This window comes from Frankia sp. CpI1-P, from assembly GCF_001421075.1.
In the GTDB taxonomy this organism is placed as follows: domain Bacteria; phylum Actinomycetota; class Actinomycetes; order Frankiales; family Frankiaceae; genus Frankia; species Frankia torreyi.
The window spans coordinates 1-93,339 of the sequence record NZ_LJJX01000031.1; the positions used below are offsets into that span (position 1 = coordinate 1).

At 73.4% G+C, this 93,339-nt stretch carries 65 protein-coding genes and 55 pseudogenes; 54 read left to right on the forward strand and 66 right to left on the reverse strand.

Annotated elements, in window-relative coordinates; translation table 11 throughout:
- Window positions 1-432 precede the first annotated feature (432 nt).
- The 3 genes and pseudogenes from FF86_RS19615 to FF86_RS19620 form a co-directional block, all read right to left on the reverse strand.
- Complete coding sequence (locus FF86_RS19615) at window positions 433-1,545, reverse strand: 1-acyl-sn-glycerol-3-phosphate acyltransferase (protein ID WP_044886313.1); 1,113 nt, start codon at window positions 1,543-1,545, stop codon at window positions 433-435.
- A 17-nt stretch (window positions 1,546-1,562) separates the two neighbouring features.
- Window positions 1,563-1,783: pseudogene (locus FF86_RS52740) on the reverse strand (patatin-like phospholipase family protein); the annotation flags it as partial.
- 10 nt (window positions 1,784-1,793) lie between these two features.
- Window positions 1,794-2,399 (reverse strand): patatin-like phospholipase family protein (locus FF86_RS19620; protein WP_242419121.1); only part of this gene is annotated, 606 nt, incomplete at its 3' end.
- 428 nt (window positions 2,400-2,827) lie between these two features.
- Here FF86_RS19620 and FF86_RS19625 point away from each other — a divergent pair.
- The 4 genes and pseudogenes from FF86_RS19625 to FF86_RS52760 all read left to right on the forward strand — a co-directional run.
- Window positions 2,828-3,391, forward strand: a complete 564-nt coding sequence (locus FF86_RS19625) for a hypothetical protein (protein WP_055408278.1) — start codon at window positions 2,828-2,830, stop codon at window positions 3,389-3,391.
- A 114-nt stretch (window positions 3,392-3,505) separates the two neighbouring features.
- Window positions 3,506-3,744: LLM class flavin-dependent oxidoreductase (locus tag FF86_RS52750; RefSeq protein WP_242419122.1), on the forward strand; the 239-nt coding region annotated here is incomplete at its 3' end.
- A 1-nt stretch (window position 3,745) separates the two neighbouring features.
- Window positions 3,746-4,041 (forward strand): annotated as a pseudogene (locus FF86_RS52755) (LLM class flavin-dependent oxidoreductase); the annotation flags it as partial.
- A gap of 1 nt (window position 4,042) precedes the next feature.
- A pseudogene (locus FF86_RS52760) lies at window positions 4,043-4,579 on the forward strand (alkanal monooxygenase); the annotation flags it as partial.
- A 269-nt stretch (window positions 4,580-4,848) separates the two neighbouring features.
- Here FF86_RS52760 and FF86_RS19635 read toward each other — a convergent pair.
- From FF86_RS19635 to FF86_RS19640, 3 genes and pseudogenes are all read right to left on the reverse strand, one after another.
- On the reverse strand, window positions 4,849-5,415 hold a 567-nt coding region (locus FF86_RS19635), incomplete at its 5' end, for an SDR family oxidoreductase (RefSeq protein ID WP_242419099.1).
- Between the two features lies 1 nt (window position 5,416).
- Window positions 5,417-5,634 (reverse strand): annotated as a pseudogene (locus FF86_RS52765) (SDR family NAD(P)-dependent oxidoreductase); the annotation flags it as partial.
- Between the two features lie 230 nt (window positions 5,635-5,864).
- A partial coding sequence (locus tag FF86_RS19640) for a RecQ family ATP-dependent DNA helicase (RefSeq protein ID WP_396229954.1) occupies window positions 5,865-7,641 on the reverse strand: 1,777 nt, incomplete at its 5' end.
- A gap of 424 nt (window positions 7,642-8,065) precedes the next feature.
- Between FF86_RS19640 and FF86_RS52770 the strand changes: the two are divergent.
- Window positions 8,066-8,587: pseudogene (locus FF86_RS52770) on the forward strand (hypothetical protein); the annotation flags it as partial.
- A gap of 581 nt (window positions 8,588-9,168) precedes the next feature.
- Here FF86_RS52770 and FF86_RS19650 read toward each other — a convergent pair.
- On the reverse strand, window positions 9,169-10,732 hold a 1,564-nt coding region (locus FF86_RS19650), incomplete at its 5' end, for a class I adenylate-forming enzyme family protein (protein ID WP_242419100.1).
- A 1-nt stretch (window position 10,733) separates the two neighbouring features.
- Window positions 10,734-10,959: pseudogene (locus FF86_RS52775) on the reverse strand (acyl-CoA synthetase); the annotation flags it as partial.
- Window positions 10,960-11,212: 253 nt separating this feature from the next.
- On the opposite strand from FF86_RS52775, the gene FF86_RS19655 reads away from it, so the two are divergent.
- Both FF86_RS19655 and FF86_RS52780 read left to right on the forward strand, forming a co-directional pair.
- The coding region (locus FF86_RS19655) for an FAD-binding protein (RefSeq protein ID WP_242419101.1) at window positions 11,213-12,211 on the forward strand (999 nt) is incomplete at its 3' end.
- A gap of 1 nt (window position 12,212) precedes the next feature.
- A pseudogene (locus FF86_RS52780) lies at window positions 12,213-12,595 on the forward strand (D-arabinono-1,4-lactone oxidase); the annotation flags it as partial.
- Between the two features lie 50 nt (window positions 12,596-12,645).
- Here FF86_RS52780 and FF86_RS19660 read toward each other — a convergent pair.
- Entirely contained in the window at window positions 12,646-12,849 is a 204-nt protein-coding gene (locus tag FF86_RS19660) for a hypothetical protein (RefSeq protein WP_128423336.1), read from the reverse strand.
- A 72-nt stretch (window positions 12,850-12,921) separates the two neighbouring features.
- Here FF86_RS19660 and FF86_RS19665 point away from each other — a divergent pair, with 72 nt between their 5' ends.
- A complete protein-coding gene (locus FF86_RS19665; RefSeq protein WP_055868090.1) occupies window positions 12,922-13,596 on the forward strand; it encodes a hypothetical protein in 675 nt (224 codons plus the stop codon).
- On the opposite strand, the gene FF86_RS19670 is transcribed toward FF86_RS19665, so the two are convergent.
- On the reverse strand, window positions 13,540-14,547 hold the full coding sequence (locus FF86_RS19670; RefSeq protein WP_242419102.1) for a LysR family transcriptional regulator: 1,008 nt from the start codon (window positions 14,545-14,547) through the stop codon (window positions 13,540-13,542). The genes FF86_RS19665 and FF86_RS19670 overlap by 57 nt on opposite strands.
- Window positions 14,548-14,623: 76 nt before the next feature.
- Here FF86_RS19670 and FF86_RS19675 point away from each other — a divergent pair, with 76 nt between their 5' ends.
- Complete coding sequence (locus FF86_RS19675) at window positions 14,624-14,845, forward strand: hypothetical protein (RefSeq protein ID WP_055868095.1); 222 nt, start codon at window positions 14,624-14,626, stop codon at window positions 14,843-14,845.
- Here FF86_RS19675 and FF86_RS19680 read toward each other — a convergent pair.
- The 10 genes and pseudogenes from FF86_RS19680 to FF86_RS19705 form a co-directional block, all read right to left on the reverse strand.
- The gene (locus FF86_RS19680; RefSeq protein WP_044886306.1) at window positions 14,812-15,615 is read right to left on the reverse strand and encodes an ABC transporter ATP-binding protein; all 804 of its coding nucleotides are present in this window, start codon (window positions 15,613-15,615) and stop codon (window positions 14,812-14,814) included. The two genes, FF86_RS19675 and FF86_RS19680, sit on opposite strands and share 34 nt — an antisense overlap.
- Window positions 15,615-16,460, reverse strand: an 846-nt coding sequence (locus FF86_RS19685; protein WP_242419103.1) for an ABC transporter ATP-binding protein, incomplete at its 5' end; no start/stop codon positions are given. The genes FF86_RS19680 and FF86_RS19685, both read right to left, overlap by 1 nt.
- A 68-nt stretch (window positions 16,461-16,528) precedes the next feature.
- Window positions 16,529-17,944 carry a branched-chain amino acid ABC transporter permease gene (locus tag FF86_RS19690; protein WP_044886333.1) on the reverse strand — a complete coding sequence of 472 codons (1,416 nt, stop codon included), beginning with the start codon at window positions 17,942-17,944 and terminating at the stop codon, window positions 16,529-16,531.
- A gap of 122 nt (window positions 17,945-18,066) precedes the next feature.
- A pseudogene (locus FF86_RS52785) lies at window positions 18,067-18,218 on the reverse strand (branched-chain amino acid ABC transporter permease); the annotation flags it as partial.
- A gap of 1 nt (window position 18,219) precedes the next feature.
- A pseudogene (locus FF86_RS19695) lies at window positions 18,220-18,999 on the reverse strand (branched-chain amino acid ABC transporter permease); the annotation flags it as partial.
- Between the two features lie 187 nt (window positions 19,000-19,186).
- Window positions 19,187-19,479 (reverse strand): ABC transporter substrate-binding protein (locus FF86_RS52790; RefSeq protein ID WP_242419104.1); only part of this gene is annotated, 293 nt, incomplete at its 5' end.
- A gap of 1 nt (window position 19,480) precedes the next feature.
- Window positions 19,481-20,032: pseudogene (locus tag FF86_RS52795) on the reverse strand (branched-chain amino acid ABC transporter substrate-binding protein); the annotation flags it as partial.
- Window position 20,033: 1 nt separating this feature from the next.
- Window positions 20,034-20,362: pseudogene (locus FF86_RS52800) on the reverse strand (ABC transporter substrate-binding protein); the annotation flags it as partial.
- 391 nt (window positions 20,363-20,753) lie between these two features.
- A partial coding sequence (locus FF86_RS52805; protein WP_242419105.1) for a CoA transferase occupies window positions 20,754-21,137 on the reverse strand: 384 nt, incomplete at its 5' end.
- 1 nt (window position 21,138) lies between these two features.
- Window positions 21,139-22,148, reverse strand: a pseudogene (locus FF86_RS19705) (CoA transferase); the annotation flags it as partial.
- Window positions 22,149-22,442: 294 nt separating this feature from the next.
- Here FF86_RS19705 and FF86_RS19710 point away from each other — a divergent pair.
- Entirely contained in the window at window positions 22,443-22,952 is a 510-nt protein-coding gene (locus FF86_RS19710; protein ID WP_044886332.1) for a DnaJ domain-containing protein, read from the forward strand.
- A gap of 107 nt (window positions 22,953-23,059) precedes the next feature.
- Here the strand turns inward: FF86_RS19710 and FF86_RS19715 are convergent, their stop codons facing one another.
- Entirely contained in the window at window positions 23,060-24,091 is a 1,032-nt protein-coding gene (locus tag FF86_RS19715; protein ID WP_044886302.1) for an asparaginase, read from the reverse strand.
- A 132-nt stretch (window positions 24,092-24,223) separates the two neighbouring features.
- Between FF86_RS19715 and FF86_RS32225 the strand changes: the two genes are divergently transcribed.
- Window positions 24,224-24,448: a zinc ribbon domain-containing protein gene (locus tag FF86_RS32225; protein WP_082122017.1), complete on the forward strand. Its 225-nt coding sequence runs from the start codon at window positions 24,224-24,226 to the stop codon at window positions 24,446-24,448.
- Window positions 24,449-24,475: 27 nt separating this feature from the next.
- Here the strand turns inward: FF86_RS32225 and FF86_RS19720 are convergent, their stop codons facing one another.
- Window positions 24,476-24,718 carry a hypothetical protein gene (locus tag FF86_RS19720; RefSeq protein WP_044886301.1) on the reverse strand — a complete coding sequence of 81 codons (243 nt, stop codon included), beginning with the start codon at window positions 24,716-24,718 and terminating at the stop codon, window positions 24,476-24,478.
- Between the two features lie 60 nt (window positions 24,719-24,778).
- Here FF86_RS19720 and FF86_RS19725 point away from each other — a divergent pair, with 60 nt between their 5' ends.
- The gene (locus tag FF86_RS19725) at window positions 24,779-25,237 is read left to right on the forward strand and encodes a hypothetical protein (protein WP_044886300.1); all 459 of its coding nucleotides are present in this window, start codon (window positions 24,779-24,781) and stop codon (window positions 25,235-25,237) included.
- 613 nt (window positions 25,238-25,850) lie between these two features.
- Here the strand turns inward: FF86_RS19725 and FF86_RS19730 are convergent.
- Window positions 25,851-26,273, reverse strand: coding sequence for a DUF2795 domain-containing protein (locus FF86_RS19730; protein WP_044886298.1), 423 nt, complete (start codon window positions 26,271-26,273; stop codon window positions 25,851-25,853).
- Between the two features lie 377 nt (window positions 26,274-26,650).
- On the opposite strand from FF86_RS19730, the pseudogene FF86_RS67165 reads away from it, so the two are divergent.
- A pseudogene (locus tag FF86_RS67165) lies at window positions 26,651-27,387 on the forward strand (Rieske (2Fe-2S) protein); the annotation flags it as partial.
- 518 nt (window positions 27,388-27,905) lie between these two features.
- Here the strand turns inward: FF86_RS67165 and FF86_RS52815 are convergent.
- The 4 genes and pseudogenes from FF86_RS52815 to FF86_RS52830 all read right to left on the reverse strand — a co-directional run.
- Window positions 27,906-28,113 (reverse strand): annotated as a pseudogene (locus FF86_RS52815) (metallophosphoesterase); the annotation flags it as partial.
- A 1-nt stretch (window position 28,114) separates the two neighbouring features.
- Window positions 28,115-28,407: pseudogene (locus tag FF86_RS52820) on the reverse strand (metallophosphoesterase); the annotation flags it as partial.
- 1 nt (window position 28,408) lies between these two features.
- Window positions 28,409-28,697: pseudogene (locus tag FF86_RS52825) on the reverse strand (metallophosphoesterase); the annotation flags it as partial.
- Complete coding sequence (locus FF86_RS52830; protein WP_242419106.1) at window positions 28,694-29,347, reverse strand: BON domain-containing protein; 654 nt, start codon at window positions 29,345-29,347, stop codon at window positions 28,694-28,696. The pseudogene FF86_RS52825 and the gene FF86_RS52830, both read right to left, overlap by 4 nt.
- A gap of 747 nt (window positions 29,348-30,094) precedes the next feature.
- Between FF86_RS52830 and FF86_RS19750 the strand changes: the two genes are divergently transcribed.
- The 9 genes and pseudogenes from FF86_RS19750 (at window position 30,095) to FF86_RS19775 (ending at window position 37,202) form a co-directional block, all read left to right on the forward strand.
- Window positions 30,095-30,616, forward strand: a complete 522-nt coding sequence (locus FF86_RS19750) for a MarR family winged helix-turn-helix transcriptional regulator (protein ID WP_396229955.1) — start codon at window positions 30,095-30,097, stop codon at window positions 30,614-30,616.
- Window positions 30,617-31,106: 490 nt separating this feature from the next.
- A pseudogene (locus FF86_RS52845) lies at window positions 31,107-31,553 on the forward strand (CapA family protein); the annotation flags it as partial.
- Between the two features lies 1 nt (window position 31,554).
- Window positions 31,555-32,222, forward strand: a pseudogene (locus FF86_RS52850) (CapA family protein); the annotation flags it as partial.
- A 114-nt stretch (window positions 32,223-32,336) separates the two neighbouring features.
- Complete coding sequence (locus tag FF86_RS19760; RefSeq protein ID WP_044886293.1) at window positions 32,337-32,858, forward strand: DoxX family protein; 522 nt, start codon at window positions 32,337-32,339, stop codon at window positions 32,856-32,858.
- Window positions 32,859-32,928: 70 nt separating this feature from the next.
- Window positions 32,929-33,864, forward strand: a complete 936-nt coding sequence (locus FF86_RS19765) for an alpha/beta fold hydrolase (RefSeq protein WP_173667310.1) — start codon at window positions 32,929-32,931, stop codon at window positions 33,862-33,864.
- 38 nt (window positions 33,865-33,902) lie between these two features.
- On the forward strand, window positions 33,903-34,542 hold a 640-nt coding region (locus tag FF86_RS52855; RefSeq protein ID WP_255355847.1), incomplete at its 3' end, for an NTP transferase domain-containing protein.
- A gap of 20 nt (window positions 34,543-34,562) precedes the next feature.
- On the forward strand, window positions 34,563-34,780 hold a 218-nt coding region (locus tag FF86_RS52860; protein ID WP_242419107.1), incomplete at its 3' end, for a GNAT family N-acetyltransferase.
- 1 nt (window position 34,781) lies between these two features.
- Window positions 34,782-34,853 (forward strand): annotated as a pseudogene (locus FF86_RS62810) (GNAT family N-acetyltransferase); the annotation flags it as partial.
- A 306-nt stretch (window positions 34,854-35,159) separates the two neighbouring features.
- Window positions 35,160-37,202 (forward strand): substrate-binding domain-containing protein, encoded by a 2,043-nt coding sequence (locus tag FF86_RS19775; RefSeq protein ID WP_052681208.1) that lies wholly within the window; start codon window positions 35,160-35,162, stop codon window positions 37,200-37,202.
- 48 nt (window positions 37,203-37,250) lie between these two features.
- Here FF86_RS19775 and FF86_RS52865 read toward each other — a convergent pair.
- Together FF86_RS52865 and FF86_RS52870 are read right to left on the reverse strand one after the other, a co-directional pair.
- A partial coding sequence (locus FF86_RS52865; RefSeq protein ID WP_242419126.1) for a DUF6158 family protein occupies window positions 37,251-37,384 on the reverse strand: 134 nt, incomplete at its 5' end.
- Between the two features lies 1 nt (window position 37,385).
- A pseudogene (locus FF86_RS52870) lies at window positions 37,386-37,499 on the reverse strand (DUF6158 family protein); the annotation flags it as partial.
- 1,414 nt (window positions 37,500-38,913) lie between these two features.
- Here FF86_RS52870 and FF86_RS67170 point away from each other — a divergent pair.
- The 5 genes and pseudogenes from FF86_RS67170 to FF86_RS52885 all read left to right on the forward strand — a co-directional run.
- Window positions 38,914-39,360: an ATP-binding protein gene (locus tag FF86_RS67170; protein WP_396229958.1), complete on the forward strand. Its 447-nt coding sequence runs from the start codon at window positions 38,914-38,916 to the stop codon at window positions 39,358-39,360.
- Entirely contained in the window at window positions 39,357-40,163 is an 807-nt protein-coding gene (locus FF86_RS19790; RefSeq protein ID WP_044886291.1) for a response regulator, read from the forward strand. Before FF86_RS67170 ends, FF86_RS19790 begins: the two co-directional genes overlap by 4 nt.
- A 1,337-nt stretch (window positions 40,164-41,500) precedes the next feature.
- A partial coding sequence (locus FF86_RS52875) for an Hsp70 family protein (protein ID WP_242419108.1) occupies window positions 41,501-42,260 on the forward strand: 760 nt, incomplete at its 3' end.
- A gap of 1 nt (window position 42,261) precedes the next feature.
- A pseudogene (locus tag FF86_RS52880) lies at window positions 42,262-42,596 on the forward strand (Hsp70 family protein); the annotation flags it as partial.
- Window position 42,597: 1 nt separating this feature from the next.
- Window positions 42,598-43,831 (forward strand): annotated as a pseudogene (locus FF86_RS52885) (WD40 repeat domain-containing protein); the annotation flags it as partial.
- A 107-nt stretch (window positions 43,832-43,938) separates the two neighbouring features.
- Here FF86_RS52885 and FF86_RS52890 read toward each other — a convergent pair.
- Together FF86_RS52890 and FF86_RS19805 are read right to left on the reverse strand one after the other, a co-directional pair.
- A partial coding sequence (locus FF86_RS52890; RefSeq protein ID WP_242419127.1) for a dienelactone hydrolase family protein occupies window positions 43,939-44,045 on the reverse strand: 107 nt, incomplete at its 5' end.
- A gap of 1 nt (window position 44,046) precedes the next feature.
- Window positions 44,047-44,751, reverse strand: a pseudogene (locus FF86_RS19805) (dienelactone hydrolase family protein); the annotation flags it as partial.
- 2,521 nt (window positions 44,752-47,272) lie between these two features.
- Between FF86_RS19805 and FF86_RS19820 the strand changes: the two are divergent.
- The 5 genes and pseudogenes from FF86_RS19820 to FF86_RS52905 form a co-directional block, all read left to right on the forward strand.
- A pseudogene (locus FF86_RS19820) lies at window positions 47,273-47,962 on the forward strand (response regulator transcription factor); the annotation flags it as partial.
- 838 nt (window positions 47,963-48,800) lie between these two features.
- A pseudogene (locus FF86_RS19825) lies at window positions 48,801-50,168 on the forward strand (sensor histidine kinase); the annotation flags it as partial.
- 87 nt (window positions 50,169-50,255) lie between these two features.
- On the forward strand, window positions 50,256-51,739 hold a 1,484-nt coding region (locus FF86_RS52895; RefSeq protein ID WP_242419109.1), incomplete at its 3' end, for a glycosyltransferase family 39 protein.
- Window position 51,740: 1 nt separating this feature from the next.
- A pseudogene (locus FF86_RS67175) lies at window positions 51,741-52,452 on the forward strand (glycosyl transferase); the annotation flags it as partial.
- Window position 52,453: 1 nt separating this feature from the next.
- Window positions 52,454-52,700: pseudogene (locus FF86_RS52905) on the forward strand (glycosyl transferase); the annotation flags it as partial.
- A gap of 400 nt (window positions 52,701-53,100) precedes the next feature.
- Here FF86_RS52905 and FF86_RS32240 read toward each other — a convergent pair.
- Window positions 53,101-53,323: pseudogene (locus FF86_RS32240) on the reverse strand (DUF433 domain-containing protein); the annotation flags it as partial.
- 133 nt (window positions 53,324-53,456) lie between these two features.
- Between FF86_RS32240 and FF86_RS52910 the strand changes: the two are divergent.
- Both FF86_RS52910 and FF86_RS52915 read left to right on the forward strand, forming a co-directional pair.
- A partial coding sequence (locus FF86_RS52910) for a dolichyl-phosphate beta-glucosyltransferase (protein ID WP_242419110.1) occupies window positions 53,457-54,188 on the forward strand: 732 nt, incomplete at its 3' end.
- 1 nt (window position 54,189) lies between these two features.
- A pseudogene (locus tag FF86_RS52915) lies at window positions 54,190-54,860 on the forward strand (GtrA family protein); the annotation flags it as partial.
- A 77-nt stretch (window positions 54,861-54,937) separates the two neighbouring features.
- Here FF86_RS52915 and FF86_RS19840 read toward each other — a convergent pair.
- The 4 genes and pseudogenes from FF86_RS19840 to FF86_RS52930 form a co-directional block, all read right to left on the reverse strand.
- Window positions 54,938-57,473, reverse strand: a 2,536-nt coding sequence (locus FF86_RS19840) for a pyruvate carboxylase (RefSeq protein WP_242419111.1), incomplete at its 5' end; no start/stop codon positions are given.
- A 1-nt stretch (window position 57,474) separates the two neighbouring features.
- Window positions 57,475-57,728 (reverse strand): annotated as a pseudogene (locus FF86_RS52920) (carbamoyl phosphate synthase); the annotation flags it as partial.
- 1 nt (window position 57,729) lies between these two features.
- Window positions 57,730-58,290: pseudogene (locus FF86_RS52925) on the reverse strand (biotin carboxylase N-terminal domain-containing protein); the annotation flags it as partial.
- Window position 58,291: 1 nt separating this feature from the next.
- A pseudogene (locus FF86_RS52930) lies at window positions 58,292-58,426 on the reverse strand (biotin carboxylase N-terminal domain-containing protein); the annotation flags it as partial.
- 119 nt (window positions 58,427-58,545) lie between these two features.
- On the opposite strand from FF86_RS52930, the gene FF86_RS19845 reads away from it, so the two are divergent.
- Window positions 58,546-59,787: a saccharopine dehydrogenase NADP-binding domain-containing protein gene (locus tag FF86_RS19845; protein ID WP_052681207.1), complete on the forward strand. Its 1,242-nt coding sequence runs from the start codon at window positions 58,546-58,548 to the stop codon at window positions 59,785-59,787.
- Window positions 59,788-59,800: 13 nt separating this feature from the next.
- Here the strand turns inward: FF86_RS19845 and FF86_RS52935 are convergent.
- The 3 pseudogenes from FF86_RS52935 to FF86_RS52945 all read right to left on the reverse strand — a co-directional run.
- Window positions 59,801-60,252, reverse strand: a pseudogene (locus FF86_RS52935) (glutamine synthetase); the annotation flags it as partial.
- 1 nt (window position 60,253) lies between these two features.
- Window positions 60,254-60,789: pseudogene (locus FF86_RS52940) on the reverse strand (glutamine synthetase); the annotation flags it as partial.
- Between the two features lies 1 nt (window position 60,790).
- A pseudogene (locus tag FF86_RS52945) lies at window positions 60,791-61,279 on the reverse strand (glutamine synthetase); the annotation flags it as partial.
- A 433-nt stretch (window positions 61,280-61,712) separates the two neighbouring features.
- Between FF86_RS52945 and FF86_RS19855 the strand changes: the two are divergent.
- Together FF86_RS19855 and FF86_RS19860 are read left to right on the forward strand one after the other, a co-directional pair.
- A complete protein-coding gene (locus FF86_RS19855; RefSeq protein ID WP_082122014.1) occupies window positions 61,713-62,930 on the forward strand; it encodes an amidohydrolase family protein in 1,218 nt (405 codons plus the stop codon).
- Window positions 62,931-63,356: 426 nt separating this feature from the next.
- Window positions 63,357-63,968 carry a DinB family protein gene (locus FF86_RS19860; protein ID WP_396229956.1) on the forward strand — a complete coding sequence of 204 codons (612 nt, stop codon included), beginning with the start codon at window positions 63,357-63,359 and terminating at the stop codon, window positions 63,966-63,968.
- 51 nt (window positions 63,969-64,019) lie between these two features.
- On the opposite strand, the gene FF86_RS19865 is transcribed toward FF86_RS19860, so the two are convergent.
- Window positions 64,020-64,514: a VOC family protein gene (locus tag FF86_RS19865; RefSeq protein WP_082122022.1), complete on the reverse strand. Its 495-nt coding sequence runs from the start codon at window positions 64,512-64,514 to the stop codon at window positions 64,020-64,022.
- A gap of 98 nt (window positions 64,515-64,612) precedes the next feature.
- Here FF86_RS19865 and FF86_RS19870 point away from each other — a divergent pair, with 98 nt between their 5' ends.
- Window positions 64,613-65,695, forward strand: coding sequence for a YafY family protein (locus FF86_RS19870; protein WP_044886283.1), 1,083 nt, complete (start codon window positions 64,613-64,615; stop codon window positions 65,693-65,695).
- Here the strand turns inward: FF86_RS19870 and FF86_RS19875 are convergent.
- From FF86_RS19875 to FF86_RS52955, 3 genes and pseudogenes are all read right to left on the reverse strand, one after another.
- Window positions 65,664-67,274: a cell wall metabolism sensor histidine kinase WalK gene (locus tag FF86_RS19875; RefSeq protein ID WP_044886282.1), complete on the reverse strand. Its 1,611-nt coding sequence runs from the start codon at window positions 67,272-67,274 to the stop codon at window positions 65,664-65,666. The two genes, FF86_RS19870 and FF86_RS19875, sit on opposite strands and share 32 nt — an antisense overlap.
- Window positions 67,271-67,532, reverse strand: a 262-nt coding sequence (locus FF86_RS52950; protein WP_242419113.1) for a winged helix-turn-helix domain-containing protein, incomplete at its 5' end; no start/stop codon positions are given. The genes FF86_RS19875 and FF86_RS52950, both read right to left, overlap by 4 nt.
- A 1-nt stretch (window position 67,533) precedes the next feature.
- Window positions 67,534-67,993 (reverse strand): annotated as a pseudogene (locus tag FF86_RS52955) (response regulator); the annotation flags it as partial.
- A 276-nt stretch (window positions 67,994-68,269) separates the two neighbouring features.
- On the opposite strand from FF86_RS52955, the gene FF86_RS19885 reads away from it, so the two are divergent.
- The 3 genes and pseudogenes from FF86_RS19885 to FF86_RS19890 all read left to right on the forward strand — a co-directional run.
- The coding region (locus FF86_RS19885; RefSeq protein ID WP_242419114.1) for an acyl-ACP desaturase at window positions 68,270-69,086 on the forward strand (817 nt) is incomplete at its 3' end.
- Window position 69,087: 1 nt separating this feature from the next.
- A pseudogene (locus tag FF86_RS52960) lies at window positions 69,088-69,208 on the forward strand (acyl-ACP desaturase); the annotation flags it as partial.
- Window positions 69,209-69,329: 121 nt separating this feature from the next.
- Window positions 69,330-69,845, forward strand: coding sequence for a hypothetical protein (locus FF86_RS19890; RefSeq protein WP_044886279.1), 516 nt, complete (start codon window positions 69,330-69,332; stop codon window positions 69,843-69,845).
- A gap of 37 nt (window positions 69,846-69,882) precedes the next feature.
- Here the strand turns inward: FF86_RS19890 and FF86_RS52965 are convergent.
- From FF86_RS52965 to FF86_RS19900, 3 genes and pseudogenes are all read right to left on the reverse strand, one after another.
- Window positions 69,883-70,061, reverse strand: a pseudogene (locus tag FF86_RS52965) (dTMP kinase); the annotation flags it as partial.
- A 1-nt stretch (window position 70,062) separates the two neighbouring features.
- A pseudogene (locus FF86_RS19895) lies at window positions 70,063-70,527 on the reverse strand (dTMP kinase); the annotation flags it as partial.
- Window positions 70,524-70,967, reverse strand: a complete 444-nt coding sequence (locus tag FF86_RS19900) for a hypothetical protein (RefSeq protein WP_044886277.1) — start codon at window positions 70,965-70,967, stop codon at window positions 70,524-70,526. The gene FF86_RS19900 and the pseudogene FF86_RS19895, both read right to left, overlap by 4 nt.
- A gap of 878 nt (window positions 70,968-71,845) precedes the next feature.
- Here FF86_RS19900 and FF86_RS67180 point away from each other — a divergent pair.
- From FF86_RS67180 to FF86_RS19935, 9 genes and pseudogenes are all read left to right on the forward strand, one after another.
- On the forward strand, window positions 71,846-71,930 hold an 85-nt coding region (locus FF86_RS67180; RefSeq protein WP_396229959.1), incomplete at its 3' end, for a histidine kinase.
- Between the two features lies 1 nt (window position 71,931).
- A pseudogene (locus FF86_RS67185) lies at window positions 71,932-72,826 on the forward strand (sensor histidine kinase); the annotation flags it as partial.
- Window positions 72,823-73,464, forward strand: coding sequence for a response regulator transcription factor (locus FF86_RS19910; RefSeq protein ID WP_044886275.1), 642 nt, complete (start codon window positions 72,823-72,825; stop codon window positions 73,462-73,464). The pseudogene FF86_RS67185 and the gene FF86_RS19910, both read left to right, overlap by 4 nt.
- 144 nt (window positions 73,465-73,608) lie before the next feature.
- Window positions 73,609-74,542, forward strand: a 934-nt coding sequence (locus FF86_RS19915; RefSeq protein WP_242419115.1) for an ABC transporter ATP-binding protein, incomplete at its 3' end; no start/stop codon positions are given.
- Window positions 74,543-74,735: 193 nt separating this feature from the next.
- A complete protein-coding gene (locus FF86_RS19920) occupies window positions 74,736-75,557 on the forward strand; it encodes an ABC transporter permease (protein WP_044886274.1) in 822 nt (273 codons plus the stop codon).
- 232 nt (window positions 75,558-75,789) lie between these two features.
- Window positions 75,790-76,089, forward strand: a pseudogene (locus FF86_RS52975) (molecular chaperone DnaJ); the annotation flags it as partial.
- A 495-nt stretch (window positions 76,090-76,584) separates the two neighbouring features.
- Complete coding sequence (locus FF86_RS52980; RefSeq protein WP_242419128.1) at window positions 76,585-76,788, forward strand: CD225/dispanin family protein; 204 nt, start codon at window positions 76,585-76,587, stop codon at window positions 76,786-76,788.
- A gap of 125 nt (window positions 76,789-76,913) precedes the next feature.
- Window positions 76,914-77,573, forward strand: coding sequence for a molybdopterin-dependent oxidoreductase (locus FF86_RS19930; RefSeq protein ID WP_173667312.1), 660 nt, complete (start codon window positions 76,914-76,916; stop codon window positions 77,571-77,573).
- Window positions 77,560-78,267, forward strand: a complete 708-nt coding sequence (locus tag FF86_RS19935) for a cytochrome b/b6 domain-containing protein (RefSeq protein WP_044886271.1) — start codon at window positions 77,560-77,562, stop codon at window positions 78,265-78,267. Before FF86_RS19930 ends, FF86_RS19935 begins: the two co-directional genes overlap by 14 nt.
- A 30-nt stretch (window positions 78,268-78,297) precedes the next feature.
- Here FF86_RS19935 and FF86_RS19940 read toward each other — a convergent pair whose 3' ends face one another.
- The 3 genes and pseudogenes from FF86_RS19940 to FF86_RS62820 all read right to left on the reverse strand — a co-directional run.
- Entirely contained in the window at window positions 78,298-78,780 is a 483-nt protein-coding gene (locus tag FF86_RS19940; protein ID WP_044886270.1) for a CD225/dispanin family protein, read from the reverse strand.
- A 12-nt stretch (window positions 78,781-78,792) separates the two neighbouring features.
- On the reverse strand, window positions 78,793-78,974 hold a 182-nt coding region (locus FF86_RS52985), incomplete at its 5' end, for a CD225/dispanin family protein (protein WP_242419116.1).
- Between the two features lies 1 nt (window position 78,975).
- A pseudogene (locus tag FF86_RS62820) lies at window positions 78,976-79,071 on the reverse strand (CD225/dispanin family protein); the annotation flags it as partial.
- Window positions 79,072-80,081: 1,010 nt separating this feature from the next.
- Between FF86_RS62820 and FF86_RS19950 the strand changes: the two are divergent.
- Window positions 80,082-81,422, forward strand: coding sequence for a glycoside hydrolase family 26 protein (locus FF86_RS19950; RefSeq protein WP_044886268.1), 1,341 nt, complete (start codon window positions 80,082-80,084; stop codon window positions 81,420-81,422).
- 16 nt (window positions 81,423-81,438) lie between these two features.
- Here FF86_RS19950 and FF86_RS19955 read toward each other — a convergent pair whose 3' ends face one another.
- From FF86_RS19955 to FF86_RS67195, 3 genes and pseudogenes are all read right to left on the reverse strand, one after another.
- The gene (locus FF86_RS19955) at window positions 81,439-81,918 is read right to left on the reverse strand and encodes an NUDIX hydrolase (protein WP_044886267.1); all 480 of its coding nucleotides are present in this window, start codon (window positions 81,916-81,918) and stop codon (window positions 81,439-81,441) included.
- A gap of 85 nt (window positions 81,919-82,003) precedes the next feature.
- Window positions 82,004-82,240 (reverse strand): annotated as a pseudogene (locus FF86_RS67190) (hypothetical protein); the annotation flags it as partial.
- A gap of 1 nt (window position 82,241) precedes the next feature.
- Window positions 82,242-82,621 (reverse strand): annotated as a pseudogene (locus FF86_RS67195) (TetR/AcrR family transcriptional regulator); the annotation flags it as partial.
- A gap of 89 nt (window positions 82,622-82,710) precedes the next feature.
- Here FF86_RS67195 and FF86_RS19965 point away from each other — a divergent pair.
- Both FF86_RS19965 and FF86_RS52995 read left to right on the forward strand, forming a co-directional pair.
- The coding region (locus tag FF86_RS19965) for an NADP-dependent oxidoreductase (RefSeq protein WP_396229957.1) at window positions 82,711-83,425 on the forward strand (715 nt) is incomplete at its 3' end.
- Window position 83,426: 1 nt separating this feature from the next.
- Window positions 83,427-83,721, forward strand: a pseudogene (locus FF86_RS52995) (zinc-binding dehydrogenase); the annotation flags it as partial.
- A gap of 82 nt (window positions 83,722-83,803) precedes the next feature.
- Here the strand turns inward: FF86_RS52995 and FF86_RS53000 are convergent.
- The 13 genes and pseudogenes from FF86_RS53000 to FF86_RS62835 all read right to left on the reverse strand — a co-directional run.
- Window positions 83,804-84,160 (reverse strand): annotated as a pseudogene (locus tag FF86_RS53000) (TIGR03085 family protein); the annotation flags it as partial.
- A 1-nt stretch (window position 84,161) separates the two neighbouring features.
- Window positions 84,162-84,463, reverse strand: a pseudogene (locus FF86_RS53005) (maleylpyruvate isomerase family mycothiol-dependent enzyme); the annotation flags it as partial.
- A 239-nt stretch (window positions 84,464-84,702) separates the two neighbouring features.
- The coding region (locus tag FF86_RS19975) for a response regulator (protein ID WP_242419117.1) at window positions 84,703-85,083 on the reverse strand (381 nt) is incomplete at its 5' end.
- A gap of 1 nt (window position 85,084) precedes the next feature.
- Window positions 85,085-85,143, reverse strand: a pseudogene (locus FF86_RS62825) (response regulator); the annotation flags it as partial.
- Window positions 85,140-85,531 (reverse strand): ATP-binding protein (locus tag FF86_RS53010; RefSeq protein WP_242419118.1); only part of this gene is annotated, 392 nt, incomplete at its 5' end. The gene FF86_RS53010 and the pseudogene FF86_RS62825, both read right to left, overlap by 4 nt.
- A 1-nt stretch (window position 85,532) precedes the next feature.
- A pseudogene (locus FF86_RS64245) lies at window positions 85,533-85,652 on the reverse strand (hypothetical protein); the annotation flags it as partial.
- 91 nt (window positions 85,653-85,743) lie between these two features.
- Window positions 85,744-86,797, reverse strand: a pseudogene (locus FF86_RS53020) (CHASE3 domain-containing protein); the annotation flags it as partial.
- Between the two features lie 90 nt (window positions 86,798-86,887).
- Window positions 86,888-87,233 (reverse strand): SpoIIE family protein phosphatase (locus tag FF86_RS53025; RefSeq protein ID WP_242419119.1); only part of this gene is annotated, 346 nt, incomplete at its 5' end.
- A 1-nt stretch (window position 87,234) separates the two neighbouring features.
- A pseudogene (locus FF86_RS19985) lies at window positions 87,235-88,126 on the reverse strand (PP2C family protein-serine/threonine phosphatase); the annotation flags it as partial.
- A 191-nt stretch (window positions 88,127-88,317) separates the two neighbouring features.
- Window positions 88,318-89,022 (reverse strand): hemerythrin domain-containing protein (locus FF86_RS19990; protein WP_242419120.1); only part of this gene is annotated, 705 nt, incomplete at its 5' end.
- A 1-nt stretch (window position 89,023) separates the two neighbouring features.
- Window positions 89,024-89,100, reverse strand: a pseudogene (locus tag FF86_RS62830) (hypothetical protein); the annotation flags it as partial.
- A gap of 656 nt (window positions 89,101-89,756) precedes the next feature.
- Window positions 89,757-91,303, reverse strand: a pseudogene (locus FF86_RS20000) (DUF4139 domain-containing protein); the annotation flags it as partial.
- 1 nt (window position 91,304) lies between these two features.
- Window positions 91,305-91,379: pseudogene (locus FF86_RS62835) on the reverse strand (hypothetical protein); the annotation flags it as partial.
- Window positions 91,380-91,769: 390 nt separating this feature from the next.
- Between FF86_RS62835 and corA the strand changes: the two are divergent.
- Window positions 91,770-93,005, forward strand: a complete 1,236-nt coding sequence (gene corA / locus FF86_RS20005; RefSeq protein ID WP_082122012.1) for a magnesium/cobalt transporter CorA — start codon at window positions 91,770-91,772, stop codon at window positions 93,003-93,005.
- Window positions 93,006-93,099: 94 nt separating this feature from the next.
- Here the strand turns inward: corA and FF86_RS20010 are convergent.
- A pseudogene (locus tag FF86_RS20010) lies at window positions 93,100-93,339 on the reverse strand (transposase); the annotation flags it as partial.

Consider the following 93,339-nt stretch of genomic DNA (forward strand, 5'->3'; position numbering starts at 1 on the left):
AGCCGGTCCCGTAGCCAGCCGGCGAGATCGGTGGCGCCGTGGCGGACGGCGAACCCACGGTCCTGGGCTTCCACGAACAGCAGGCCCCGCGCCGCGGCGACCCGGCCGGTCAGCCGGCACATCCCCTCGATCAGTCCTGCCAGTTCCCCGTCCGACAGCTGCCAGGCCTGCGCGNCCAGCAGCCCGTCGAGGTGGCGGGAGATCGTCGCGAGGCGGGCNGGCGGGTCAGGGCCGTCCCCGAGGTCGTCGTCGAAAACCATGGGTCGACGGTAGAACAACACACCCCGGATGTCGAACACATGTTCGTACGCTGTGAGCGGAGACGACACGGGAACCAACCCGCACTCCGCGAGCCCGGGCAGCGCCCGTCGGACTCGGATTCCGACCTCGCCCTCCTGCCCAGGGACGACCGAGCCCCCTGGAAGGGGCCATCTACACCACGGGGTTGACCGGGCCTGTCGGCGACGGCGGGTCGCCCTCCGATGGCTGACTCGCGTCGGCAACGGCGGCAACGGCAACGGCGCCGGCGCCGCCCCCGTCGACGCCGTTGCCGACGGCGCGCTGAGCGCCGATCCAGGCATTCACCACTGCCCAGTGCATCGTCAGCCACTGCCGCCGGGCCCGTTCGGGACCCGGGATCTCCGCTGCCGGCACCCACCACCAGCGCACCATCAGCGGCGCCACGAACGGCAACGCCCGCCAGACCTCGCCGGGCGCGCTGAACTCGTCCAGACCGGCATGCGCGACGATCATCGTGGCGGCGATCCGGCCGGTGGCGAGCGCCGCGAGCACCCCGGCCGGCCGCGGCGGCAGGACGGCGTCGAGGTCCTCGGCGACCGCCGCCCGGTCCCACTGGCCGCGCGCCCGCAACCGGGCGATCAGCCGACGCCGGCGCGACGGCGTGAAGTTCGCACCCTCCGGAAAGATCACGAGTGCCTCGCCGGCGCCCAGGCCGCGTGCGAGCTCGCCGATCCGGGCGGCGGCGTGGTCGTCCGACCCGTCGTTGCGCAGGAAGCAGGCGCCGAGCCGGCCGAGCAGGATGTCGATCGCCGGATCGAGCTGGAGCCGGTTGATCAGCACCACCCGCGGGATCCGGTGGTAGCGGTTGAGCAGCAGGTGGATGAGCACGAACGAGTCCCCCGGCCCGGCGTGCCGGCTCAGCACGAGGACGGGCCCCGAGCCGGCGTCGACCGTCCCCGCGGGCGGCTCGGTGACCTCCAGACGCAGCCCGACGAGCCGCCGGGCGGACGCGACCAGCACGGCGAGCGTGCGGCGCAGCAGCCACAGGTGGGCGGCCTCCCAGCGCCCGCCGAGGGCCGGCCGGGCCAGCCACAGCCCGAACATGGCGACGATCAGCACCGCCTCGGCGGTCAGGTAGATCGCGACGAGCAGGGCTGCGCGCGGCACCCGCAGCCGGCGGTCGACCGGCGCGCCCAGCAGGCCGAGCGCGGCGACGGCCACCCCGATCAGGGCCAGCGCCGCCGCCAGCGGCACGAACAACGGGTCGACCAGGAAGCGGCGGATCGCCCACGGTGGAACACCCACGGCGTCAACCCTCCACGTCAGGACACGTCCAGCGGCCGGGTGCGGCCGCCAGCGGTGAGGTCGAGGTAGGCCGCGGTGGCCTGCCGGGCCTGTTGGATGCGCCGGTTCAGGCCCGAGGTGGAGCGGTAGCGCAGCGGCACCAGCGGAGCTCCGCGCTCCCCGACCGGCAGCACGTGGACGGCGACACCGCTGGGCAGCCGGGCCATCGCCTCGGTGAAGCCGCGCCGGCGGGCGATCTNGAAGGCGANCAGACCGGCCTCCCACGGCCAGCGCGGCGGCCGCAGCGGCCGTTCGATCCGGCCGACGTGCAGGACGAAGACGGTGTGGGCCCCGAGCTCCACCGCCCGCCCGACCGGGTTGCTGTCGACGATCCCGCCGTCGATGAAGTGCTCCTCGCCGATGCGCACCGGCGGCAGCAGCGCCGGGACCGCACAGGAGGCCAGCACCGCCTCGACGAGCGGTCCGCGGTCGAACCAGTGCGCGGCGGCCCGTTCGATGCTCGCCGCGACGCACTGGAACCGCACCGGCAGGTCCTCGATCGGCTCGGCCGGCAGGTGCGTGCGCAGCAGCGCGCGCAGCGGGGCGTTGGAGTGCAGGTGGCCGTGTTGGACGACGGTGGCCAGCCGCCGGGCCGGGCCCCCCGCGAACACGTCGGAGATGCCGAGCTGCGACCACAGGTCGGTCAGCCGGTCGATCGTCGCGGGCGCGGGTTCGGCCGCCACCGCGGCCCCGTTGATCGCACCGACGGAGGTGCCGACCACCAGGTCGGGCAGGATGCCGGCGTCGAACAGGGCGGCGAGCATGCCGACCTCGCTCGCGCCGAGAATGCCGCCCCCGCCGAGGACGAAGGCCACCCCCGCCCCGCCGACCGCATCCGCCCCGCCGACCGCATCCGCCTGCACGCCCACCGCCCGCCCGGGCCGGAGCTCCGGCCGCTCATCCCGACCCGCCGATTTCGCGTCCACCCACACCCCATCCGCCGAACCGCCCGTATCCGCCGAACCCCTCGTATCCGCCGAACCCCTCGTGTCCACCGAACCGTCAGTCCTGCGGCGACCGCTCGCGGTCCGTGGCGGCGATCGATCACCTCCTTCCCCGATCCGGGCCGGCCGACCCGTCCGGATCCGGATCGCCGGCCCCCCCTGGCACCCCGAGCGCGCGGCCGGCATCCCCTTCGCCTCGGGCGCGGCCGGCATCCCCTTCTTCTCGGGCGCGGCCGGCATAGCCACGCCACCGGTGCCCGTCCGTCGGGGAACGACCCCGGGCAGGGAGAATGAGCGGCATGCTTTCGGACGACGACGTGGATGAGATCGTCTTCAGCGCGGCGGGCAGCGGCGATCACCGTGGCGCGGCGGGCACCCTGGAGACGCTGGCCGAGCAGCCCGACACCCACAGCGAGACGATCACCCGGGCCTCCCTGCTGGTCGACGCGGGCAGCCAGTACGGGCTCGCCCACGACTGGAGCGAGGCGATCCGCTGCTACCGTGCCGCCGTGGCCGACGGCAGCGCCTGCCCCGTCGATCCCCGTGTCTGGCTGCACGACGGGCTGCTACGCGACGGGCAGGCCGAGGAGGCCGCCGCGCTGCGGGCGGAGCTCAAGGCGGCGAAGTCGGCCGATCCGGGCGTGTACGAGGCGGTGGCCGAGAGCCTGGAGGCGGTCAGCCTGCTCGACGACGCCCACACCTGGTTCACGATGGGCTACCACCGCTGCGAGCGGGCCCCGGTGCCGGACTTCCTGCTCGACCTCCTGCTCGTCGGGCGCCGCCGGGTGCGCGTGGCGCTCGGCCATCCCAGCGACGCCCTCGACGAGGTCGCCGAGGACTACATGGAGACCGTGGGCGGCTGAGGCGTGACCGCGGCCGGCAGAGACGTGACCGGAACCGGCTCCGACGTGGCGGGAACCGGCTCCGACGTGGCGGGTGGGGAAGACAGCGGCCCCGCCACGTCGTTGCACCACGTCGTGAAACCGACCCGAAGCGTCCCCCTGTCCGTGCTGGACCTCGTGCCGGTCGGCACCGGAACGACCCCCACCGATGCGGTCCGCGGGTCGCTCGACCTCGCCCGGCACGCCGAACGACTCGGATTCACCCGATACTGGTTGGCGGAGCACCATGGCATGCCCGGCATCGCCAGTTCGGCGACGTCGATCCTCATCGGCCAGGTCGCCGCGGCCACCAGCACGATCCGGGTGGGTTCCGGNGGCGTGATGCTGCCCAACCACGCTCCGCTGGCCGTTGCCGAGCAGTTCGGCACGCTCGGTGCCCTGTTCCCCGGCCGGATCGACCTGGGCATCGGCCGGGCCCCCGGCACGGATCCCGCCACCGCCCGGGCGCTGCGGCGCACCGCCGGGCTGCTCGCCGTCGACGACTTTCCCGAGCAGCTTGCCGAGCTGACCACCTTCCTCGCCGGCGGCGACTTCGCCGCCGACCATCCGATGCGCGGCGTGCACGCGTTCCCGCAGTCCCCGGCGCCGCCCATCTGGCTGTTGGGGTCCAGNGGCTACAGCGCCCAGGTGGCCGGGATGCTGGGCCTGCCGTTCGCCTTCGCGCACCATTTCAGTTCGGCGAACACGGTGCCGGCGCTCGATCTGTACCGCCGGTCGTTCCGCCCCTCGCCCGGCCGGGAGCATCCGTACGCGATCGTGGCCACCGCCGTGGTCTGCGCCGAGGACGATGAGCGCGCCGAATGGCTCGCGGCGCCCGTCCGGCTGGCGATGCTGCGGATACGCGGCGGCCGTCCCGGCGTCTTCCCCTCCCCCGAGGAGGCCGCCGCGCACTCCTGGACCCCGCAGGAGCGGGCCGCGGCCGAGAACGCGACGGCGTCGCACATCGTCGGCTCCCCCTCGACCGTCCGCGCCGGGATCGACGCCCTGCTCGACGTGACCGGCGCCGACGAAATCATGATCACCACGAACGTCCACCGGCTGGCCGACCGGATCCGCTCCTACGAGCTGGTCGCCGAGCTCGGCGGGCTGACCCCGGCCGACCCGGTCGCTCCGGCATTCGCCCCGGTGGGAGCGTCCCGCTCACAGTGACCGGGCCGCTCGCACCTGACCGGGCCGCTCGCACCTGACCGGGCGCGCCCACGCATGGCTGGGCCCGCCGGCGGTGCTCGGCGGCAGCCGGCCCGGCGGCAGCCGGCCCGGCGCCGGTCGCCCCCCGACCGGGCCACTGCGGGGTCGCCCGATCGGGGGATGGTTCCGTCGGCCGCCGGAGGGCCGCGCCGCGCCGCGGACCCTCACGGCGGTGGGCGGCCGGGGTGGTCCGATCGGATCGCACGGAACGGCCGGCGGGGGTGGCCCGATCAGGCCGCGCGACGCTTCACGGGCGCCGCGCCCGGCAGCGCGGCCAGCGACCCGGACCGCAGCACCCGCTCGGTGATCCGCGCGACCAGGCCGCGGGGCAGCAGCCGGGAGGCGTTGGACGTCAGGTAGTTCAACCGGCCGTCGATGACGTACGCCTGGCCCCGGTCGAGGGCACGGAAGGCCGCCGCCACCACCTCGTCGGTGGTCCGCAACCGGCCGCCGGCGGACATCCGCGAGCCGACGACCTCGAAGAAGTTGGTGTCGGTCGGCCCCGGGCACAGCGCGAGCACGCGCACCCCGCGGGAGCGGCACTCGGCCCACAGGCCGATGGAGAGCGACAGGACGAAGGCCTTGGAGGCCCCGTAGACCGCCATGTAGGGGACGGCCTGGAAGCCCGAGGTCGACGACACGTTGATGATGGTGCCGGAACCCCGGGCCACCATGGCCGGCAGGAACAGGTGCGCGACCCGCTCCACCGCCACGACGTTCAGCATCACCTCTCGGTGGTCCCGGTCCGCGGACAGCTCGTGGTACGGCCCACGGGTCCCAAAGCCGGCGTTGTTGACNAGGATGTCGATCTCCAGGCCGATCTCGGCGACCGCCTTGGCAAGCTGGTCGGGGCCGCTCTCCTCGGCGAGGTCGATGGGGACGGCGTGCACCTCGACCCCGTAGCGGGTGCCCAGCCGCTCCGCGACCTCCCGCAGCCTGGGCTCCGCCGGCGCCACCAGGACGAGTCTGGCACCCCGGGCCGCATACGCCTCCGCGAAGGCCGCGCCGATGCCTGANGATGCCCCTGTGACCAGGGCGGTGCTCATCTGAAGATCCGCTCGCGCGGTCATGGTCCTCCCTGCTTGGCCGGGCGCGTCACCGTGCTTGGATCCAGCGCACGGCACGCGACGATGTCAGGAAACGACATCATCGGACATCTCGGGATGGACCGGGCAAATGCTGTAACGACGGTCGTACCTGTAGGTGCGGGCCCTTCGGTGGGGGGATGCCCTGCGGCGCAGGTCTTTCACGTCCGGTCGAGCAGGTGACGTTCCCGGACCGCCCCCACCGACAGGGTGCGGTAGCCGACGTCGTCGAACAGCACAGTGATGCGATCGCCATCCTCCTTGACGACCTGTCCCCGGCCCCACGAGACGTGGCGCACCGCGGCGCCGGCCGGGAACGGCGCCTCGCCGTCAGCGGGTTCGACCCGCCGCTGGGCCGGCAGGCCGGCCAGGCAGTTGTCGCAGCGCCCGCACGGGCCGCCGGTCGTCTCACCGAAGTAGGCCAGCAGGAACGCCCGTCGGCAGTCCCGGGTCTCGGCATAGCCGCGCATCATCTCGACACGGGAACGGTCGACCTCGACCCGCGCCTCGGCCACCCCGAGCGCGCGCCGCGCCGCCTCCTGCGGATCCGGGGCGTCGGCCCGCGCGGCGATGCGCCCGTCGTCGCCCACTGCCACCACATCCGCGCTGGCCAGCAGGTCCACCAGCCGGGTCAGCGCGGTGTCCCGCAGCCCCGCCGCCTTGGCCAGCTCCCGCGCCGTCACCGGTGCGTCGGCGTGCCCCAGCAGCACCGCGACGCGTCGTAAGGCAGTCTCGTCGACCCGGCCGGACGCGAAGAAGCGCCGCAGCCCGAGATCCTCCGGCCGGTAGAACAGGCAGGCCACCGCGGGCTCACCGTCCCGCCCCGCACGGCCGATCTCCTGGTAGTAGGAGTCGAGGGAGTCGGCCACCTCGGCGTGGATGACGGTGCGGACGTTGGGTTTGTCGATGCCCATGCCGAACGCGGTCGTGGCGACCACCACGTCGCACCGATCAGCCATGAAGTCCGCCTCGACCTCGCGTCGGCGCGCGGCCTTCAGCCCGGCATGGTACGGATACACCGTCAGCCCGAGGCCGGCGAGCTCGTCGGCCAGCTCCTCGGTGGCCCGCCGGGTGGCCGCGTAGACCAGCGCCGGCTTGGCCTCCCCCGCGATGCGTTCGATCAGGCTCGCCCGCTTGGCCTCCTCGTCGGTGAACGACACCACAGACAGGAAGATCTCGGGCCGGTCGAACCCCCGCACGACCTCGACCGGGTCGCGCAGCCGTAGCCGCTCGCGGATCTCCCGGCGCACCGGCGGGGCCGCAGTGGCCGTCAGCGCCACGACCGTCGGATGCCCGAGGTCCTCGATGACCTGCCCGAGCTGGCCGTAGTCGGGCCGGAAGTCGTGCCCCCAGGACGCGATGCAATGGGCCTCGTCCACGACGAACAGGGACGGTCGCGCCTCGCGCAGCGCCGCCCGGACGTCGTCGCGGGCCAACTGCTCCGGCGCCAGAAAGAGGAACTCGGTGCGCCCCTGCCGGACCGCGTCGAAGGCGGCCTGCCGGGCCGCCCGCCCGGCGTCCGAGTTCGCCGCGGCCGCCGCCGGGTCGTCGTCGCCCAGCAGGCCCGCCAGCCGCTCGGTCAGTCCGCGCACCTGGTCGCGTTGCAACGCGATCAACGGCGAGACCACGATGGTCGGGCCGGCCAGCACCAGCGCCGGGATCTGGTAGACCGCCGACTTGCCCCCGCCGGTCGGTAGCACGCACAGCGTGTCCCGGCCCTCGACGACGGCCCGCATGGCGTCGAGCTGACCGTCCCGCAGCTCCGCGAAACCGAACCCCTCCTGGGCGACCAGCCGGATCAGGTCGCCCAGCTCGTCGTCAACCCTGGCACCCGGCCTGGCACCCGGCCCGGCCACCGCGGGCTCCTGCGACCCTCCCGCTTCCAGCGGCCTTCCCGCTTCCAGCGACATGCCCGGTTCTGGCGGCAGGCTCGGCTGGNGGGTCGCCGCCGGCTCGCGGGAAGCATCCGGCTGCGGGGCGGTGGCCGGCGACCGGCGCCGGCCCGACTCGGAGGGCGTCCGCGCCCGTGCCTCGGTGGCACCGGCGGCGGGCGCAGAGCGGCGCCGCCCCCGGATCCAGGCAGTCAGCAGTCTGGTTGTCTGATCACGACGGCTCATGGTGCCGCTGGGCGTACCCACTCACCACGGGCCCCCACCCTCGAACGACCACGAAGGGGACAACCTTCGCCGACCTACCACCACCATTCCGACACCGACCGACAAACGCCCGCCCCAGCGAACCGCCGCTCGCCCACACAGGTCTGCCGTACCGGCCGACTCACGGAGCACATTCGACTCCGAAAAGTATTTGACCGACTACAGTTTTGCTCCTACCGGATGATCGCCGCGGGAGGAATGTATCAATGCGTAGCCGGAGGTTCCGACATCTGACGGTTCCCCTTATCGCCCTGCTCGCCGCGACCGCCATCGCGCTCCCCCTCCTCGGCCGCGGCGGGGGCAACGCCGTCGACGGGGACGGCGCCGCCTCGGCCAGCCCGGTGGTCGGCGACAGGAAGGCAGGCGACCCGGCCGGGCGGCTTGGACGGGCCGAGCCGACGCGCCGGCCGCTGACCGCCGCGGCCAGGGCCGTCCCGGCCACCCCGGCGGGCAAGCTGCGCTTCGGGTTGGGGCCCGGGCTCGACAGCGCCCACACCTCCCCGCTCGCGCCTGACCTGGACTTCCTCAGCACCTGGTACAACGGGCCGAACGATCTGAGCTTCCTGCGCAAGTGGAAGGCCGATCTGATCCCCGAGGTCTACCGTTCGGGTCACGGCATCCACCTCATCGTCTGGCTCGACGGCACCGGCGAGGTCGGCACCGTCCAGACGGCGCACGGCCCGGCGTGCGGACGCGAGTACCCGCTGTCGAGCGGCTTCCTCGACGACNCGCGCGAGCTCGCCTCGATCTTCTCCGGTCCCGCGGACGGTCCCGCGCTCTACGTCACGCTGTTCACCGAGTTCCAGACGTACCCGTGCCACCCGAACGCGTGGGCCACCACGCCGGACACCACCAACTACTACCTCACGCTGCAGGACCAGTACCTGGCGGCGTTGGACATCTTCCATTCCGGCGCGCCGAACGCGCGGGTGTCACTCGGCTGGGGCGGTTGGCAGAGCCGCTGGGACGATCCGGTCGCCGGCGGCGGCCGATCGCTGATCACCCATTTCGCGGACGTGCTGCGCGCCTCGGACTTCGAGAGCTTCCAGGCGATGGGCACCGACTCGAACGCCGCGGACGTGCGGGACATGACGCGGGCGCTCGGCCAGTACGGCCCGGTCATGCTGGCCCACTTCAAGTCCGAGTCGCAGGCGACGTGGGAGGCGGACATGCACGCGTTGCTGGCCGGGGACGCGGTGCGCCAGCTCAGCCAGGACGGCCTGTTCGCGTTCAGTTTCATGGACGCGGCCAACATCGCCTCGCCGACGGCGCTAAGCCTGGCCCGGGGCGCGATCCAGAGCCACGGGGTTCACTCGACACTCTGAGCGCGCCGAGGCCCGTCGGCGGGCGTGCCGTCGGCGGGCGTGCCGTCGGCGGGCGTGCCGTCGGCGGGCGTGGTGCGCTGGGACGGCGAGGAGGCGGCGGTCAGCGACCGCAGGGCCCGGCGGTCGGTCTTGAGCACGCTGGTGAGCGGCAGCGACTCGATGATGTGCACCTCACGGGGGTAGCGCAGGGGTCCGAGCCGGGCCCGGCCCCAGCGCACCAGTTCCTCCGGGGAGACCGTGCCGCCGGCGACGAGCTGCACATAGGCGATCACCTCCTCGCCGTGGCGGTGGTCGGCCCGGCCGACGACCCCGCACGCGGCGACGTCGGGATGACCGAGCAGGCCGTCCTCGACGTCACGCGGGTAGACGTTGACCCCGCCCCGGATGATCAGGTCCTTGATCCGATCGACGACGTACAGGTAGCCGTCGACGTCGCAGCGCCCCACGTCACCGGTATGCAGCCAGCCGCCACGCAGCGCCTCGGCGGTGGCCTGCGGCGCCTGCCAGTACCCCGTCATCACCATCGGGCCCCGCAGGCAGATCTCCCCGTCCTGCCCGGTGCCGGCCGCCGAGCCGTCGGGCAGCTCGACGCGCACCTCGACCCCGAACGCGGGAAGACCGACGCTGCCCAGCCGCGCCGCGCCCGGCGGCGTGATGGTGACGCCGCCCGCGCTCTCCGTGCAGCCGTACCCCTCGACCAGCTCGACGCCGGGCAGGCGCCGCTGCCACTCGAGCGCGATCTCCCTCGGCAGCGGCGCGCCGCCACTGGTGACGCGGCGCAGCGACGACGTGTCGGCCAGGTGCAACGGCTCCGCGAGCAGCTGACCGATCATGGACGGCACCAGCGCGCTGACCGCGACCCGGTGTTCGGCCACCAGGTCCAGCCACCCGCGGGGGTCGAACCAGCGCATCAGGACCGCGGGGCCAGGCTTGCGCGCATGCAGCGTCATCACGCTGATCGTCAGGCCGTAGATGTGCGACAGCGGCAGCGGCAGCAGGCCGGCGAGCTCCTCGTCCAGGTTCCCCGACGAGGCCGCGAAGCCCCCGGCGGACAGCGCGTCGTGGGACAGCACGACCCCCCGCGCCCGCCCGGTGGTGCCGCCGGTGTAGAGCAGCGCGGCCATGGCATCCGGATCGGCCGGTTCGAGGGGACCTTCGTCGCCCGCCGCGAGGTCGGCGAAGCGCAGTACCGGCGGCCCCGCCCCGGCCGCCCCGGCCAGGTCGGACCGGCCGGCCAGATCAGCACCAGCACCAGCACCAGCACCAGCACCAGCACCAGGCGAATCGTCCGCCACGATCAGTGCCCGCACCTGCGGGCAGCCGCTCGCCACCGCGCGGACCTTGGTCAGGAACTCGGGGGTCGTGACGACGAACCGGGCGCCGCTGTCGACCAGCACGTGACGCAGCTCGGCCTCGTCGAGCAGGAACAGCGTCGGCGTCACGACCCCGCCGGCCCGCCACACCCCGTGGTAGGCGACGGCGACCTCCGGACAGTTGGCCATGTGGACGACCACCCGGTCACCGGCGACCAGCCCCGCGCCGCGCAGGNCGGCGCTGAACCGGCAGGATCGGACGAAGCGGGCCGCGCCGGACTCGACCCGACCCTCGAAGATCAGTTCCTCGGTGCCGCCGGTGCGTTCCACGGCGAGCTCCGCGAGCCTGCCCAGGCTGAACCCGGTCGGTCGGTAGCCGGCTGCGCTCACCATCTCCCACGTCGCCTTCCGCCGGCGCGTCGGCGAGCCGGCGACTCCGGCCCGCTCGCGCATGTGAAGCATCTCACCTCACCGGATGATCGGCGGCCTGCTCGCCACACCTCGGCCGCGGCGCGGGGAACACGTCGGGAACACGGATGGCGGACCAACGGCGCGCCGTACACCGCTGGTTACGGGGGCGCGGCGTGGTCCCTCGCGGGCCGTCGGACGGACCCGCCGGGCAGGAAGCCGGCTCGGCGGTCCACGATGGGGACCGGCCGCGCCGGTGGGTCGCCCACTCGCGTCGCCGGTCGTCGGCCCCCGGACGGAGGTGCACATGGGCTCGCCCCTCGGTGAACCCGCGGCGTGGCGGAACTGGGCGGGCAACGAGACCGCCCGGGCGGTCCGGCTCGCTCGACCCCGCACCGCCGAGGAGGCGTCGGCGGTGGTGACCGCTGCCGTGCGGGACGGCCGGCGGGTCCGGGCCACCGGCACCGGCCACGCGATGAACGCGATCGGCCGGCCGGACGACGGCGGCGTGCAGATCGCCCTGGACCGCTGCGCCGATCTGGTCGCGCTCGACGGTGGCAGCGGGCTGGTGACGGTGCGCGGCGGGATGACCCTGCGCCGGCTGAATCGGCTGCTCGCCGAGGCCGGGCTGGCCCTGACCAACCAGGGCCATGGCGAGCAGGCGACGATCGCCGGGGCGATCGCCACGGGAACCCACGGCACGGGCGCCCGCTACGGCGGGCTGTCCACGCAGGTACGGGCGCTGGAGGTGGTGCTCGCCGACGGCAAGGTGGTCACCTGCTCGCGGGGGGAGCGCCCCGAGCTGTTCGCGGCCGCCCGCCTCGGCCTCGGCGCCGTCGGCGTCGTGACCTCGGTGACGCTGCAGGCCGTGCCGTTGTTCGCCCTGCACGTGCGGGAGAGCCGGCTGCCACTGGCCGAGGTGCTCGACAGCTACGGCGCGCTCGTCGAGCAGGCCGACCACGTCCGCTTCGCCTGGTTCCCGCACACCTCGACCGCGCTGGTCCGCTGGGATGACCGTCGCCCGGTCGACGACGAGCTGGCCCCGCCGCCCCGGCGACACGACCGGCTGACCGGCGGCCCGGTGTCCGGCGGCGTCTTCGAAGCCCTGATGGTCGCCGCCCGGCGGCTGCCAGCCGCGGACCGCCCCGCCGCCCAGCTCGCCGCCCGCGTCGGCGCTCTGCCAGCGGGCGGTCGGCCGTCACTCGACCTCTCCTACCGGGTGTTCGCCTCGGGCCATCCGGCGATCGTGGGTCACCCGGCGATCCGGTACAAGGAGATCGAGTACGCCGTCCCCCGCGCCGAGCTCNCCGCCGCCATGGGCGAGCTCGCCGCCGCCGTGACCCGATCCGGGGTGCGCACCGCCTTCCCCGTCGAGGTCCGCTGCGCGGCCGCGGACGAGATCCCACTGTCCCCCGCCTTCGGCCGCGACACCGCCTACATCGCTGTGCGCACCGACCGTCGCGGCCCGCACGAGAACTACTTCGGCCGCGCCGAACAGATCATGCTGGCGGCCGGCGGGCGGCCTCACTGGGGCACCCTGCACACGCTGGCCGCGGCGCAGCTACGCGAGCGCTACCCCCGCTTCGACGACTTCCTGGCCGTCCGCGACGCGGTCGACCCGGCCGGCCTGTTCGCCAACGCCCACCTCGACCGCGTCCTCGGCCCGCCCCCAGTACCTGCGGTTTCGTGAACCGTTCCGGTACTCGGGCCGAGGTATGACTGGTAGTGTGGCATCCCCGCTCATGACGTCGGCGTCAGCCGAATCGCCACCACGGGTTCTCCTGCCATTTCTTCTGGCTGATCGTCGTCGGCGTCGGTTCCCCGTGTACCCGGAGGCCAGACATTCCCATCAGCGAAGCCGAACTCGACGCACACATCTTTGACGGGGTCAGACTCGCGCCACTCGGCCAGCACGAGCCGAAGAAACTCCTCGACCGCGAACACACGCACCTTTTCCTCGCGGAACTCGAGCGACGCTATCCGAACTACCAGCACAACCCGACGCTGACCTCCGCGTTGCTCGCCGCGTCGATCACGGCGATCAATCTGCATGCGCGGATCACGCGGGCGGTCGTCACGAACGAGCTGTCCCAGGCCGAGGCGGTGCTCGGAATGGTGAACACGGACCACCCCCGACCCGCCCCGGCGACCCAGGTCGAGCGTCTGATCGACTGGCTGGAGGCTCACCGGGGTGACTCCACCTGGCAGGGCGAACCCGAACAGAACCAGCTTGGCGGGATCAGTGATTACCAGGCCTGGCTCACCGGCCCGCCCCCTCTTGCGAATCCGCCCGGCCCGGATACCCGACTGATCTGCTGGGAGGTCGTTCTCCTCGCCGCCGCAAGCGTCGGTATCTACTCCGTCGCGCAACTACGCACCGCCTACGCGGGCAACAAACTCGCCGGCACCTTCGCCCTGTTCAGCTCCCACGGCCGGACCGACATCCAGAACGACGGCCGGTCGGACTTCGCCGTGGCGAACCAGATCCAGGCGGGTGACGCGATCATGATTAAGTCCACCGCCGCGGATTTCGACCACGTCGTGGTCGCGGCCAGGCCGGACCAGGCCAATCTGCGCAACATCGAGGTTCTCTCGCTGTGGAACCGCGGCACCGGCGGCGTTCTCGGGAAGACCCTACTGGACAACCTGATCATCGATGAGGTCCAGGCGATCCGACACGCCCGCCTGTAGACCGACCGGATCAGCACCGCGCCGCCGTCCCTGGGGGAAGGCATGGTAGAGGTCGGGGGATCGGGCGGCGGCGACGATGGCGGCGAGGGTGGCGGACAGGTGCGGGGCCTGCTGGGAGCCGCGGCGCACCGCGGCGAAGATGGGCCGGATCGGCGGGACGCCGGCGATCGGTCGCAGGGCCACCTGCGGGGTGCTGGCCAGCTTCGCCAGTCGGGGGATGAGGCCGACCCCGCAACCCGCGGCGATCAGGTCGAGGACCGCGGTGTAGTCGTCGCAGCGGTGGCGCACCCGGGGAACGAATCCGGCCGCGGCGCACGCCGCGTGGGTGACCTCGTGGCAGGGGGTGCCGGCACGGCTGGAGATGAAGTCCTCCCCGCCGAGCACCTCCAGCGGCACGGCCGCGGCGGCGGCGTAGGGGTGCCCGGCGGGCAGTGCGACGTCGAGCGGGTCGTCGAGCAGCGGGATCGGTAGCAGCCGCTCGTCGAGGGGCTGGGCACCCGGGTGGGTGATGCTGACCGCGAGATCCAGGTCGCCGGCCAGCAGCAGATCGAAGCACGCGGGCTCGGCGACGTCGGACACCGACATCCGCAGCCGCGGCCGGCTCTCCCGCAACGCCGCCAGCGCCGGCACGACGATGCCGGAGATCGCCGTGGTGAAGGCCGCCACGGCCACCGACCCGACCCGCCCCTCGTTGAAGGCGGCGAGGTCCGCCTCAGCCCGCTCGAGCTGGGCGAACAGGACGTCGGCATGGCCCAGCAGCACCCGGGCGGCGGGGGTGAGCCGGACCCGGCGGCCGGCCGGGTCGAGCAGCCGCACGCCGGTCTCCTTCGCCAGGGCGGCGAGCTGCTGGCTGACCGCGGACGGCGTCAGGTGCAGCGCCGCAGCCGTGGCCACGACCGTCCCCCGGCTGTCGAGCTCCCGCAGGATGCGCAGGCGGCGCACATCGATCATGCAGAAAATCTTAGCTGTTGTGTGCAGAAAAATTAGATGGACTGCAAAGGCGTCTACCCCGATCCTCGGGATCATGATGCACGCGATCGTGACGGGCGGAGCCCTGCTGCTGGTCCTCGCCGGCTGGCTGTGGGGACCCGACACCCGCGACGGCCTGGACTGGGCCCGCCGCAACGACGGGATCAGCCCAGGAATCGGCTTCGGACCGGGCAGCGGCCTCGGCCCCCGAGGAGGGAACGATCGAGGGGACGCCGAGCGGGCGGCTCAGGCGGAGTCGGCGCGGATCACGGCGCCGTGAGCCGGGCCCGCCGCCGCGCCGCCCCGGGTCGGCGCGGGCCCCTCCGCACCCTCCGGCCCGCCGGCGACGTCCTCGCCGAGGTACGCCTGACGGACCCGGTCGTCGGCAAGCAGGGCTGCGGCCGCATCCGCGAGGACGACCCGGCCGGTCTCCAGCACGTACCCCCGCCCGGCGATCCGCAGCGCCGAGGCCGCGTTCTGCTCGACGAGCAGCACCGCGACCCCCTCCCGGTTGATCTCGGCGATCACCTCGAAGATGGTCTGGACGATCATCGGCGCCAACCCCATCGACGGCTCGTCGAGCAGGATCAGCCGCGGCCGGCTCATCAGCGCCCGGCCGATCGCGAGCATCTGCTGCTCGCCGCCCGACAGCGTGCCGCCCGCCTGGCCGATCCGCTCGGCCAGGCGCGGGAACAGCGCCACGACCCGGTCGAGGTCCGCCCGCGCATGCCGACGATCATGATAGGCGCCCATCAGCAGGTTCTCGCGGACGCTCATGCTGGGGAAGACCCGCCGGCCCTCGGGCACGTGGCTGACGCCGGCGCCGACGAGGCCGTGTGCCGGGATGGACGACAGCGGCCGGCCGTCGAGGCGCACCTCGCCGGCCCGGGGCCGCAGCAGGCCGGAGATGGTTCGCAGGGTCGTCGTCTTACCGGCGCCGTTGGCGCCGAGCAGGGTGACGATTTCGCCCTCGGCGACCTGGAGGCTGACCCCGCGCAGGGCGGTCACCGCGCCGTAGGCGACCTCGACGTCGCTCAGTGTCAACAGCATCAGCGCGCGTCCTTCCGCCCGGCGGCGCCAGGCCCGGCGGTGACGTCGGCATCGCCATCGGTGGCCTCGGCGTCGGTGACGCCGAGGTACGCCTCGATGACCGCCGGATCACGCTGGACCTCCCCCGGCGTGCCGTGGGCGATCACCCGGCCGAAGTTGAGCACGACCACCGAGGTGGCCACGGACATCACCAACCGCATGTCGTGCTCGATGAGCAGCACGGACACGCCGGTGCCGGCGATGCGGGTGATGAGCGCGGCGAGGTCGCGCTTCTCCGCCGGGTTGGTGCCGGCGGCCGGCTCGTCGAGCAGCAGCAGGCTGGGCCCGGTGCCCAGGGCCCGGGCGATCTCCAGCCGGCGCTGCTCGCCGTACGGCAGCGAGGCGGCCAGCTCGTGCGTGCGGTGGGACAGCCCGACCAGGTCGAGCAGGCTCAGCGCGTGGCGCACCCCGTCGCGCTCGGCGCGCCGGGCGTGCGGCAGGCCCAGGATCGCGCCGACCGGCCCGTACCGCTGGCGCACCTCGGTGCCGATCTGCACGTTCTCCAGGGCCGACAGGGCGGGGAACAGCCGGATGTTCTGGAAGGTGCGGGCCACCCCGAGCCGGGTGATCGCGTGCGGACGGCGGCCGACGAGCTCGGTCGGGCCGTCCGGACGCGGCCAGAAGGTCACCGAGCCCTCCTGCGGCCGGTACGCCCCGGTCAGGCAGTTGAACAGCGATGTCTTGCCGGCCCCGTTCGGGCCGATCACCGCGAGGATCTCCCCGCGGCGCTGGCGCAGCGACACCCCGTCGAGGCTGGTCACCCCGCCGAAGCGCAGCGCCAGGTCGCGGGCCTCGACGACCAGGTCNCCGGATGCGGTCTCGTCGACGTGCGGACGGCGGGCGCCGGGCACCCCGCGGTGGGCACCGGCCCGGCTCACCGCTGCCCTCCCGTCGGCGCGGCACCGAGGGAGTCGGCGGCGCCGATGCCCTCCTCCGCAAGCTCGATCTCGCGCCGGCGGCGGCGCGACGGCACGAGACCCTGCGGACGGAAGATCATCATGATCACGATGACGGCCCCGAAGTAGATGTAACGGTCCGCGGGCGGCACCTTGTCCCGCAGGTAAAAGGCGAGTCCCTGCAGGACCACGGCGCCGACGACGACGCCGAGTCGGGAGCCCATCCCGCCGAAGATGACCACCGCTACGACGAAGAACGACGCCTGGAGGCTGAAGCTCTGGGGATTGAAGAACTGCTTGGAGGCGAACAGCACGCCGGCGAAGCCCGACACCGACGCACCGATCGCGAAGGCGAGCAGCTTCATGCGCAGCGTCGCCACGCCGGTCGCCTCGGCGGCGATCTCGTCCTCCCGGATGGCGGCCCAGGACCGGCCGATCCGGGACCGTTCGAGCCGACCGAAGGCGATCATCACCCCGATGACGATGACGAGCAGCAGGTAGTAGTACGGCAGCGGGTCGATGCCCCACTTGTAGTCGATGCCGAGCAGGTCGACCGACAGGTGCGGCACGCCGAAGGCGCCGCGGGCGCCGTTGGTGATGTTGTCGGCGTTGTTGGCCACCAGGTGGATGATCTCGCCGAAGCCGAGGGTGACGATCGCCAGGTAGTCCCCGCGCAGCCGCAGCGTCGGTGCGCCGAGGATGACCCCGGCGAGCGCGGCGAGGACCAGCGCGATCGGGAAGACGAAGAACGGGTTGAGCACGAACGGCGCGTGCCACGGCATCGCGGTCTGCGAGGTGAAGTAGGCCGTCGCGTAGGCGCCGATGGCGAAGAACGCGATGTAGCCGAGGTCGAGCAGGCCGGCGTAGCCGACGACGACGTTGAGGCCGAGGGCGAGCAGCGCGTAGATGCCGATGTCGTTGACCATCGACTGCTGGGCGGCCGTCGAGACGACCAGGGGCGCGACGATCGCAACGGCGAGCAGCGCCAGGTTCAGCACGATCGGACCGCCGCGGCGACCGTAGGCCGCGCCGATCGGCGCGCGCACCGGGGCGCTCACCCGCTCCAGGGCGCCGCGCAGCTGCGCGCCGAGCACCAGCAGTACCCACAGCGCGACGGCGAGTCCCAGGTAGAGCACGATCCGGACGTCGACGATCGAGTCCTTCGCCGCCTGCAGCGGCTTGTCGGAGTTGCCGGTCGGGCCGGTGACGATCGCGGCGAGCACGCCGACCAGCAGCAGCGCGCCGAGCTGGCGCAGTCGGGCCGGGGCGAACAGCTCCGCCGGGTGCCACGCGGGCCGTGCCGGCCCGCCGCCGGGACCGCCGAGGCTGGTGGAGGCGGTGGGCTCGGCGGAGCCGGTGGGGTCGGATCGACTCCCGGCGATGCGCAGCGGCATGGTGGCGGCACCACTGCCGGGACCGGTCGGCCCGGTCGGCCCGGTCGGCCCGGTCGGCCCGGTCGGCCCGGTCGGCCCGGCCGGCTCAGTCGGGCCGGGTGGGCCGGCGGCGGGAGGCGCGCTCATGCCGCCCGCCCCAGCCGCTCGCCGAGCAGGCCGGACGGTCTGATCATCAAGATCGCCACCAGGACGAGGAAGGCGATGACGTCCTTGTAGGACGCCTGGAACAGGTAGCCACCATAACTCTCGACCAGGCCGAGCAGCAGGCCGCCGANCATCGCGCCGCGCACGTTGCCGATGCCGCCGAGGACCGCCGCGGTGAACGCCTTCACCCCAGGAACGAACCCCATGCTGTACGAGGCGTTGAACGTCATCGCGTACAGGAAGCCGCCGGCACCGGCGAGTAGGCCGCCGACGACGAACGTGATGATGATGATCCGCTCGACGTTCACCCCCATCAGGACGGCGGTGTCGGCGTCCTGAGCCACGGCCCGGATGCCCTGGCCGAGGCGGGTGCCGGCGACGAGGCGGTCCAGGCCGATGAGCATCGCGACCGCGACGGCGAAGATGACCAGCGACTGGGTGGAGACGTCGGCGCCGAAGACCGTGAAGACCGTGCCGTTGTGGAACAGGTCGGGCAGGTCGACGTTCTGCCGGCCGAACTCCTTGCCGGCCAGGTTGACAGCGAACAGCGACGCCCCGATCGCGCTGATCAGGTAGGCCAGCCGGGGCGCGGAGCGGCGCCGCAGCGGCCGGTAGGCCACGCGCTCGAGGGTGAACGCGGCGAGCCCCCCGCAGATCGCGCCGGCGCCGAGGCCGATGGCCACCAGCCCCACGGACGCGAGCCCCCCGGGCACCGAGCCGTCGTCGGGCAGCAGGGCTCGGGCGGCGAACAGGCCGCCGAAGGATCCCAGCATGAACACCTCGCTGTGCGCGAAGTTGATGAGCTGGAGAACCCCGTACACGAGCGTGTACCCGAGTGCTATGACCGCGTACAGCGAGCCGACCATCAGACCGTCGATGGTCAACTGCCAGAACTGGTCGAGGAAACCCATACGTGTGCCTCGTTCGTCGCGTGGCTCGTTCGCCTGGCCGAAGTTTCGTTCGGGTGGCAGATGTGCGTTCCGGTGACGGACGTTCATTCTGGTACTAGAAAGTCCGTTTTGCCAGGCGGATGTTTCGCCCGACGCAGCGCGGGCGGCGGCCGNAGGTGTACGCACCCGGNCACCTCCCGCACCGGTGTCAGGACTTGATCAGGTCCGCGGTGTTCCCGAGAACGGTGATCGCGCCGTTCTTGACCTGGTAGACGAACACGTTGGAACCCTTGACCTCGCCGGTGGACTCGAAGGCGACGGTCTTCGTGATGCCCTGGAAGTTCACGCTACCGAAGGCGCTCGCGACCGACTCCCGGCTGGCGTCCTTGCCGAGCTTCTTGAACACGTCCGCAAGCGCGAGCGTGGCGTCGTACGCCTCACCGGAGTAGGTCCCGGGCTTGGCGCCCTTGTTGACCTTCTTGAAGGAGGCGACGAACGCGGNGGCCTTCGGGTCGGTGTTCGCGTCGCCGCAGGGGCAGGTGAGGTAGGTGCCCTCGGCCGCGGCGGCGCCGGCCTGCGCGACGTACTGCGGGTCGAGCGAGCCGTCCCCACTGGCGATCTTGCCGGTGAAGCCCTTGTCCTTGAGCGCCTTGGACAGCAGGGCGAGCTCGGCGTAGTAGCCCGAGTAGTACAGGACGTCCGGCGCCGCGGCGATGATCTTCGTGGCCTCGGAGGTGTAGTCCTTGGTCGGGTTGATGCCGTCATGGGTGACGGCGACGCCCTTGGCCTTGAGCTCGGGCTCCAGGGCGCCGGACAGGCCGGTGCCGTACTCGCTCTTGTCGTCCAGCGAATAGACCTTCTTCGCCTGCAGGACGGAGGCCACGTAATCGGCGGCGGCCTTACCCTGCACCGTGTCCGGCGCGATGACCCGGTAGAAGGTCTTGAAGCCCAGCGTCGTCAGCGCCGGGTTCGTCGCGGACGGGCTGACCGACAGCAGGCCGGCCTGGGTGTAGGCGGGCTCGCTGGCCTTGGTGGCGCCGGAGAACATCGGGCCNACGACCGCGACAACCTTGGAGTCGTCGATCAGTTTCTGCGCGGCCGTCGGACCCTGGTCCGGGGAACCGCCGTCGTCGGACTCGACGAGCTTGAGCTGGAACGGCGAGCTCGTGTCGGCGTTCACCTCCGCGATCGCGGTCCGTACGCCGTAAAGGGCGTTCAGCCCGAGCTGCTGATTGTCGCCCGAGAGAACGCCCTGGAAGCCGATGGTGATCGTTTTCTTCCCGTCTCCGGAAGAACCACCGCCACTGTCGCTCCCACAGGCCGCGGCGGTCAACGTCACGGCCGCGGCGAGGGCTATCGCTCCCAGGAGCGGGCGCCTACGCATGCATTTCCTCCTCCGGTCCGCCGATCGCAAGCCCGATGCCACGACCGACCCAGCTACGAGCTCCCCCCGGCGCCACCGACGTCGAGCCGGCGCGCCACCGCCTAGAGGATGACGCGCCCCCTCGCGCCACCCCCGACCGCCCCCCGGAAATCGTCCCCGGACCGGCGGGATGATCCGGCCGACCCGCACGCACTCTCCGCCGAGATGGCGGAAACGTAGTCCCCGGGCAGATCGACCGAAAGTACTCATATCAGGTTGTTACCTGGATGACACAAAAGTGGTGTTCAGGCGCGCCCGCTGTTTACAATCCCCGAGGGTCGTCCTCGCGCCGCAACGTTGCCCTCGCCGCCCCGAAACCGCTCCCGCCGCCCCGAAACCGCTCCCGCCGTGGTCAGCGCGGCGCCGACCACACCGCCTGGCTGGTGCCGAGGGAGGCCGGCGGCGAGAGCCAGCGCGGTGCCACTCCGGCGACGGTCGCCGCCGGCCGGATGTACGAAAGTTCACCGAACTCGCTGCTCAGGCAGGAGCGGTAGGCGTCGACGTCGTCCGCCGTCGGGTCGGGGTGGGCAAGGGTGTCGTGATGGCCGAGATCCTGCAACCACCGCCCGGTCCGGGCCAGGGAGACCCGCACATGCCAGCTCCCGCCCTCGCTCACCCGCCGGGCGAGCGCGTCGAGCACCCCGAACGCGGCGAGGTAACCGGTGCCGTGATCGAGCGCCTGCGCCGGCAGCGGCACCGGGCTCGACGTGCCGGCTGCCTCGGCCGTGGCGAGGACNATCCCCGAGGCGGTCTGGACCAGGCTGTCGAAGCCGCGCAGCCCGCTCCACGGCCCCTGCCGTCCGTAGGCGCTGATGCTGGCGTAGACGATCCCCGGTCGCATCCGGGCGACGGCGTCCGGGCCGAACCCGAGCCGGTCCAGCGCGCTCGGCCGGTAGGCCTGCAGGACCACGTCCGCGGACGCGATCAGTTCCCGCAGCCGGCGGGCGTCGGCGGCGACCCGCAGGTTGAGGAACGCGTTGCGTTTACCGAACCCCGTGTCGACCAGCAGGCTGTGCACCTCCGGCAGGTGGGCCGCGCCGACCCGCAGCACGTCCGCGCCGTAGGCGGCGAGCGTGCGCCCGGCGATGGGGCCGGCGATGACGCGGGTCAGGTCCAGCACCCGCAGGCCGGCGGCCGGCGTCTCCGTCGGTGCGAACCGCGCCGGGGGGGCGTCGCCGAGCCGGCTCACCTCGATCAGCGGCAGTTCGGCGACCGCCCTGGCCTGCCGGTGCTCGGCCCACTCCGGCTCCGCGCGTGCCATGCTCGCGCACAGCCCCATGGCCTGCAGCTCCAGCTCCAGCGACGCGGCCTCGACGCGCCGGATCACCCGCTCGACGGCGGCGCGGTCGTTCGGCGCTCCGAGCAGATCCAGCACCCCGTTGCGGTGGTGCGGGAAGTTGCAGTGAAGCTGGATCCAGCGACCGTCGGCCGTGCGGTAGTAGCCCGAGATCGGGTCCCACGGGCCGGGCGGCGCCTTCCCGTCGATGCGCAGGTGGCGCTCGCTGCGGAAGGCGGCACCGGCGTGGCGGGTATCGAGGGTGATGTCCGGGGGGCCGCCGCCGGTGCGGGCGGCCAGCAGCCGCCCGGCCCCGATCGCCGCGGCCGCCACCGAGGCGGTCGCGACCGTCGTCACCCGGTAGAGGCTGGGCAGGACGTCGGCCGGGCCGGTGACCGTCAGCCGGTCCCCGATGCCGGGCTCCCCCACGAGTGACGCGACCTCATCGACGATCTTCGCGACCTGCGCCATGTCCCCATCCCGTTTCACCCGTGCGCACGCTCCGCGCCGGCCCCGGCGGCGCGCCACCGGCTGGAGCCGGGGGCGTGACCTGCCCCGCACGTAGGGGGCTGGTCGCAAGCGCGAAACGATCACTAAAATCGCAGAGTGCGTAGAATGTTACTTTGAGCATCGGTCGGGTTGATGGTCTCGGGCTCGCCTTCGGGCGGTTCGGCGCTCATTCTGGTCACGTGCCCGTACTTTCGCCATGACGCGGTGCCGCCGGACCACCCGATCGGGTGGTCGAGGACGGCCGGGGAGGCGCCCGTGGGTGCGAAGCCCTCGCTGTACGAGGTCCTGGGGTTGGCGCCGGGCGCCACCGCGGACCAGATCCGCCACGCCTACCGGGTCGCCGCGCGGCGCACCCATCCGGATGCCGGCGGCTCGTCGCCGGCCTTCGCCCGGGTCAACGTGGCCTACCGGATCCTCAGCGACCCCGGCCTGCGCCGCCGCTACGACCTGCGGCTCGCCGACAGCGCCGGCTCCCGACAGCCACCACCGGGAGCCGATCCGCCCGCGCCGCGGCCCGGCACCGACCCGGTGGTGCCGCGGCCCGGCGCCGACCCGGTGGTGCGGCGGCGCTATCTGATCCTGATGTCGATCGCGCTTGCCCTGTTCATCGCGGGTGGCACCGTGGTCCGGATGTACTCCCTCCCGGCCGCCATGGTCATGATGGTGATCGCGGCGATCATCCCGCCGGTGGCCGTCACCGTCGCGGGCCGGCCCCGCCTGCCCCCCGAGCCGACTCAGCACCACCGGCCGGGGCGGCGAGGCTAGGGACACCGCGCCGCTGCCGTCGGCGCCGCAGCGGGCGGGTGGTCGGGAGCCGCGCGCGGTCGGCGGCCCGGCCCCCCAGAGTTGGTCAGCCGGGCAGGCGGACCCGTTCAGCCGGGCAGGCGGACCCGTAGAGAGCCGACGGGACGCCCGCCGCCAAGCACCGTCGGCGCCCCAAGCACGGCGAGCTGCGCCATGTCCAGCTCGAGATGTCCCGGGGTGTCCATCCCGGGCAGCGCACCCAGGCGGTTCAGCGCGGCCAGCGCGACCGGGATGCCCGCCCGCCCACCCCCGTCCGCGATCTTGATGGCCACGGTGTGCCCGTCGAGCGTCGCGACCAGGGTGACGCCCTCGGCGCCGTTCTTCGCCAGCACGCCCGGCGCCGCGCGCATCAGGTCGGTGTCGGGACGCCCGCCCCCGCCTACCAGCTCGGGATGGGCGCGCATGGCGTCGACGACGCGCCGCTCCGGGCTGCCCGGCGCCGCCTGCACCATCGCCCGCAGCCCGCGGGCGAGCCCGGTGAGCGAGAACGCGAACAGCGGCGCGCCACAGCCGTCCACCGCCGTGCCGGCGATCTCCTCGCCGGCCAGGTCCTCGACCGTCCGGCGGATGACCTGCTGCAACGGATGGTCCGGCTCGGTGTAGTTCGCCACCGGCCAGCCGGCGGCCACGCAGCAGGCGATCATTCCGGCGTGCTTGCCCGAACAGTTCATCAGGACCGGTTCGGCGCGCCCGCCGGCGCGCAGGTGGGCCTCGGCCGCAGCGGTGCCCAGCGGCAGGTCGGCGGGGCAGCGCAGGGCGTCCGCGGAGAAGCCGGCGACGGAGAGGATTTCCAGCACGCGGGCCAGGTGGGCCGGCTCGCCACTGTGTGAGCTCGCGACCACGGCCAGCAGGTCGCTCGGGATGTCTCGGCTCAGGAAGACCCCATCGAGACCGGCCCGCAGCATCGCGGCGGCCTGGAAGGGCTTGGCGGCCGAACGGGGGAACACCGGCCTTTCGGGCGCGCCCACCCGCAGCGCGACGGCACCATCGCGGCCGAGACCCACGACGGTGCCGTGATGCAGGCTCTCGACGAACGGCGCGCCGCTGCGCAACCCCCGGACGACCTCGGCGACCACCTGCGGACCTTCCGGTGGCTCCATGGCTGTCAGGGTACGACGGCGGTCCCGCCGGGGCGGCCGCCATGCCACATCCCCCACATCCGGCGAAAACGGCCACTCCTGGTGCCGGTCGAACCGCTACCCGGACGTGACCGGGCCGCATACCCTGATGATGTGCCTGCCTACGACTACCGCTGCCGGGTGTGCGACGCCTCCTTCGAGGTCCGTCGGAGCATCACCGAATCCACCCCGACCGACGGGGTGACCTGCCCGTCCGGGCACGCCGAGACCTCGCGGGTCTTCTCCGCGGTGGCCGTCAGCCGCGGCGCGGCCGCCCCGGCCATGGCGGCGCCGACGGGCGGCGGCGCAGCGTGCTGCGGTGGGGGTTGCTGCGGCTGACGCCGCCCCGCCTCACCGCTGGCGGACTCACCGCTGGCGGCCTGCCCCACGGCTTTTCCCCGGCCCGCGGGCCGCTCGGCTGCGGGGACCGACGTCCACCTGGCGGTCGCGCTGGCCACCTGACGCCGCCGCCCGGTCCTCGACCAGGCGTCGGCGAAGCAGCCGCAGCGTCTCGTCCCGTTCGGTCTGGTTCAGGCCGGCGACGAGGGTCTGCAACAGGCCGCCCGATCCGGGTTGTCGGTCACGGTTACCGAGCCCACGCGTACCCATGAACTCACTCCTACCCACGGGTGTGGAACGTCACGCGGCACCTCCCGGAACCCGCGTGCGGTGACGGGCCGCGCGCCGGCCCGCTGCCTGGCCGGACCGGTGCCGGTCACCGCCCCCGTGTCCGGGGCGGTGGATCAGCCCGACGCCCCCGGACGATCGGCCCGCCCGCCCGAGGCAGCGGCCCGCTCCGAACGATCGGCCGGCCACCGCCGGGTCGCCCGCACCACGCTCGCCGCGCCGAATCCCCCGGCCGTCCGCGCCGCCAGCTTCTCCTTCGTCGCGCGACCCGTCTTCGTCGCCTGGCCTGCTGAAGTCGCCTGGCCTGCTGAAGTCGCCTGGCCTGCTGAAGTCGGCCTCGTTGCCGACGCCGCCCCCGCTGCCCGCGTCGACTGCCCGGCCCGCTGCGGGCGCGCCGGCCTGCGGGCCGAGCGGACGGACGAGCCGAGCGAGCGGCGCGACGAGCGTAGGAACGTCAGCGCGACCGAACCCGCGTCGCCCAGCGAGGCCCGTGCCGCCTGACTGTAGGTGTGCACGACACGCCGGTCGAAGGTGGGCGGCCCGAAGATCATGATCCAGGCGACACCGAGCGCCCACAGGCCGGCCAGGGCCCCGAAGGCCAGCACCCCGAAAGCACCCAACAGTGCGAAGAACACCAGGAACGCGACGCTCGCGGCCAGCCCCCAGCCGATCAGGCGGCCAAGGCTGATCGGCTCCGCCGGTCCCCGCCGAGCAGCGGGCGGCCTGGCCGAAGCGGATGCCGCCGCCCGGACCGACGCCGGGCGCGCCGCCCGCGCGGAGGGGGACCTCAGGTCCCGGCTCGAGGCCGAACCAGCCACCGCGGCCGGTCCGGTGCCCCCGGAAGCCGGGGTTGCGGAGCCGCGGGCGGTAACTGTGCGTGGCCGTTGATCCAGCACGGTGCGTCCCATGGCTGCTCTGTGCCCCGGTGGTGCCGGCATCATGCAATCGTCCTCATGACGACCGCCACATTTCCCTGCCACTCAACGGTTTCCCACCGGAGGGCCGCGGTGTCGGTGCCGTCGGACAGCGCCCGCCCGCACCTCTCCCGCGGACCGGATCACAGCCCCGCACCCGCACCCGCCCCGCGGTCCGACCTTCGGCCGAACGCGGTCCGTCAGCGCCGCAGCGGCTGGGCGTCGGTCCCCTGGCGCAGCACCCGCCACAGCTCGCCGACGGAGGTGAACTGGATGCTGGGCGGCGCCGCGGCGACCTCCTCGATCACCCGGTCCGGGGCGTTCTGGTGGCGGAGATGATCCATGATCTCCTCCCGCTCGGCGGGAAAGACCGCCCGGCCGAGCCAGCGGGCAAGCTCGGACCGCTCCTCGACGTCGGCCAGCGTCATGCCGGCCGCCGCCCCGGTCCGGGACTGGGCGGGGTCCGGGAACTGCGCGTCGCCGGGCAACTCGTCCGTCGGTTCGACGGAACGCCACTCCTCCGCCCGGGTGTCCCGGCCGCTGCGCACGAACCCGGAGACCTCGTGCGCCATGGCGTCGTCCCGCCACGGGCCGTGCTTGGAGCTTCCCCGATCCACTGCCATGTCTCGTTCCTTCCCTCCGTCGCCACCGCGGACGGCGACGGGTGGTCGAGAAACCGACGGCCCGCGGCGGACTGCGCGCGTGGATGGGCGGTCACCCCGTTCGTCCCGCCGGATCCGCGTCGCGCAGAGGATGTACACGCTGGGGCACGAAACAAACCCTCCGCCGAGCGGCGCGGTTCGCCGGCAAGCCCGGATGGGAACACCCAGAGGCATGAGGCGGACACCGCACGATGTCCTCGTCGGACCGGCCGAGCGCCTGGAGCGGGCCGAAGCCCTCGATCCGGTGGCAACGAAGGTCCGCGACCGCGTCCGGCACAGCCTGGGGCCCGGTGCGGCGCGCGACCTCNTCAACGGGGTGCCGCTCGGGCATCCGCTGNACCCCGCCCTGGCCCAGCTTCCGCTGGGGACCTGGCTGTCCGCGGGGATCGTGGACCTGCTTGGCGGGCGCGACGAACGGTCCGAACGGGCGGTGCGGGTACTGATCGGCTCGGGCCTGCTCGCCGCCGGGGCGGCCGCGGCCGCGGGCCTCGCCGACTACTCCGAGCTGCGCCAACGTCAACTGCGCGTCGGCGTGGCCCATGCCGGCGCCAACAGCCTGGCCGCCGGCTGCTACCTCGCGTCGTTGCTGGCCCGCTGGGGCGGGCACAACGGGCTGGGCCGACGGCTGGGACTGGCCGGGCTCGCCGTCGCGGGGATGTCGGCCTATCTGGGAGGTCATCTCGCCTACCGGCAGGCGTCGGGGGTCAACCACGCCGAGGAGGTCGCTCACCTGCTGCCGCCCGGCTGGCACCGGGTCGCCCGGCTGGACGAGCTCGCCCCGGGCCGCCCGGAGGTCCGGCTGCTCGGCGAGGTGCCGCTGCTGCTGCTCCGGCAGGGGGATCACGTCGACGTCCTCGCGGACCGGTGCAGCCACCTGGCGGGGCCGCTGCACGAGGGGAGGGTCGTGATCGACGACGGCGTCACCTGCGTGCGCTGCCCCTGGCACGGCAGCACGTTCCGGCTGGCCGACGGGGCGGTCGCACACGGCCCTGCGACCGCCGGGCAGCCCCGGCTGGAGGTGGCGGTCTCCCATGGCGACGTCGAGGTGCGGCTGTCCGACGCCGGAGTCTCGTGACCTCCACTGTGGGCCCCGAGACCTCCGCCGCGAGCGCTGGACGCTCCGGGCGCGTCGGGCGAGTGCACCGCCTGCCCCATATGGACGATCCGGGGGCACCACGGGCGGGCCATTCGTTCGGCCAGTAAATAGTCCGGTCGAGTCAGACGTCCGGCGACTCGCCATGGCGGCCGGTGTGCCCCGCGCGGGGAGTGGATGGCCCGACCGGGCACACCCGAGAGGGGCAGAAAGCCCCGGATCGGACCGTCGACGGCCTAGGTGACACGCCCGGACGGACCATGTCCCCGCGGGGGGCCCACGCGGGTGATGGCGGCCCGGGCGGCGGGCCCGTTCGGGCGGGTGCTCCCCGCCCACACCCGCTCAAGCAACACGGGAGTGCATCCCCCACCTGGGCCATGGGGGAGCCCTCCATTCTGACTATTCAGATCCGCCGACGCCTCTCTGGCCGTCGCGGCAGGCCGGCGGACCGACGATCGGGCGGCGGAGGACCGGCCGTCACCGGGGCCGTCGGGCGACGGTCACGGCGCCGTCGGGGCCGCGAGATCAACCGACGGCGACGGCGACGGCGCCGCCATCCGTGCCCCCTCGACGGTCGCCCCGGAGCCGACGGCATAGAGCGCGCAGGGCTTTCCGATCACGGGTCGGGCAACATTGCGGACCGGCACTCCGCCCGCCGTCGACCCGCGTTCCGAGCCCGCATGGGCGTGTCCGTGCAGGGCGAGGGCGNCACCCCCGGCATCCATCGCCTCAGCGAGGTGATAGCTGCCGAGAAAGGGATAGATCTCGGCCCGCTCACCGATCAGAGTGTCCGGAATCGGGGCGTAATGGGTCAAAGCGACACGGGTATCGCAGTCGAGCGCCTCCAGGGCGTACCGGAGTCGGGTGGCGGCCTCCTTCGTATGCCGGACGAAGGCCTTCATCAGCGGTTCGCCGAAGTCGGTTCCGCTGGCCCCGGCAAAGCCGCCGCCGAATCCCTTGACGCCGGCGATCCCGAGCCGTGCACCGTCGATGTCCACCACCNTTCCGGTGCCCTCGAGCACCGTCACGCCGGCCGCGGTGAGGATGGCGGTGATCTCCTGCTCCGCATTGCTGTGATAGTCGTGGTTGCCGAGCACGGTGATGACGGGCAGCGGCGCGCCCGCCACCTCGGCCGCGACAACCTCGGCCTCGGCGGGCAGCCCGTGCTGGGTGAGATCGCCCGCCAGCAGCAGCACATCGGCGCGCCCGGCGAGGCCGCGGACGACCGGTGCGAAGGTCCCGCCGCTGTCCGTTCCCAGGTGGATGTCGCCGACCGCGGCGATGCGCATCATGAAATGGTCTCCACCTTCGTGGTCCCATCGGCCGCCGTGGCGCGGCCGATGACGGTGACCTCGTTGCGGACCAGCCGGCCGGGGACTGCCTCGGCCAGCACGTCCGCGACCGCCCGGCGGCGGTCGTCGGTGGCGACCTCGCCCTCGACGAGGATGCACCCGTCGGCGACCGCCACCTCGAGCCCGAGCTCCGCGACCCGTGGATCCTCGGCGAGGCGTTCGTGCAGCTCTCCGGCAAGGTATTCGTCGGCCTCGGCCAGGTCCAACTTCCCCCCCAGGTCCACCTGGCCCGCTGGTTCGCGGCCGTCTTCTTTCTTGCCAACCCGCAAACCAATGCCTTCCGGGGCGCGTCCTTCCGTCTTGCCGCCTTCCGCCGTGCCACCTTTCGTTCCGCCGCGCCGCGCCGCCCCGGACCGGGCAATCCCGCCGCCCGACGCGACAATCTCGCCGGGCCGGGCGGCGACCGGGGCGGCATCGACCGGCGGAATGAGATTGAGCCGGGTGGCGACCAGCAACGCGGCCTCGGCGAAGGGCGAGGCGGCGGTGGATCGGCGAACCTGGTCCCAGTCGACCTGCTCGCGCATCGCCCGGATCATCGGCAGGACCCGGGCCAGATCGCAGTAGCGCTCCTCCAGGGCCAGCAGGGTCATCNCGAACCAGTCCGTGGCGTCCAGGACGGGCATCCGAACCGAGTCCACCGACATCTCGCTGGACCGTTCCAGCATCTCCGGAGTTACCGCCCGACCGACCGGATGATGGATGAGATCGACGAGCACCTCGCCGTCGAACACCTTGGTGAGCCAGTCCTCCGGCGGATCCACCNGACGCAGGCCGGCCGCGGCCAGAACCTCGACCGCCCGCGGCACGTCCTCTTCCCGCAGCATGAAATCGACGTCGTGAACGGGTTCGGGACCGCCGCGGGCCCAGCACGCGTAGCTCCCCCCGAGGGCGAACGGGATGTCCGCCTCCTTCAGGGTCACGGCAACCCGTTTCAGACTCTCCCGCAGACCTCTGGGCGCATCCTCCATACCGCAGCCCGTACCCGCCTGTGCCCTGTGATGCACCTCGCGCGTGGCGCCGGGTGGTCGCGGGTGCCCCTGTCACGAACGCGACATCCCCGAATGGCTACCCCAAAGCGGTGACAAGAGTACTACGCAAGTGCCGGGATGTCCGGCTATCCGTAGTTATAATTTCACTACATGCCACAGGAGTTACGGCTTCGACGTCGGAGCNCCACCCGATTCTCACACCCTGGCGACAACGAGCGTCGGCATGAGCGATGATGACCTTTGCGGCGAACTCGTCGGCCGCCCACTTCGACACCGGATTGGAAGCGAACCCTGAACGCGCGCACACGATCCGACCAGTTGCCCAGGGGTGTCGGTGAAGACACCGGCGTGCTGGAACATTCCGGCGAGCGCCTACCCGGGCAACGCGCCACCGGGACGGCCACCCTGTCCCCGCAGCCGGCCGAGCCGCCCAGCACCAGCGGTGTGGTGGACATGTCCAGCCACCCGGGCCAGCTCGCTCGTCGGCTGCAGCAGGTGACCTACCAGCTATGGACGACAACCGTCTCCACCGAGACCACTCCGCCGCAGTTCGTGGTCCTCAACAGCCTCCTCGCCGATCCCGACATCGATCAGCGCACGCTCGGCGAACGAGCGTCGCTCGACAGATCCACGGTCGCCGATGTGGTGGCGAGGCTCGTCCAGCGAGGTCTCATCCGCCGGGTCCGCGACCCGCGTGACGGCCGCCGCAACGTGCTACGGCTGACCAAGCGAGGCGAGTCGACCCACGGCCAGGTGGCAGACCGCATCGAACAGATGAACGACAAGCTGCTGGCCCCCCTGTCCCGGGAGGAACAGGGCGCGCTGCTCTCCATGCTGACGCGGATCGTCGACCAGGGCGGCCCGCGCTAGCAAGATCGCCACTCATCGTTTACATTCGGTAACGCTAGGACGTCGATTCGATTCGATCCGACCGGCACCGAGGACGATGCTGCGACTCCGTCAGNCCGACGCGCGGCGTCGTACCCGATCACCTGGCGCCCCGCTCCCGGGCCTGTCCGCACTTCGGCGACTCGCTGTCGTCGGGCTCGCCGGTCTCGCGGTCGGCACCGTCGGCATCACCGCCTCGTCCCCGCTCCACGGGCGCGAGGCCGCCCGGCCCGCCAGTTCCATCCCGGCGGGCCGTCCCGACCGCGGTGAGCCCGACGGCGGTACGCACGCCGCCGGCCCCGACCTGCCCGCCGATCGTGACCCGACCGGCGGGGGCCCGCCACACGCCATTCGGCCGGGTCAGACCCGGCCGAATGGGGCCAGTGCCTCGTTCGGTCCCGAGGCCACGGCCATCACCGTCGTCGCGACGGGCGAGATCGACCTGTCCCGGGCGGTCGACCCGCGGGCGGCCGTGTCGCCGCTGCGCGGCTACGGCACCGCGGCCGATCTCGCCCTCTGCCGGCTGGCGGCACCCCTGCCCGCGTCCCCCGACGTCCCGGACGCCCCGGATCGCCGGTCCGCCGGCGGGGATGGCACCGCCGGCGGGGATGGCACCGCCGGCGGGAATGGCACCGAAGGCGGGGATGGCGCCGCCAGCGCCCTCGCCGACGCCGGTTTCGACCGGTGCGACACGGGCGGCGTCGGACCGCCCGGCAGCGCGGCGCAGCGGCGCACCGCTGCGGCCCTCGACCGCGCGGGCATCGCCGCGTCCGTCCCGGCGGACGCGGGCTCCCGGGCGCCGATCGGGACCGAGACGGTCCGGGGAACGCGGATCGCTCTGCTTTCCTACCTCGACCCCGCCGGCACGACCGCCCGGACCGCGCTCACCGCCGAGCGGATCGGCCAGGACGCCGCCCGCNCCCGCTCCGACGGCGCGGATCTCGTCGTCGCGCAGCTCGCCTGGGGCCGGCCCGGCCAGCGGGCTGTGACGCCGCACCAGCGCGACCTGGCCCACGCGCTGCTCACCTCGTCCGACGTGGACCTGATCCTCGGCGCCGGCGGCGGGAGCCCGCTGGCGATCGAGCGGATCGCCGGCCGCTACGTCGCCTACGACCTGGGCACCCTGATCGGCACGCAGGCGTCCGGCGACCGCGCGGGCGCCACGGCGGACAGGCCGGCGGACAGGCCGGCGGTCGGCGGGTCGCCCGCGCCGGGCCGCGACGGCGTGCTGCTGTCCATCCAGGTTCGGCGCACGGCCCTGGGCTGGACGGTGGCCGGCCTCACCTACACGCCGACCTGGGCGGATCCCGCCGGCGCCGCGGCCTGGCCGATCGCGGACAGGCTGGACGACCGCAGCGCGCCCGCGCAGGATCAGGCCCTGCTGACTGCCTCCTGGCAGCGCACGATCGCGGCCGTCGGGGCACTCGGCTCGACCGACGGGGTCCGGGTCGACCGGGTTCCCCACGATCCACCCCCGGACCGTCCAGGCGGGCCTGCCAGCCCCCGGAGCCCGGCCGGCCATCCGCAGAGCTCGCCCATCGGGAACCAGCACGGATCCCATCCGCCCTGGCCGAACAAGAGGCAATAGATCGAACCTAGTGCAATTAGCGTGTCTTCGCCGGCAACCCGATACTGTCTGCGCTGCGGCAGCGGTGCGACGCCACGCCGTCCACCCAGGTAGCCCGTCCCGAGGAGGAGACACGTGACATCGCCTGACACCGCGGCCCTGGTGCTCCGGGTCATCGTGGGTCTCACTCTGGTCGCCCATGGCTACAACCACGTCTGGGGGCCGGGTGGGATCAAGGGCACGGCCGGCTGGTTCCAGAGCATGGGGCTGCGTCCGGGCATCGTGCACGCCTGGGCCTCCGGGCTCGTCGAGCTCGCCGCGGGATTCGGGCTGGTCTTCGGCTTCCTCACCCCGTTCAGCGCCGGCGGCATCATCGGCACGATGGTCGTCGCGGGCATCACGGCGCACCGCAACAACGGCTTCTTCATCTTCAAGCCGGGCCAGGGTTACGAGTACGTCCTGATGATCGCGGTTGTCTGCGCGGCAATCGGCATTCTCGGCCCCGGCAAGGCGTCCCTGGACCACGCGATCGGTATCGAGCTCGACGGCTGGGCCGGCGGCCTGATCGCGATCCTGCTCGGCGTCGGCGGGGCCGCGCTGCTGCTGGTGACCGCCTGGCGGCCGGAGCGCAAGCCGGCAGCGCCGACCAAGGTCTGAGCACACCGCACACCGCACACCGCCCAGCACCCGTCGCCGGGCGCGGCACGGGGGCGCCCGGGCGAACAGTGTGCTCATACTGACCTACGTGCCTACGAACTCCGACAGTGGACGGCTGGCCTCGGCGACGTCCGGCCCGTCCCTGCGCATCCCCAGCGGCGGGCTGACCCTCGCCGCGGACGCCTACGGCGACGACACCGATCCTCCGGTGGTCTTACTCCACGGTGGCGGCCAGACCCGTCACTCCTGGCGGCGCACCGCCCGCCGGCTCGGTGCGGACGGCTGGTACACCCTCACGGTGGATCTGCGCGGCCACGGCGACTCCGACTGGTCCCCCGAGGGTGACTACGCCCTCGACGCCTTTGCCGACGACGTGCTCGCCCTGCGCCGCGCCCTCGGCCGGCCGCCGGTGCTCATCGGCGCCTCGCTGGGCGGGATCGCCTCCCTCGCCGCCGTCGGCCGCGACCCCGACGTCGCGCGCGGTCTCGTCCTCGTCGACGTGTCGCCGTTCCTGCAGCCCCGGGGCACCGGACGGATCATGGAATTCATGCGGGCCGCGCCGGACGGCTTCGCCTCCGTGGCGGACGCCGCCGACGCGGTGGCCGCCTACCTGCCGCACCGGGAGCGCCCGCGTGACCCGGCCGGGCTGCGCAAGAACCTCCGCTTCGCCGACGGACGCTGGTACTGGCACTGGGATCCGGCGTTCGTCTTCCCGCCGGAGGGCCACGACCCGCGGCTGCGGCTACGTACGCCGCTGGAGGAGCTGTCCGCCATCGTGACGAGGCTGCGGATCCCGACCATGCTCGTGCGGGGCGGCCAGTCCGACGTGCTCGGCGAGGACGACGCCCGCCGGTTCCTCGACCTCGCCCCGCACGCGGAGTACTGCGACGTCGCCGGGGCTCACCACATGGTGGCCGGCGACGACAACGCCGTCTTCGACGTGCGGATCCTCGACTTCCTCCAGCGCCGGATCCGGCCCCGCCTGGTGCTGGGCCCCGCCGGCTGACCGGCGTCCCCCCACCCGCTGGGATAGTCCTGACCTCGATGGACGCCGCACCGGACGCGATCCCACCCGAGGATGCTGGCCCGCCCACGGTCGCCGGCCTGCTGCTGGCGGCTGGGGCGGGGCGGCGGATGGGGCGCGCCAAGGCGCTGGTGGAGCTCGGCGGTGAGACCCTCGCCGCGCGGGGCGTCCGCCTACTCGCCGACGGCGGGTGTGCGCCGGTCGTGGTCGTCGTCGGCGCCGCCGCGGACGAGGCCGGCGCCGCCCTGGCCGCTCTCGCCGCCGCGGGTCCGCGCCTGGTGCGGGCGGAGGGCTGGGCCGAGGGGATCGGTGGCTCCCTGCGGGCCGGGCTCGAAGCCCTCGCCGGCACCGGCGCGCACGCCGCCGTCGTGACGCTGGTCGACCAGCCCGGCCTGACCGCGGCCGCGGTCCGCCGCCTGATCGACGCCGCCGCCCCGGCCGGCGCGTACCGGCGGTACGCGGCGCTGACCGCCACCTACCGCGGGCGGCCGGGCCATCCCGTCCTGCTGCGCCGGGCGGTCTGGGCCGACGTCGCCGGCCTCGCCCGCGGGGAGGTCGGCGCGCGGGCCTGGCTGCGCGCCCATCCCGACGCCGTCGGCCGGGTCGCCTGCGACGGCCTCGGCACCCCCGCGGACGTCGACACCCCTGCCGACCTCGCCGNCATCGGGGAGGATGCCCCCATGGACCTGTCTGTCACCGATAATCCCGAACGCTTCCGCTACGAGGCACTCACGCCCACCGGCGAGGTCGCCGGTTTCGTGCAGTACCAGAAGCGGCCGGATCGGATCATCTTCATCCACACCGAGGTGAGTCCGGAGTTCTCCGGTCAGGGAGTGGGTTCCGCCCTCGCCACCGCGGCGCTGGACGATGTTCGCCGGCAGGGCCTCGCCGTGGTCCCNCAGTGCCCCTACATCCGCGCGTTCATCGAACGCCATCCGGCCTACGCCGATCTCGTCGCTGCCGACGCGTGAGCCGCGGCCGTCCGCTGCGGAGCGAACATCCGGGCTGGTAGGACACCATGCCGACGACGCAAGAAACGGAGGAACAACGCCGAGCCCCGGCATTCCAAGATGAGCTGACGACCGGCCCGCGGCTGGGCAGTATCGGCGGCACGAAAACCGATACGAGGCACAACGCTCCCGATTCCCGAATCGGCGGGGGACGACGGGGAGCGCGGTCGACCGTTGCGCGGTGGGCTCGGCGGGAGAAGTAGTCACATCATCGTGGTGGCGGCGGGTTCGGAACAGGCGCGGCGCCTCCCGTGAAAGGACGTCTGTGTGTCCGGCGCCCGTCATCGGTCCCCAGGTGGAGGCAGTCGCGGCGCCGGGCCGCGCCGGCCTGATGGGCGTGTCCGCAGGTCACCGCGCGGGCGGTTCGCACGGCCCGGGCGGCCCGCGCAGCCCGGACGGGTCGGCCCCGACGGGCGGCGGCGGCGGGGCTGGCGGGCCCGCGGGGTCGGTCTCGGCGCGGTCAGCAGTGCCGCCCTGCTCGTCCTCGGCGGCCTCACGGTCACCGGCGTCGGGTTCGCGGCGGCGTCCGTCTGGCATGGCGGCCCGCCGGACGAGTGCGCCGACGGCACCGCCCGGACCACGCTGACGATCACCACCGCCCCGACCCTCACCGCGCCGATCAGCCGGCTGGCCGCCGAGTTCAGCCGAGCGCACTCCGACCAGGACGGGCCCTGTGTGGCCTTCGACGTGTCCGCCACACCGTCCGACCGGGCGCTCGACGCGTTGTCGCGGCCGAACGCGCCCGGTTCGACCGTTCCGGACGTGTGGATCCCCGAGTCGGCGGACTGGCTGGAGCTGGGGCAGGAGTCGAACACCGCGGCGCAGCAGTTGCCGGCACGGGCGACGACGATCGCCGGCTCTCCCGTCGTCATCGCGATGCCCCGGCTGATGGCACAGCGGCTCGGCTGGCCCGAACATCACCTGACCTGGGCCGATCTCGCGGCTGACGCGGACGGGACCGCCTTCTGGCCGGGCCGCGGGGAGCCCCGCTGGGGCGAGTTCCGGCTCGCCATGGCCAACCCCGAGAACTCGGCGGCGGCGCTGCGGGCGGTCATCGGCACGGTCGGCGCGGCGCGGCGGCTGGCTCCCGCGGACATGACGCCGGGCACCTTCGACCAGGACCGCGCGGCCCAGGCCACGGTGCTGCACCTGGAACGCGCGATCGACTGGCTGCCGCAGTACGACCACCAGCTGTTCGACTCGGTCCGCGACGGCGGCACGGAGAACGGCGCCGCCGGCAGTGCGCCGTCCGCCTTCCCCGCCCTGGAGTCCGACGTCATCGCCTACAACCGGGCGCTGGCGGCCCGGACGGGGCCCAGGTCCGCGACGACCCTGGTCGCCTCCTATCCCGCCGACGGCGCGTTCACGGCGACGGTTCCCTACATCGTCCTGAAGCGGACGACGGATTCGGCGCCCAGGCGCGCCGCGGCGGACGCCTTCGCGGCCTACCTGCGCGGCGACGCCGGGCGGCGGGCCCTGACCGCGGCCGGCTTCCGCACCCCGACGGAACTGGCGGGCCGCGACGACCCGGGCGGGCTGTCGGCGACCCTCAACGCGACCGACGGCGTGCGCTCCACCCCGCCGAGACTCGCCAGTACGGACGCCTCGGACAGCGTGCTCGGAACCGCCCGCCGTTTCTTCCGGCACAGCCGTGAACGCGGGGCCACCCTCGCCGTGCTCGACACGTCCGGCTCGATGGCGCTGCCGCTGACCGGCGACGCCGGTCGCACGCGCCTGCAGGCGGCCACGGACACGGCGCTGACCGGCCTGCGGCTGTTCGCGCACGACAGCGAGGTCGGCCTCTGGCAGTCCTCCGCCGAACTGCCCGGCGGCCACCGGGAACTGGCCCCGCTCGCCCGGCTGGACGCCGCGGGCCACGCCGGCACCCAGCGCGACGACCTGACCGCGGCGCCGGCGGACCTGCAACCCGCCGGCAGCACCGACCTGTACTCGACCGCCGTCGCGGCCGTGCGCGAGCTGACCGCCAGGTTCGCCCCCGGCCGGCTCAACCAGGTCGTCCTGTTCACCGACGGCGACGCGGACACGGGCGGCGACGATCACGCCGACGGCAAGCAGCCGGGGCGGCGCGCGGCGACGAGCCGCGAGCCGACGCTCGACCAGGCCGTCTCCGCGCTGCGGGCCGCCGCCGATCCGCACCGGCCCGTCCAGCTCATCGTCATCGCCTGCGATCCCGGCGCGGATCTCGCCAGCCTGCAGCGCCTGGCCGGGGCCACGGGCGGCCACGCGTACCTCGCCCCGGACGCGGACGGCCTGTTCGACATCTACGTCGACACGCTGACCGGCGCCTAGCCCGAGCCGGCCCGCGACACCCGCCGGTCAGCCCGCGACGCCCGCCGGTCAGCCCGCGACGCCGGCCGCGCGGCGCCGGCCGGCCCGGGTGCGCCGCGGATCGGGGCTGGCGGCCTGCGGGAAGCGGCGCAGGTACTCGCGTTCGAGCTCCAGCATGCGCGCCGTATGAGTCTCGAACGCGTNCTCGCTGCCGGCGATGAAGGCGTCGTGCCGGGTCCGATGCAGGTGCCGCAGCTCGCGGACGAGGTCGTCGTCGGCCAGGTTGGGGGCGGGGATGCCCTCGGGTCGGTGCGTCATGACCTGGGTGTACCCGCTCCGCCACCAGCCTTCGCGCCGATCCCCGGTCCGTGGGCCCAGCCGACCCACGGTGACAGCCGACCCACGGTGACAGCCCGCCCGTGGTCACATCGGAGGCGGAACCGGCGGGGGGCCGAGCTGCGGGACGAGCTGCGGGACGGGGTCCGGTTCGGGGCCCGGCGGAACGGGATCGGGGCCCGGGCCGGGTGGGACAGGATCCGGGCCGGGACCGGGCGGCACCGGGTCGGGCCCCGGACCGGGCGGTACCGGATCGGGTCCCGGGCCCGGCGGCACCGGATCGGGGACGGGCGTCGGCGGGACGGGGTCCGGAGGCGTCGGAAACGGGCCCGGGCCGGGCGGCGGCAGGACCGCCGTGCCCCCTGCCGCGCGCTGGCCCGGCTCCGGAGCAGGGATGAGGCAGATGGTGTCCATCTCGTGGCGGTGCCCACGCGACGCCCGGCGCACACCGCACACGACCGGATCAGACGCGGGGGGTGGCCGCGCCACCGCTCGGTCACTACCGTTGCGACCTATGACCGGGCTGGACGGATCCGCGAATCCGCCCTGGGCCGTCGTCCACCGCACCGAGCAGCGCATGTCGCGGATGGTCGGGTATGCGCGGGCCGCCTGCGCGACGTTCGTGGTCATCCCGCTGTTCGGGTGGGACCGGCTGCGTCACCCNTGGCTCGNCGTGCTGATCGTGGTCGCCGCCGCCGGCGAGGCAAGCTGGTTCGCCTGGCAGGCGTGGCACGGGCCGGACCGGCTGTCCCGGCGGCTGGTGCTCACCGACGTCACCTTCTGCGTGGCGCTGATGCTGGTCGGCTCCCGCGCGGCGCAGCCGCACGAGCGCAACAAGCTGATGACCGAGCTGGTGCCGTTCAGCCTGGTGGCCTCGGCCGGCGTCGGGTTCGGCCTGGGGCTCGGGCTGCTCGCCGTGGCCGCGGTGGTGACCCTGATGACGGCGTGGAGCCTGGCGGTGCTGCCGGACGTCTCCCTCAAGCTCGGCTCGGACCTGCTGGGCTTCGCGCTGTGGTACGTCGTCGCGATGCTCATCGCCCGGGAGCTGCGGACGCTGTCCGCGGCGACCGCGGCCGCCCAGGACGCCGCCAGGACCGCCGGCCGGCTCGCCGTGGANCAGGAACGGGAGGCCGAGAGCCTGCGCCAGCGCGAGATCACCCACCGGGAGATCCACGACTATCTGCTGCCCATCGTCGACCACGTCGCCGGCGGCGGCCTGCCCTCCTCCGCACTGGTCCGGGAGGCCCGCCGCGGGGCGCAGCGGGCCCGGCGGATCATCATGGACCCGCGCGGGCTGGACCCACGGGTCCTCAACGGCGACGGCAGCGGCAGCGACGGCAACGGCAACGGCGACGGCGGGACGCCCGAGCCGGGCGAGACCGGGTTCGAGGCGATGATGTCGGCGGTCGTCGACACGTTCGCCGACGAGGGCCTCGCGCTCGTCCCCTTCGTGGCGATCCAGGGCGAGCCGCCCGTGCCGGTGCGCGAGGCGCTGGTCGCCGCGACCCGGGAGGCGCTGCGCAACATCGTGCGGCACGCCGGCGAGGTGGACGAGGTCAGCCTGTTCGTCGAGGGCGGCGCCGACGCGGTTCTCGTCGTCGTCCGCGACCGGGGCGTCGGGTTCGACCCGGCGACGGTCCGTCCGGGCGGCGGGATGAGCGGCAGCTATCAGGCTCTGCGCCGGCACGGCGGGCAGGCGCTCGTCACCGCCCGACCGGGCGACGGCGTCAAGGTGACGCTGCGCTGGCCGGCCCCGCCCACGCCGCCCGGTGGTGGGACGCCCTCGTCCCCGTCCGACGACGGCGCGCCGTCCCCGGGGCCCGGGCGGGCGGGCCCGCGGTGAGCGCCGAACGCCGACCGATCTCGGTGGCGATCATCGACGACCATCCGATCGCCACCGAGTCGCTGGCCGCCCGCTTCGCCGGCGCCGGGTTCTCGGTCCTCGCGCCGGCCCCGAGCCTGGAGGCGTTCGACCGCGGCGCCACGGCCGACGTGGTCGTCTGCGACCTGCATCTGCCCGGGATCTCCGGCGCCGCGGCCGTGGCCGACCTGCACGCCCGCGGCCTGCCCGTCCTGGCGACGTCCGGGGTGGCGACGCCCGACGAGGTGCTCGACGCGATCGCCGCGCAGGCCCGCGGGTTCGTCGACAAGACGGCGCCGGCGCAGCAGTTCGTGGCCGCGGTGACCGCCGTCGCCGCGGGCGGCTACCACGTCTCCGCCCGCCTCGCCGGCTTCCTGCTGGAGGACGCGCAGCGGCGGCCGCTGTCGCGCGGCGAGATCGGCGCCGACGAACGCAACCTGCTGCGCGGCCTCGCCCAGGGGGATCACCTCGACGAGCTGTGCGCCGAGTGGGGGCTCGCGGCGCCCGACGCACACGGCCTGCTCGCCCGGATCTTCGACGCCGCCCGCCGCCGGCGCCGCCTGCACCGGCCCTCGCCGCGGGAGGCCGAGGTGATGGTCCTCGTCGGGTGCCGGGGGCTGTCCCACAAGGAAGCGGCCCGGGCGATGAACGTCAAGACCAGCGTCGTCGCCGACTACCTGCGCACGGCACGGGCCAAGTACCTCGCGAGCCATCCCGACGCCCCGCCGACGATCCCCCCGAGCGCCGCCGCCGCGATCTGGGCCCGCGAGCTCGGCTTCGACTGAGCCCGACCGATCCCCGCCCGAACCGTCCGATCCCCACCCGAACCGTCCGATCGCCGCCCGAACCGTCCTGAGCGCGCCACGCCTGGGTCGGCGTCCCGGCGGCGCCGAGAGTTTCTCTGCCCCGTCCCCCGGTTTTCGTGGGATTGCCCGACGTCTCCTGCGCCCACACCCTCGTCAGGATGGGTGGCGGCGGCGAGGAGGGGGACCGGACGCGGGCGGACCGACTGCGTGCCGTGTTCCTCGCCTCCTTCCTCGACGCGGCGGCGCTGCCACCCGGAATGTGCCGGATCAGGGCGCCCGACGCCGCGGCCCCGCCGTCCGGCGGCCGGACGGTGCACCAGGGCAAGGCCGTCTGGCTGGGTGCGCCCGACGCGGAGCTCTACCGGCTCGACGACACGCGCTGGCTGCTACCGAGCCGGCGCCGGGCCGGCAAGCTCGCCCGGGAGCTGCTCGGACCACCGATCACCCCGCCGCTCGCAGGTGCGACAGACGACCCACGCTGTGCACGCGGGGGCGACGACCCGGCGATGGCCGGGGCGGGCGGCGCTGGGCCGAGTACCGGCGGGAGGGGCTCGGGGCAGGTCCGGCTGCACGTCGTCCGCGACACCCCGAGCGCCGGGCACGTGAGCATTCTCCAGGTCGGGCCCGTGGTGGCGCGGCTACAGGCCGTCCCTGGTGAGGGTTCGGCGCTGCCGGACGGCCTCGCCGCCGACCTCGGCCGGCTGGTCGCGCGGCAGATCTCGGCGCTGGACGGCGCGGCTGTGGACCTGCGCCGGCCTGCCTGGCACCNCGCCCGGTGGAGGTCCCGACCGGACCGGTGACGACGACGGACAGGACGACGACAGACAGGACGACGGGGGAAAACCAGCGGGAAACCGGACTTCGACGGCTTGCGCCGGCGCTTTTCCCCCGATGAATCGGGGATGGTCTGCGCCGTCGGCATCCCGCAGGATGAGTCCTGGGACCACGCCGGTGCGACGGGTCAGGCCAGTTCGTCGGGGGGACGAGACGGCCAGGTGCCGCGTCGGGGGCGCACCGGCGTGGTTCCGCGGACTGCCGGCCTTTTCGGGGGAGGCCGGCAGTCCGCCGCTCGTTCCGCGCTGCGCCCCAGCCACCGCGCCCTGGTCACCGCGCCCTGGTCACCGCGCACCCGCCGGCACCCGACCGGCCACGGCCGGGCCACCCTGCGCACGACGGCCCACGGCGGAGCGCAACCACGGGCCGCGACCAGATACGGACGGACGGTCCCGTTATCCTGCCGTTTGACGAGGGTGTCGACGCCTGCCCCGATCGGCGCCGCTACGATCTGCCCACCAGAAACGTGGACAGGGGGTGCCGTGGGCGAGCCGATCCTCGCGATCGACTACGGTACCTGCAGTGCCCGGGCGGCTCTTGCCGTCGAAGGCCGCATCGAACCGGTTCGGGAACCCGCCAGCGGCTCGGTGAGCTGGCCGGCGTCGGTGTTCGCCGACGGGGGCAACCTGATCGTCGGTACCCTCGCCGAACGCCGCAAGCGGATCTGGCCCGCCGCCTACCGCGGCGAGATCAAGCGCGACCTGGCCCGCGACGGCGCCGTCCCCCTGGATGGCCGTGGCTACCCCGCGCACGTGCTGGTCACCGCCGTGCTCGGCGCCCTGAAGGCGGAGGCGGAGCAGCAGCTCGGCGGGCAGTCGCTGACCCGGGCCGTCGTCACCGTGCCGGCGAGCTACGACCCGGCCGGCCCGCTGCGCAGGCTCATGATCGCGGCGGCGGAGGCCGCCGGCTTCGTCGACGTGGACCTACTCGCCGAGCCGGTCGCCGCGGCCTGGTCGCCGCTGGTCGGCGCCGAGCCGGAGCCCGGTTCGCTGATGCTCGTCTACGACCTCGGCGGCGGGACGTTCGAGGGGGCGCTGGTCTCGGTCGGCGAGAACGGCCGGCACGAGATGATCGCGCACGCGGCGCTGCACGACTGCGGCGGGCGCGACCTCGACCAGATCCTCTTCGACGAGATCCTCGGCCTCTACGGCCCGGGGCTGGAGCCGCTGCTCAACCCGCCGGGCATCGGCGACATGTACCAGACCACGGCCAGCCGCACCCGCCACGAGCTGCTCGACTTCGNCCGCGCGGTCAAGCACCAGCTCACCGACATCGCCGTCGTCGAGGACGTGTTCAGCCCGGCCGGCCTGCTGGTCAGCATGCAGCGCGACCGGTTCGCCCAGCTCGCCTCGCCGACCCTGGCGCGCACGATGGCCTGCTGCCAGCATCTGGTGGAGAGTGCGGGGTACGGGCCGGACAAGCTCGGCGGGGTGCTCCTCGTCGGCGGCAGCTCACGCATCCCGGTGGTGACCGACGTCCTGGAGGGCCGGCTCGGGGTCGGCACCGACTGGCCCGGCCAGCAGTTGTTCTCCCCGGTCGACCCGGAGCTCGCCGTCGTGCTCGGCGCGGCGGCCTGGGNGTCGTCGGTGTCGACCCGGCGGACCACCGCCGCGCGGCCGAACCCGGTGGAGCAGCCGGCCCGCTGGGACATCCCCGGCGGGCGGGCGACGATGGTGCGCTGGCTGGTCGAACCGGGCGAACGTTTCGACCCGGGCGCCGTGCTGGCTCGCGTCCGGCTGACCGACGGCTCCCTGTTCGACCTGGCCGTCGAGGCGCCGGGCAGCCTCATCCACACCCACGCCGAGCCGGGCACGCCGGTCCGCGACGCCGACTGGCTCGCGACCACCCTGCCCTCGGGACCGGCGCCGCTGGGGTCGGCGGGCGCCGCGGACCTGCGCGGCTTCGAACGCAGCAGCCGCCCGTCGCTGCGCGTGGAGGTCACCGCGCGGGCCACGCTCAAGGGCCACGAACGCGACGTCACCTCCGCCGCCTTCTCCCCCGACGGCGCGCTGCTCGCCACCACCAGCAAGGACGGCACCCGGCTGTGGGACGTGGCGACCGGCCGCGTGGCGCTGACGCTGAGCGGGCGCAAGAGCCTGGTCGTGCACGGCTGCGCGTTCTCCCCCGACGGCAAGCTGCTGGCCACCACCGGCAGCGACAAGACCGCCCGGATCTGGGACGTCGCCTCCGGCCGGCAGACGGTGACGCTGACCGGTCACCGCGGCCCGGTCTACGGCTGCGCCTTCTCCCCCGACGGGGCCCTGCTCGCGACCACCGGCACCGACCGCACCGTGCGGCTGTGGGGCTCGTCGACCGGCAAGAACATCGCCACCTTCAACGGGCACCGCGGCACGGTCTACGGCTGTGCGTTCTCCCCGGACGGCCGGCTGCTGGTCTCCGCGGGCGCCGAGTCCACGCTGCTGTGGGACGTCTCCGTCGGGGAGGCCATCATGAACCTGCCGGGGCACACGAACTTCGCCGGCGGCTGTGCCTTCTCCCCCGACGGCAGCCTGCTGGCGACCGCCGGCAACGAGGGCACCCGGCTGACCGACGCGGGCAGCGGCAGCACCGTCGCGACCCTGCCCGGCTCGGCGCAGAGCTGCGCGTTCTCCCCCGACGGACGGCTGCTGGCGACGGCGAGCACCGACGACACGGCCCTGCTGTGGGACGTCTCGACCGGCGCGGCGATCGCCACCCTCACCGGCCACAGCAGCACCGTGATGAGCTGTGCCTTCGCCCCCTTCGGCCTGCTGCTCGCGACGACCAGCACGGACATGACCGCCCGCCTCTGGGACATCATCTACACGCCGTAACGCCGCGCGCCGGCCGTTTCCTTGCCCTTCCAGAGGGACGAATCAGGCGCAGAACCCTCCAGAGGGGCAAGGAACCCCGCCTCAGCCAGGAACCTCGGGCCGGCGCGTCAGCCGGTGGGCAGTTCCCGCGCGAACAGCGCCGTGACCTGCTCCCAGTGCCGCTGCGCGGCCGCGGCGTCGTAGCTGGGGTTGTCCGCGACGGCGAAGCCGTGGGNGGCGGTGTAGTGCTCCAGCTCGTAGCGGGCGCCGGCCTTGTCCAGCGCCGCGGTGAGCAGCTCCTGCTGCTCCGGCGTGCAGGACTGGTCGTTCGCCGCGACGCCGAAGTAGAGCGCCGCGCGGAGGTCGTCCGCCCGCAGGTGCGGGCTGGTCGGCTCCTCGGTGGCGATGCCACCGCCGTGGATGGACGCGGCGGCCGCGACCCGGTCCGGGATGGCGCCGGCCACGGTGAAGGCCATCAGCCCGCCCCGGCAGTAGCCGACGACGCCGACCTTGTCGGCCCGCACGTCGGACCGCGCGGCCAGCACCTCGAGCAGCGCCGCGGTGTCCTGCACGACCAGCGCCGGGGCCGCCTTGCCCATCACGGCCATCAACTCGGCGCGTAGATCGGGATCGGACCACACCTTGCCCACGTCGAACGAGATCTTGCCGGATCGGTAGAAGAAGTTCACCAGCGCCACCGCGTAGCCGCGCGAGGCGAACTGGGCGGCCATGTCGTGCATGACCGGCCGGACGCCGCCGGCGTCCGGGTAGAAGATCACGACCGGCGGCGTCGTGCCCCCGCCGTCGTCGGGGGTGTGCAGGTACACGTCCATCACACCGTCGGCCGTGCGTACATCAAGTTCGGTAACGGGCACTCGGTTCGCCTCCCGCTGGTACGGCCCCGGCCTGGTGCCGGGCGCAGCCATGACGGCAAGCAGCATCCTCCATGCCGCGCCGAGACGGCACAGACGGCCTGCGCGGATGCGGTGAGCGCCCGCACCACCACGTCAGGCGACCGGCCCGGCGAGAAGGCTCAGGCGGGACGCGCGGAGTCCGCGGCGGCGAGGTCGTCCGTCGCGTCCGCGGGCGGGCACTGCAGGCCGAAGTCGTCGAGCACGGCGGTCGGCGCGACACCGCAGCCCACCTCGTAGGTGCCGAGCTGGACGAGCTTCCAGCCGCCGTCGGTGCGGTGCAGCACGCCCTCCGCCCGATCGAGGTCCGCGACCGTCGGGTGCAGCTCCGTGTACGCCCAGCTCGGATCGCTGCTCGCGAGGCGGGTGCCGGCGACCTCGTAGTTCCTGGTCGGAACCTGCGCCGTGTACGGGCTGGTGCGCACCGCCTTGTCGATGGCGTCGGCATCGCGCGCGGAGGGGGCGACGGTCTCGGCGGCGACGTCGCGGACGGGCGCCACGATCACCCCGGTGCTCGCGGTGGCGGATGAGGACCCGGTACAGGCGAAGGCAGTTCCCACCGTGACGACTCCCGCGGTGACCAGAGNGGCTGTGGGCAGTACCACCCGACGCGCCACGCGAGGGCGCACGCCATGGCGGGCGGACTGAGGACGACGGTGTCGAGCCATGCGGAGCACCTACCCAGTTTGCGCGGGTGAACCCCCCCTTGGGGTGCAGTTCCCAGGTCGTCCTCCCGACAGACCACAGCGTGCTCTCCAGGGGTACCCACTGTCACCTGGGTGACAGCCGTGTGACGTCGGCATCGTCACCGCGGGACGCCGCCGACACCGTCGTGGACCGGTCCGCCGACTGGTAGCCCGGTCGGGCCCCACGACCTACCGAACAGCGCCACCGGACAGGTCGGGCTGGCCTAGGACGTTCGGGGCGCGCGCGCGTACCCTCGCCGGCGGTGACGCCCGGGGGTAGCGGTTAGTTGNTCGTCCAGGTCGGCGTCGAGGAGGCGTCGGATCCCCACACCACCGAAACACCTGCAGCGGAGCACAGATCTAGGAGGTCGGGACGCGGCTTCCTGGGCACCAGGAGGACCAAGCGGGGCGGTGGTTCAAAAAAACGGCGGTAGTCGATGAGCTGACCGATGGCCATGCGAACGGCTTCTCGCGTGACGGTGCCTTTGGCTTCAATGAGTTCGCCGGTCGTCTCGTCGAAGAGATCTGTGAACAGGGGGCTAGGTTCATTGGGAGGAAGAATCCGCTTTCGACACACCTCATGGCCGAGGGATCGAAGATGCTCGCTGTAGGCACCGACGAGCGCGGCTTCGCGCCGGAAGGCGGTGGTTGGCTCAGCCGGAGAGGTCATTGCGTACTGTTCAGCGTTCGACGCCTCCACCGGGACGGAGGTGACCCTGCTGATCGTCGTGGGAGTCTCAGGGAGGTCTGCATCGATCGACTGCACCGGCCCCTGCGGACGTAGCCGAAACATGATGACCGTCCGCAGCGGCCCCCCGTTGGTTTCTGGCGCTTCGCTCGTGTACCACGGGCGATCGGGATCGATCTCGAACGCCCCGAGATACTCAACGCCATCCCGCACGACGCGAAAAAGACGAAGCGTGCGGCCGTCCCTCCGGTGCCCCAGGATGGCCTGATTCCCCTGTACCATCCGCTGATCACCGAGCTGCCCTTCCCCGGTGTAGTGGAAACATCCATCGTCGCCCCACCCGTCGAAGTAGCCGTGTGACCNCCCCCGTATCGGGTCCGTGAAGAGCAGCACATTGGGAGTGGAGCGGGACGGGCCGATTCCGCCCTGCCGTCGACCGCCATACTGCGCGTGGACGTCGCGACGGACCACCACAACCCCCGGCTGAATCTCCCAGAAGCCAGCGTCTGGGCCGGCGGGACCTGCCGCCCGGTCAAGGAGACGATGCAGCGCCGCCGCGAACTGTTCACGGTTGCGCTCGTCTCGTAGCAGTTCAAAGGCGGGCGCAGAGAGTCCAAACTCGGGATCCTCCCGATCCAGCCACCGGCGTGGCTGCGAGCTGTGTGCCGCAGGCGCTGCTGAGCTGGCGCGGATCTCCCAGAGCGGGGAATGCCTCAGCGCCACCACGGGATACTCAGGTGCTACTCGTCCACGGTTCTCGACCCCGCCCGCGACCAGCGCAGCCGCCAGCTCGTCGCGGACTTCCGACCAGCGACGGAGCCGCACTCCATCCCCGATGCGCTCCACCGCCCACAGCAGCGTCAACGACTGGTGCGGTAGCGGGACGCCCCGAGCCGATGCCCTCCGAAGCATCGTCAAACCGCTTAAAGCGTCATCTAGATGCACTAGGCAACGATACGGTCACTCTGTCCGATTTGCACGAGATCTCACGGAAAGCTCGTCGCGGCCAAACGGCTAGTAGCTGCGGCCACCGGGGTCAGGTCGACGCTCTCGCCGCCCGCCGGGTCTGGACCGAGGTGCTGCGCCTACCGATCCGGCCGCCTCGCCTCGGCCGCTCACAGGAAGTTCACAGGTGGGACTCAGGTAACGGCTAGGCATTCGGGAGAAGCTGTCCCCTATGCAACCGGTGCGGGTACTCGTGGTGGACGACGAGACGACGCTGGCGGAGCTGCTGTCGATGGCGCTGCGCTACGAGGGGTGGGAGGTGCGCAGCGCCGGGGACGGGCGCGGCGCGCTGCGGCTCGCGCGCGAGTTCCGGCCGGACGCCGTGGTGCTCGACATCATGCTGCCCGACATGGACGGGCTGGAGGTGCTGCGCCGGCTGCGGGCGGAGAGCCCGGACGTCCCCGTGCTGTTCCTGACCGCGCGCGACGCCGTCGAGGACCGGGTGGCCGGGCTCACCGCCGGCGGCGACGACTACGTGACGAAGCCGTTCAGTCTGGAGGAGCTCGTCGCCCGGCTGCGCGGGCTGATGCGCCGCGCGGCGCGGACGACCGAGGCGCTGCAGGGCGCGCGGCTCGTCGTCGGCGATCTGACCATGGACGAGGAGAGCCGCGAGGTGGCGCGCGGCGGCGTCCCGGTGCACCTGACCGCGACCGAGTTCGAGCTGCTGCGCTTCTTCATGCGCAACCCGCGCCGGGTGCTCAGCAAGGCGCAGATCCTCGACCGCGTCTGGAACTACGACTTCGGTGGGCAGGCGAACGTCGTCGAGCTCTACGTCTCCTACCTGCGCAAGAAGATCGACGCCGGCCGCCCGCCGATGATTCACACGATGCGCGGCGCCGGCTACGTGCTGCGACCGGCCGAGGCCGACCATCCGGCGGCTCGGGCGGACGGCCCCTCCGCCATGCCTCGCTCCGCGACGGCCCGCGCCGGCGCGTTCGGCACCGCCGCGGGCGCGGGCGCCGGGTCGGCCACGGCCGTCCCCGGTGCGGGCGCAGCCGGCGTGATGCAGAGCCGCGCGGACCTCGGACGGGCGGCGCAGCTCGCGCCGGAAGCCACCGAGACCGGCCGGCCCAACCGGTCCGGCGGACCGGGCGGGGGCCATTGGCGCACCCGCCGGAGCTGACGCGACGATGGCCTCCGTGCAGCCCGCCGACCCGACGATCGAGGTCGGGCCCTCGGCGCGCGCTGGTCGTCGGCGCGCGCACCGCGACCGGCACGGCTGGTCGGTAGCCCCGTCCCGCTGGTCACTGCGGACACGGCTGCTCGCGCTGCTCATGGTGTTGCTCGCCACCGTGTCGCTGGCGATCGTGTTCGTCACCGCGGTGGCGTTGCGCGGCGTCCTGCTCGACCAACTCGACCACCGGCTGTACGAGGCAAGCAAGCGGTGGGACCGCCCCCCGCCGTCGCGGTTCTTCGACACGCCCCTGCCGCAGCAGCTCCCCGGCGACGGATCGGGCTCCGGATCAGGCACGATCCCCGCGCCGGGCTACGGCTACGGATCGGGCTCGGGCACGGGCTCGGGCACGACAACCTCCTGGCAGCCTGCCGCCACCACGGCCACCACGGCCAGCGGGAGCAGCACGACCGGCACCACCTCGGCACGCGCAGTCACGGCTCAAGGGGGATCCGTGCGCGTGATCTCCCCCGCGGTCTCGAAGACAACAGCGGCCGGCGCCACGGCGGCCGGCACGACGACAGCNGGGACGACGACGGCCGCGGTGCAGACGCTGTACGGCGTGAGCGGCCGCACCCTGCTCAGCCGCTTCTTCGCCGGGCCGGTCGAGCCCGGCATGCTGGCCGCGGTCATCGACGACTCCGGCATCTACGGCGCCTACATCGGTTCGGCCGACTCCGCGCAGGTGCTCTCCGCCAGTCAGGCCGCCGCCGTCGCGGCCGTCCCGCGCGACAACGGAACGCATACTCGCGGTCTCGCGGACGCCGGCGACTACCGGCTGCTCAGCCGCACCCAGGCGGACGGCACCACCGTCGTCACCGGCCTGCCGATGAAGCAGGTCAACGCGACGCTGACCAAGATGGCCGCCATCGCCGGCGCGGTCGCGCTGGCGGGGGTGGCCGCGGCGGCGCTCGCCGGCACGGTGATCGTCCGGGTGACCCTGCGACCGCTGCGCCGGGTCGCGGCGACCGCGTCCCGCGTCGCGGAGATCCCGCTCGACCGGGGCGAGGTGGCGCTGTCGATCCGCGTGCCGGACGTCGACACCGACCCGAGGACCGAGGTCGGCCAGGTGGGTTCGGCGCTCAACAGGATGCTCGGTCACATCGGGGCGGCGCTGGCGGCCCGGCATGCCAGCGAGACGCGGATGCGGCAGTTCCTCGCAGACGTCAGCCACGAGCTGCGCACCCCGCTCGCCGCGATCAGCGGCTACGCGGAGCTCACCCGGCGCACCCGCGAGCCCGTCCCCCCCGACGTCACCTACGCGATGAGCCGGGTCGAGTCGGAAAGCGCGCGGATGACGGCCCTGGTCTCGGACCTGCTGCTGCTCGCGCGGCTCGACTCCGGGCGCCCGTTGGAGCACGAGCCGGTCGACATCTCCCGGATGGTCGTCGACGCCGTCAGCGACGCGCACGTCGCCGCCCCCGACCACCGCTTCGCGCTCGACCTGCCCGAGGAGCCGGTCACCGTCACCGGCGACTCGGCCCGGCTGCACCAGGTGCTCGCGAACCTGCTGGCCAACGCCCGCGCCCACACCCCGCCGGGTACCCGGGTGACGGCCAGCCTGGCGGTCACCGACGACGAGGTCACCGTCGCCATCGTGGACGACGGCCCCGGCATCCCTCCCGACCTGCTGCCCGAGGTCTTCGAGCGCTTCGCCCGCGGGGACAGCTCCCGATCCCGGGCCGCGGGCAGCACCGGGCTCGGTCTCGCCATCGTCGCCGCCGTCGTCGAGGCCCACCATGGCCGGGTGGAGGCGACCAGCCGACCCGGGCGCACGGCCTTCGTCGTCGCGCTGCCGCGCTGGTCGGCCGCGGTCTCGGCACAGGGCGAGCCGGCGACCCCGGCGACCATGACCCCGGTCCTGACCGCGCTGCCAGGACCGTCGGCGATGTGAGGTGGAGACGGCCCCAGGCCGAGCTTCACAGGTTGCGCACAGGCAGAGCACAAGGACTCGAAAGGTCGATGGCCCAGGGTGACCCTTATGTCGCCCACTCTCACCGACCCGATTCCGCACGCCGGGGGTCGGCGCGCTCAGGGACACCGTCGCCGGCTGCCGTGGAGCAGGACGGACCCCGCTGCACCGACGGACCCCGCTGCACCGACGGACCACGACGCGCCGACGGACCACGACGCGCCCACCGTTCTCGGGCCCGCCACCGAGGACACCGCACCGCCCGCCGCCGCAGAGCCGGACCCGCGTTGGGTCCGCCCGGCGCTGATCGTCCTGCTGGTCGGCACCGGCGTGCTGTATCTGTGGGACCTGAGCGCCTCGGGCTGGGCCAACGCCTTCTATTCGGCTGCGGTCCAGGCGGGCTCGGTGAGCTGGAAGGCGTTCTTCTACGGCTCCTCGGACGCCGGCAACTCGATCACCGTCGACAAGCCGCCGGCCTCCCTGTGGGTGATGGCGCTGTCGGCCCGCATCTTCGGGTTGAACTCGTGGAGCCTGCTCGTCCCGCAGGCGTTGATGGGCGTGGGCACCGTCGGGCTGCTCTACGCGACGGTGCGCCGCCAGGTTTCCGCCGGGGCGGGGCTGCTCGCCGGCGCGGTGCTCGCGCTCACCCCGGTGGCGGCGCTGATGTTCCGGTTCAACAACCCGGACGCGCTGCTGGTTCTCCTGCTCGTCGCCGGCGCGTACGCGACGCTGCGCGCGGTGGAGCAGGCCAGCACCCGCTGGATGGTGCTGGCCGGCGTGTTCGTCAGCTTCGCGTTCCTGACGAAGCTGCTGCAGGCGCTGGTCGTGGTGCCGATCTTCGCGCTGGTCTACCTGGCCTGCGCGCCGACGTCGTTCTGGCGCCGGGTCCGCCAGACGCTGGCCGGCGGCCTCGGCCTGCTGATCCCCGCCGGGCTGTTCATCGCGATCGTGGAACTGGTCCCCGACTCGTCGCGGCCGTACATCGGCGGCTCCCAGCACAACAGCCTGCTGGAGCTCACCCTCGGTTACAACGGGCTCGGCCGGCTCACCGGCAACGAGACCGGCAGCGTCGGCGGCGGTGGAGCCGGCGGCCGCCGCGGCTTCGGCCTACTCCAGAACGGCGCGGCCGCGGCGCTGCCGGGCGGCGGCACGGGCACGGGCGGTGCGGCCGGGCTGGCGAACGGCGCCGCCGGCGGGATGCCGTTCCCGGGCGGCGGTGGCCCCGGCGGCGGGCGCGGCGGCATGTGGGGCTCGACCGGCTGGACCCGGATGTTCGGCTCGGAGGTCGGCGGTCAGATCTCCTGGCTGCTTCCGGCCGCGCTGATTCTGCTGGTCGCCGGGCTGTGGATCACCCGACGGGCACCGCGCACCGACCGGCTGCGGGCCGCGTTCGCACTCTGGGGTGGCTGGCTGCTCGTCACCGGGATCATCTTCAGCCAGATGAAGGGCATCTTCCACGCCTACTACACGGTGGCCCTGGCCCCGGCGGTCGGCGCCCTGGTGGGCATGGGAGCCGTCCTGCTGTGGCGGCACCGGCGTCACCCCGCCGCCGCNCTGGCCGGCGCGGCGACGATCGCGGCGACCACCGCGTGGTCGTGGACGCTGCTGCACCGCACCGCCGACTGGCACCCGTGGATTCGCTACGCCGTGCTGGTCGCGGGCATCATCGCCACGCTCGGCTTCCTCGCCACCGTCCGGCTGCCCCGCCGGGCCTCCATCGGGGTCGCCGCGGTGGCCCTCGTCGCCGGCCTGCTCGGTCCGGGCGCGTACGCGGTGGCCACCGCCGGAACGCCGCACACCGGCTCGATCCCCTCGGCCGGCCCGGCCGGCGCCGGCTTCGGCGGCCCGGGCGGCCCGGGCGGCTTCATGCGCCGCCTGAACGGCCAGCCGGGCGGCACAGGCCGCAACCAGGCAGGCGGCGCCTTCCCGGGCGGCGGCCAGACCGGCACCTTCCCAGGCGGCGGCCAGGGCGGCTTCCCCGGCGGCGGCCAGACCGGCGGATTCCCCGGATTCCCCGGCGGCACGACCGGCGGCGGCACCGGCAACGGCGCGACGGGCAGCCCGGGCACCACCCAGGGCCGGGGCGGCATGCGCGGCGGCATGGGCGGCCTGCTCGACGCCGCGAAGCCGAGCGACGCCATCGTGAAGCTGTTCAAGCAGGACGCCGACTCCTACACCTGGGTCGCGGCCGCGGTGGGCTCGAACAGCGCCGCCGGCTACCAGCTCGCGACCCGCGAACCGGTCATGCCGATCGGTGGCTTCAACGNCAGCGACCCGTCGCCGACCCTGGCGCAGTTCAAGAAGTACGTGACCGAAGGAAAGATTCACTACTTCATCGGTGGCGGCGGCTTCGGCCAGGCCAACGGCGGCAGCAACTCCTCGCAGGCGATCGCCACCTGGGTGACGGAGACCTTCACCGAGAAGACGGTCGGCGGGGTCACCCTCTACGACCTGACCGCCCCCAAGGCGAGCACCGGCACCTCCGCCGCCACCACCACCACCCGCACCACCTGATCCGTCGTCATCACCAGACCGGCCGTGCGCTCCGGGCCCTCCCCCAGGCCCGGAGCACACGGCCGTCGCCGGTCAGGCTTTCGCCGCGTCGCGGCAGATACCCGACAAGGCGCCCACATTCGGAGCACGAAGATTCAATCCACCGGGCGGAAGGGCAGCGGGCGCACGCGCATCCGATCGCGGACGATCGTCACAATCGCGCCGGCCCACAGATCATCGGCAACCCGCGGAAGGTTCGCAAGAAGCGGAAGGTTCGCAAGAAGAAGAATCGATGACGTGACTGACCGGGTAACCACCCTCGCGAAGCCTCACCGCGACGCGAGGAGACAGATTCGCGTCGATGAGGAACTTCACGCCGAAGTGGCCAGTGGTAGCTCTCGTTCGCTGACCGCCGCCGCCNCATAGGCCAGCGCGGCCAGAACATCGGCGTGCTCAAGGTAGGGATAGTCCACAAGGACCTCGCCGATGGATCTACCGGCCGCCAGCTGCCCGATGACCGCACCTACCGTCACTCGCAGGCCACGAATGCAGGGAAGGCCGCCCATACGCTCGGGATCGACGGTGATGCGTTCGAAGGCTACACGATCACTATAGGTCGACGGAAGTGGCTCCGGCCGCGGCACGCGGTGTCCGGGCGTGGTGCGCCACTCTGGTGGGGGTGCCGACGGCTCTGCTCAGGGCGAAGGCTGGAGTCTCACNGGCGGCACACAGCATGGGCACACGGGTGACACAGCTCGCCGACCGAGAGTGAGGAGCATGACGACGTGGATGCCTTCCTCGGCGACCGGAACCGGTGCCCCCACGCAGCGCGTTCCCGTGGAGCAGACGCACGCCAGCACGGCGGTGGAGGACGATGGCCGACCCCGCCCGGTGCTCGATGTCGTCATCCCGGTCTACAACGAGGAGGACGACCTCGCCCCCTGCGTGCGGCGGCTGCACGCGCACCTGCGCGACACGTTCCCCTACCCGTTCCAGCTCACGATCGCCGACAACGCCAGCACCGACGGCACTCTCGGGATCGCGCTGGCGCTGGCGGAGGAGCTGCCCGGGGTGCGCACGGTGCATCTCGACGCGAAGGGCCGCGGCCGGGCGCTGCGCGCGGCCTGGGCGATGTCGCCCGCGCCGGTGCTCGCCTACATGGACGTCGATCTGTCGACCGACCTCGCCGCGCTGCTGCCGCTGGTCGCGCCGTTGATCAGCGGGCATTCGGACCTCGCGATCGGCACCCGGCTCGCCCGCACCTCCCGGGTCGTGCGCGGGCCACGCCGGGAGGTGATCTCCCGCTGCTACAACCTGATCCTGCGCGGGACGCTCGCCGCCCGGTTCTCCGACGCGCAGTGCGGCTTCAAGGCGATCCGGGCCGACGCCGCCGCGGCGCTGCTGCCCCTGGTGGAGGACACCGGCTGGTTCTTCGACACCGAGCTGCTCGTCCTCGCCGAGCGGGCCGGGATGCGCATCCACGAGGTGCCCGTCGACTGGATCGACGATNCGGACAGCCGCGTCGACGTGCTCAACACGGCGATCGCGGACCTCAAGGGGGTCGTCCGGCTGCTACGGGCGCTGGGTACCGGGGCGCTGCCGCTGGCCGAGCTGCGCCGGGAGTTCGGCCGCGGCCCGCTGACCGCCGCGGCCGGCCTCGCCGGCGGCGGCGGGGACGGTAACGGCGGGGACGGTAGCGGCGTGAACGGCGGCGGCATGGACGGTAGCGGCGGGGCGGCGGGAGGGGTGCAGGTGCCGGGAGTGCCGCGGGGGCTGCCGGGTCAGCTCGTCCGCTTCGCCGTCATCGGCGTGGCCAGCACCCTGGCCTACCTGGTGCTGTTCGTCCTGCTGCGGACGGCCACCGGCGCGCAGGCGGCGAACCTGTTGGCGCTGCTCATCACCGCGGTGGCGAACACGGCGGCGAACCGGCGGCTCACCTTCGGGCTCTCCGGTGCGGCCCAGGCCGGCCGCCACCACCTGCAGGGTCTGGTGGTGTTCGCCATCGGGCTGGGGCTGACCAGCGGCTCGCTCGCGACGCTGCACGCGGCGAGCGACCATCCCGGCCGCGGCCTGGAGGTCACGGTCCTCGTGCTGGCGAACCTGCTGTCCACCGTCATCCGGTTCCTGCTGCTGCGGGCCTGGGTGTTCCGCCCGCGCCCGGCGACGCCCGGGGCCCGGTGAGGCCGGACCCGACCCGCAGGGCCCGCCGCCGGGATCGCGCGGCGGGCCCTGCGGGTGCGAAGTCGAGAGCCCTCTGATCAGGGGCGGACGACGAGCAGGAGGTCGCCGACCTCGACGGAGTCGCCGCTGGCGCGGACGAGCTCGCCGACGGTGCCGGCGACGGGGCTGGTCACGGCGGCCTCCATCTTCATCGCCTCGACCACCGCGAGCTTCTGGCCCTGGGTGATGGCGTCCCCGGCGGCGACGGTGAAGGTGACGATGCCGGGCAGCCCGGCACCGATCTGGTTCGCGTCCGCCGGGTCGGCGCGCCGCGCCGAGGCCGTCGTCGCCGTGATGGAGTTGTCGCGGACCCGGACCGGGCGGGGCTGGCCGTTGACCCGCAGGTAGAGGGTTCGCATGGCGGCGTCGTCCGGCTCGGACAGCGTCTCCAGCTCGATGATGATCTCGACGCCGGGCTCCAGCGTGACGGCCACCGGCGCGCCCGGCCGCAGCCCGTACAGGTAGGCCTCCGTCGGGACCAGCGAGGAGTCGCCGTAGCTGTCGGCGGCGGCCAGGTAGTCCTTCCACGGGCCGGGGAACAGCAGTCGGGACAGCGCCGCGCGGCGCCGGGCGCCGGGGACGGCGAGCTCGGCGGCGTCGGCGGGGTCGAGGTCGGCGGACGGGGGCGCCGGGTGGCGGCCGGCCAGCGCCCGCTCCCGGAACGGCTCGGCGAACCCGGCCGGCGGCGTGCCGAGCTCCCCGGCGAGGTAGCCCAGCACGCTCGCGGGCAGGTCGAAGCGCTCCGGATGCTCCCGCAGTGTGGCGACGTCCACCCCGCCACCGACGAGGAACAGCGCCAGATCGCCGACGACCTTGCTGGTCGGCGTCACCTTGATCGGCTTGCCGAGCAGCTCGTTGGCGACCGCGTACGCCTCCTGCACGGCCGGCCAGCGCTCCCCGAGCCCCAGCGCGATCGCCTGCTGGCGCAGGTTGGTGAGCTGCCCGCCGGGGATCTCGTGCCGGTACACCGCCCCGGTCGGCGCCCGCAGGCCCGCCTCGAACGGCGCGTACAGGTCGCGCACCGCCTCCCAGTAGGCCTCCATCGACGACAGCGCCGACAGCGCGATCCCCGTCGCCCGCGGGGTGTGGTCGGTCGCGGCGACCAGCGCCGACATGTTCACCTGGCTGGTGCCCCCGGACATCGGCGCGGCGGCGGCGTCGACGGCGTCCACCCCGGCCGCGGACGCGGCGAGCAGGGTGGCGAGCTGGCCGCCGGCGGTGTCGTGGGTGTGCAGATGGACGGGCAGGTCGAACCGCTCACGCAGAGCGGTGACCAGCGTCGCCGCCGCGGCGGGACGCAGCAGCCCGGCCATGTCCTTGATCGCCAGCACGTGCACGCCGGCGGCGACGAGCCGCTCGGCGAGACGCAGGTAGTAGTCGAGGGTGTAGATCTGCTCGCCGGGGTCGGACAGGTCGCCGGTGTAGCACAGGGTGCCCTCGGCGATCGCCGTGCCGGTCTCCAGGACCGCCTCGATCGCCGGGCGCATCTGTTCCATGTCGTTAAGCGCGTCGAAGATCCGGAAGATGTCGACGCCGGTCGCGGCGGCCTCGGCGACGAACGCCCGCACCACGTCGTCCGGGTACGGCGTGTAGCCGACCGCGTTGCGGCCGCGCAGCAGCATCTGCAGGCACTGGTTCGGCGCGGTGGACCGCAGCGCCGCGAGCCGCTCCCACGGGTCCTCGGCCAGGAACCGCAGCGCCACGTCGTACGTCGCCCCGCCCCACGCCTCCAGGCTGAGCAGGTTCGGCGTCAGGGCGGCGAACGACGGCGCCGCCGCGAGGATGTCGAAGCTGCGCAGCCGGGTGGCCAGCAACGACTGGTGGGCGTCACGCAGGGTGGTGTCGGTGACGGCCAGCGCCTCCTGGGCTCGCAGCCGCGCCGCCCAGCCGGCGGGGCCGAGCTCGGTGAGCAGCTGCCGCGAGCCGGCGGGCACCCCGACGCCGGCGACGCCCGCGCCGGGCAACCCCTGGACGCCGGCGGCCCCGGCCCCGGCCCCGAGGCAGGCGGGCGAGCCGGGGCCGATCGGCACCCCCTGACCGTCGGGCAGCAGCGGCAGCTCGGGCAGCCGGGAGCGCGGGTCGACCAGGGCGGTCGCCGGTCGCCGGAACCCGTTGACGGTGCTCTCGGCGAGGCGGGCGAGCGTCCGGCTGGTCTGGTCGGTGCCCCGGCCGGGCAGGAGCAGCTCCGGGCGCTCGTCGATGAACGACGTCGTCACCCCGCCGGCGAGGAAGTCGGGGTCGGTCAGCACCCGCCCCAGGAAGTCGATGTTGGTCCGGACACCGCGGACCCGGAACTCGTTGAGCGCCCGGCGCGCCCGCCGAGCCGCCTTCTCCAGCGTGCTGCCCCGCGCGGTCAGCTTCACCAGCAACGAGTCGAAGTAGGGGCTGATCTCCGCGCCGGCGTAGGTCGCGCCGTCGAGGCGGACGCCGGGGCCACCCGGGGACTGGTAGAAGCTGATCGTCCCGGTGTCGGGCCGGAAGCCGTCCGCCGGGTCCTCCGTGGTGACCCGGCACTGGATCGCGGTGCCACGCAGCGTGATCTGCTCCTGGCCGAGATTGAGGTCGGCGAGGCTCNCCCCGTCGGCGATGCGGAGCTGGGCCGCGACAAGGTCGACGCCGGTGACCTCCTCGGTGACCGTGTGCTCGACCTGGATGCGCGGGTTCATCTCCATGAACGTGTACCGGCCGTCGGCGCCGAGGAGGAACTCGACGGTGCCGGCGTTGACGTAGCCGACGTGCCGGGCGAAGCGAACCGCGTCCGCGCAGATGCTCGCCCGGATCGCCTCGTCCAGCATCGGGGCCGGGGCGATCTCGACGACCTTCTGATGGNGGCGCTGCACCGAGCAGTCCCGCTCGAACAGGTGGATGATGTTGCCGTAGGAGTCGGCGAAGACCTGCACCTCGATGTGGCGGGGGCGATCCACCGCCTGCTCCAGGAACACGGTCCCGTCGCCGAACGCCGCCGCGGCCTCCCGGGAGGCGCTGGCCACCGCGTCGGCGAGGTCCGCCGCCCGCTCCACCCGGCGCAGGCCCCGCCCGCCGCCGCCCGCCGAGGCCTTCACGAACAGCGGGAACCCGACCTCCTCGGCCGCCTGCGCCGCGCCCTGCCCGTCCGGCAGCGGCGCCGACGCGCGCAGCACCGGCAGCCCGGCCGCCATCGCCGCGTCGCGCGCGGCGACCTTGTCTCCCGTCAGCCGCAGCACCGCCGGCGGCGGGCCGACGAAGGTCACGCCCGCCGCCGCGCACGCCTCGGCCAGCACCGCCGATTCCGACAGGAAGCCGTAGCCGGGGTGCAGCGCGTCCGCCTCCGCCTGCTTGGCCACCGTGAGCAGCGCGTCGATGTCGAGGTAGCCCCGCACCGGATGGCCCGGCCCGCCGAGCTCGTAGGCTTNGGACGCCTTCGTCCGGTGCAGCGCGGAGACGTCCTCCGGCGTGTAGACCGCGACGGTGCGCAGCCCTAGTTCCTGTGCGGCTCGGAAGACGCGGACGGCTATCTCACTGCGATTTGCGACCAGAACCTTACGCACGCGCGCCTCCTCGGACGGGGTGCGCATCATTGTGAGGGGCCGACGCTCCCACGCGCCAAAGCAACGTGTCGGGGGTCACGTTCGACTGTTCAGACAAACGTCACCACAAGGACGGCGCTATGAAGGACCACGGCACGGCGGCGGCCGCAGCGGGCGGTGCCCCCACGCGGCCGGAGAACTTCATGCAATCGCCGAACTCCGCGCCACCGGACTCCGCGCCGCCGAACTCCGCGCCGCCGGGGACCATCGTGGTGTTCGGGGCGACCGGTTACACGGGCCGGCTGGTCACCGCCGCGCTCGTCGCGGCCGGGCACCGGCCGGTGCTGGCCGGCCGCGCCGGCCCGCGGGTCGCCGCGCTCGCCGCCGGCCATGACGGGCTGCCGACCGCCGTCGCCGACGCCGGGGACGCCGCGGCGCTGCGCCGGCTGCTGCACGCGGGCGACGTGCTCGTCTCCACGGTCGGCCCGTTCGACCAGCTCGGCCGCCCGGCGGTGGCGGCCGCCGCCGCGGCGGGGGCGCACTACGTCGACTGCTCCGGCGAAGGGGCGTTCCTGCGCCACGTCTTCGCCGACGTCGGGCCGCAGGCGGCGGCGGCCGGGTGCGCGCTGCTGCCCGGCGCCGGCTTCGAGTTCGTGCCGGGCAACCTGGCCGGCGCGCTGGCCCTGCACCAGGCCGGCGGCGCGGCCCGCCGGCTCGACGTCGGCTACCTCGTCACCGGCCCGACGGGGATGAGCAGCGGAACGCGGGCGACGCTGCTGGCCGCGCTCGGCGACGGCGTCCTCGCCCTGCGCGGCGGCCGGCTCGTGCAGCGTCCCCTCGCCCGGGAGGCGCGCACCTTCTCGACCCCCGCCGACCGGGCCGTGGACGCCGGCCGGGCGGCACGGCGCGCCCGGCGGGCCGTGTTGTGGTCCGGCGGGGAGGCGATCACGCTGCCCCGCCTGGCGCCGGCGCTGACCGACGTCGCCACCTACTTCGGCGGCGGTGGCGGCGCCCGGGCGGCGCAGGCGCTGTCGTTCCCGCTGGCCGGGCTGCGGCGCCTGCCGCCGACGCGGGCGGCGCTCGGCGCGCTGGCCCGCGCCGCCCGGTCGACCAGCGGGCGAGGCCCGGACGCCCCGAGCCGGGCGCGCGCCGGGGTTCGGGTGATCGCCTGCGCCCGCGACGGCGCCGGCCGGGAGCTCGCCACCGTCGCGCTGGCCGGCCACGACCCGTACACGTTCACCGGGCGGATCATGGCCTGGATGGCGGGGCACCTCGCCGCGGGCACGGTTCGTCACGTCGGCGCACTCGGCCCGGTCGAGGCGTTCGGCGTGGACGACCTGGAGCGGGCCCTCCAGACCGCCGGGCTGCACCGCCTCACCTGAAGCCCCGGCGGGATCAGTAGCGCCAGCGGGTGGCGGCCACGACGGTAGCCGCGTCGGCATCGGCGAACCGGTCGATCTCCGCGCGCCGGACGGTGGCGACGGTGTCGTGCAGCGCCGGACCGCAGGCGCGGCGCAGGACGTCGTCGGCCGCGAAGGCGGCGACGGCCAGGCCGAGGTCGGTCGGCAGCCGGACGATCCCGCGCCGGGTCCGCTCGGCGGGGTCGAGCGAGGCCGGGTCGACGTCGACGGGCGGGGGCAGCCGCGCCTCGCCGTCCAGGCCGGCGTGCCCGGCGGCGAGCAGCCCGGCCGCCACGAGGTAGGGGTTGGCGGCGAGATCGAAGCACTTGATCTCCAGGTTCGCCGCCCGGCCCGCAGCCGCCGGCGGGCCGGGGATCATCCGCAGCGCAGCCTCCCGGTTCTCCAACCCCCAGCAGGCATAGGCACTCGCCCACTGGGACGGCACCANCCGCAGATAGGAGGCCACGCTCGGCGCGCCGAGCGCCATCAACGCGGGCAGCCGGGCGAGGATCCCGGCGGTGAACGCCTCGCCGGCCGCGGTCAGTCCGCCCGGGCCGTCCCCGCCCCCCATCAGGTTGACCCGACTACCGCCGTTCCACCCGGCGCCCGGCGCCGCGCCGCCCCCGTCCTCGCCGTCATCCTCGCCCCACAGGCTCAGATGGACGTGCCCGCCGTTGCCGACGCCGTCGGCGAGGACCTTCGGCGCGAACGAGGCGCGCAGGCCGTGGCGCCCGCTGACCGCGCGCACAGTCTCCTTCACCAGCACGCAGGTATCGGCGGCGGCGAGCGGGTCCTGCGCGGCGACCGAGACCTCGAACTGGCCGGCCGCGTATTCGGGATGGATCTGCTCGACGACGAGCCCCTCGTCGGTCAGCGCCGCGACCACGTCGCGGAGATAGTCGCCGAGCTCGGCGACGCGGGTCATCCCGTAGGCGGGGCCGCCGGCGGCGGGGGTGAACCCGTCGGCACCGGCCGGCGCGACAGNCCATTCGATCTCGAAGGCCATCGCCACCCGTAGCCCGCGTGCGGCCAGGCGCGCCGTCTCGACCCGGACGAGCTCCCGGGCGTCCTGGGGATGGGGCACACCGCTCTGATCACGGCGGTCCGCCGGCGCCCACGCCCACCCGGGTTGGGCGGCGAGCGCGGTCAGCCGGTCCAGGTCCGGATGCAGCCGCAGGTCGCCGACCGGACCACCGGCGACGCGGCCGGCGGTGATCCCGTCGTCGGCGCCGAACGCGTCGAACACCGGGGACGCGCCGACGCCCCACACCACCGCCGCGTCCAGCCGGCCCACCGGCACGCCCTTCATCCGGGTGATGCCGCTGTTGTCGACGAAGGTGCAGGCGACGCAGACGACGCCGCGGACCTCCAGGTTCGTCGCCGCATGCCGGGCCGCCGCGGCGAGCCGGTCGCGCTCGCGGCCGCCGGTGGCGCTGATCCGCGGCGCGGCGCGGTCCCACGCAGGGTCGTTCATGATCGGCCTTCCCGCGGAGGCCGCGTGCGGCACGGATATCGCTGTCCCACGGATGTCGCCTTCCCCACGGATCCGACCACGGGTGGCTCTCGCCTGGCACCATGCTCGCGCGTCAGCGGACTCCATGTCGGGNGAGACGCCGGACGAGACCCCGCCCACACCGGTCCGACTGTCACTGACAGTAAGATTGAGTTGCGATCCCACCGGAGATGCCCACTGTGCATCGGGCGACCGTCCGAGGAGTTGTCCACAGCTTTCGCCTCGGCAAGAAGATCTGAAAATACGCCAACATCACTGATGTTCGGCTCGACTGTCCCCAGGCAGGCCAAAGTAATCCACATGTTATCCACAGGCGCCGCGCACAGAGAATGGTTACTCAAGGTGATTGCCGTGGCCAGGCATGACCGCGCCGTCCCGTGGGGATCAGTCAGGGATGGGGCGCTCCGGAGGTGTCGGCGGACCCGACCTCGTCGATCACGGGCCCGTCGACCACGGGCCCGTCGACCTCAAGCTCGTCGACCACGGACTCGTCGACCTCGAGCTCGTCGACCATCACTGCCACGGCCTCGTCCGGCGTGACCTCACCCGCCCGGAGTTCGAGAGCATGCTCACCGAGGCCGATCGGCCCGGTCCACCCGGAACGACGCTGTTCGACAGCCAGATCGGCCTCGCCCTGCGGCGCTGGTGCGCCCCGGCGCTCGACCTTCCGCCGCACGCCGACCCCGAGACCTACCTGGAGCGGCGGGCCGAGCTCGGCCACGCCGAGGTGCACCGGCGGCTGCTCGGCGCGTCCGGCATCAGCACCTTCTGCGTCGACGCCGGCTTCCAGCCCGAGCCGCTGACCGGCGCCGAGGACCTCGCCGGGTTCGCCGGCGGGCGGGGTCTCGACGTCGTGCGCCTCGAACGGATCGCGGAACGGGCGGCCGTGGACGTGCTCACCGGACAGATCGGGGTCACCCACCTCGCCGACACGGTGCGCGCCCGGCTGGCGGAACGCACCCCGTCGACGGTCGCGGTGAAGTCGGTCGCCGCCTACCGGGCCGGACTGGCCCTGCCGGCGCGGCGACCCACCGATCGGGAGGTCGCCGCCGCCACCCGTACCTGGATCAACGAGATCCGGGGCGGCGCCGCGATCCGGCTGCACGACCCCGTCCTGCATTCGTTCCTGATCTGGTGCGGGGTCGAGGCGCGGCTGCCGGTACAGATCCACGTCGGTTACGGCGACGCCGATCTGGACCTCGCCCGCGGCAACCCGCTGCTGCTCACCGGCCTGCTGCGGGCGATCGCGCCGACCGAGGTCGCCGTCCTGCTGCTGCACTGCTATCCGTTCCACCGCGAGGCCGCCTACCTCGCCCAGGTGTTCGCCAACGTCCACCTCGACCTGGGGCTCGCGATCAACAACACGGGTCGCGGCTCCATCGGCCTGATCGCGCAGGCCCTCGAACTCGCCCCGTTCGGCAAGTTCCTGTTCTCCACCGACGCCTACGCCCTCGGCGAGCTGTTCCTGCTCGGCGCGACCCTGTTCCGCCGCGGCCTGGCCGCCTTCCTCGCCGACGGCGTCGACGACGATGCCTGGACCGCCGCCGACGCCGCCCGGATCGCCCGGCTCGTCTGCGCCGACAACGCCCGCCGCGTCTACGCCCTGTCCTAGACCCAGACGAGTAAGTCCCCTACGCTCAGTAGGGCGTCAGCATGGTGAACGCGGACTCGCCTCCGCGGCCCAGCAGCCCCGGCCCAGCAGCCCCGGCCTAGACCCCAGCGATTCCGGTGTTCCGCGGAACCGCACCCCACAGCCGGGCCCCGATTCCGGTTCCACCGATCATGGTGCGGAACCGGACCACGCCTCCGCACCCACCCTCGGTGATCATGGCGTTCCCTGCGGAACCGGGCCACGCCGTCCAGCCGGCCCCCGCCCGCCACGAGCTGTGCGACCCATCCAGCCAAGGCCTGCCATCCGATTGAGGTCAGGACTTGACCGCAATGACCCCTAGCGTGACCTCATCAGACAGACAACGAAGGGCGACAGGCGATGACCACCACGCAAACCGGTGCGACCACGGCGATCTCGACCACANCCATCTCGACCACAGCAAGCCCGACCAGCGCGGGCCCCGCCATGGAGAGCGCGACCAGAGCCACTGCGAGCACGGGGACCGACGAGCAGGCGGCGGACCCCGCCCCGCCCGCGCTCACCGGCGAGCGCGCGGACCTGCTGGCGAACCTGGCCCGGCGCCGCGCCTTCCTCCGGTTCACCGTCCAGAACCTCGACGACGAGCAGGCCTCGCGGCGCACCACGGTCAGCGAGCTGACCCTCGCCGGCCTGGTCAAGCACGTCGCCGTCGTGGAACAGCGGTGGCTGAACTTCGTCCTCGTCGGCGCCGCGGCGTTCGACGGCGACATGACGGCCCGCGAGGAGGAGTTCCGCGACGGCTTCCGGCTGCTGCCCGGGGAGACGCTGGCCGGCATGCTCGACCGCTTCGACGAGGTTGCCCGCCGCACCGAACGGATCGTCGCCGAGGTCGCGGACCTCGACGACGCCCACCCGCTGCCCGTGGCGCCCTGGTTCGAGCCCGGCGCGAGCTGGTCGGTGCGGCAGGTCCTGCTGCATCTCATCGCCGAGACCGCCCACCACTGCGGGCACGCCGACATCCTGCGCGAGTCCCTCGACGGCGCCCGCACCATGGGCTGACTCCCCCGCGCAACGGCGTCGGCGCGCGGGGGAATCACCCCGGACTCGGCGTCAGCCCTGTCGGTGGGGGGCCGGCGGGCACAGGCAGAAGGGGTGCCCGGCGGGGTCGAGCAGTACCCGCCAGCGCTCGCCGCCGGGCTGGAACTCCGCCTGGGTGGCGCCGAGCTCCTCGGCCCGGCGGATCGCGGCGGGCAGGTCCGCGACCCGGAAGTCGAGGTGGAACTGCTGCGGCACCTCCTGGTCCGGCCAGCGCGGCGGCCGGTAGTCCGCCACCCGCTGGAATCCGAACGTGAGCGTGGTGCCCGGCGGAGTCAGGTAGGCCCAGGCGCCCTCGTCGTCGGCGCCGCCGACGCCCCAGCCCGTCAGTTCGCCGTAGAAGGTGGCGAGCTCCCGGGCATCCGGACAGTCGAGCATCAGCCCGGCCCACACCGTCGGCGTCACGCCCGCCTCGACCACCGTCTCCTCGGCAGCCGACTCCTCGGCGGCCGACTCCTCAGCGGCCGGCTCCTCAGCCACAGTGCCGGCGACCGTCTCCGTTCCCGTCATGGTCATCTCCTCTCGGACCTGCTGGTGTTGCCTGCGCCACCCATCCTGGGCGGGATACCTGACTTCCTCTGTCAGGATTGGCGCGCGAGAATGCGGGCGTGCGTGCCAGCCGCCTGCTGTCCGTCCTGATGCTGTTGCAGACGCGCGGCAAGCTGACGGCGCGCCAGATCGCCGACGAGCTGGAGGTGTCCGTCCGGACCGTCCATCGGGATCTGGACTCCCTCGCGCAGGCCGGCGTCCCGGTGCTGGCCGACCGCGGGGTCACCGGCGGCTACCGGCTGCTCGCCGGCTACCGGACCCGGCTGACGGGACTGACCGCGAACGAGGCCGACTCGCTCTTCCTCGCCGGGATGCCGGGGGCCGCCGCCGAGCTGGGCCTCGGCGCGATGCTCGCGGCGGCCGAGCTGAAGCTGCTGGCGGCGCTGCCGGAGCCGCTGCGCGAGCGGGCCGGCCGGGTGCGCGAGCGCTTCCACCTCGACGCGCCCGGCTGGTTCCGGGCGACCGAGGAGACGCCCCTGCTCGCCGAGGTGGCCGACGCGGTCTGGGCGCAGCGCCGCCTCCGGGTCACCTACCGGCGCTGGCGGGCCCCCCGGGAGGTCGATCGCGTCCTCGACCCGCTCGGCGTCGTGCTCAAGAGCGGCATCTGGTACCTGGTCGCCGCCGTGCCCCTGGACGCGGACGGCAGCCGCGACGGCGAGGAGATCGGAGTGGACGGCGTGCCCACCGGGCCGCGGGTGTACCGGGTCGGGAAGATCCTGTCGTTGACGCCGACAGGGGAGGGCTTCGACCGGCCGCCCGACTTCGACCTCGCCGCCTACTGGGCCGCCTGGACAGCCCGCTACGAGGCGGAGGTCTATCGGGCGACGGCGACGGTGCGCCTGTCGCCGGCCGGGTTCGCGCTGGCGCCGCACCGGTTGCCACCGGCCGTCAGCCGGAGCATCCGGGACAGCGCGGGGCCGCCGGAGGCGGACGGATGGGTCCGCGCGCGGCTGCCGATCGAGTCGGTCCGCCACGCGCAGGGCGAGCTGTTGGCACTCGGCCCCGAGCTGGAGGTACTCGATCCCCCCGAGCTACGCGCCGCCCTGGCTCGCGCCGCGGCCGCCCTCGCCCGCCTCTACGACGTCGCGGCCCCGGCGCCATCCGGCGCGGTCAGGCCGACGGTGCCACCCGGAAGCTGCTGATCTCGTGCCTCTCTGCGACCGGTTGCGGGGGCAGTATCAGGCGGAAGGTGCTGCCGGCGCCGACGGCGCTGGTGACCTCGACCCGGCCGCCGTGGGCCTGCGCCGTCGCCGCGACGATCGACAGGCCCAGCCCGCTGCCGCCCCGGCCCTGGGCCCGGCTGTCCGCGGCCCGGTAGAAACGGTCGAAGACGTGGTCGGCGACCTCGGGCGGCAGGCCCGGCCCGTGGTCGATCACGTCGAGCACGGCGCCGCCGGGCGGCATCGGCCCGCCGGAACCTGGCGGAGGTTCAGGACGGCCCCCCGATCCACCCGGCCCGGCCGGGTGGGGTGATCCTGCGGACCCGGCGGCCGGTGGGGGCACGTCGCGCAGGCGCACCTCGATGGCCGCGTCGGGCGGGGTGTGGACGCGGGCGTTGGTGAGCAGGTTGCCGACGAGCTGGCGCAGTGCGTCCGGGTCGCCGAGGACGGGGCAGCTCGCCGGGAGCTCGGCGCGCACCGGGCGGTCGGGGGCGACGGCGCGCAGGTCGGCGACGGCGTCGCGGACGAGGTCGGCGAGGTCGAGCGCGGCCCGCCGCATCGGCCGCTGCTCGTCGAGGTGGGCGAGATAGAGCAGGTCGTCGACGAGGTCGCCCATCCGCGCCGCCTCCTGCTGGATGCGGCGCAGCGCCTGGTCGGCCTCGTCCGGCGGCACCATCCCGGCGCGCAGCAGGTCGGCGTAGCCGCGGATGGACGTCAGCGGCGTGCGCAGCTCGTGCGAGGCGTCCGCGGCGAACCGGCGCACCTGCTCCTGGGAGGCCACCCGCGCGGCGAACGCGGCCTGGATCTGGCCGAGCATCGCGTTGAGCGCCGCGGCGAGCTGCCCGGTCTCGGAGCTGGGCGGCCCGGCCGGCACGCGCCGGTCGAGGTCGCCGCCGGCGATCGCCGCCGCGGTGTCGACCATCTGCCGCAGCGGGCGCAGGCCACGGGTGAGCCACAGCCAGGCCAGGGCGGCCACCGCGGCGAGCACGGCCGCCCCGACCGCCAGCTCGATGCGCACCAGCCGGCGCACCGTGTCCGCGACCGGCCGCAGCGGCAGCGCGACGAGCACCCGGGTGCCACCCGAGAAGGTGCGCTGCACCGCCCGGTAGCGCTCGTGATCGGAGACGACGGTGAAGGGGACCGGGCGCCGCGACGAGCCCGGCCCGGTCCCGGCAACACCGCCCGCACCGCCGGCGCCGGACCGTCCGACGTCGGATGGTCCGACGCCGGACCGTCCGACGACGTCCAGCAGCGGGGTGGCCGGCGGCGGGGGGCTCGCGGAGCCGGCCACCCGCAGCACCGTGCCGTTGGGCCGACGGATCTCCACCAGGTAGTCGGTGGGGCCCAGGGCTCGCTGCACCCCGGCCCGGTCCAGCATCGACGGGCGGGTCAGCAGGGTCCCGACCGGCAGCCGGCCGAGCACCTCGGCGCGGCCGAGCTGCTGGTCGACGCGGTCGTAGAGGTAGGAGCGCAGCGCGAACGCGCTCGCCGTGCCGGCGATGGTCAGGCCGAGAGCGCACAGCGCCACCAGCCCGGCCATCAGCTTCAGTCGCAGGGTCACCGGTCGGTCCCCGCCGCGGGCAGGCGCAGCGCGTAGCCGAAGCCGCGCTGCGTGTGGATGAGCGACGGCCCGTGCCGGCCCAGCTTGCGCCGCAGGTAGCTGACGTACTGGTCGACCACGGTCGGTTCGCCCGCGAAGTCGTAGCTCCACACCGCGTCGAGGATCTGCGCCCGCGACAGCACCCGGTTGGGGTTGGTCAGGAAGTATCGCAGCAGGGTGAACTCGGTCGGCGACAGCTCGATCGGCTCGCCGGCCCGGNGGACGACGTGGGTGTCCGGGTCGAGTTCGACATCGGCGAAGCGAAGGATGGCCGGCGGGTCGGGCGCGGGCTCGGGCCGCGGCGGGGACGTTCGGCGCAGCACGGCCCGCACCCGGGCGACCAGCTCGTCCACCGCGAACGGCTTGGTGACGTAGTCGTCCCCGCCGTAGGTCAGGCCGGCGATCTTGTCTCGGTGGGCGTCCCGGGCGGTGAGATAGACGACGGGCACACTCTGACCGCCGGCCCGCAGGGTCCGGCAGACCTCGAAGCCGTCGACGTCGGGCAGCATCACGTCGAGGATCATCAGGTCCGGCCGGGCCTGGACCGCGAGCTCCAGCGCGGCCCGCCCGGTCGCCGCGGTCAGGACGTCGAAGCCGTGGAAGCGCAGGGCCATCCGGAGCAGGTCGACGATGTTGGGCTCGTCGTCGACGACCAGCACCCGCGGAGCTGCTGCCACCATGTCCGGCTCCCTCGATGTCCCGTGGCCGGGGCCCGGCGGCCCACCGGCCGGCCCGGGTCCGGGTTGGTCCGGGTCCGGTCCGGATGTCGAGTTCATCGGAGCATCGTGAGAGTTCCATGTGAAGGGACCGGAAACGCACGTCGGCCGGCCCGCCCTCGGCCCGGTGGTGAAAGTCCTGGTCGCGCAGGCGAACTGGCCGGCCGGAACAGTCTCGCGAGCGGGAATCCACACCCGTGGGACATGGTTGACGGGCGTCCAGTCTGGAACAGTCTCCCAATGAGATCACTCACGGACACCGAGCTGATTCGCGAGCTGGAGCCCGTCGCCGAGGCGAACGTGAACCGGCATCTCGGCATCGCCACCGAGTGGATGCCGCACGACTACGTCCCCTGGAGCCTGGGCCGGGATTTCGACACCGTTCCCTGGGAGCCCGGCCAGTCATCCCTGGCGAAGGCGGCGCAGATCGCCTTCGAGGTCAATCTGCTCACGGAGGACAACCTCCCGAGCTATCACCGGGTCATCGCGGAGGGTTTCGGCCGGGACGGCGCCTGGGGCACCTGGGTGCACCGGTGGACGGCCGAGGAGGGCCGCCACGCGATCGCGATGCGCGACTACCTGATGGTCACCCGGGGGGTCGACCCGGTCGCCCTCGAACGTGACCGCATGTACCAGATGAGCCGGGGCTTCGACCGGCCCGGCATCACGCCGCTGCAGTCGATGGCGTACGTGTCCTTCCAGGAGCTGGCGACCCGGGTCAGCCACCGCAACACGGGTCGTTTCTGCGCGGAGCCGGTCGCCGAGAAGCTGCTGGCCCGCGTCGCCGCCGACGAGAACCTGCACATGATCTTCTACCGCAACCTCGTGGCCGCCGCGCTGGAGATCGCCCCCTCCCGGACGGTGGAGGCCATCCGGGACGAGATCCTCGGTTTCGAGATGCCCGGCGTCGGCATCCGCGACTTCGGCCGCAAGGCCATCCAGATCGCCCGGGCCGGCATCTACAACCTGCGCATCCACCATGACGACGTGGTGACGCCGATCCTGCGCCAGTGGCGTTTCTTCGACCTGACGGGACTGGACGCCGAGGGCGAACGGGNCCGCGAGGAGGTCGCCACCTTCCTCGCCGGCCTCGATGCGGCCGCCACGCAGCAGCAGGCGAAGTTCGAACAGACCCAGGCCCGGTTGGCACGGCGCGCGGAGGCGTTGACCGCCGTCTGACCGGAGCCGTCCGGGCGGGCTTCACCGAGTGTCCGTAGTGCCCTGATCAGGCGATAGTGTCCCGATCTGGGAGGCACGTGCTACGGTCCGGCCGTCGCCGCCGTCGACGGATGGAGCCCGCGTGAGCGTGCACCGAGGGAGCCTCCACCGGATCACCTTTCCGCAACTCGCGCTGGGGATCGTGGCCATCGCCACCGTGGCCGTCGCGGTGCTGATCGGGCAGCGCGGCGCCGCCGCGCCAGACGACGCGGTCGGCGCCAGACAGCCGACCCCCTCCGCCACCGGCGGCACCACCGCCGCGCCCCTTCCCGGCCGGCCTCTCCCGGGCCGCCCCTCCGCCGCCGCTTCGGTCGCGGCCGGCGGAGGCACCACCTCGCCGTCGGGCGGGCGCAAGGACTCGGTGTCCCCGCCTCGGCCCGCCACCGTCCGGCACCCGTCGGCGCCGAACCCGGTCTCCGCCGGCCCGAGTGCCGGCAGCACCGCGGGCACCGGCCGGCCGGCCCTGACCGCGGTGGCCCCGTCCGGGTCGAACCACGCCCCGACACCCGCGCCGCGCGGCCACGGCTCGCGCGCCGATTCCGGCGTCGTCGTGCAGGTGCCGCCGATCGTCCTGCCGAGCTGCCTCGTCGACTGCTGACCCGCCGACCCGCCGGCCCGCCGGCCCGCCGACGCGATCAGCGCAGCAGCGCGCCGAGCCACCCCTCGATGATGCCGACAGCGCTGTCCCGGTCGACGATCAACCAGGGTGAGATCCAGTTCCGGGCCGCCAGGTCCTCGTACATCCGCGCGCACCGCTCCTGCAGGCCGCCGTCGGCCTCGAAGGCGTCCAGCGGCCGGGCAGGGTCGTCGCCGGNCCGCGCCGCCGCGCCCGCCCGCGCCTTGGCGACCGGCACCCGCAACAGCACCTGCAGGTCGGGGGCCGGCAGGGCCAGCGAGCCAAGTTCGAGATCGGCGACCCAGGCCGGGAAGCCGGCCCGCTCGGCCGCCGGGAGCCGCGCCGCGCCGTAGGCGGCGTTCGACGCGATGTACCGGTCGAGGATGACCACGTCGTTGGCGTCGGTCAGGGCGTCGAGCTCGGGCCGCGACGCCGCCCGGTCGAGCGCGAACATCATCGCCGTGGCGCGGGGGAGGGCGGCCAGCGGGGCGAGCCGCGCGTCGCCCCCGAGCAGCCCGCGCATGGCCGGGCCGAGGGGCTCGGCGGCGTATCGCGGGTAGGCGAGGGTCGCCACGCTGCGCCCGGAGTCGGTGAGCCGGGCGACGAGCCTGCCGGTCAGCGTGTTCTTGCCGGCTCCGTCGACGCCTTCGATGGCGATGATCATCCGGCCACCGGCTGCCGGCGGAAGTGCTCCACGACCGCGTCGGACCAGCTCAACAGCCGGCCGGCGAGGGTGGCGGGGATACCCGCCCGAGCCGCCGCCGCCTCGATCCGGGCATAGCGCAGCTCGGACGGCAGCAGCGCGACCGCGCCCGCCTTGCCCTGGAAAGTCGCCCACAGCCCGGTGAGCACCTGGCCGTCGATCGGCGGAAGGGCCGCGGCGGCGGTGCCGAGCACCGCGCGCGACCACCAGCCATCCCCGCGGATGACCGCCGACGCCACCGGCTCGCCTCGCACCACGTCCAGGCCGCCGACGACCAGGTTGTTCGCGTTGCGGACCGCGACCAGGGGGTGGCGGTACTCCAGCCGATCGCCCCGCTCGGCCAGGCAGGCCGCCAGATACCACAGCGACAGCAACGTCGGCGGCGTTCCCGACACGAGCATGCGGCCTCCCCGCCGACGGCATCCACCGGATCCGGTCGCCGCCGTGGGCGCAGTCTACGGCCGGCCCGGCGGCGACCGGATCCGGTCGGGAGCGTAACAAGCCGGGCGCCTCGCGGTCGGCACGCCGCGGCAGGTAGGTCGGGGCAGGTACGTCGGGACAGGTCGGTCACGGCAGGTACGTCGGGACAGGTACGTCGAGTACGTCCACCGACGGATGTCCCGACGCCACCGGCTCGCTACCGTCAATGTCAATGACGAGCACGGACAGGTCGGCGGCCGGACGGGCGCTGGCGCTCGCACGCCCTTCGCCGCCGCCCGGTCGCCCAGGGGCGCGACGCTGGGGGNCCCCGCGTGCCGTGTGTGACGTCACGGCTCTGGTCGCTACTGCCGCCGTGGTCATCGGCGGGTCGAACGGTGCCGCCCAGGACCAGGTCCCACCCGCCCGGGCCCTCGACGCGCCGGCCTTCGTGCTGCTCATCCTGCTCACCGGGACCGTCCTGCTACGCCGCCGCGTCCCGCTGGTGATGCTGCTCTCGACGAGCCTGCTGCTCGGTGCGTACTTCGCCGCCGGCTACCCGCACGGCCCGGCGGTCACTCCACTGGTCGTGGCGGCACTGTCCGTCGGCCTGCACCATGATCGGCGCACGTCCTGGCGGGCGGTGCTGGTCGCGAACGTCGCCCTGCTGGCCGGGTCGGCCGTGGGCGATGCCCGCGGCTACGCCACCGGCGGCTGGGGGTTTGTGTTCGAGATGGTCGGCGGGGTTACGCTGTGCAGCGCGCCGGCGCTGGTCGGCGCGCTGATCCGGCTGAACCGCTTCGCCGCGGCCCAGGCCGCCCAGGAGGCGACCGGACGCCGGATCGAGCAGGAACGACTGCGGATGGCGCGCGAGGTGCACGACGTGGTCGGGCACAGCCTGTCGGTCATCTCGTTGCAGTCCGCGGTGGCCCTGCACGTGCTGGACCNGCGGCCCGAGCAGGCCCAGGTAGCCCTGGAAGCGATCCGCCGCACGAGCGTCGACGCGCTCGACGAGCTGCGCTCCACCCTCGCCCTCACCCGCGCCGGCCAGCAGGGCGGCGCAACCGTCGTCGGCGACGGCCAGCGCGACGGCGTCAGCACCACCGCCAACAGCACCACCGCCAACAGCACCGCCGCCAGCGGGACCGTCGGCGGCGGGACCATCGGCGGCGGGACCGTCGCAGGCAGCACCGGCGCGGCCGACGACCGCCCGCACGCGGCCACTCGGGCCGGCTCGGTCGGTTCCCTCGTCACGGCCCGTGCGAGCCCGCTGCCCGAGCCGCCGCTGACCGGGCTGGGCCGACTGCCGACCCTGCTGCACGAGGTGCGACTCTGCGGTGTTCCCATCGAGCTCGTCACCGAGGATGACGGCGACCTACTGACCGGGCTGCCCGCCGACCTCGACCTGGCCGCCTACCGGATCATCCAGGAGTCGCTGACGAACGTCCTGCGCCACGCGCCGCCGGGCCGCACCCGGGTCCGGGTGGCCCTGGCCACTGCGGGAGGCCGGCTCGCCCTCGACGTCACCGACCGGCCCGAGCCGTCCGAGCCGTCACAGCCGTCCGACCGGCCCGAGCGGCCCGAGCCGTCACAGCCGTCCGACCGGCCCTCGCCCGCCGAACGTTCGGACCTGTCCGGACCGTTCGGCGCGGGCGGATCAGCGCGGGCGGACAACGCACTCCCCGACAGCCAGCGGCCGGGTGGCCAGGGACTGACAGGGTTACGTGAACGCGCCGCGGAACTGGGCGGGGTCCTGTCGGCCGGCCCGGGATCCGACGGCGGCTGGCAGGTCCGGGCCGAGCTGCCGCTGCTGCGCCGCGAGCAGGCGGAGGTCCGCGCGTGATTCGGGTCGTGATCGCCGACGACCAGCCGCTGGTCCGGCTCGGGTTGCGGGTCCTCATCGAGACCGAGGACGATCTCGACCTCGTCGGCGAGGCCGAGGACGGCCGGGCTGCCGTCGAAATCGTCCGGGCCACCCGGCCGGACGTGGTGCTGCTCGACATCCGGATGCCGGTGGTCGACGGCCTGGCGGCGCTGCGGACGATCGTGGCGGACCCGCGACTGGCCGCGACCAGGATCGTCATCGTCACCACCTTCGAGGTAGACGAGTACGTCTTCGAGGCCCTGCGCGCCGGTGCCTCGGGCTTCGTCCTCAAGGACACCGAGCCCGCGGACCTGCTGCGGGCGATCCGGGTCGTGGCGGCGGGCGAGTCGCTGCTGTCGCCCACGGTGACCAGGCTCGTCATCGAGACGTTCGCCCGCCGACCGGCCGTGACGGCCCCGGATCTGAGTGGGCTCACCGTACGTGAGCGTGAGGTGATGAGCCTCGTCGGTCATGGGATGTCCAACGACGAGATCGCCGCCCGGCTGGTGATCAGCCCCGCGACGGCCCGCACCCACGTCAGCCGGGTGATGGTGAAGCTGGCCGCCCGCGACCGGGCCCAGCTCGCCGTCCTGGCCAACCAGGCCGGCCTGGTCTGAGCCGGCCTGGTCTGAGCCGACCCGGCCTGGACCGGGCCCGCGTCTGCGCGTACCGAGAACACCGCTGGGCCACGCTCATTTGCGTACGCCGGTGTCGTCCGTCGACGGACGACGTCCCCCGGTCGCGCCGGCACTCTGATCGGCATGACGACAACCACAGGCCGGCGCACCGCGGCGGCCGACCCGCACGTTCCGATCGAGGTCCCCGTCCACCGGCCCGGCGGGGCCCTGGGCGAAGCGAACCCGGATCGCCGTCTCGCCATCGACGTCCGCGGCCTGACGAAACGGTACGGCCGGCGCACCGTGGTCAGCGGACTGGACATCGCCGTTCCCGAAGGGGTCGTCGCCGGCTTCGTCGGGCCCAACGGCGCCGGCAAGACCACGACGCTGCGGATGCTGCTCGGCCTGGTCCGCCCCAGCGGCGGGCGGGGCACCGTGCTCGGGCGGCCGCTGCACACGCCCGCCGCCTACCTGCCCCGGGTGGGCGCGCTGATCGAGAGTCCAGCGCTGTACCCGGCGCTGTCCGGGGCTCGCAACCTCACCGCGCTCGCCGTACTCGGCGGCCAGGATCCCGCCCGGGTGAACGGCATCCTCGACGAGGTGGGCCTGGCCGGCCGCGGCGGCGACCGGGTCCGGTCCTACTCGCTGGGCATGAAGCAACGGCTCGCCATCGGCGCCGCCCTGCTCGCCGACCCGGACCTGCTGATCCTCGACGAGCCGACGAACGGCCTGGACCCCACCGGCATCCGCCAGATGCGCGAGCTCATCCGCACGCTGGCGGAGGCCCCGTCCGGTGCGCCCGCCGCGTCCGGCGGCCCGAGACGCACCCGCACGGTACTGATCTCCTCGCACCTGCTCGCCGAGGTGGAGCAGATCTGCGACTGGCTGATCGTCGTCGAGGGCGGCCGGCTGGCGTACCAGGGCCCGACCGAGAGCCTGATGGCCACCCGCGCGCACGACGTCGTGCTGCGCCCCGAACACGACGAGGACGTCGCGCTGGTCGCGGACCTGCTCGCCGGCCTGTCCGTGCCGGCGGTCCGCCGGGTCCACGACGTCGTCGCCAGCCTGAGCATGGCGCNGGACTCCCGGGAGCACGCTCGCCTGCTCGCCGNCATCAACCGGGCCGCCGCGGACCGTGGCATCACCCTCATCGAGATCTCGCCGCGCCGACCCAGCCTGGAGGACCGCTACCAGAGCCTGGTCGCGCAGTCCCGCGCCGACGCCGCCGTCCTGCCGCCCACGCCCGTCACGACCGACCCGGAGATCTCGCGATGAACCTCGTCCTGGCAGCCCGACGTTCCTTCCACGCCGAGCTCATCAAGCTGTGGCGGCCGAGCACCGCCGTCGCGATGGCGATTCTCGCCGTCCTCAGCGTGCTGTCCACCGCTCTGCTTTTCGGCCTGGCCGATGCCGGCGAACCCGGTGCCGCCGGCGCCGGCGGCTCGGGAGGCTTCGACGTCACCACCGGACAGGTGTCGACGGCGGGCGGAATGGCTCTCGGCCTCACCAGCAGCAGCACCTTCACCGGGCTGCTGGTCTTCCTCGTCTTCGCGATCACCATCACCCTCGAGTACAGCCAGGGAACACTGCGGACGCTGTTCCTGCGCGAACCCCGCCGGCTGGGCTGGCTGGCCGGTCGGATGTCGCTGACGCTGGCCCTGACCGCGGTGGCGTTGATCTGCGCGGTCGTCCTGAGCGTGGGCGTCGGGTACGTCGTCGCGACGCTGCGCGGGATCGACACGTCCGCCTGGTGGAGCGCCGACGGTGTCCGGCATCTCGCCTCGGGTTACCTCAACGCGCTGGTCGCCGCCGCCTTCTTCGGGGTGGCCGGCACGGCGCTCGGGCTCGTGCTGCGCTCGACCGCGCTCACCCTGGCGGTCGGGGTCGCCTGGACGTTCCCGATCGAGCACATCATCCAGGAGTCGTGGGGCGCATCGAATCGGGTGTTGCCCGGCCTCGTGTTCGACGCGATCGGCCAGGGCGGCGTCAGCGAAGCCGGCTACGGGACGGCGCTGCTCGTCGGGACGGCCTACGCGCTCGGGGCTGCCCTGCTGGGCGCGATCACCCTGTCGCGCCGGGATGTCACCGCCTGATCACACATATGCAATGAGAGCAGACGGCGGGCCAGACAAAGCCTATAATAACCACCTAACGTGCCCGGCCGACGACGACAGGGGATCGGATGGCGCCTCCGACACGGCAGCGGCGCTCCGCCGGCTGCGATCGCCCTGCCCGGTGAGCCCCTTCGACCGGCTCCTGCGCGAACTCGACGGGACCGACGCCTACGCCGTCCTCGGTGTGAGNCGCTCCGCCGATCGCGCCGAGATCCGCCGCGCCTACCGGGCCCGGGTGCGCGCCCATCACCCGGACAACCCGAGCAGCCGGCATCCCGGTTCGATCCGCGCGATGCAGCTCATCGTCGCATCGCACGAGCTGCTCGAGAAGTGGCGAGGCGACTACGACGCCCGCACCGGCCGCCCCGGCCGCCCGCACCGGGACGCACGCGCCACCCCGCGGCCCGCATCCACCCGACCAGCCGCATCGGACCCACCAGCCGCATCGACCTCGCCAGCCGCGGACGTCCGGGCCCGGCGCTCCACCCACCGGGTCGCGGGCGGCGGGGACNCCACCGGCCACCATTTCTTCTCCAGCGGCCACCACTATTCGACCGGCTACCCGACGAGCCGGTCCCAGGGGCCGGGCACCCATCCCCACCGCCGGGCAGCCTGGTCGGCGTATCCGCCGGTTCGGCCGGCCAGCGCAGCCGCCACCCCCACGGGCTCCGTTCTCCGCACCGGTTCCGGCATCCGCTCCGATTCCGGCACCGCCTCCGCCTCCGGCCCCGGCACCGACTTCGACCTCCGCATCGGCTTCGGCCTCCGCACCGAGAGCAGTGCCCGAGGCACGAGCGGTACCCGAGGCGCGAGCAGTACCCGAGGCGGGAACGGCGTCCAGTCCGAGGGCGGGCCCCGGGGCGGGCCGGATCCGCGACCCGATCCGCGGGATCCCCGGGTCTGGCCGCCGGCCCGCACGCGGGCGAGCGGCGGGGATCGGCTGCCGCAGCGGCGGGCGCCCAGCCACCGGGCCGTGCGGGTCCGCAACCACCTCGGACTGTCCATCGTGGCGACCATCCTGTGCGCGCCGGTCGGGGCGTTCGGGCTGGTGTACTCGCTGCGGACCAGCGACCGGCTCGCCCGGGGCGACGTGGCCGGGGCGCGGCTGGCCTCCCGGCGCTGCCGTGCCTGGTGCCTGGCCGCGACCGCCGCCGGCGTCGTCCTGCTGAGCGTCCTGGCCGCCGTCGGGGGTCGCAACGGCCCGGGCTGACGGCGGCCCGGGGCTTACGGAACGCTGTCGATCTCGGGCGCGGCGGCCGGCCGGGCCGGTGGCGGTGTTCACTGGATGGTGTGGCATCCGATGGCTCGCCGGTGGGACGACGGGTCGTCCTCAGCATGATCACCCTCGGTGCCGCGGGGGTCGTGTTCGGAGCGCCGGTGGAGCGTGCCGTCGAGCGGGTGGTCACCCCGATCCGGGAGAAGGACCCGACGGGGCTGTCCGACTTCGTGCCCATCGGGGGCTTCCGCTACTACACAGTGACCTCCAGCGTCCCCAGGCTCGGCCCGGACGACTACCGGCTGCGCGTGCACGGCCTGGTCGATCGGCCGCTGACGCTGACGCTGGCCGACCTCGGCCGGATGCGGCAGACGACCCTCGTGCGCGATTTCCAGTGCGTGACGGGCTGGCGGGTCGGGGCGGTGCACTGGTCGGGCGTGCTGCTGCGCGACCTGCTCGCGGCGGCCGGCGCCCAGCCCGCCGCCACCGCGCTGACCTTCCGGTCCTTCGACGGCCTCTACACCGAGAGCCTCACCCTCGACCAGGCCACCCGACCGGACGTCCTGGTCGCCCTGACCATGCTCGGCGCGCCGGTGACACACGACCACGGCGGGCCCGTCCGGCTGTACGTGGCGCCGATGTACGGCTACAAGTCGATCAAATGGCTGGGCGAGATCGAGGTGGTCGACGCGGTCACTCCGGGCTACTGGGAACGCCAGGGGTACGACGTCGACGGCTGGGTCGGCCGGTCGAACGGTCGGGCCGATGAAGCCGTCTGACCCGCCGCCGGCGCCCGCCGACCTGCCCGCGCCCGCGGCGGGCCTGGTCCGCCGGTTCGGCCGGGTGCCCCGGTGGGTGCACTGGTGGACGGCGGCCCTGATGGGCTGCTGCCTGCTCACCGGCGCCACGCTCTACCTACCGCCGCTGGCCCGCCTGGTCGGTCGCCGCCCGCTCGTCGAGACCGTTCACCTCTACGCCGGGCTCGCCCTGCCGGTGCCCATGCTCGCCGCCGCCGCCTCGGCCGGCTACCGCCGCGACCTGCGGGCGCTCAACCGGTTCACCGCGGCCGACCGCGCCTGGCTGCGTGCCAGCCTGCGGTTCGGCTCCTGGCGGCGGGCCGCCGCCCGGGCCCGGATCGCGGCCGGCGTCGGGAAGTTCAACGCCGGGCAGAAGCTGTTCGCCGCCTTCGTCGCGGGGGGCGCCCTCGTGATGCTGGGCACCGGCGTGATCATGAAGTGGGGGGCCGGGCCGCTGGGCCCGATTCCGGTCGGCTACCGCACCGGCGCCACGTTCGTGCACGATCTGCTCGCCTACGGCCTGTTCTTCGGAGTCGTCGGGCACCTGTGGATGGCGGCCCACGACCCGGTGGCACTGGTCGGGATGCGCACCGGCACGGTGCCCGTCTGGTGGGCCGCCCGGGAGCATCCCGCCTGGTCGCCGGGGGCGGCCGTCCCGCCCCGCCCGCCCCGGTGAGCGAGACCACGGACCGGGACGGCGGCAAGATCAGTTGTTGCGCGACACGATCGCCACGGTGATCACGATGGCGACGACGTACACCAGCAGGACCACCACAAAGGCGATGAGCGAGATGATGCACCAGCGCCTGGCCCGGCCCGACGCCTCCCGGGCACCCGCGAGATTGCCGGTCTGCAGCCGGGTCTGGGTCTGGGTGGCGTAGACGATCGCCACGATCCCCGTGGGCAGGCAGCACAGCAGCGTCGCGACGAGCGACTGCCACAGGTAGGTCCGGATGGGCCGGTCCGCGGCGGGCGTCGCGACGGCGCCGCCCGGCTCCGGCTGCGGCCAGCCGCCTGGCTGACCGGACCCGTCCGGCCAGCCGGTGGTCCCGGGACTGTCGGCGTAGCGGGGGTGTCCGGGATCGCCGGAGTCGCCGGGATCGCCGGGGTCGCCGACGGGCTGGTTCCACGCCGAGGACGGGCCGACGCCGGAGGGATCCGGACGTTCACCACCGGGCGGACTGGACACCGCGAAGTGCCCTCAGACCGCGGCCGGCCCGAGCGTCGAGTACGACGTGCTCGAGCTGCTGTCGAAACCGCCGACCAGGGCCACGATGAGAAAGATGACGAACGACGCCACACCGGCGAGCACCGAGATGATGCACCACATCCGCGCCTTCTTCGAGGCGTCGAGCGCCCCGTTGACGTCGCCCATCTGCCGGCNACCGTCGACCTTGGTCGCATAGACGATCGCCACGACCCCTGCAGGCAGGCAGCACAGAATGGTCACGGCGATCGACTGCCAGAGGTAGTTCGAGATCGGCCGGCCATACGGCGGCGGCGGGCCGAATCCGCCGGGGCCGCCGTAACCCCCGGGAGCCCCATAGCCGGGCGGCGCTCCGTAGCCCTCCGGGCCGCCGAAGCCCTGCGGCGCCCCGTACCCACCGGGCGGCGGTCCGTAGCCAGGCGCCGGAGCCCCGTAGCCGCCCTGCTCGTAGCCGCCCTGGCCCTGACCGTAGCCACCCGGACCCTGGCCACCCTGGCCGTAGCCGCCCTGCTCGTAGCCGCCCTGCTCGTAGCCGCCCTGGCCCTGGCCGTAGCCACCCGGACCCGGACCCTGGCCGTAGCCGCCCTGGCCCTGNCCACCCTGGCCGTAGCCGCCTTGGCCCTGGGGGTGGCCACCCTGGTCGTGACCGCCCTGCGGGTACCCGCCCGGCGGGTACTCGGGTGGCTGGGACATACGGTGNGCTCCTGATGTCGGCGGGGCGTCCAGGCCGAAGCCCGGCCGCCGCCGCGCCTGGCTGGCATGACCACCGGGGCACCAAACCAGGAGCCGCCGACGCGCGCCGGCCATGACTCCCGATCCCTGCGGAATCCGTGGGTCACCGACGTGAACCACCACGGCGCCCCAGTCCGCGCGCACATTGTGACACAACCGGAACCTCTGCCCACCATACGTTCCACACCACGCGGCGCGATCGGAACGACCCGGGCACCGGACCGCCGGACCAGCGGACAGCCGGGGGTCCCCGAGCGGCCACCGGACCCATCAAACCCACGGCTCACACAAGGCACACACATGGCTCGAGAGCCACCAGTGCGGACGAATCACCCATAGCGNCCGAGCTGGGACAACGCCTCGAATTCCGTCCGTGTAGGGTCTCGTCGTATCTAACTAGGCAGCCAGTCGGGGCACCGAGGGGGTAACCCGGCAGCCGATCCATACATCTCAGGCCGCTGCGCGACACGGAGGTCATCAGCTTCGACGCCGAAGCAGGGACCCGGGGGGGTTCTGACGACGCCACCGCCACGCACGGAGGGATACCCGCGGTGAAACACCGATCGGAGGGCAACCCCAGCCCGCCCAGAGCCCGAGCCGGCTCCCGACGTCGACGCCGCCGCCCACACCATCCCGCCTGGATCGCCTCACTCGGCGTCCTGGCCCTGCTGGCGGCCGCCCTCGGCTGGAACATCGCCCCCGCACACGACTCGGCCGGCGAGAACGGCTCCACCACCGTCGAGGCCGCCGCCGTCCACGTGAACTCGCGCCATCGCGGCGGCGACCCGAAGGCGACGCCCAGCGCGTCGGCGCGGCCGAGCGGCACGGGCCGCAGTCACGTCACGGCCGCATCGCCGTCGTCTCCCAGCCAATCGGCCGCGGGCGCGCCGACCGGCACGACCGCCGCGAAGCCGGCGGTACCGGCCCTCACCAAGCCGACGATCCCGACCACGCAGCCAACGACGAAGCCACCGGCCGCCCAGGTACCCGTCGTGCCCGTCGGCGGCGGGGGCGGCTCCGTGCCCGGCGGCATGAGCGGCGTCTCCGCCGGCTCGATGACCCAGGTGCGAGCGTGGGAGAGCTTCCGCGGCTCGTCCGTCAACGCCGTGCTCACCTTCGCCGACCGGTCGAGCTGGCAGACCATCACCAACCCCTGGGTCGGCAGCGGGCCGGAGAAGTTCTCGACGTTCAACGGCACCTGGGTCATCTCGCAGCCCTTCTTCCCGACCGGCGGCGGCGACATGAACTCGTGCGCGAGCGGCGCCTACTCCGGCCACTGGGCCGACTTCGGCCGCTGGCTGGTCGGCAAGGGCCGCCCGGCGAGCATCATCCGGCTCGCCTGGGAGTTCAACGGCAACTGGTTCCCCTGGTCGGTGTCCAAGACGAGCGCCACCACGTGGGTGAACTGCTTCCGGCAGGTCGTCGGCGCGATCCGCTCGACGGACCCGCAGGCCCGGATCGACTGGGCGCTCAACGCCCACAGCGGCGGTGCCTGGTCGGTGTACCCGGGTGACCAGTACGTCGACATCATCGGCATCGACAGCTACGACCAGTGGCCGGCGAGCACCACCGACGCGGCCTTCGCCCAGCAGTGCGCCGACCCGACCGGCCTGTGCTCGGTGATCGCGTTCGCGCGGGTGCACGGCAAGCAGTTCTCGGTCCCCGAGTGGGGGCTGGTCTCCAAGTCCGACACGGGCGCGGGCCGGGCCGGGCAGGCCGGCGGGGACAACCCCGTCTACATCCGCAACATGTACCAGACGTTCGCCGCGAACCGGGACGTGCTCGCCTACGAGACGTACTTCAACAACTCCGAGGCCGGCAACGTGCACTCGTCCCTGGTCGGCCCGAACGAGAACCCGAGCGCCGCCGCCACCTACGCCTCGCTGTGGTGAACCGCGTGGCGGGGCGTCACAGTCGGATCGGCGCCGCCGGCGGTCCCGAGCGCAGCCAACCCTCGACGAGGCCGACCAGGCGCGTCGGATACACGGTCTGCTCCGTCGCCCGCAGCTCGGGCACGGTCCACCAGGCCCAGCCGAGGAGCGACCCGCGTTCGGTCTCCGTCCAGGACGACGGGTCGAGTTCGAGGCGGTGTGGGACCCGCGCGACGTAGAACGTGTCGAACTGCTGGAACGTGCGGCCCAGGAAGGTGAACGACGCCCGGCGGGTGGCGACCGCCGGGCCCGGGTCGGCCAGGCGGTAACCGACCTCCTCGAACACCTCCCGGACCGCGGCCTGCTCGGTGCTCTCCCCCTCGTCAAGGCCGCCGCCGGGCACATGCCACCACTGCGGGGCGTCGTCGAGGGTCGGATCGTGCGACCTGAGCAGGAGCACCGCGTCGGAAGGGTCGACAAGCACGACCCGCGCGGCCAGGCGAATCTGCAGGGCCATCCCACCAGCCTCGCAGCCCGGGTNGTCCCCACCGGCACCCAACCGTCGCGATGTGGCGGGAATCGCGGCCGTCCCACGGCCAGGTTCACCTGTCCGCGTGCTCGACAACGTCAGCGGCGGGCCCGCGGGCGGCATTCCCCCCGACATCGCTGCTCGCTCGATCCGTCAGGATCGCGCTCGCGACAACACCGACGAGATGATCGGCGCGTGGCGCGAGCGAGGGTTGGTCGCCGAGCCAGGCGAGCGCCCCGGCCAGCGCAAACAGGTCAGTGCCATCGATGTCGGTCCGCGCCATGCCCTCGGCCTGAGCTCGGATGAGCAGNCGCGTGCCTGCCGCGCGCATCGTGACGCACGAAGCATGGAGTGCGGACTGCGCGTCCGCGATGGCGGCCATCATCGACGCCACAACGCCGCGATAGGTGTGCGCGCACGCGACGAAGTCGCGTAGCCACGACACGAGAGCATCCTCGGGCGAGCCCGACGTCTCGAGGTCGCCCGCCCTTGCCGTCAGCTCGTCGAAGCCGGTGCGGAGCAAGGCCTCGAGCAACGCCTCTCGCGTCGGGAAGTGACGGTACAGCGTGCCGAGCCCGACGCCAGCCTTGCGGGCGATGTCGCGCAGCGATGCGTCGGCGCCTTGCTCGGTCACGACGGCGCGCGCGACGGCGAGTAGGTGGTCGTAGTTCTTCCTGGCGTCGGCTCGCATAGTGCCCACCTTGACAATCGGAGCAGTGCTCCATATATTCGGAGCAGTGCTCCGATAAGTGTACCCAGCTGCGCTGAACAGGGGAAGCGATGCCGACGAGCACGATGAAGGCGATTCGGCTGCACGAGCACGGTGGTCCCGAGGTGCTGCGTTACGACGAGGTGCCGATTCCCGCGCCGAAGCCGGGCGAGGTGCTCGTTCGCGTGCACGCGGTCGGCGTCAACCCCCCCGACTGGTACGTGCGCGAAGGAATGCCCAACGTGCCTCCTGAGATAAGGCCGCCTTTGCACTTGCCCATCATTCCGGGGACGGACGTGTCGGGCGTCGTCGAGGCCGTCGCCGCGGATGTGGATGGCCTCTCCCGCGGCGATGAGGTCTTCGGCCTCCTTCGCTTTCCCAGCCTCGAGGCCAGCGCCTACGCCGAGTATGTGGCTGCGCCCGCGTCGAACTTCGCACGCAAGCCGGCTCGCATCGATCACGTGCAGGCGGCAGGGGTGCCCATGGCAGGGCTCACCGCCTGGCAGTTCCTGATCGAGCTCGGGCACGATCAGCTGTCGCCGTTTCAAGCGACGCAGCATCGCCCGATGGCACTCGGCGCCGACACGACGGTGCTCATCAACGGCGCCGCGGGCGGCGTGGGGCACTTCGCGGTGCAGCTAGCAAAATGGAAGCGTGCACGCATCATCGCGGTGGCGTCGAGTGCGCATGAGTCGTTCCTGCGCGAGCTCGGCGCCGACCAGTTCATCGACTACACCAAGAGCCGTCCCGAGGAAGTCGCGCACAACGTTGATCTCGTTCTCGATANCGTCGGCGGTCCCGACAGCAGTCGTTTCCTGCGCACGCTCAGGCGCGGCGGCGCACTGTACCCGGTGTTCTTCGGTGGCTACAACCCCGCGGAAACCGCGAAGCTGGGCGTCACGATCTCGGGCACCCAAGTGCGCTCGAACGGCTCGCAGCTCGCGGAACTCGGATCCTTGCTCGATGCGGGCACGCTGCGCGTCGCCCTGGACAGCACGTTTCCGCTTGCGGATGCTCGAGGGGCGCACGAACGAGCCGCCCGTGGGCACATCCAAGGCAAGATCGTACTCACGGTCGCGTGACCTCGTCCCGCACCGACCGCCTCGTCCGGGCGGACGCCGCTCGGCGTGTCACCAACCCGGTACAACGTTCATGGACGGCGCGCTAAAGACCTACGGGGGTGGCGCGCAGGAGCTCGACGTCGTCGTCGGCGCCGCGCAACTCGACCCGTGCGGCCTCGACCCGCCCGAACGCGTAGAGGACGAGTTCCTCCGGCGGCCCCATGATCTCCACGGTCGGCTCGCCGGCGTGCAGGGTGCGCCGGCCTGGCCGATCCGTGCGCTCGGCGACGACACCGACGCCGGCCCGGCGGAACCCGGCGAATCCGATCAGCCACAGGGCCATCCACATCGCGTCGCGGCCCGTGTCGTCCAGCGGGCGCGGCTCCCAGCCGGCGTCCGCGCGGCGGATGTCCTCGGCGTGGACGAAGAACTCGACGAAGTTCGCCGCATCGTCGATCAGNCCGACGCGGGTCGGTTGCCACCACGGCGGTCCGGCCCGGAAGGTCTCGACCAGCTCGGGATAGGGATGGGCCCGCATGGTGGCCCGCTCGGCCCGCTCGGTGATGCCGTGCAGGCTGCTGATGACCAGGCCGGGCGCGGCCCAGGGCACCCGCTCCCGGGTGACGAGGTGCGCGACCAGATCGTGGTTGGTCCACCCGGTGCAGAGGGTGGGATGACCCGGGCCGAGGTCGGTGAGCAGATCCGCGAGCGCCTGCCGCTGTGCGCGGGCGCGGCGCTGGGCGGGTTCCGGTCCGGTCGCCATGAGCCGCACTCTAGGCGACGCCGGCCGTGACGGGGCGCACCGCGACGGGCGCCGCGCACCGATTCCCCGACCTTTGCCCCGCCCGGGACCGCCCGGCACCGGCGGGAGGAGCGCCGCCCGGCAGGTCATCCACCCCGCAGTCGGCCAGCATCGGCGATGCCACCGTCGCCACCGGTGAGATGTCCCACCGGCGCCGTGCCACCCGGCGGTGCGGGCGGCGGGCGGCGGGCCAGGTGGGTCTACTGGCCGGGCAGGCGGGCGACCGTCACGAAGAAGTCGTCGATGTGGCGCACCACCGCCACGAACCGCTCGAAGTCGACGGGCTTGGTGATGTAGGCATTGGCGTGCAGGTCGTAGCTGCGCAGCACGTCCTCTTCGGCTTCGGAGGTGGTGAGCACCACCACCGGGATCCGCCGTAGCCGCTCGTCGGCCTTGACCTCGCGCAGCACTTCCCGCCCGTCGCGGCGCGGCAGATTCAGGTCGAGCAGGATCAGGTCGGGGCGGGGCGCGCCCGCGTACTCCCCCTCGCCGCGCAGGTAGGCCAGCGCCTCGACACCGTCGCTGACCACGTTGAGATGGTTGCGCAGCTTGTGATCCTCGAACGCCTCCCGGGTCATCAGNACGTCCCCGGGATCATCCTCGACGAGAAGCACCTCGACAGGAACGAGCGATTCGCTCACGATGATCCTCCGGATGGCCGTGCGCTGCTGGGGGCGGGGGCAGGGGTGGACGGTGCGGGTGCGGGCGGTTCATCCGCGGACGCCGGTGCCGCCGACGCCGCCGACGGCGGGGACAGCAGGCCGACGGCGTCGACCAGCGCGGCCGGCTCGGACATCGAGGCCGGCAGGGACCTCTTCGGCAGGGTGAACCGGAAGGTCGTGCCGTGATCCACGGTCGCGTCCAGCCAGATCCTGCCGCCGTGGAACTCGACGATCTTGCGGCACAGGGCCAGCCCGATGCCCGTGCCCTCGTACACGTCCCGGCCGTGCAGGCGCTGGAAGATCACAAAGATCTTCTCGGCGTACTCCGGGTCGATGCCGATGCCGTTGTCCGCGCAGGCGAACTCCCNCTCCTCTGCCCGCTCGACGGCGCTGACATGCACGCGCGGGACCTCGTCGCCGCGGAACTTCAGCGCGTTGCCGATCAGGTTCGTCAGCAACTGGGCGAGCAGCACCGGATCCCCCCGCACGACGGGCAGCTCGTCGGCGGTGACCTCGGCCTGCAGGCTCTCGATCGTCAGGGAGAGGGTGGTCGTGGCCCGGCCGAGGATGTCGCCGAGNGGGATGTCGACGAAGCCCTCGGTGGTCCGCCCGACCCGGGAGAAGGCGAGCAGGTCGTTGATGAGCTGCTGCATCCGCTTGGCGCCGTCGACGGCGAAGGCGATGTACTGCGTGCCCCGCTCGTCGAGCTTGTCGCCGTAGCGCCGCTCCAGCAGCTGGCAGAAGCTGGCCACCTTCCGCAGCGGCTCCTGCAGGTCGTGCGAGGCGACGTAGGCGAACTGTTCCAGGTCACGGTTGGACCGCTGCAGGACCTCGGCCTGCGTCTCCACCGCGATGCGCGCCGCCCGCGCGACCCCCAGTTCACCCAGGAGCTGCTGGCGCATCGACTCCACGTCGCTGGCCAGCGCGATCATGTCGGGCGGCCCCGCGGGTTTGACCACGTGGTCCAGCCGGCCGGAGGCCACGGTGCGCGCGTCGCCGGCCACCTGCTCGATCGGCCGGGTGACCCAGACCCGCAACGCCCGCGCGATCGCCGCCAGCAGGACGACCAGGACCAGCGCGCCGATCGCCAGGGCGAGGACGAGGAAGCGCAGCGCGTCGCCGACGTTGTCCCGGGCCGTGATCGCCTTCGTCCGCAGCGCCGACTCCAGGTCGTCGGACGCGGCGCGGACCGCGTCGAAGCGCCGCTTGCCGAGCTCTGGCGACAGCAGCGTCGCCGCCTTCGGTCCCCGGTCGCGGACAGCGGTGATGGCCGGGTCGGCGTAGTCGCGGTGCCAGGCCCGGATCCGGTCCTGGAGGGTGGTGAGCTTCCCGAGCAGGTCAGGCCGCTCGGCAAGGCGGCGTTGCAGGTCCGCAAGCTGGGCGCTCTCTTCGCGGCGGCCGTTGTCGTAGGGCTCGAGGAACTCCTCGCGGGCCTGGAGCAGGTAGCCCCGCATGCCGGTCTCCTGGTCGACCAGGCTGCTGACGAGTTGCGCGGAGCCCAGCAGGGCCGGGGCCATGATGTCGCTGCGGGTGTGGATGGCGTTGTCGAGCCGCACCAGCGACGACACGACCAGCCCGACGATGATGAGCAGGGCCGCCGCCGCGGCCGTGTAGGTCACCCCAAGCCGGCGCCNCAACCGCCAGCTTCGAGCGAACGCCAACCCGAACCGCCCGAACCGCCCGGACGGGCCGTCCGGGCCGGAAGATCCACGGGGCTTTGCCATCAGTCGGCCCCCCACATCAGCAGCAGCAGGGCGACGTCGTCGGTGAGTGGGCCGCCGTTGCGGGCCTCGACCCGGTCGATGAGGCTGTCGAGCAGGCCGTCCGGCCCGTCCGGGGGCCAGAGCCGGGCGATCTCGGGCAGCACGCCCTCCCAGCCGAGGGGCTCCCCGCCCGGCCCCTCCCGACCTTCCAGCAGGCCGTCGGTCGCCAGCAGCAGCACCCACCGCGGGCCGAGTTCGACCAGCACATCCTCGGTGAGGTCCTCGTCGAGGATGCCCAGCGCCGGCCCGACGACGTCACCGGGCAGCGCGGCAAGCCGGGGGTGCAGCAGCGCGGGCGGTGGGTGGNCGGCCAGCCGCATCCGCATCGAATCCCGGTCGGGCGCGATCGAGAGGGCACAGACGGTGGCGAAGATCTCCTCGTGTTCGCGTTCGCTGACCAGCACCCGCTGGAGATACCCGAGCCGGTCGGCCTCCGCCACCCCGGCCAGGACGAGGGTGCGCCAGGCGATGCGCAGGCTGACCCCGAGGGCGGCCTCGTCCGGGCCGTGCCCGCAGACGTCGCCGAGCAGCACGTGGACCGTCCCGTCGGGGGTGGACACCATGTCGTAGAAGTCGCCGCCGAGCAGCGACTGCTGCCGACCAGGCCGGTAGCGGGCGGCGTGGCGCAGCCGGCGGTCGTCATAGAGCGGACGGGGCAGCAGCCCCCGTTCGAGCCGGGCCCGCTCGTCCGCTTGCAGCTCCGACTCGCGCAGCGCCTGGGCCGCCGTGTCGGCGCGCTTGCGCTCGATCGCGTAGCGCACGGCACGCACCAGATCCCGCCCATCGACCTGGCCCTTGACGAGGTAGTCCTGGGCTCCGGCGGCGACCGCCTGGGCGCCCCGGTACTCGTCGACCAGACCGGTGAGCACGACCACCGGCGCGCCCGCCTCCACCGCCAGCAGCCGGCGCAGCGCCGAGAGGCCCTCGCTGTCGGGCAACCCGAGGTCCAACAGCACGCAGGCGACCTGCTCGCTACGGCGGACCGCCTCGGCCACCGTGCGCACCCGGGTTAGTTCAACCGGCGCCGCAACCTCGTCGAACAGCTCGGACACCAGGAAGGCGTCCGCGTCATCGTCCTCGACGAGGAGTATCGGCCAAACCACATCCGCCGGTTCCGTTCCTGGCACCCGGACCGCGGTGCTCTCGGTTCCTGACACATCTCCTCGGCAGTGCACGACACGCGGGCCATTTAGGCCCATCCTGGACCCGAAGCATGGCATGCCCAGGGGTGACCGCGCGCAACGGAACGCCGAACGCGCTACGCGCCACGGCCGCTACCAGAGCGAGGTTAGGACTATTTCACCATCGGGTCAGGCCAGGCGGTGCTCGATCCGCCGGAGTTCCGTGGGGACGACCACACCGGGCCCGTGATGGGCGAGCGCCGGTGGGCTCAGCGCCGCAGGCCGGACCCGCTCTCGGACCCGCTCTCGGACCCGGACTGGGACCCGGACTGGGACTGGTCGGCTGGCGGCGCGAGCTCATCCGCCGCCGGCCACTCCGGGGCGGGCGAGGTGGGCCGGCCGAGCAGGTACCAGCCCCACAGCCCGGCAGGCGCGGGGGCCCGCACCGGGGCGCCGGCCACCTCGCGCGAATCCATCACGTCGAGCAGATGGTCGAAGCTGCCGAGCAGCCGGACCGCCAGGCTGCCGCCGAAGATCCCACCGTGCCCGAGATGCGGGTGGGGTCGGGTCGGGGCGTGGCGCATGGCGTCGGCGAAGCGGTCGAGCAGGTGCCGGCGGTCCGCCTCGGAGAGCCGTTCGGTGAGCTCACGCAGCAGCTCGTCCTCTGCCTTCGCGTGCTCGGCGAGCAGCGCCGCGAGGTCTCGCCGCAGGCTGGCGACGCTGCCCGCCGGGCGATTGAGATCCCCCTGCACGTACTGCTCGATGCCGCGCATCACCGACGAGCACCGGCGGGCCAGCCGGCCCAGCTCCGCGACCCGCGCCCGGCCGCCCGGCACCCGGCGGGCCATCTCCGGGTAGACGACTGCCTCCATCGCACTGAGGTGGGCCGAGACGGCCGCCACCGCCGCGTCGCTGGCGTGCAGCGCCTGGCGCGGATCGGTGGGGGACGCGTCCGGGGGGGAGGCCGCGTCGCGNCCGTCGCGGGACAGTTCAAGGAGATGGACAGCATCCTCGTGCGCCGCGTCCACCAGGGTCGTCAACGTCTCAGCCATGATCACCTCACCCGTGATGGGTCGAAACGTAGCGGAGAGTTACTGGCACAGTGAAGCTACGCCTTCGCGACCGGGGCCGCATCCCGACGGTCCTCACGCAAGGGGACCGAGAGCATCACAAAAGGTGCCGGTCGCCCACATCGATGCCTACCGTAAGGAAGGATTCCACTACTATTGNGGACATGATTGGCAGTAATGTCCCCATGGCCCGGGACCAGGCCGTCTTCGCCGCCCGCTCGCGCCTCGTCGACGTCCGGCGTCGGTTTCTCGGCCATGACCTTCCGCCCCTGGGGGCCCTGATCATCCGCCATCAGGTGGCGGTCCCGGANGGGGCTGAATGGCCCTGGGCCCTGGTGTCCAACTGGCANCACGCGACCCTGCTGGGCGGGCGCAGCCTGAACGACGGCGCGCACCCGTCGGTGGCGCACATCCGGATGGGCCGACCCCTGCGCATCCGCAGCGCCGACGTCGTCGACTGGGCGATCATCGACGCCCGCGGCGAGATCGTCGAGGGCGCGTGGACCCGCCGGCTGCGCGCCCCGGCGGACACGACCACCTGAGCGGCATCCGCTCCGGACGGCACTGCCTCTCCGGGCAGCACTGCCTCTCCGGACGGCTCAGTCGCGCCAGCCGGTCAGCTCCATCCCGCGAGGATNCTCCAGCCGGAACGAGAACTCCACCCGCCCGGTCGCGCCCGGATCGAGCGCAAGCGTCCACGAAAGCAGGCCGACGTCGGTCCGCTCGTCCGGTTCGGGCCGTGCCTGGAAGTCCCGGACGGTGACGCTCTCGTGCCGGGAGACCGGGATCTGGTCGCGCACCACCGTCCGGACCGGCCGGGGGGTGTGGTTGGTCACCTCGATGCGGTAGCCGGCCTCGATCCGCCGGTTGCCGCCGACCACGCGGCGTCCCGTGGCGCGGTGGACCAGCTCGCGCTCGACCCGCACCCGGTCGTCGACGCCGAGATGCAGCTCGACCTCGGCCCCCGGCGGCACCGTGCCGATGGTGCCGCTGCCGGCGAAGTCCCCGCCGTGGAAGATCGAGACCTTGCCGGGCAGCAGGGTGTGCGGCGAGGTGTTGGTGATGGTGGCCCGCAGGTAGGCGTCGGGAGAGATCCTGGGAACGGTCAGATGATCGAGAGTGGCGCCGAACTCGATTACCGCGACGGTGAGGCGGTGCCGGTCGCCGTCGGCCGGGATCGCGACCTGTCGGGGCGGCCGGTACGTCGCCGACCCGGCGAAGTCGATCTCCGGTTCGTCGGCCACCGCCGTCCTCAGGACCTTCACCTGCTTCGCCTTCGACCGACCTCGGGACAGGCCCTGCGGCGGCCCACCGGCGGCGAACATCGCCGGCGTCGGGGCCGCAGCCGGCGGCGGGGGCGGCGGCGGTTGGCTCAGGTCCACGAACTGGGGGGTGAGCTCGGGCAGTTCCGCGTGCGCGGCCGGGCGGGCCGTCGAGAGCACGAGATCGGCCGTGTCCGGCCAGTCCTCGCCGCTGCGCTGGGCAATCAACGCGAACCAGGTCAACGTGACCCGCTCCCCCTCGAGGCGAGCGTCGTAGCCGGCCCGCCAGCCCGCGGTCGGGACCAGATACGTCACCTCCAGCTCGACCTCGACTCCCTCGTCGGCGGCCTTCCGGCCGGCCTTGTCGCCAGCATCGAGGTCGAGGTTCACGACGACGGTGCGGGTGTCCGGGACGCGGGGGGCCTGCCGGGCCTCGATCGTCCGGTCGAGCGCCGCGAGCCGCCGTTCGAGGTCGGCCCGGCGCTCGGCGAGGGCGCGGCGGCGGGTGTGGACCTCGCCGATCCGGGCCGCGAGCAGGTCCTCGGCGGTGGCCAACCCCTCGGCGGCAGCGGGGGTCGAGGCCCAGGACCGTGCCAGGGCGGCGGCCGCGGTGCGCGTCGCGATGTCGAGGAAGCCCCGCCGTGCCTGCTCGGCGTCATCCTCGTCGGCGATGGTGGACAGCTCGGCGGCCAGCGCGAGCCGGCGCGTGGCGAGATCCGCGCCGGCGGTGTCGGCGGGCTCCGGGTGCGTACGGGCGACCACGTCGACCCCGAGCACCCGGCCCGGTCCCCGGCCGCCGACGCGGACCGAGTCGGGCGCGAGCTCCCAGGGCAGGCCGTCCAGCTCGACCCGGACGCCCGCCCCCGCGGACCCGTCACCCACGGGAACGGGCAGTCGGACCCGGCCCCGCCGGATGATCCGGGNGCCCCGGGGGTGGATGACGACCGAGGCGATCGGCGCGTCGAGTCGCACGGGCTGCGGCAGGTCATCGCTCACCATGGCCGATCAGCCTAGTGCGCGGATGATCAGCCTGCGGACCGCCCGTCCACCCCCGCCGCGTCGCGGATCAGCCTGGTACGGCGAGGAACTCGTCAGGATCGGACACGACGCGCGTCTCGTCCTCGACCACGAGGCCGCCCACGTCGGCGAACGGGATCCCACGGCGCGCGGGCCGCCCGGCGCATCGCGGCAACGCGCGGCGACCATCGACTGTGGGCGGCCGGGTGCTCGAGCGGCCGGAGCCCCGGGCGACGGGTCACCCGAGCGCGAGGACGTAGGCACCCCGGAACGTAGGCACCCGGGAACGTAGGCACCCGGGAACGTGGCAACTCGGGAACGTGGGTAACTGGCAACGTGAGCGGCGGGAAAGCGGGCGAGGGAAAAGAGGCGATGGTGCGAGACGACGCGGCAAGCGCGGAGCCGATGCGCGCGGGACCGGGCGGTCACCCGGGCGTGCCCGGCCAGGTGGGTGGCGAGCATCCGGTGCTCGGCGCCCTGGAGGACGCTCTGGGGCAGGCGTCGGCGAACGCGCACCGGCTTGCCGGCGCGCTAAGCCGGCCGGTGTCGCTGGTCCGGGTCGGCCGCAAGCGCCGCCGGGCGCCGCGGGTCGAGCTGCCGGCGACGCCCGACGGCCGGGTGATGGCGTGCGGGGTCTACAGCCAGGGGCAGTGCGTGACGATGGACGTCGATCATTCCGACGCGCTGCGGGTGGCGCGGACCGAACGCGACGGCTTCGCCTGGCTGGGCCTGTTCGAGCCCAGTTACGACCAGCTCGCCGCCATCGCGCAGGAGTACGGCCTGGACAAGCTCGCCGTGGAGGACGCGGTCACCGGCGGCCAGCGGCCCAAGCTCGAGCAGTACGAGAACCACCTGTTCGTGGTGCTCAAGACCGCCAGCTATGTGGCGCACACCGAGGTGACGGATACCTCCGAGGTGGTCACCACCGGCGAGATCATGATCTTCCTCGGCGAGGACTTCGTGGTGACGGTGCGGCACGGCCAGCACGGGGAGATGACCAGGCTGCGGGGCCGACTCGAGGCCGCCCCGGAGATGCTCCGGCACGGGCCGACCTCGGTGCTGCATGCCATCTGCGACAGCGTCGTCGACAACTACGTCGACACCGTGGAGAAGATCCAGGTCGACGTCGACCAGATCGAGGCCGGCGTGTTCCGGCGCGACCAGATCCCGTCCACGGAAAGCGCCTACCAGTTGAAGCGCGAGCTGCTGGAGCTCAAGCACGCCGTCCAGCCGCTGGCTGGCCCGCTGCGCACGCTCACGACGGACGGCCCGCGGCTGGTCGATGCGGCGATGCGGCGGTACTTCCGGGACGTCGCCGACCATCTCGAGCAGGTCAGCGAGCGCATCGAACACTTCGACGAGCTGCTGTCGTCGGTGCTGCAGGCCACCCTGACCCAGGTGACGATCGCCCAGAACGAGGACATGCGGCGGATCAGCGCCTGGGTCGCGATCGCCGCCGTTCCCACGGCCCTGGCCGGGATCTACGGAATGAACTTCGAGCACATGCCCGAACTGCGCCAGACCTGGGGTTACCCGGCGGTCCTTGCCGTGATGGCGACGGCATGCCTGTTTCTGTACCGGTCATTCAAACGCAACGGCTGGCTCTAGTAGACCGTCGCCACTAATGTTTGGGGTATAGGTGGCGGAGTTTGGTGCNGGCGTNGGNGGTGGTGAAGTGCCAGTGGACTTGGCGCTGGTCGGNGTTGACGGCTGTCTGCCAGGCGGCGAGTTCGGTGTTGAGCACGTCGAGGTCGTCGATGCGGCGGTCGAGGCATTGGCGGGTCAGTGCGGCCAGTTCGATCTCGGCGATGTTGAGCCAGGAGCCGTGTTTGGGGGTGTGGTGGATCTCGAGGCGCCCGGCGAGAGCGAACGCGACGGCGGGGTCGAAGGCCTCGTAGAGCGAGGCGATGCCGTGGGTATTGAGGTTGTCCATGACCAGCAC

What these genes read in the sequence shown, in the direction of transcription:
- FF86_RS19690 (WP_044886333.1), bottom strand. Translation starts at nt 17,944, where the DNA reads ATGCCGCTGCGCATCGCCGGGAGTCGATCCGACCCCACCGGCTCCGCC.
- FF86_RS19930 (WP_173667312.1), top strand. Translation starts at nt 76,914, where the DNA reads ATGATCACCCTCGGTGCCGCGGGGGTCGTGTTCGGAGCGCCGGTGGAG.
- FF86_RS19680 (WP_044886306.1), bottom strand. Translation starts at nt 15,615, where the DNA reads ATGCTGTTGACACTGAGCGACGTCGAGGTCGCCTACGGCGCGGTGACC.
- FF86_RS19730 (WP_044886298.1), bottom strand. Translation starts at nt 26,273, where the DNA reads ATGGCAGTGGATCGGGGAAGCTCCAAGCACGGCCCGTGGCGGGACGAC.
- FF86_RS19720 (WP_044886301.1), bottom strand. Translation starts at nt 24,718, where the DNA reads ATGGGTACGCGTGGGCTCGGTAACCGTGACCGACAACCCGGATCGGGC.
- FF86_RS67170 (WP_396229958.1), top strand. Translation starts at nt 38,914, where the DNA reads ATGTCGGCGGTCGTCGACACGTTCGCCGACGAGGGCCTCGCGCTCGTC.
- FF86_RS19625 (WP_055408278.1), top strand. Translation starts at nt 2,828, where the DNA reads ATGCTTTCGGACGACGACGTGGATGAGATCGTCTTCAGCGCGGCGGGC.
- FF86_RS19955 (WP_044886267.1), bottom strand. Translation starts at nt 81,918, where the DNA reads ATGGCCCTGCAGATTCGCCTGGCCGCGCGGGTCGTGCTTGTCGACCCT.
- FF86_RS19670 (WP_242419102.1), bottom strand. Translation starts at nt 14,547, where the DNA reads ATGATCGATGTGCGCCGCCTGCGCATCCTGCGGGAGCTCGACAGCCGG.
- FF86_RS19675 (WP_055868095.1), top strand. Translation starts at nt 14,624, where the DNA reads ATGCACGCGATCGTGACGGGCGGAGCCCTGCTGCTGGTCCTCGCCGGC.
- corA (WP_082122012.1), top strand. Translation starts at nt 91,770, where the DNA reads ATGGTGCGAGACGACGCGGCAAGCGCGGAGCCGATGCGCGCGGGACCG.
- FF86_RS19935 (WP_044886271.1), top strand. Translation starts at nt 77,560, where the DNA reads ATGAAGCCGTCTGACCCGCCGCCGGCGCCCGCCGACCTGCCCGCGCCC.
- FF86_RS19920 (WP_044886274.1), top strand. Translation starts at nt 74,736, where the DNA reads ATGAACCTCGTCCTGGCAGCCCGACGTTCCTTCCACGCCGAGCTCATC.
- FF86_RS52830 (WP_242419106.1), bottom strand. Translation starts at nt 29,347, where the DNA reads ATGACCCTGCTGGCCCTGGAGGAGCGCTACTGCGATCTGGCCCGGGTC.
- FF86_RS19845 (WP_052681207.1), top strand. Translation starts at nt 58,546, where the DNA reads ATGAAGGACCACGGCACGGCGGCGGCCGCAGCGGGCGGTGCCCCCACG.
- FF86_RS19865 (WP_082122022.1), bottom strand. Translation starts at nt 64,514, where the DNA reads ATGACGGGAACGGAGACGGTCGCCGGCACTGTGGCTGAGGAGCCGGCC.
- FF86_RS19715 (WP_044886302.1), bottom strand. Translation starts at nt 24,091, where the DNA reads ATGGAGCCACCGGAAGGTCCGCAGGTGGTCGCCGAGGTCGTCCGGGGG.
- FF86_RS19900 (WP_044886277.1), bottom strand. Translation starts at nt 70,967, where the DNA reads ATGCTCGTGTCGGGAACGCCGCCGACGTTGCTGTCGCTGTGGTATCTG.
- FF86_RS19855 (WP_082122014.1), top strand. Translation starts at nt 61,713, where the DNA reads ATGGGGCGCTCCGGAGGTGTCGGCGGACCCGACCTCGTCGATCACGGG.